Consider the following 115343-nt stretch of genomic DNA (forward strand, 5'->3'; position numbering starts at 1 on the left):
CGGCGATGGCGGCAACGCGCTTGGCGGCAGCGGGGGAGAGGCGGGGGAGGCTTTCCATGACCGCAATGTAAGGCCCCGGCGGCTGCGCTGCAACCGCTGCTGCGATCAACGGCCGTGGCGGGCTTTCCAGCTGCGGCCGCCGGCCATCACCATGTCGTCGCTGACCAGCGGAGCGAAGGGTTCGTCGCTGGCGATGTTGAGCGGGGCGATCACGGTCGGGCGGCTGCGCACCGGTGCATCGACGCCGAAGCTGGCGAGATCGAGGAAGGGCTGCGGATCAACAGCGCGGCCATCGAGGCGGATTTCGAAGTGCAGATGGGTGCCGGTGGAGCGGCCGGTCGAGCCCATGCCGCCGACGACCTGGCCCTGGCGGATCACATCGCCTTCCTTCACGTGGAAGCGGGTCATGTGGCCATAGCGGGTTTCGAGGCCATTGCCGTGATCGATCACGACCACCTTGCCATAGCCTGCCCACCAGCCGGCGCGGACGACAACGCCATCGGCTGCGGCGTGAATGGCATCGCCGGTCTTGCCGGTCATGTCGATGCCGGCGTGGAAGGCGCCGCCGCCGTGGAACGGATCGGAGCGATAGCCGAAATCGGAAGAGGGGGCCGGGCGGCTCACCGGCAGGAAGGCCGGGATGCGGGCAAAGGTGGCGGTGATGGCGGCGCGGCGGGCGGCATCGGCCTGCAGGTCGCGCACTTGCGGATCGGTGGCGGCGATGAACGGGCCGCCGACGCCGGTGCGGCCAGCCAGGAAGCGATCGGGGTTGAGGCCGAGGCGGCGCAGCACGGCTTCGGCGCGCGGCATGCCGGCGGGGGCGGCGCCGATCAGCGCGGCGACCGGCTGGCCGGCGCGCGGAAGCATGCGCGACAGGGTGGCGGCATCGGTGTGTTCGTTGGTGAGCGCGGCCAGAAATTCACGGCGGGCATCGGCCATGCTGCTGGCCTGGTTGGTGGCGCGGTCGTCCGGCATCATGGCAGACACGGCAAGATCGGCGGAGAAGGCAGCAAGGCTGTCATTGGCTGCGGCAGGAGCGGCGACAACCAGGGCGATCAGCCCCAGCGCTGCCATCTTCAACGTGCCGTTCAGAAAATGCATGACCCAGTGCGACCCTTCGTCAAGCAGGATCAGCGGGCAAACCGGAGCCGTTCACCAGGATCGCTTCCCAGTGCCAGAGCCGCTTGAAACCACTGTCCCCTCTGTCGCCGGTGAACCCGACTGACACGCGATAGAGAGCAGCCGGGGCCGACGCGAACAACCGGGCATTTGGCCCAGAGCGGCCAACCGTTCAGCGCAGGCGATGAATTGTGACCATTGCGTGCCAGAAGCGTGAAACTCTGGCGCTGCCCGGCCGTAGATGGGGTGTGGCAGCTGCTTGATCCGCCGAATGGGCCCGGTCGGAACGCTGTTGCGCGAGGGTGTCGGCGGCGAATCAGGATGAACGGGAATCCCCTTGCCCGATCTCATCCGGTCGCCGCCGGCTATTCACCCGAGTTTCGTTCAGGTGGCGCAGCGTTTCCCGATCAGGCCAGCGTGCGGGCGGCGTCCAGCACGGCGGCGGCGTGGCCGGGCACTTTCACCTTGCCCCACAGCTGCGCCACCGTGCCATCGCGGCCAATGAGGAAGGTGGCGCGTTCGATCCCCATGTATTTCTTGCCGTACATGGATTTTTCCACCCACGTGCCATAGGCCTCGGTCACGTCGCCGGGATCGCTGCCCAGCAATACGGTCAGGCCATATTTGGCGCGGAATTTCGCATGGCTGGCGACACTGTCACGCGAGACGCCGACCACCACCGTATCCGCCGCATCGAAATCGGCCTGCAGGGCGGAAAAATCCTTGCCCTCGTTGGTGCAGCCCGGCGTGTCGTCCTTGGGATAGAAATAGAGCACCAATTTCTTGCCGGCGAAATCGGCCAGGCTGATCGGGCCGGTATCGCCTGCCATGGTGAAGGGGGGGGCGGCGGTTCCGGGTTGGGGCATGCTCATGGGCGTTCTCCTGCACTGAAGATATCTGCCCATGCCACGCGCACGGCCTGTCTGGCGATGGCCAGTTGCTCGGTGAAGCCGGTGAAATTTGCCGCAGCCAGCGCGCGGGCCAGGATCGCCTGCACCGGTTCGGGCAGCGTATCGGGCACGCGGGCGCCGGCAAACAGCAGCCGCAGCCAGATCAGCGTCCGCGCCAGGAAATCATGCGCGGGCTTGAGATCGGCTGGCAACAGGCCGGCGGCGATCAGTTCGTCCAGCGCCACCGGCAGTTCCGGCGAAAGCCCCTTGCCACTGGCAAGCTGGCGGAAATGCACGATGAATTCCAGATCGACCATGCCGCCTGCGGCCAGCTTCACATCGAACCGGCCCTGCGGCGGCTTGGCGGCGGCCATGTCGGCCCGCATCGCCAGCACCGCCTTTCGCAGCGCGGGCACATCGCGCAGGCGCCCCAGCACGTCGGCAATCACCGCCTGCGTCGCCGCGGCCGGCCCGGCGACCACGCGGGCGCGGGTCAGCGCCATATGCTCCCAGCTTTCCGCCTCCTCGCGCTGATAGCGGGCGAAACTGTCGATGGAGAGCGCCAGATTGCCCTTCGCACCCCACGGCCGCAGCCGCGTATCCACCTCATAGAGCGCGCCAGCCGCCGTGGGCACCGAAAGCGCCGTCACCAGCCGCGCTGCCAGCCGGTTGAAATAGGTGGCGGCCGGCAACGGCCTGGCCCCGCCCGAAAGGGTTTCGTGGTGGCCGGTGAACAGGAACACCAGATCAAGATCGCTGGCATGGGTCATCGCCCGGCCGCCGTGCCGGCCCAGCGCCAGCACCAGCAATTCGCCGCCCGGCACCGTGCCATGGTTCACGGCGAATTCCGCTGCCACGGCCGGCAACAGGATGCGCACGGCCGCATCGGCAAGATCGGCCAGGCTGCGCCCCACCGCCAGCGCGCCGGCATGGCCTTCGATCAGCTGGGCACCCAGCTGGAAGCGCACTTCCGCCGTCCAGCGCCGCACCCGATCCAGCACATCTTCAAGGCCGTGGGCACCCTGGCACAGGCTGGCGAGCTGCCCGGTCAAGGCGTCCACATCCGGCAGCGGCGCAAAGGCATCGGGCGACAACATGACATCGAACAGCGCCGGATCACGGGCGAGGGCTTCGGCCAGCACCGGCGTGATGCCGACCAGATTGCCAAGCAGGCCGACCAGGCGCGGATTGGCGCGCAGCAGGGCGAGGAACTGCGCCCCGGCCGGCAGCGCGGCGAGCAGGCCATCAAGCCGATGCGCCGCCGTGGCGGGATCTGTCGCCGTGGCCAGCCGTTCGATCAGCAAGGGCAGCACCGCCTCGAAATCGGCGCGGGCCAATTCGCTGCGCAGGGCGCGATACTTGCCTTGCCGCCAATTGGCGATCAGCGGCGGCAGCAGTTTCACCAGGCCGGGATGATGTTGTTTCAGCCACGCCCTTGGATCGGCCGGCACCACATTTGCCTCTGGCGCGGCGGCCCGGATCAACCGGTCATAGGCGGATGCGACCGGATCAGTGATGGATTTCAACCGGGATTCAAGCGCCTTGGCATCCTTCAGCCCGCACAGCCTTGCCACGGCGTGGCGATCGGCGATCAGGCGCGGAATGGCGTGGGTCTGCTCGTCGCGGCGCATCTGCAGCCGGTGTTCAAGGGTGCGCAGGCTGCGGTAGCTGGCAGCAAGCTGCACGGCTTCGGCACTGTCCACATGGCCGGCAGCCGCCAGCGCGGCCAAGCCATCCAGCGTCGCCGGGCAGCGCAGTTCGGGATCGCGTCCGCCCCAGATCAGCTGGTTGATCTGGGCAAAGAACTCCACTTCGCGGATGCCGCCGCGCCCGCGTTTCAGATCAAAGCCCGGGCCAATCGCCTGGCCGCCTTCGAAATGATCGCGGATGCGCAACGAGACGGACTGGATGTCGCGCACCGCCGTGTAATCCAGGCTGCGCCGCCAAACGAACGGCCGGATGCGGGCGAGGAAATCGGCACCCATGGCCACGTCGCCGCCAACGGCGCGAACGCGGATGAAGGCGACGCGTTCCCAGGTCAGCGCTTCGGACTGGTAATAATGCTCCGCTGCCGCCAGGCTGATCGACATGGGCGTGATCTCGCTCGCCGGTCGCAGCCGTAAGTCGATGCGGGCGACATAGCCATCGGGCGTCAGGTCATTGAGGATCGCCACCGCCCGCCGCACGATCCGCACCGCCGCCTCGCCCGGATCCTCGCCACCCCGGCACGGCACCAGGTCGGGATCATGCAGGAAGATCAGATCGGCATCGCTGCTGTAGTTCAGCTCGCGGCTGCCGAGCTTGCCCAGCGCCAGCGCCACCACACCGCGATTGGGTGCGCCGCGTTCGGCCAGCGCGGCGGCAATCGCGGCATCGATGGCGGCATCGTTGAAGTCCGACAGCGCCGCCGTCACCTGCTCCAGCGGCCACAGGCCAGCCAGATCCGCCAGCGCCACCACCAGTGCCACATCGCGCCGCGCGGTGCGCAGGCGCGGCATGATCGGCTGCGCATCGTCTGCCGCCAGCGCCAGCGCGGCGGCGAGGGCCGCATCAGGCCCGGCGGCAGCAAGCGTTGCCAGCGTCGCCTGCCGGCCGCGGATCAACCCCTTCAGAAACGGTGCATCGGCCCAGGCGGCAACCGCTGCGTTGGTGAGCGCGGGCGACAGGCCAGCCGGCAGCAGCGGTGCCAGATCAGCCGCCAGCTCCTTTGGGGGCACAGTTGCGGGCAGGGCAAACTCCATGCCACCCTGATGCCAGCGCGTTCAGCCGCCAGCAAGCCGCGTCGCGGCATGAGGGGCCAACAGGAGAGACATGATGACCATGCGTTTGGCATTGCTGGCAGCCCTGGTGCTGCTCACCGCCTGCAACACCATCCAGGGCGCCGGCCGCGATATCAAGAGCGTCGGCCAGGCGATCGACAAGTCCGCCGGTGCCGCCAAGGACTGAACCTAGGTCCGCGTGACATTATCCTTCTGCAGATTTCGATTGGCATGGGTTGAAGACCCAGGAAAACTGGCCTCCGGCGGGCAAGCCTGAGGCCTGCACCCATTTGTTTATCTGGCGCTTTATGCCCAATTTTCGCCGCTGAGGGCGCACACCAACGAAAGTGGGTCCAGGGGCTCAGCCCCTGGCCGCCGGAGGCATCTTTGCCTGATCTTATGGCCGGTTCTGACTGAGACTGGCCATCAGGCGGCGGTTTCCTTCGCCTGCTCAGCAGCCGCCACCTTGGCGCGGCGTTTTTCCGTGAACCAGATGCCGATGATCGAGATTTCGTAGAGCAGCATCAGCGGGATGGCGAGCGCGACCTGGCTCCACAGATCAGGCGGGGTGAGCACGGCGGCGGCCACGAACGCCGCCACCACGGCATAGCGGCGGCCGGCGATCAGCTGGGTGCGCTTGATGATCCCGGCGCGTTCCAGCAGCATCAGCAGCACCGGCAGCAGGAAGGCGACGCCAAAGGCCAGGATCAGGCTCATCACCAGATCGAGATATTCGCCCATCGCCGGCAGGGCTTCGCGGTTGATGCCGCCCTCGCCTCCCATCTGCTGGAAGCTGAGGAAGAAGCGAAAGGCCGCCGGCATCACGCCATAATAGGCCAGCGCCGCGCCGCAGGTGAACAACACCGGGGTTGCCAGCAGGAAGGGCAGCAGCGCCTTTTGCTCGCGCTTGTAGAGGCCGGGCGCCACGAAGCGCCACAATTCGTTGGCGATCAGCGGAAAGGCGATGCAGATGCCGGCAAAGGCCGCCACGCGGATTTCGGTGAAAAAGGCTTCATACAGCTTGGTATAGATCAGCCGCGCGCCGTCGCCGGAGGCATCGACCAGCGGTTGCACCAGGAAATCGAAGATTTTGCCGGCCTGGCTGAACGACACCGCAAAGGCGACGACGAAATAGACGACACAGCGCAGCAGCCGGCCGCGCAGTTCGATGAGATGATCGAGCAGCGGCGCCTTGCTGGCGTCGATGTCGCTGCGGTCGATGTCCTCGCTCACGCCTGTTCGCCTTCAGGGGCGGTGGCGGCCTTTTTCGCACGCGGCTTGCGCGGCCTTTTTGGCGGCGCGGGCGGCGTTTCGGCGGCAACGGGCGGCGATTCCGGTTCAACCACGGGCTCAGCCGGAATCGGCCCGGAAAGATCGGGCAGCATGTTTTCCGGCAGCACCGTGGCCTTCATGATGGCTTCGTTCTGCTGCGCCCACAATTTCTGCATTTCTTCCAGTTCGGCTTCGCGCATCATCGAATCGAAACCGGTGCGCAGATGGCGGCTCATGGCGCGGGCCTTGCCCACCCACTGGCCCACCCAGCGCATCGCCTTGGGCAGGTCTTTCGGGCCGATGACCAGCAGGGCCACCAGCGCAATGAGCATCAGTTCAGACGAATCAATCCCGAACATGGCGTGACCCTGCGGGCCTCAGCCCCTTTTCTGGCAGGTCAGCCGCGCGCGTCTTCAACCGGGGATTTGGCCCCATTCTGCGATTGCGCCTGCGGATTCTGCGTCACCTGCGGCGGGACCGGAGGCGCGGCATCATCGTTCAGCCCCTTCTTGAAGCTGTTGATACCCTTGGCGAAATCACCCATCAGATCGGAAATGCGGCCACGGCCGAACAACAGCACGATGACCAGGATGACCACCAGCCAATGCGTGAGGCTGAACGAACCCATGATGTGAGACCCTTACCGTTGTGCGGGATGAACCCGAATCCTTTACGCCCAGGCGCACGGCTTTGCCAGTGTTTGCGCATAGTGCAGGGGGCCGCGCCTACACGCGGATCAGCCGCCGCCCGAAACTCTGGCCGGTGAACAGCCCGCTGAACGCCGCCGGCAGGCTGGCCAGCCCGTCGAAAATCTCCTCGCGATACTTCACCTGGCCGGCGCGGATCATCCCGGCCAGTTCGGCCTGCGCCGCGGGGAAGCCCGGCATGTCATCAAACACCACCATGCCTTCCATGCGCAGCCGCTTGCCAATGAATTCGCGCGTGTTGTGGATGCCGGGCGCTTCGGCGGGCGTGAGATTATAGTCCGCCACCTGCCCCGAAATCACGATCCGCCCCTTCATGCGCATCACCGGCAACGCACGGTCCACACTGGCGTTGCCCACATTGTCGAACAGCACGTCCCAGCCATCGGCACTGGCGGCGGCGAACTGCGCGTCGAAATCGGCCGCCTTGTAATCCAGCGCCGCATCGAACCCGCATTCCTCCACCAGCCAGCGGCACTTCTCCACGCCGCCCGCAATGCCGGTGACGTTGGACGCACCCCAGATCTTCGCCAACTGGCCAGCGGTGGCCCCCACCGGCCCGGCGGCGCTCGTCACCAGCACGCGCTCCCCCGCCTGCATCTGCGCGACCCGTTTCAGGCCAAACCACGCCGTCATCCCCGGCACACCCAAGATGCCGTTCCACAGGCTAAGCGGCACATCCAGATCAGGCACCTTGGCCAGGTAACCGCGCCCGTTCGACACCATGTGCGTCGCCCACCCCGTGCCCATCACCAGTTCACCGGGCGCGAACTTCGGATGGCGGCTCTCCACCACCTCCCCCACCGCAAAGCCATCCACAAGCTGCCCCGGCTGCAACGGCGGCGCATAAGACGCCCCCGGCGACAGCCGTGATCGGGTGCCCGGATCGCAGCTGATGAAACGGTTGGCGATCAACAGCTGGCCTTCCGCCAATTCCGGGATCGGCAGCACCTCCAGCCGGAAATCCTCCGGGCTGGGCGCGCCAACGATATGCCGCGCCAACACGATGCGTTCCATATTTCCAGCCGTCATGCCACTGTCGTCCCTTCAAAAGCGGAGCGCATCATGGACCAACGCATCAGCATCGTCACCCTCGGAACCGACGACATGGCGCGCGCCGTCGCCTTCTGGGAAGCCATGGGTTGGCCGCGCAAGGCCCGCAAATTCGACGCCATCGCCATGTTCCAGTGCGGCGGCCTGGCCTTCGCCCTCTACCCGTTCGACAAGCTGGCCGAAGATTGCGGAATGACAGATCGTGGAGCAGTTGAGGGTGGCGCCGTCCGGCGCCGGGGCTTCGGCGGCTTCACCCTCGCCCACAACGTGCGCAGCAAGGCCGAAGTGGACGCCCTCCTCGCCCGCGCCGTCGCCAACGGCGCCACCCTGCAAAAGCCCGCCCACGACGCCTTCTGGGGCGGCTACTCCGGCTATTTCTGCGATCCCGACGGCCACCCGTGGGAAGTGGTCTACAACCCGTTCATGCTGCCCGGGCCGGATGGTTCGGTGACGCTGGCGGATTGAGGCGGAGTAAAGAAGAGGAGCCTCCGGCGGGCAGGGTCGCAGACCCTGGCACCCGTTTGATTTCGGGCGGCGCTCAACGGCCGATTTGGGGTGGGGATCGGTCAGTCTGCTGGTTTGGCGTACTAACTCTGCTTCTCGGATAATTCGGCCATTCTTGGTGGAGACTCTGAGCGACCGCTTCTAGCGAAAGCCGACATCCGCGCGTCTGTTCATGCGAAGGCGCTTAGAGCACAGTTTGCAGAATGGCGGGCATTTGTTCAACAGGACTGCTGCGGCATTGGCCGCAATATTTGCCCCTCGCCTACATGATCTCATACGTTTTCGGTTCCCACACGTTATTATAGCAGAACTAATAGCTTTCATGCTCAAAGTTGCTGACCTGTCAGCGCATTTGCGTTGAATGCAGCTATGGCCTTTAATGGGTTGCAACAATCAAGTGTGGGGCGCGAGCATGAGAAACCGGTTTACGAGATCGCTTTTGGGCTTCTCCCTCGCGGCATCGTTGGACGCGACCTTGACCTTTGCTGCGCCTGCTCAGGACCAAGGACGCGAAATCAACGCAGTATTCGCTTCCTACCAACCTGGAGCGCCAGGGTGCGCTGTTGGCGTCCAGCAAGCCGGTAAAGTTCTTTTTGCAAAAGGGTATGGCTCCGCAGACATCAAGGCCGGCCTTGCCTTCACGCCGCAATCCAAGGTCTACATGGCTTCCGTGTCCAAGCAGGTTGCGGCTATGGCCATCCTGCTTCTCGTTGAGGACGGACGTGTCCGTCTCAACGACCCGGTTCGTAAGCTGATCCCGGAACTGCCTGCCTATGCCGAGGGAGTTACCTTGGCCCAAATGCTCAATCATACGAGTGGCATCCGGGATTATTTCACTCTCGGTGGGCTGAACGGCTTTGATAATGACCACGTATACACCGAAGCCGGCGTCCTCGACCTGCTTCGACAGCAGCAGGCGCTCAATTTCACCCCCGGCTCCGAGTTTCTTTACAGCAACAGCGGCTACGTTCTCGCTGCCATGATTGTGCAACGCGTCTCTGGTCAGAGGCTTGACGACTTTGCACGAGCGCGGATCTTTACGCCTCTTCAGATGGCGGGTTCCAAGTTCCAGCATGATCACAATGCGTTGATCCTGGACAAGGCCAATGGCTACGAGCGGCGAGATGGCGGATGGATCGCCAGCAACAGCAACCTTGATGTGACGGGTGACGGAGGCCTTTACTCGTCGGTTGACGACATGCTCCGGTGGCTGGCCAACCTCGATGCTCCGATCATCGGAACACAAGCACTCTCCACTATGCGAGCCTCCGCTCTGTTGAACGACGGGTCTCCAAGCGGCTATGGCATGGGGCTTGAAACCTCCAGGTTCCGCGGGCTGGAACTGGTCGACCATGGCGGTGCGCTGGCCGGCTATCGGACAGCCGATTGGTGGTTTCCCGAGAAGAAACTGGGGGTCGTCGTCTTGTGCAATCATGCTGACGCTAGGCCAAGCGAGCTCGCTGCACGCGTAGCGTCCGTTTTCGTTCCCATAATTACAAAAAGTTCGGATTGGCTGAATAGTTCAGCCACCTCAGGAGACTTGGATCGCTATGCCGGCGTCTATCGAGATGCAAAAGGAGGATACGCCGAGTTCGCCCGCCGAGGAAGTGAGTTGCTAGCGCTGCGGCCCGATCGGCCCTTGGCGGCAACGGCTGCGGGATCGTTTGTGGTAGCAACAGACGCAGATGGCCAACGGTTCGATTTTAGGCCTGACCGCGCTCTCGATGTGGTCCGCGCAGGCCGACCCACCCGTCACCTTGAACGTGTCGATCCTGTTTCTCTCAGCGCTGACGTCATGGCTGGCTACGTCGGCGATTATCTCAGCCCGGAGGTGGCGACGCCGGTTCACATCGAGCTGCGAGGTACAGGCCCATTCTATTCGTTCAAGGGCAGTCCTGCATCGCCGCTCGTTGCCACTGGCGCCGACCGTTTGTGGGACCCGGCGCGAGGTTTTGAGCTGGGCATCTTACGTGGCGCGGACGGTGGGGTGGTTGGCTTCACGCTGAACGCCGGTCGAGCCCGCGGGATCCGGTACATGCGGAGCGCATCCTAGAGCACCGTCCACACGGCGCACGTGTCGCAAAACTTCTGATCCTCGAGGCAAAGGTCCGACTCGATCCGCTGGCCCGCAATAAGCAAACGCGTGCGACCGATTCTAGCGGAAGCAGCCCTTCGCACGCTGTGTGCAAATGACTTGAATTGGGTCGCAAGCGAACTCCCCTCCAACCAGCGCACACGAAATCAAACGGGTGCAGGGTCTGCGACCCTGCCCGCCGGAGGCCCCTGTTTCTTGCCTTGTCTGACCGCCGACGACTGACGAAAGCGCAAATTGGCTTGCGCCACAGGGCGGCCGGTCGCAGCATCGCTTCGTCCTGACCGTCCCTCGCACCGGAGCCTGAAGCGCCATGAGCATTGACGAATATTCCCGCCTTGATGGCCTGGGCCTGGCCGAGCTGGTGGCGACGAAGCAGGTGCAGCCGATCGAGTTGGTTGATGCGGCCATTGCCCGGATCGAGCGGCACAATCCGAAGCTCAACGCCGTGGTGTGGACGATGTTCGATCGTGCGCGGGCCATGGCGAAGGGGCCGTTGCCGCAGGGTCGGTTTGCCGGGGTGCCGTTCCTGTTGAAGGATGCGCTGGGGGATATCGAGGGGGCGCCGACGCGGCATGGCTCGGCGTTTGTGCCGGCGACGCCTTATGAGCAGAACGCGTATCTCACCAACCGTTTCCTGGCGGCCGGGCTGGTGCCGCTGGGCAAGACCAATGTGCCGGAATTGACGCTGATGCCGGTGACCGAATCGCGGCTGTATGGCCCGGCGCGCAATCCGTGGGATGTGTCGCGCACGCCGGGTGGATCATCGGGCGGTTCGGCGGCGGCGGTGGCGGCGGGCATGGTGCCGGTGGCGCATGCCAATGATGGCGGCGGCTCGATCCGCGGGCCGGCGTCGTGCTGCGGGCTGGTTGGCCTGAAGCCCACCCGCGCCCGCACCTCGGTGGGGCCAACGCTGGGCGAAGGCTGGGGCAGCCTGGAGGTGGAGCATGTCGTCTCGCGCAGCGTGCGCGACAGTGCCGCCATGCTGGACGCGACCGCCGGCAGTGAGCCCGGCGACCCCTATTGCGCGCCGCCGCCAGCGGCCTCCTACCTCGCCGAGCTGGCCAACGCGCCGAAGGCCTTGCGCATCGCGCTGGTGCGGGCGCGCCCGGATGGATCGGCGCCGCACGCCGATTGCCTGGCCGCCGTCGATCACACCGCCGCGCTGTGCCGGTCATTGGGCCATCATGTTGATCTCATCGATCCGCCGGCCTGGTGGGCCGCTTCGTCGGAACCGTTCACCGTGCTTTATGCCACCAGCCAGGTGACCTTCATCGACAGTATCGCGGCCGCCACCGGCGCGGTGCCGTCGCCCAACCAGCTCGAAGGCTATACGCTGGCGGTGTATGAAATGGGCAAGAGCTTCAGCGCCGCCCAGTATCAGGCATCGCTGAACGCCATCCACCAGTTCGGCCGCGCCGCCGCCGCGCTGCACCGGCAATATGACGTGATGCTCACCCCCACCATCGGCGCGCCGCCGCTGCCGATCGGCACAGTGGACACCGAATCCGCGAATCTGGAGGTCACCATCGGCCAGCTGCTGGATTTCCTGCCCTTCACCACCATGGCCAACATGACCGGCCAGCCCGCCATCACGCTGCCGCTGTTCTGGAGTGCGGACAATCTGCCGATCGGCAGCCAGTTCATCGGCCGCTTCGGCGATGAATCGCTGCTGCTGCGGCTGGCGGCGCAACTGGAAGCCGCGCAACCGTGGGCGCATCGCCATCCGCCGGTGTGGAATTGATCGGTCAACCGGCAAGACGAGGTTATCAGAAGGACAAGAAGCCGAGCCTCCGGCGGGCAGGGTCGCAGACCCTGCACCCGTTCGTTTTCGGGCGGCGCTTTACGGCGACTTTGGGGTGGTTAGCGGGCACTCAACCCCGCCCGTGGACACGAAAACAGCCGGGTGCAGGGTCTGCGACCCTGCCCGCCGGAGGCCCCTATTTCTGTTCTTCTCTGTCCAACTGCTCCCCAAGCAATTCCAGCGCCGCCAGCGCAAACGCCAGCATGTTTGCCTGCCGGTCGCTTGATCCCATCGCGATGGTGCGGGCCAGTTGCACAGGGCCGCTCACCGCCACCACGTCGTGCCCGGCGGCGTGGCCATAGGGGTTCCCGTTCGGCCCGGCGGCGCCGGTTTCGCCGATGCCCCAGGTGACGCTGTGCTGTTTGCGGATGGTTTCGGCCATCAGCAGCGCGAAGGGCTCAGTGGCCGACATGAAGCCGCGCACGTCTTCGCGGCGCAGGCCGAGTAGCCGGTGGCGAGCGCGCGGCGTATAGACGACGGCACCGCCGAGATAGAAGGCAGACGCGCCCGGCACGGCCAGCAACGCCGCCGAGATCAGGCCCCCGGCAGCGGATTCGGCCACCGCGACCGTCTCGCGGCGGGCTTTCAGACGTTCGCCCACGCGGACGCCGGCGGCGAAAAGTTGTTCCATGCGCATGGCGCCAACTATGGGCGGGCCGCCGTGGGCTGGCAATGCCGGGCGCAATCGGCCAAGCTGGCGGGCGGGGGAAGGGCATGACGCAACAGACGACACCGGCCCGCAGCCGGTTTTTCCTGATCTCGGGCTGGGGGATGGTGGCGCTGGCGCTGGCCAGCTTCCCGTTCACCTATTTCGGGCCGATGGCGAGTGGATCGAAGCTTTTCTATGGCCTGCTGCACGTCCATGGCGCGCTCTGCTTTGCCTGGCTGCTGCTCTATGCGTGGCAGGTGCAGCTGGCAGCGCAGCGCAAGATCGCTCGTCACCGCGAATGGGGCCTGGCCGGAGCGTGGTTGAGCGGCGCGGTGCTGTTCACCGGCGTGCCGATGATCCCCGCCGCCGCCATGCGCCGCATCGCCGCCGGCGCGCCCGAACCCTTCCTGTTCTCCGGCTACAATATCGTCGATCTGGGCCTGTTCACTCTCTGGAGCAGCCTCGCGCTGTTCACCGCCAGCCGCCACCACGATTGGCACCGCCGCTTCATGCTGGGCGCCGCCGTGGCGCTGTTCGTGGCCGCCGCCAGCCGGCTGATGATGGTGTTCCCGCCTGCGCCGCCATGGACCGATGTGGGCAGCGCCTTCATCGGGGATGCGGTGCTGGTGGCGCTGGCCGTCCATGATCGACGCGCTGGCCGCGTGCATCCGGCGACCTGGCTGCTGCTGGCCGTGATGGTGCCAGCGCATCTGCTGTCGCCGCTGGTGGGCGGCACCGCGCTGGTGCGCGAGCAACTCGGCCCGGCGCTGGTGGATATGATGGCGATCGCACCGCCCGATCCGTCGCCTCAATGAAAATCCCGGCTTTTTGGGATGATCCGCACGTCGCGCGGGTGGCGGGCGCGCGCCGGCGGCGGCTTGCGCCCCGCTGGCCCGTGCACCAGATCCTCGCTCGCCCGGGCCAGCGGCGTGGTGGCGTCATGCGCGTCTGACAGGCGGTCCAACACCGCGCTCATGTCGGTGATGCGCGTCGCCATCAGGTGCATCACGCCTTCCGGGCTCCTCTGCACCTCGCCTTCCACCTGCATCAGCCGGCTGGCCATGATCGCCCGGCGATAGGTTTCGAACAGGCGCGCCCACACCACCACGTTCACCACGCCGCTTTCATCCTCCAGCGTGATGAAGATGGCGTTGCCATTGCCCGGCCGCTGCCGCACCAGCACGACGCCGGCCACGGTTGCGCGCCGGCCGTTCTTCGCCACAGCGAACTGCGCGGCGCTGAGCACGCCGGGAAAATAGCGCCGCAGCAGCGCCAGCGGGTGGGCGCGCAAGCTGAGCCGCAGCACCTGGTAATCGGCGGCGACCTCCTCGCCCGGTGCCATCAGCGGCAGATCATGGCCCTCCTCCTCGCCCAGATCACTGGCGGCAGCGGCGGCGAACAGGGGCAGGCTTTCGGAGGGGGTGCGCAGCGCCTGCCAGCCGGCATCGCGGCGACCCAGGTTGAGCGACGCGCAGGCATCGGCATCGGCGAGCAGCTTCAGCGCACGCGCCGGGAGCCCGGCACGGGCGAGATCCTCCAGGCTGCGGATCGGGCGGGCGGCGGCGATATGTTCGGCCCAGTCTTCGCGGAAACCGGTGATCTGGCGCAGGCCCAGCCGCAGGGCCAGCGCCGGTGCTGGCCCTTCCAACGTGCAATCCCACGCACTGTGGTTCACATCCACCGCCCGCACCGCCACCCCATGTTCGCGCGCATCGCGGACGATCTGGGCCGGCGCATAAAATCCCATCGGCTGCGCGTTCAGCAGCGCGGCGGCAAACACCGCCGGGTATCGGCATTTCAGGTACGCCGACACCCACACCAGCCGGGCAAAGGCAATCGCGTGGCTTTCCGGGAAGCCATAAGAGCCAAAGCCCTTGATCTGGTTGAAACAGCGGCGGGCGAACTCCGCCTCATAGCCCCGCGCCACCATGCCGTCGACCAGCTTGCTCTCGAAATATTCCATCCCGCCGTTGTGGCGGAAGGTGGCCATCGAACGGCGCAGCTTGTTGGCCTCGGCCGGCGTGAAATTGGCGGCGGTGATGGCCAGCTTCATCGCCTGTTCCTGGAACAGCGGCACCCCCAAGGTCTTGCCGAGCACATTTTTCAACTCGTCAGGATCATGCGGCGGCTGCGGACTGGGGAAACGCACCGCCTCGCGCCCCTGCCGGCGCCGCAGATAGGGGTGGACCATGTCGCCCTGGATCGGCCCCGGCCGCACGATGGCGACCTGGATGACAAGATCATAGAATTCGGCCGGCTTCAGCCGCGGCAGCATGTTCATCTGCGCCCGGCTTTCGACCTGGAAGACGCCGATGCTGTCGCCCCGTTGCAGCATCCGATACACGTCAGCCGCCTCGCCCGGCACATTGTCGAGCGTGTAGCCATGCCCCAGCTGCGTCTCGATGAATTCAAACGCCCGCCGGATGCAGCTGAGCATCCCCAGCGCCAGCACATCGACCTTCATCAGGCCCAGCGCGTCGATATCGTCCTTGTCCCACTCGATGAAGGTGCGATCGGCCATGGCGGCATTGTGGATCGGCACCAGCTCATCCAGCCGCGTCTGGGTGAGCACGAAACCGCCGACATGCTGCGACAGGTGGCGCGGCATCCCCATGATCTGGGTGACCAGATTGCCGAGCCGCGCAATCTCCGGACTGTCCGGATCAAGCCCGCTTTCGGCGAAGCGCTGCCGCTCCATGGTGCTGGCGTAACTGCCCCACACCGTGCTCGACAGCCGCGTGGTCAGATCCTCGCTCATCCCCAGCACCTTGCCCACTTCGCGCACGGCGCTGCGCGGGCGATAATGGATCACGGTGGCGGCGATGCCGGCGCGTTCGCGGCCATAGCGTTCGTAAATCCACTGCATCACCTCCTCGCGGCGCTCATGCTCGAAATCGACATCGATATCGGGCGGTTCCTTGCGCTCCTCGGAAATGAAGCGGGAAAACAGAAGGTTGTGTTTCGACGGATCGACCGCCGTGATGCCGAGCACGAAGCACACCGCGCTGTTGGCAGCGCTGCCGCGGCCCTGGCAGAGGATGCCGCGCGACTGCGCAAAGGCGACGATATCGTGGACGGTGAGGAAATAGGGCGCATAACCGGCCTTGGCGATGATGCGGAACTCCTCGGCCAGCAGCGCCATCAGCTTGGGCGGCACGCCATCCGGCCACTTTTCCCGCGCCTTTTGCATCGTCAGCGTTTCCAGCCAGCCTTGCGGGCTATAGCCGGGCGGCACCGGTTCGTCGGGATAGTCATAGCGCAGCTGATCGAGGTTGAAATCGACGCGGGCGAGCAGGCGGGCAGGCTCCTGCATGGCGGCGGGGAAATCACGGAACAGCCGCGCCATCTCGGCGGCGCTCTTCAGGTGGCGTTCGGCGTTGGCGGCCAGGCGCGTGCCGGCGCTCTCCAGCGTTTCGCCCAGGCCGATACAGCTTATGACATCGTGCAGCGGGCGCTGCGCCGGCGTCGCATAGAGCGGCGCGTTCAGCGCCAGCAGCGGCACCTGCGCCGCAGCGGCGACGGCTGCCAGCGCCGCCAGCCGCCGGCGATCGCTGCCGCCATGGTGCAGGGCCACGCCCTGCCACAGCCGGCCGGGGCAGGCGCGCGCCAGTTCGGGCAGGCGGCTGTGCTGGCTTTGAGACGGGGCAAGCGCAATCAGCAGCAAGCCATTTGAATGTTCGATCAAATCGGAGAGATGCAGGATGCAGTCGCCCTTCTCCGCCCGACGGTTGCCGATGGTGAGCAGCCGCGTCAGCCGGCCCCAGCCGGCGCGGTGCGCGGGATAGGCGATCACATCCGGCGTGCCATCGGCGAACACCAGCCGCGCGCCGACGGCGAGCTTGAACGGCGGCAGTTCGGTGCCGGCCTCCTTCGCGGCCTCGGCCAGGTCGCGCATCGCCACATGGGCGCGCACGACGCCGGCGACGGTGTTCCTGTCGGCAATGCCGATGCCGCAATGGCCAAGTGCAAGGGCGGTCTCCACCATCGCCGCCGGGCTCGACGCGCCTTCCAGGAAGGAAAAATGCGTCGCCGCCGCCAGTTCGGCAAAGCCAGATGGGGTCGCCATCATGCGAACAGGCCGTGCAGATACCAGCGCGGCGCACCGGTCTCGCGATCATAGAGGCCGTGACGGAACAGCCAGTAACGGCGGCCATCGGCGGCCTCGACGCGCCAGTAATCCCGCGTCAGCCCGGCGCCGTCCTTCCTTCGCCACCATTCGGCGGCGATGCGTTCGGGGCCTTCATGCGCGGTCACATCATGCACGCGGGCGCGCCAGCGGAACCGGCGCGGCGGGCCATCGGGCACTTCGGCCAGCACCTCGATCGGCTGCGGCGGGTCGAACAGGCGGATGGGCCGGTCGGGGGGTTCACCGGGGGCGGGGGTGGGCCAGGCCGAGGGCGCGCTGGCGGCAAAGGGCAGATCGAAACTCGCCTTTTCAGGGATATGCGTGTCGGCACGGGCCAGCCGGCGGATACGGCTGCGGCCTAATCGAGCGGCAAGGCGATCGACCAGTTCGGCCAGTTGGGTTTCGGCAAGCTGGCCGCCCTCCAGGCCGAGCTGGGTTTCATCCTGCGGTTGCGTCACCGGCACGGCGAGGCGGACGAGATCATAGCCGAAGCCGGGATCGAGCGGATCGTTCAAGGCGGCGATGCGTTCGTCGAACAGGCGCAGCAGCACGGCCGCATCGCGCTGCGGTTCCGCCGTTTCCACCCTGATCTGCGCGACATGGCCATCGGCGCGGTAGAGCGCCAGCGCGAACAGCCGCCCGCCCTGCCCGCGCGCGCCCAATTGCACGGCACAGCGCAGCAGCAGTTTTTCGAGGGCTACGCGCACCGCGTCGGTGGTGGCGATGGGCTGGGGAAAGCGTTGCTGTGCAACGATTTCGGCCACCGGCAGCCGCGGATCGAGCGGTTGCGGGGCGGATTCGGTGAGCGCATCGAGCGCAGCCAGCAGGGCTTCGCCAAAGCGCGCGGCCACGGCGGCGCGCGGCAGCGCGGCGACCTCGCCCACACGCTTCAGCCCGGCGCGGCGCAGCGCGATCTGCACGGGCTCCAGTTCCGACAGGGCGGCCAGTGGCAGATCGGCCACCCGTGTCGCCCCGAACCGCGCCAGCGCCATCGCGGCAGCGGGCGTGCTGGCGATGGCGTGACGGGCGCTGAAGCCGAGCCGTTCCAGACGGGTGATCACATCGGCGATCAGGCTGGCTTCGCCTCCGAACAGATGGGCGCAGCCGCTGATGTCGATCAACAGCCCGTGCGGCGGCGCCGCGGCGACCATGGGCGACCAGCGGGTGGCACCATCCGCCAGCCAGTCGAGACAGGCGGCATCACCGGCCGGATCGTGCGGCGCCACCCGCACGCCGGGCAGCACGGCGCGCGCATCGGCCAGCGCCAGGCCGGGGTGCAGCCCTTCCGCCGCGGCAGCGGCACAGGTGGCGCGGATCACCTGGCGGCCGCGCTCGTTGGCAACGAGGACGAGCGGTTCAGGCTGCGGCGCGTGCCGGGCGCGGCGTTCGGCGGGCAGCCACGGCAGGCAGAGCGCCAATATGCGCCGCACTTCGGCCAAAGGCCGCGCCGATGGGGATGGCACGCTCGGCAAACGCGGCGGCGGGGATGAAACGGCGGCGGTCACGATCCCACTCCAGTTCAAGGGTCAGGTCAGCCGGGCCGCCGCGCTGGCGCTCCAGCGTCAGGGCAAGGCGCGGCGGCCCGGGGGCATCTGCAGCAAGCCGGCGGGACGGCGCGGCGCGCGCCTGCCAGCGGGTGAGGGCGGCCGAGGGCCGGGACGGACCGGCGCGCAGCAGAAGGGTGAACAGGCCCGACGCAGCGGCAGCCAGTTGCAGCCGGCGCGTCACCGTCAGGTCGACCGCACTGGCTGCGCCCGCCTCAATCACCACGCAGGCCAGTGCCGCACAGCGCTGCGCCTCGGCGGCGGCACGCAGCATCGGCAGCGCACCCCCCGCCTGCACCAGCCACAGCCGCCCCGGATCGCCGCCCAGTTCGGCCAGGCCGGCACCATGGATGCGGCCATCATCCTGGCGGGCATCAGCCAGCCACAGGATCGGGCCGGCGCGCGGCGCGGCCAGGGCCAGCATCAGCGCCAGTGCGGTGCCGCCCGGCCCATAGATTTCGTGACAGCCGGCCAGCGCCAGCCCGCCGCCCAGCGCCGCATCCACGCGCCCGCCATCCAGCGTCACCCGCCCGACAGCGGCCGGAACAGGCGGAACGACAGGCGGCAACAGGCGGGCGACAGGCGGCAACAGAACGACTCACTTCGGCAACGTGTTCCACTTTTGTTCACGTTGCCGCCAGCCGTGCACACGAGTCAAGCAGGCGACATTCGCGCGCGCTCTTCTAACGCGCCCGTGCCGCTGCCTCGCGCACCAGCAGGATGCGATCCTGCCCGAAATACATGTCGTCGCCGCCAACATAATAGGTCGGGCTGCCGAAGCCGCCGCGGGCGATGAGTTCGTCGGTGTTGGCGCGCAGGCGGGCCTTCAGTTCGGGCGAATCGGCCTGGTCCAGCGCGTCGGCGCCCAGGCCGCCGGCGGCGGCCGCCTCGGCCAGCACGTCGGCCTGGCTGATGTCGCGATCCTCGCCCCAATAAAGCTGGAAGATGCGGCGGGCGACCGGTTCGCAGGCCGACGCATCGGACGCGACCAGGCACAGGCGCATCGCCCGCGCGCTGTTCACCGGGAAGATGCTGGGTGTCCACTTGATGGCCAGGCCCGACCGGCGGATCCAGTCGTGCAGATCCTTGGTGAAATAGCGCGCCTTGGGCACCACCGGTTTCGATCGCATCTCGTACACGCTGGGGTTCACCGTGTTGAACACGCCGCCCACCAGAAAGGGGCGGAAACGCACGCCAAAGCCATCCTCATTCGCCGCCTGCACCAGCGCCTCAAAGCCGAGATAGGTCCAGGGGCTCGAACAATCGAAGAAGAATTCCACCTGTGCCGTCATGCCCCTCTCCCCAAATGCCATATTGCCGTTACTGTGGGGCCATGATGCGTCGTTTCAAACCGGTCTTTTTGCTGGCACCGCTGGCCGCCCTGCTGATCGCGGCGGCGCCCAGTGCGATGACCGGCGCCACGCCCGGTGCGGCACCGCAGCGGGCCGAGCGTCTGGCGCAAGCCGCCGCGCTGGTGGATGCCGGCAAACCCGCCGAAGCGCTGACCATCCTGGACGAGCTGCTGGCGCAATCCGATCTGCCTGCCGAAAAGGGCCAGGTGGAAGGCCTGCGCAGTTTCGCGCTGGCCCGCACCGGCAAATTTGCCGAGGCCCGCGCCGCCATCGAACTGGCGGTGGACTCGACGCTGAACCCCACGCCGCTGCTGCTGCGCCAATTGTTCGTGCTGCGCGCCATTACCGGCGATGTGAACGGCGCGGCGCAAACGCTGCAGCTGGTGGCGGAATCCAATCCCAAGTGGCTGGCTGACCTGCCGAACGAGCTGATCAACGACGTGCAGCGCAGCGTGGCCAGCGACGATCAGCGCAGCTTTGACCTGGCCTATACGCTGGTCGCGGCCAACCATGCGCCGCCCGACGAGACGGTGAGCGACGGCGACGGGCTGCGGCTCAGGGTGATTGCCGGGCTGGCCAAGCGCGACCGGCTGGACGATGCGGCGCCGATCATCGCGGCGCTGATCAACACCGCCAATATCGCCCGCCTGGCCATCGATCGCCGCTATCAGTCGCTGTGGCCGGCGCTGGAAGCCCGGCTTGGCCCGGGTGCCGATATCGCCGATGCCGCCTTCATCGCCGCCGCGGAAAAGCAGCTGACCGCCAATCCGCAATCGATCGTCGCCCGGGCTGGCGTCGCCGAGGCGCTCAACATCGCCAGCAAGGAACCCGAGGCGCTGGAGCGCATCAAGGATATCGGCGCCACCCCCGAAGCACTGGCCAAGCTGAACAACCGCGAATTATGGACGCTGAATCTGAAGGCCGCGCTGCTGGCCGATGCCGGCCGCTTTGATGAAGCGCTAGCGGTGATCGACGCGGTGGCGGCCCTGCCCGCCGAAGGCCGGCCCAGCCAGCTGTCATTCCGCATCGTCGGTGCCGACATGGCCGAGGAAGCCGGTCGCCATGCCGATGCGCTGGCCCGCGTGGCCGCCGCGAGCAGCGCGGATCTGAATGATTATGGCCGCCATGCCCTGGCCGGCGTCAAGGTGTGCGCGCTGGCGCGTTCCGGCAAGATGGCCGACGCGCAGGCCGCCGCCGCCACCCTGCCGGCAGGCTGGAGCAAGGATGGCAACAATCGCGCCGTACAGGCGGCGCTGTCCTGCCTTGGCCGGCTGGATGCCGCTGCGGCCGTGCTGATCAAGCGGCTGGACGCCGAAGACACGAGAGACGACGCGCTGTTCGAACTGCAGCCCTTCCTGATCAACGACCGGCCGAACGCGCCGGACAAGCTGACCAAGGCCGCCATGCGCGCGCTGAAGGCACGGCCGGACGTGAAGGCGGCCTTCCTGAAATATGGCCGGGATCTGCCGGCCGCAGTGGCGCCCCCCCGCTGATCCCGTGGCGCGTTAGCGCCGGAACCGGCTGCGCAGTTCGAACTTCAGCACCTTGCCGGCCGGGTTGCGCGGCAGCACGTCGATGATCTCCAGCCGGGTTGGCAGCTTGTAGCGGGCCAGCCGCTCGTTCGCCCAGGCCCGCAGGGTTTCCAGATCAAGGCTGGTGCCCGGCTTCAGCACGGCGATGGCGGTAACGCTTTCGCCCCATTTCTCATTGGGTTCGCCGATGATGGCGACTTCGGCAACGGCGGGATGATCATAGATCACGGCTTCCACCTCGGCCGGGTAGATATTCTCGCCGCCGCTGATGATCATGTCTTTCAGCCGGTCGCAGATATACAGGAAGCCGTCCTCGTCCAGATAGCCGATGTCGCCGCTGTGGAACCAGCCTTCGGCATCGATGGCCGCAGCCGTGGCTTCGGGCTTGTTCCAGTATCCGCGCATGATGTTGGGCCCGCGCATGATCACTTCGCCGCGCTCGTTCGGACCCAGCGGGGTGCGGCCATCTTCGGCAACGATCTTCAGATCGACGAAGAACATCGGCTTGCCGGCCGAACCCAGCTTGGCCAACGCAAAATCCGGGCCGAGATAGGTGCCCGACGGCGCGGTTTCGGTGAGGCCATAGCCCTGGTTCATCGGAATGCCGCGGGCGTTGTAGAGCCGCAGCAACGGCTCTGGCACCGGCGCGCCACCGCACATGATGACGCGCAAGGACGACAGATCAGCCGCTTCGAAATCCGGCTGTTGCGCCACAAACAGCAGCATCGCCGGCACCGCGAACGTGGTGGTGATGCGATATTCGCGCACATCCGCAAGGAAACGCGCCGGATCGAAGGCGCGGTGCAGCACGACATGGCCGCCCTTCTGCCAGCAGCTCAAGGGCGTGACGTTCAGGCCACCGATGTGGAACAGCGGCGCCATCACCAGGCTCACGTCCTTCTCGGACACATCGGCCCCCAGCGCGCCGTTGATATTGGCCCACCAGAAATTGCCGTGGGTGAGCATGGCACCCTTGGGCCGGCCGGTGGTGCCCGATGTGTACATGATCACCGCGACATCATCCTCGGCGGTTTCCACGCGATCGGCCAGCGGCGCCGCATCGCCCACGAATTCCGTGATCGGCTGCCAACCATCAGCGGGGCCATCAGCGGACAGGAAGTGCCGGCAGCAGAGGCTGCTCCGCACGCTGTCGATCACCGGCCGGTGCGGGCCATCGACCACCAGCGTGTGCACGCCGGCATCGTTGATGATGTAATCGAGTTCCGGCCCCGTCAGGCGGAAATTCAGCGGCACGAAGATGGCGCCCAGGCGGGCGGTGGCAAACAGCAGATCGAAATAGAGCGGGTTGTTGAGCCCGAGATAGGCCACCCGATCGCCTCGGCAGACCCCGCCAGCCTTCAACGCGGTCGCCAGCCGGTTCACGGCATCGCCCATCTGCGCGTAGCTGCGGGTGGCGCCTTCGAAGGTAAGGGCCGGCCGGTGCGGCGTTTGCTGCACGCGCCGGCTGAACCAGCTGTTCAACCCGATATCGGCCTTGGTCATGATCACTCCCCGGAATTCTGCCTGTTGATGCTGGCTGCACCGCGTGCGGTCAATATGTGGCGGCAAAGCTGTCGATGGCGCCCAGATGGGCGGCCTGTTCGGCCAGCGGCAGGAAACTGCCGATGAAACTGTTGCGGGCGAGCATGATGATCTCGTCGCGCGTCAGGTCGAGCGCATCAGCCACCGCGACGAAATTGGCATTCACGTAACCACCAAAATACGCTGGATCGTCGCTGTTCACCGTCGCTTTCAACCCGGCCTGCAGCATGCGGCGCAGCGGGTGGCCGGCGAGATCGTTCACCACGCACAGCTTCAGGTTGGACAGCGGGCAAACGGTGAGGGTGAGCCCGTCGCTGACAATGCGTTGCACCAGCGCGTCATCTTCCAGCGCGCGATTGCCGTGATCGATGCGGTCCACCTGCAGCACGTCCAGCGCCTGCCACACATAATCGGGCGGGCCTTCCTCGCCGGCATGGGCGACGATTTTCAGGCCAAGGCTGCGAGCCCGGGCGAAGACGCGGGCAAACTTTGCCGGCGGGTGGCCGACTTCGCTCGAATCCAGCCCGACACCGTGGATCAGCGACAGGTAAGGCAAGGCTTCGTCAAGCGTCGTCTCCGCAGCCGCTTCGGACAAGTGGCGCAGGAAGCACATGATCAACCGCGACGTGATTCCGCGTTCCTGCGCCTCGGCCAACGCGCGGGCGATGCCGCCCACCACATTGGCCATCGGTACGCCGCGTGCGGTGTGGCCCTGCGGATCGAAGAAGATCTCGACATGGCGCACACCATCGGCGGCGGCGCGGTTCAGATAGGCGCTGGTGAGATCGAAGAAGTCCTGCTCGGTGAGCAGCACCGCCATGCCCTGGTAGTAGATGTCGAGAAAATCCTGCAGCTTGGCGAAATCATAGGCGGCACGGATGGCATCGACACTGTCGAAGGCGAGGCTGATGCCATTGCGCTTCGCCAGCGCGAACATCATCTCCGGTTCCAGGCTGCCTTCGATGTGCAGGTGCAGTTCGGCCTTGGGCAGGCCGGCGATGAAGGCGGCACGGGCCGCGCGCGACGCAAAGCCTGTCACTTGGTGAGGCCCTCGATCGGCGCCAGGATCACGTCTGCGGCCGGCTTGTGGGCGCGGATTTCGGCCGATGTCAGCCCGTCGATCTCGTGCGGGAAGACCAGCCACTCGTTGCTTTCGTGGATGAAATAATCGGGCTTCAGCGCCGTCTGGTTGCGCGCCGGCTTGTACCACACGGTGGCGATGCGGATATCGGCCGGCATGTTGGCGCGGCAGCGCGCCTTGAGTTCGGTCAGCACCGCCTCGATGCTGCGGCCGGAATCGAACACATCGTCGATCACCAGCAGGCGGTCATCGGCATTGAGCGTGTCGATGAGATAGCCCAGCGCATAGACTTTGACCGTCTTCGACTGCTGGTCGATACCGGTATAGCTCGCCGTGCGGATGGCGATGTGATCGCATTCCACGCCGTGCACATCGAAAAATTCCTGCACGGCGATGCCGATCGGCGCCCCGCCACGCCAGATGCCCACCAGGTGCGTGGGGCGGAAGCCGCTTTCCAGCACCTGCCGCGCCAGCCGGAAACTGTCGCCCAGCAGGTCGTCAGCCGTCAGCCAGATTTTCCTTTGGTCGGTCATGCCCGGCACGCTGCCATCAACTGGCCTTGCCGGGCAAGACGCGCCTCATTTGCCGCTGGCCAGATCGGCCGCAACCGCTTCCAGCATGGCGTCGGTGAGCTGGCCGCCGGCCATCGGCTGCAGCTGCTTCAGGCTCATCGCCTTGAACTGGTCCAGCATCGGATGGCTGGTCAGGCCCGGCACGCGGGCATCGAGAATGGCCTTGGTCTTTTCAGCCGCGATCAGCACTTCGATCGGCGTATCGAGGGTTGCCGCCGCCGCAGCGGGCGCGGCTGGCGTTTCCGCCGTCTGAGCCAGAGCGGCGGCAGGCAGGGCAGCAAGAATGGCGGCAAGAATCAGCTTCATCGGGCAGGCTCCAGAGCGAAAGGGGTTCAACCGAACACGCGCGCAAAGATCGTATCGACGTGCTTGAAGTGGTAGCCGAGGTCGAACAGCGATTCCAGTTCGGCGTGGCTGAGGCGAGCGGTCACATCGGCATCGGCCTTCAACAGATCGAGCAGGCTGAGGGCACCATCGGACTCCCATACCTTCATGGCGTTGCGCTGCACCAGCCGATAGCTGTCGTCGCGGGTCAGCCCGGCCTGGGTCAGCGCCAGCAGGATGCGCTGCGAATGGATGAGGCCGCCCATGCGGTTGAGATTCTTTTCCATCCGTTCGGGATAGACCAGCAACTTGTCCACCACACCGGTCAGCCGCGCCAGTGCGAAATCCAGCGTCACCGTCGCATCCGGGCCGATGTAGCGCTCCACGGAACTGTGGCTGATGTCGCGCTCGTGCCACAGCGCGACATTTTCCAGCGCCGGGGTGACGGCGGAGCGAACCATGCGGGCCAGGCCGGTGAGATTCTCGGTCAGCACCGGGTTGCGCTTGTGCGGCATGGCGCTGCTGCCCTTCTGCCCGGGGCTGAAATACTCCTCCGCCTCCAGCACTTCGGTGCGCTGCAGGTGGCGGATTTCGGTGGCCAGCCGCTCGATGCTGCTGGCGATCACGCCCAGTGTCGCAAAGAACATGGCATGGCGATCACGCGGGATGACCTGTGTGGAAACCGGCTCCACGACCAAGCCAAGCTGTTCGGCGACATATTCCTCCACCTGCGGATCAACGTTGGCGAAGGTGCCGACCGCGCCGGAAATCGCGCAGGTGGCGATATCGGCGCGCGCCGCCACCAGCCGGGCGCGGCAACGGTCGAACTCGGCATGGGCCTGCGCCAGCTTGACGCCAAAGGTGGTCGGCTCGGCATGGATGCCGTGGCTGCGGCCCATGGTGGGGGTGAATTTGTGCTCCAGCGCGCGGCGCTTGATGGCGGCGAGCAGGGCATCCATGTCGGCAAGCAGCAGGTCCGACGCGCGGGCGAGCTGCACGGCGAGGCATGTATCCAGCACGTCGCTGCTGGTCATGCCCTGGTGCATGAAGCGCGCTTCCGGGCCAACCTGCTGCGCCACCCAATCGAGGAAGGCGATCACGTCATGCTTGGTCACGGCTTCGATGGCGTCGATGGCGGCAACGTCGATGGCCGGCTTCGTCGCCCACCAATCCCAGAGCGCCTTGGCGGCGCTCTGCGGCACGACGCCGAGATCGGCAAGCTTCTGCGTCGCGTGCGCCTCGATCTCGAACCAGATGCGGAAACGGGCTTCCGGTTCCCAGATGCGGACCATGTCGGGGCGGGAATAGCGGGGGATCATGCGGGGCCTCTTTGCTGTGCGGCGCGCCTAGCATGTGGAGGCTGACTTGCCTATCTGTCGGATGGTGAACCTGTCCCTCACTCCAGCCACAAACACAAATCCGCTCATGCCGAGCTTGTCGAGGCACGCACCACAGCTGGCGCAGTGCCTCGACAAGCTCGGCATGAGCGGTGCTGGGCTGGTTGCACGGTTTCAAGATGGCGCAGCCCATGACTGACCGTGTCTGCGTCATCCCTTTCCAGCACGGGCTGGGGGCGCTGGATTATGCCGTGCCCGACGGCATGGCGCTGCAGCCGGGTGACGCGGTGGAAGTGCCGCTGGGCCCGCGCCGTATCATCGGCGTGGTGTGGGATGCCGACCGGCTGGCCGCGCCCGAGGTGCCGGCGAGCAAATTGCGCCCGGTGGTGGCCCGGCTCGACCTGCCGCCGCTGGCCGAACCGCTGCGCCGCCTGATCGAATGGACCGCCGATTATTATGTCGCGTCGCTGCAATCGGTGGTGCGCATGGCGTGGCCGTCGGTGGCGTTCCTGTCACCGCGAGAGTTCATCGAATATCGGCTGGGCGGCCCGGTGCCGAAACGGCTGACCCCGGAACGCACCAAGGCGCTGGAGCGGCTTGAAGGCCGCCAAGGAACCGCGCGTGATCTGGCCCGCATGGCCGGGGTTTCAGAGGCGGTGGTTCGCGGCCTCGTCACCGCCGGAACACTGATTGCCGAGCGTGTGGCGGGCGATGTCACCCCGCCGCAGCCCGATCCGGCGTTTGCACCGCCGGCGCTTTCGGCCGATCAGCAGGCGGTGGCTGACGAACTGATTGCCGCTGTGGATGCGGGCGAATTCGCGCCGATCCTGCTGGAAGGCGTCACCGGGTCCGGCAAGACCGAGGTCTATTTCGATGCCGTGGCGCAGGCGATCCGGCAGGGCGGCCAGGCGCTGGTGATGGTGCCGGAAATCGCGCTCACCGCACCGTGGCTGGCGCGGTTTGCCGCACGTTTTGGCTGCCAACCGCTGGCGTGGCACAGCGACCTCAAGACCAGCGAGCGCCGCGCCGCATGGGCCGCCATTGCCGATGGCCGGGCCAAGGTGGTGGTCGGCGCGCGCTCGGCGCTGTTCCTGCCTTATGCTAACCTGAAAACCATCATCGTCGATGAAGCCCACGAAGCCAGCTTCAAGCAGGAAGAGGGCGTGCATTATCACGCCCGCGACGTGGCGGTAATGCGCGGGCGCATGGAGGGCTTGCCTGTCGTGCTCGCCACCGCCACCCCGGCCATCGAAACCCAGGTTCTGGCCAGCCGCGGCACCTACCGTCAACTGGTGTTGCCCAGCCGGTTCGGCGGCGCGGAACTGCCGGAAGTGGCGCTGGTCGACATGACCCGGCATCCGCCGACGCGCGGCACCTGGCTCTCCCCCGTGCTGGTCGCCGCCATCACCGATACGCTGGCCAGGGGCGAACAGTCGCTGCTGTTCCTCAACCGGCGCGGCTATGCCCCGCTCACCCTGTGCCGGGCCTGCGGTAACCGCATCCAGTGCCCCAATTGCACCGCCTGGATGGTGGAGCATCGCCTGTCGCGCCGGCTGGCCTGCCACCATTGCGGCCACCAGATGCCAGTGCCCGAACAATGCCCGGAATGCGGCGAGGCCGATCACCTGGTGGCGTGTGGCCCGGGCGTCGAGCGCATTGCCGAGGAAGTGCGCCGCACCTGGCCGGCAGCGCGCACCGCCGTGGTCACCAGCGACACCATCACCTCGCCGGCCCGCGCCGCCGCACTGGTGGCAGCGGTGGAGGCGCGCGAGATTGACGTGATCATCGGCACCCAGATGGTGACCAAGGGCTATCATTTCCCCGATCTCACGCTGGTCGGCGTCGTCGATGCGGACCTGGGCCTGTCGGGCGGCGATCTGCGCGCTGGCGAGCGCACCTGGCAGCAGATCATGCAGGCCGCCGGCCGCGCCGGGCGCGGGGTGAAACCGGGCCGCGTGCTGATCCAGACCCACCAGCCGAAAGCGCCGATCATGCAGGCGCTGGGCAAGGGCGATGCCGCCGCCTTCTTCGCCGCCGAGATCGAAGCGCGGCGCGATCTGGGCCTGCCGCCGTTCGGGCGACTGGCGGCGCTGATCGTGTCTTCCGAAGACGCCGCCGCCGCCAAATCCGCTGCCGATGCGCTGGGCGCCGCCGCGCCGCAACGCGAGGGATTGATGGTGCTCGGCCCTGCCCCGGCGCCGCTGGCCATGCTGCGCGGAAGGCACCGTCACCGGCTGCTGGTGCAGGCAAGGCGGGACCTGCCGTTGCCAGCGATATTGCGAGAGTGGGTGGGCGGTGCCGCGCTGCCCTCCTCGGTGCGCGTGGTGGTGGATGTCGATCCCTACAGCTTTGTCTGAAGCCAGCCCGCCGCGCGCAGGGCTGGCAAGTGCGTTTCGCTGATCGCTTGGCTTGTGCCATCAGCCAGCACCAACAGCCAGCGCCGGCCGTCGCGCCGCGCGCCGGCAACGTGGCGGCGGGCGACCCATGCGCTGCGATGCACCTGCGCGCCGTTGCAAGCCGCCAGTTCCGGCAGCGCATCGCTCAGGCGGAACAGCACCAGCGGGCGCCGGTAATGGTTCGGGCCATCAGCAAGAACCAGCCGCAGGTAATGATCTTCGGCTGCCACCATCAACACGCCCGCCAGATCGGTCAACCCTGCGCGCTGGGCGAGCAGAGAAGGCGTGGCGACATCAACCGGCGGCGCATCGGGCAGCACCGCCCGCCCGCCCCGGATCACCGCAACCAGCGCCGAAATCGATCCCGCCACCAGCAGCGCGGACAGATACAGGCCCGCCCATGACAGCGCCTGCGGCTGCCCAATGGCGCGGAACATCAGATCAATCTCCAGCGGCAGCGTTGCGTTGAGCAGCACTGTGCCGGCCAGTGCAACCAGCACTGCCGCGCGCCGACTGGTGGTGCGCGGCCCTGCCCACGCATACCACAGCCACCATTTCACGCTGTTCCAGCCGATCAGCACCAGCCAGAACACCAGCCGGCTGGGCAGCGGCAGCCGCAAGGTATCGAACGGCCCGGTGAGCGCGCACGCGACCACGGCAAACAATGTGCCGGCGATCATCGGGCGCAGCGGCGGCGCGGTGGCGCGCGAAAGGCTGAGTGTCGATTCCACGAAGCGTGAATCCGGTCCTGCGCAGGATTGGCGAAGCGACTGGCATGATAGGCGAAAGCGGCGTTGCGGCAAGGGGCAGATGGCCGCCAGAGATGCGGCGTTCAACCCGCTCATGAAAGGTTTTCCCATGCTTGCCAACCTCTCGCCCCTGCTGCTGGCGCACCTTGTTGCGGCCTGCCTGGCCATGCCGCTGGGCCTGTATCAGATGGTTGCCCGCCAGGGCTCACCGGGCCACGCACTGGCCGGGCGGCTCTATGTGCCGGCGATGCTGGTGTGCAACATCGGCGCGCTGGCCAGTTACCGGCCGGATACCAAGTTCCTGCCGTTTCACATCCTTGCCTTTGTCAGCCTCTATTCGCTGGTCACCGGCATGTGGGCGCTGCGCAAATGGCTGCGCAATCACCAGCCGGCCGATCTGAAAACGCACAAGATCCAGATGGCCTACAGCTGGCTGGGCCTGATGATGGCCGGCTTCAGCCAGGTGTTCACCAACCCGCGCTTCGGCATCATGGAAGGTTTTGATCCGATGCAGTTCTGGACGATGGTGATCGGGCTGAACGTCATGCTCTATGCGATCGGCAGCTGGTGGCTGTTTGGCCGCCTGCTGAAACGCCAATTGGCCTAAAGCATCGATGCATCCACCGGCAGCCCCAACAACACACGTCCCGCCAGCTCCAGCGTTGGCGGGGCGACCATGACGTGCTGGGTCGCCACATGCGCATCGCGGAAACGGCGGTTCAGCGGATGACTGGCATAGACCGAGGTGCCGCCGGCCAGCTCGTGCATCTTGGCCGCTACCCGCGCCGAAACCTGGGTGAGCCGTGTCGCCGCCAGCCGCAGCCGGGCACGGGCAGGCAGATCGAGCGTGTCACCGGCCACCACCCGCTCCCATGCCGCGGCGATTTCGGCGTGGACGAGGGCGCGGGCGGCATCGAGATCGGCCTGCGCCACGGCGAAATCGGCCTGCACGACGCCGCGTTCGGCAAGGCTGCGGCTGCTGCCCTGCCCTTTCTTGGCGACAGCCAGCGCCTTCAGATCATCGAGTGCGCCGAGCGCATTGCCGCTGGCCACCGCCGCAATGCCCAGCGCCAGCAGGCCAAACGGGGCGAAACGATAGAGCGGGCCGGTTTCACGCGGCGTATCGGTTATGAAGGACACGCTGCGGCCCTGCGGCACGCGCACTTCCTTGGCCGCCAAGTCGCCCGATCCGGTGCCGCGCATGCCCAGCGCATCCCAGGTGTCGATCAGTTCGACCTCTTGGCGGCGCATCACCATCATGCGGTGATCGGGGGCGCCATTGGGCAGGCGGCGCATGTCGGCTCCCTCCATGATCACCGCGCCGCCGAGCAGCCAGCTGCAATTGGCGCTGCCCGACCCCCAGGCCCAGCGGCCGGAGACGACATACTCAGCGCCGTCCAGCTGCGCCCGGCCCATGGGCGCGAACACGCCGACGGTGATGACATTGGGATCGGCCCAGATCTCGCGCGCGTGGTCCTCTGGCAACCACGCCGAAATCAGCGCCGTGGTGCCGCCGATCATCACGCACCAGCCGGTGGCCGCATCGGCGCGGCCGAGCTGTTCGAGCGTGGTGAACAGGGTGGCGACATCCACCTCCGCGCCGCCCAGCGATGTGGGCACCAGCATCCGGAACAGCCCGGCCTGCGCCAGTTCCGCCGCCAGATCGGCGGGCAGGCGGCGCTGCTGTTCGGTATCGGCAGCGCGGGCGGCGACCGTCTGCAGCAGGGCTTCGGCGATCATCACAGCTTCCACAGGCTGGCGAGATTATTCTTCTGCATGTCGCTCGAACCGCCCACGATCGGCATGCCCAGCAGATCGCGCACGTGGCGTTCCATGTCGAATGCGTCCGACAGCGCATAGGAACCGATCACCTGCTGGCAGGCCAGCGCGATTTCCACGCCCACATCGGCCACGAACAATTTCGCCATGCTGGTTTCGGCACTGCACGGCCGGCCTTCATTGGCCAGCCACGCCGCGTGATAGAGCATGTGCCGCGCCGCCTGCAGTTTCGTGCGGGCCACCACCAATTTGTGGCGGATGGCCTGGTGCTGGCTGATGGCCTTGCCGAACTGCACACGTTGCTGGGCATAATCCCACGCTTCATCCAGCGCAGCGCGGGCGATGCCGAAGGCCACCGCGGTGATCTCCAGCTTCTCGACATCCAGCGCGCGGCCGGCCAGCAGCTTCCAGCCCTGGTTCCACATCGCCGGGCCGCCAACAATGTTGCCCGCCGGCACCCGCACGCTGTCGAAATACACGTCCTGGCTGGCCGTGTAGCGCAGGTTGGCGTGGTGGATATCCTGCATCCGCACGCCGGCGGCGTTCGTCGGGATCAGCACGAACGACAGGTTGCGATAGCGGTCTTCCGCGGGGCCGGAGCGTACCAGCGCGTAGATATAGTCGCTCCAGTCCGCCCCCGTGCACCAGCGCTTGGCACCGTCGATGATCACTTCGTCGCCTTCAAGGCGCGCGCGGGTGGTGACGCTGGCAAGATCGCCGCCGACATCGGGTTCGGACAGGCCATAGGCGAAGAACAATTCGCCCTTCGCCAGCCGGGGCAGGAACTGCGCCTTCTGCTCGGCGCTGCCGTTTTCAGACAGGTTCATGCCGCCATAGAAGGCGGTGTGGATATAGGGGCCGGCGAGGCATGGCCCGGCCTGCGCCAGTTCTTCGATCACCGCGATGGCGGCGACCAGATCCTGACCAGCCCCGCCATATTGCTCTGGAACGGTCAGCGCGGTCAGACCCAATTTGTTGAGTTCGGCATAAACATCGCGCGGCCAGCGATGATCGCGGTCCCACTGGATGCGGGCTTCGCGCGGGGCATGCTGCGCCACGAACCGCCGGATGGTGTCGCGCAGCTGGCCGACATGCTCGGGCTCATCGGTGAAGGTGACAGGCGGCAAGGGCGGTGCCATCATTCCCCCGTCAGCTTGGGCGGGCGGCGTTCGCGGAAGGCGCGCACGGCCTCGGCCCGGTCGGCGGCCAGATTGGACAGCGTCTCATAGGGAATGGAGGCATCCATCAACTGCTGCGCCAGCACCCTGAGCGGCTGGTTGGCCACCACCTTGGACCAGCGCACGGCATATTTGGGATTGTTCATCAGCTTGCTCACCAGCTCGCTCACCTTGGCGTCGAGCTGTTCGGTCGGCACGGCATAGTTGATCAGCCCCATCGCCTCGGCGCGCGGTGCCTTGATCAGGTCGCCGGTCATGAGGAATTCCTTGGCGCGGGCATAGCCGATCAGCTGCGGCCAGATCACCGCGCCGCCGTCACCCGCCACCAGCCCGACCTTCACGTGCGGATCGCCGATCACGGCGTTTTCATCCGCCACGATGATGTCGCACAACAGGGCGATGGTGGCGCCCAGGCCGGCGGCAGCGCCGTTCATGCGGCAGATCACCGGCTTTTCGATGTCGAGCAAGGACGTGACGATGCGTTTGGCGTCCCAGCCGATATCGCGGAACTGGTTGGGATGGGCGATCTGTTCCTCGAACCAGTCGAAATCACCGCCGGCGCAGAAGGCGCGGCCGGCGCCGGTCAGCACGATGATGTCGCTGCCCTTGTCCTGCTGCAGATCGGTGAACACGCGGGCGAGTTCCTCGTGCATCAGCTCGTCAACGCCGTTCACCGGATTATTGCCCGTGATGGTGGCGGTGATCACACGGTCGTGACCGAATGTCCCGCGCGTGAAGGTGAAGCGTTGATAGCCTTCCAGCAGCCGCATGTGCCTGCCTCCCCATGGATTTCGGGCAGCGTGGCGCAGCCGGGCCGAGTGGTCAATCTGATCAATCAGGGAAGCTGCAGCGCCGACTTCACCTTGCCCCAGTCGACCAGCTTGAAGTTCTGCGCCGGGCGGTTCTCGCCGTCCTGGGCCACCATCAGACCGTGCGGGAAGGCCGGGCCGAAATCGCCGGTCATCACCGCGATGCCATCGGTTTCCTGGGTGCTGCCCAGGCGACCTTCGGTGATCCGGAACCGCCTGGCAAAACGCTCGTCGGCGAGGCGATAGAGGGTGTAGGCATTGTCGCCCTGGCTGGAAGCCACCAGCCAGCCGCCATTGCCGGCGCCTTCGGCGGCGATCGCCAGTCCTTCGACATCGGCGACCAGCCGCTTGCCGTCCGCGGCGGCCAGCTTCACCGGCGTGGAGCTGCCACTGGCGCGCGCATCGAAGCGCCAGATGCCGACATCTTCCTCCGCCACATAAAGCCTGGCAGTGCGGGCATCGACAACGCAGCCTTCGCTCTGGGTGGCGAGCTTCATGGTGCGCACGATGCGGCCCGTTGCCTTGGCCGGATCGAGTTCGATCTGGCGGATGGCGCCATCCTTGAGGACGATGAACGCCGTCAATGCACCGGGCGTCGCCCACAGGCACAGGCCATAGGCTTCGCCTGCCCCCGCCGCCACCCGGCCGTTCGGCTCCAGCCGCGCGGTCTGGGTGTTGAGGCGAAACAGCGCGATATGGGCATTGGCTTCATTGTTGCGATCGCTGGCGGCCACGATCACGCCTGCCGGCGTTTCCACCAGATCGACATTGTTCACGCGGCCGGCATTGTTGAAATCGCGCACCTGGCCATCAAGGCCATAGACGTAAAGACCAGCTTGCTTGTCAGTCCCCACGATCAGGCTGGCGGCCGGGTTGGCAGCATTGCGCCAGATCGCCGGATCATCCGCAGCATCGTCGCCGCTTTTCACCGCCACCGTTTCGGCATCGGCGGCGACGTTGGCTGTCTGCACAACCGGCGCGACAGAAGGTGGCGCGCAGGCTGACAACAGCAGCAGCGGCAGAACAGCGCGCATCACCCTCACTTCACGGTGACGAAGATCGGGTTGGCATAGAACCACAGATCAGACCACGGGTCTTCGCCCTTGGGATCAGCCGCCGGCTCCAGCTCATCGCTGCTGGTGCCACGCACGCGCAGATAGAGTGGGCCGGTCACCGCCGGGAGTCGGTGGGTCATGGTCAGCACCTCGCCCTCCCGGCGCCAATCGGCGGCGGTAAAGCGGTGGGCGACAGTGGTGGCCGGCGCGCGTGCCGTGGTGCGATCCGCAACCGGCCCGGTAACGGGGCCAGTGATCAGATCAACCCGCGCCACCCCCGGCGTGCGACCGCCTGCATTGGCAGCCGCCGGATCGCGCAGGCGGATAGTAACGGTCAGCGGCTGGCCCTTGCGCGCCATCAGCGTGCCACCGATGCCGGCCTGCTTGCCGCCGCTGGCCACGATCACATCCACTTCCGACACGAGATCGCCGGTGGTGACGAAGATGCGGCCCGATCGCAGGCCATCGACGATATCGCCATGGTTGGGCTGCGCCTGCACATAGGTTTTCGAATATTCGCCCGGCCAGAAATCATTGCCGCCATCGCGCCAGTTGCTGTGGCTGTCCGACGTGGCGGTGATGAACCAACGCCGGCCTTCGGCGAGCATCGAATCCCAGAAACCGCCCAGGGTCGCCGTCATCTGATCGAACCCGCCCAGCGTGGGGGCACGGCCATAGCCACCGCGGTTGCCGGTGGGATCGGGGCTACCATCCGGTTTGATCGCGCCGGCCTGGTGGCCTGGTGCGCCTTCCATACCGATGGCAACGCGCGGTGCGGTATCGTTCCAGTTGCGGAATTCGGCCGGGGTATACAGTCCCCAGGCGAACGGCGCGGTGGCGGAGCGGCTGGGGTGATTGGCGATCAGCACCGGCGGCGCCTTCTGGTCGCGCATCAGCTTCAGCGCGTCGATCATGCGGCCTTCCGTATCCCACGCCTTGTCGGCCGGCCACGGTTCGCGCTTGGAAAAGCCGGATTCGATAGTGCGCAACTGGTCGCGTTCGTCGCCGGTGAAGGGGATGATCAGGCTGGAATGATCGCCGGCCGGCGTGTCGAATTCCATGCCGTAGAAAATCAGCATTTCCGGCACGGCGGCACGGGCCTTGCTCACTTCCGGCCAGGCTTGTGCATAATTCAGCTTGCTGTGGTTTGGCCCGCCATGATCGGTGCTGACCATCCAGCGCAGGCCGAACTGCCGCGCCATCTGGGCGTTCTTGGCGATCGAATAGCGGCCGTCCTTGCCGAGCAGCGGGATCGGCGCCGTCTGCGGGCTGGCCGGATCGGCCTGATAGTCGGCGCTGAACTCGGAGTGGATATGATGATCGCCGGCCAGCCACTGCCGCCCCTTGCCGGGCAGAGCGCCACTGGTCGGCTGATTGTGATAGCGCGCGGCCAGACCGCCGTGGCCATCATGGGCCAGCGCCGAGGTTGCCAGAAGAGCAGCTCCTGCTGCCAGACAGATCAAACGCATGCATCTTTCCCCTGCAAAAACCCCCAAAGGCTACCAACAGGCCAGGCTCCAGCATCAGGGCTGGGAAAAGGCTGGCGCGCGACACGTGTGCCGCGCTGTTCATGCTGGAAACCCCCATTGCAAGGGGCACTGCGGCCGACTCGCCCATCGGCGCTACTGCAAGGCCGTGACGGTGTCGTTTCATCTTCATGACCATCCGGCGACAACAGCCTGCCGGATTGTCGGCAACGCTCAGGGCAGTGGCAGGAACCGCCAGCCCCACACGGCCATGCCGCCGGCGATGCCCACGGCATAGGGCAGATCGGCCCCGACCTGCACCAGCCGCGGGGCATCGTCGCCTGTAACGCCGGCCAGCGCCAGGCCACGGCGCAGCAGCATCAACACCAATGCCAGCACGCCGCCGGCAATGGCGATCAGCACCACCTGCTGCAGCAGCGTCCCCAATGTGGCCCAGCAGGCGCAGCCGGTCATCACCTTCACATCGCCGCCGCCCAGCCAGCCGCGGGCAAAGGCCAGCAGGCCGAACGCGAAGAACACACCGCCGGCCGCGGCATGGCTGGCCCAGTTGAAACCGGGCGTCCCCAGGCCGAACAGCACGACGCCGATGATGATCAGCACGGTGATCGTATCGGGGATCTCGAAGGTGCGCAGATCGAAACCGGCGCTCGCCAGCACCGATAGCGCCATCAGCCAAAAGCCTGCATCTGCCAGGGTCATGATCGCGGCTGCGGTCCGGCGGTGGGCTCGCGCAGCTTCTGGGCCTTCAGGTCGGCCAGATATTGCAGATTGGCCCAGGCAGCACGATCGAACTGCGGGTTCAACGATAGGGCGCGATTGAAATAGGCTTCGGCCACGGTCAGATCGCCGCGCATCATCGCGGCATAGCCCACGGTGTTGAGATCGCTGGCCAGGCTGGCCTTGTCGCTGAGCAGGAAGGCTTCCTGGTAGCGGCCCTGCATGGCGCGGGCCAGCGCGAGATTGGTGCGCGCCGGCTTCAGCGCGGGCTGCAGCTTCAGCGCGGCCAGCAGGTCACGTTCGGCGGCTTCATGATGGCCGCGCAACAGCTGCGACCAGCCACGGTTGGCCAATATGCCGGCATCCTGCGGGGCTGCCGCCACGGCCTTGCCATAGGCGACATCCGCCGCTGGCCAATCGCGCGCCTTGTCGGCCAGCACGCCGAGCGCATTCCAGGCGCGGGCCAGACCAGGATCGGCGGCGACGGCCTGTTCCAGCAGCGGACGTGCTTCGGCTTCCTTGCCCTCGCGCAAGCGGATGATGCCCAGGCCCTGTCGCGCCACGGCTGCCAGCGGGCCATCCGTCAGGCGTGTGAAGGCTTCGGCGGCCTCGGGCAGGCTGCCACCGGCCAATGCCAGTTCGGCGGCACGCAGCAACACATCGGGCACACCGCTCGCCCACATCGGCGCCAGCAGCGCGCGGGCATTGTCCAGCCGGCCATCGGCGATGGCGGCATCCAGCATGGCCAGGGCCTCGCGCGTGGGCGGCGCCGTGGGCTGCATCGCAGCGGCAACCGCGGGCTCGGGCCTTGGCGGCTTCGGCAGCGCCATGGCGGGGGCCGCCACGGCCACCGCCAGCGCAACCAGCAGGATCAGAAACGCGACCCGGTGAAACAGTTCGAACAGCGGCGTCGGGCGCGCAGCCAATGGCTCGTCATGCTGGGTTGGTGGTGACGCAAGCGGCGGCGCTGCGGCTGGCAGCGGGCCGAACGGTTCGGCACCATCAGGCATTCAAGGCTCCGATGCGGGCCACCAGGGCTTCCAGCCGGGCAATCGCCAGCCGCACGGCGCCCTTGTCGTCGATGTCTGCCAGATCGGCCTGTGCCGACAGGGCGTTCACCAGGCGCCGATAGGTGCGGTCTTGGGTGGCGACAGCAAATCGCGAGGCGTCAAAGCCCGCCAGCCAGTCGATCGCGACAGCAGCCGGCACCAGGAAACGGGGCGGCGCCAACGGCGTGGCGGTGGCCAGTTCCGGCAAGGCGGCCAGATCGAGCAGGCGCAGCGGGGCCGGCTGGAATGACGGCAGCAGCACCGCCGCCATCGGCTCGGCAGCGGCCAGTAGCGGGCTGAAATCCGGGGGGACGTCGGTGACATTGATCACCTGCGGCAGCAGCACGGCAGCCGTGATTGCGGTCGGCGCGGCCGGGGTCGCTTCTGCCAGCGACAGGGCCGGCATCGGGATGGTGAGCGCGGCCAGTTCGTCGAGATTGGCCGCAATCAGGGCCGGCGCCTGCAGCGCGGCTTCATCATCCTGTGGCAGCGTGATCGGGGCAGCCAGTTGCGGCAATTCACCGGCCCGGGCCGGCGCCAGGCTGGCGTTGATCCGGGCAACCGGCACGCCACCGGCGCGCTGTGCGACCGCCAGCTGCGGTGCATTCAGCGAATGGCTGGCGGCGCCAGGCAGCACCAGCACGGCTTCACCGCTGCTCGCCATGTCGATGCGGGCGCTGGCTTGTGCCGCTTCGATGCGGGCACTGGCGACGCGCACCGGCGCTTCGGCAGCAATGACAGGTGCCAGGGCGGCGTTTTCCAGCGCGGCGGCGACCAGCAGCAAGGCGCGGCGGGCGGCGGCGGCGGCACGGCCATCGTCGCTGCTGCTGGCCCGTTGCAACCAGGCGATGGCGTCGCGATGCAGGCCGGCGCGGTGCAAGGTCCAGCCCAGATTATAGGCGATGTCGCCCGCGTCCGGCTCCAGCGCCAGCGCCATTTCGAAATGCTGACGGGCCAGATCGATGCGGCCCAGCCGGTCGTAGGCGATGGCGATGCCGTTCAGCGCGGCCACCGATCCGGCGTTCTGGCCCAGCGCCACGCGGAACGCCGAAATCGCCTGGGCGGCATTGCCGGCCCCCAGCAGGCTGCGACCTTCGGCCAGGGCCGCTGTTTCATCCTGCTGGTTGGTCTGGACATTGATGGGCAGCCCCTGACTGCTCAACTTGATGTCCTTGGCGTCAAAACCGTCCGCCAGCGCCGGTGATGCACCGGCGAGCGCGAGGACAAGACCGGTTGCCTGCTTCATCGTGCCCTCGCCGCCTGGCTTGACTGCTTCTGCTTTTCAACCTGCGCCATCTGGTTCTTCATGCCGATCGCGGCCGGCAGCATCAGCACTGCCACCATGGTTGGCAGCATGAAGCAGACCAGCGGGATCGACAGCAGCACCGGAATCTTGTGGGCCTTTTCCTCCGCGCGCAGCCGGCGGGCTTCACGCATTTCGGCGGCATAAACCCGCAGCGCCGATGCCACCGATGCGCCCAGCTTGTCGGACTGGATGATCAGCGTGGTGAACGCGGTGATTTCCGGCACGCCGCTCTTCTTGGCCAGCATGCGCAGCGCCACTTCACGGCTGCGACCGGCACGCAGTTCCAGGCTGACCTGGCCGAACAACTTGGCGAGCAGCGGGTGCGAGCCGGTGATTTCCGAACCGACGCGGCTGAAAGTGGCATCGATGCCAAGCCCGGCTTCGAGGCAGACCAGCATGAGATCGAGCGTATCGGGGAAGCCGTTGAGCACTTCCTGCGCCCGGTTTTCGGCGCGCGAACCAACGATGATGCCGGGCAGATACAGGCCGGCAACGGCTGCGCCCATCATCATCATGTAAAGCTTGGCCGGCTCTGGCCAGTTGCCGCCAACGGCCAGCACGATCACGACCAGAGTGGGCAGCGTCAGCGTGCCGATGGCACGGGCCAGTGTATAGGCGCGGGGCGCCCAGGGCTGATCAAAGCCGGCGCGCTGAAGTTTCTCGGTGATCTTGCCCGAGGCATCGTCGGTGAGGGTGAGACCGCGTGCCTCGATCTCCTGCAGCAGCTGCGCCCAGCGCGAGGTGACCAGATCGTTGCGGATGCTGCCCGGGCTGCTGTCGACCGCTGCGCCGCCGCCCTGGCTGGCCAGGCGCGCCTTGATATCGGACCGGCCCAGCACCATGGGGGCCAGTGCCAGCACGACCAGCATCACGGCCGCAAACACCAGCCCGAGCACGATCCAGTTTGCCATGTTTGCGCTGGCCATCGCGGTTACACCTTGATCGCAATCAGGCGGCGCATGATCACGACACCCAGAACATAAAGGAACAGCACGCCCAGCGCGCCGGGCATGAACCAGGGATCATCGACGACATCCAGGTAGAAACTGGGCTGGCTGGTGAACACGCCAACAAAGGTGATGATCGGCATGGCGGTGAGCAGCGTACCGGTCATCTTGCCTTCCGACGCCAGGGCGCGGACCTTGAGCACCATTGCCGCCCGGTCGCGGATCACCCTGGTCAGGCTGTCGAGGATTTCCGCCAGGCTGCCGCCGGTTTCGGTCTGAATGGCCACCGAAACCACGAACATGTTGATATCCGGTGTCTGCACCCGGTTGGCAAAGCCTTCCAGCGCGTCACGCAGGGGCGAGCCATAGTTCATTTCGGCAAGCACCAGCCCCAGTTCCGAAGCCAGCGGATCGGGCATTTCGTTGACGACCAGTTCCAGCGCGCCCGAAACCGGATAGCCGGCGCGCAGGCCGCGCACCAGCACGTCGAGCGCGATCGGGAACTGCGCTTCGATCTTCTTGAGCCGCTTGGCCGCAACATAGTTGAGGAAAAGGATGGGCAGCGCGATGCCGATGCCGCCGGCAAACAGCACGATCAGCAGAACGGCGCCGGCGGAGGTGATCTGGCCGCTGATGCCGCCGATCAGGGGGAACAGGAAGCCGATCAGCAGCGTGACCGAGCCCATCCAGCTGAGCATGCGCTGGGCACTCATGCGGACACCGGCCTGATTCATGCGGACGTCGAGATAACGCAGCAGCGACGGCAGCATGGACTTCGACATGTCGGTCGTCTGCCGGCGCAACGCCGTGATGATTTCCTCCGATGTCGCCCCGGCTTCGATCAGCGCCATGCGCTTCGAAACGCGCTTCTTGGTGCCATAATTGTCGCGATACCAGATGAAGCCGCCTTCCAGCAGCAGCACCACAGCCAGGAACACGATCCCGTAGAAAACGAATTCAGGGTTGATGAACGATGGCAGCTCCACCTCAACCCTCCTTGCGCTTGAAGGGATCGAACATGGCGGTGGGCAGATCGTACCCGCGCGACTTCAGGATTTCCATGAACTTGGGCCGCACGCCCATCGGACGCATCTCGCCGATCACCTTGCCCATTTCATCGACGCCTTCGCGCACGAACTTGAAGATCTCCTGCATCAGGATGATCTCGCCTTCCATGCCGGTGATTTCGGCCACCGAGGTGACGCGGCGGCTGCCGTCCTGCAGACGTTCGAGCTGGCACACGACATTGATGGCCGATGCGATCTGGGCGCGGGCGGATTTCGGGCTGATATCGATGCCCGACATGCCGATCATCTGTTCCAGGCGCGACAGCGCATCGCGCGGCGTGTTGGCGTGCAGCGTCGTCATCGAGCCATCGTGGCCGGTGTTCATCGCCTGCAGCATGTCGAACGCTTCGCCGGAACGGATTTCGCCCAGGATCACGCGATCGGGCCGCATGCGCAGCGCGTTCTTCACCAGGTCGCGCTGGTTGACTTCGCCGCGGCCCTCGATGTTGGCCGGACGAGTTTCGAGGCGAACGACATGGCTCTGCTGCAACTGCAGTTCCGCCGAATCCTCGATGGTGACAACACGTTCGTGGCTGCCGATCGACGCCGACAGGGCGTTGAGCATGGTGGTCTTGCCCGAACCGGTGCCGCCCGAAACGATCACATTGCGGCGGCTGGCCACCACCGCCTTCAGCATGGTGGCGCAATCTTCGGTCATCGAGCCATATTCGACCAGCTTGTCGAGGCTGGTGCGGCTGGGCGGAAACTTGCGGATGGAAAGGCAGGGCCCATCGATGGCCAACGGCGGAATGATGGCGTTGATGCGGCTGCCGTCAGGCAGGCGCGCGTCGACCATGGGCGAGCTTTCATCGACGCGGCGGCCGACGTTGGAAACGATCTTGCCGATGATGCGCAGCAGATGCTGATCGCTGGCGAAACGGGTGCCGACTTCCTCGATGCGGCCGCGGCGTTCCACGAACACCTTGGTGGCGCTGTTGACCATGATGTCGGAGATGGTCGGATCCTTCAGCAACGGCTCCAACGGGCCGAGGCCGAGCAGTTCGTCGAGAATATCCTCCACCAGCTGACGCCGTTCGGCGGCGTTCAGGGCCTGGTTATTCTCCTTCAGCATTTCCTGGACGATGTCGCCGATGTCGCGCTGCATCTGCTCGCGCGTCATGGTTTCCAGGGCGGCCAGGTTGATGCGGTCGATCAGTTGCTGGTGCAGCGTCACCTTCAATTCGGTGTAATCGTCGCGGCGGCGATCCTTGATGCTCACCACCGGGGCTGGCGCTGCTGCCTGCGGCGCGGTCGACACGCTGGTCGCCGCATCGGCAGCAGCTTCTGCCGGCACACCGGTCTTGCGGCGGGTCGGGAAGATCATGCCGTCGCCCCCATGGAGACCAGTTCATCACCAATCTGCGCGGCCATGATGCGCAGATCCTTCTCGATGCGCGATTTCATCTTGATCTGGCCCAGGCTGCGGCCTTCGTCCTGCGCCGCAGAGACGGTGGGGAAATCATTGGCCAGAGCAAAATGCACCCGGCTGCGCAGGGCCGATTCCGCTTCGCTCAGATCATATTTGCCGAACATGCCGGGGATCAGCCGGTTCATCACCACGCGCACCCGGTCGCCCAGGCCATTGGCTTCCGCGACATCGAGCTGGCGGCGGCCCTGCTGCACGCCTGACACGGTCATGTGGGTGACCAGCAGCAACAGATCGGCCTTCTGGATGGCCATGGCGGTCCAGTCCATCCAGATGCCCGGCAGATCCAGCAGCACCAGATCGAAATTCTGAGTGGCGACATCGAGCAGGCGATCAATGAACTCCGGGGTCACCACGTCCATCGCGGTCATGTCGTTCGGCGAGGAAATCACCGAGGCCCCCGATTGGTGGCGTTCCAGCACCATCTTGAGGAATTCGGCGTCCAGCCGGTCATCGGCCTCGATCAGATCGGCGATCGACAGGCGCGGCTTGAGGTTCATGTACAGCGCCGCATTGCCGCGCTGCAGATCAAGATCGATCAGCAGCACCTTCTTGTCGGCGGCCCAGATCTGCGCCAGCTGGGTGGCGATCATGGTGGTGCCGATACCGCCCAGCACACCCTGGAAGGCAATCACGTTGCCGCTGCGGGCCGGGCCACCGCCGGTGCGGAGCTGGCCTAGCCGGTCACGACCGGTTTCCAGCGCCTGCGCCAGTTCCTCGCGGCTGAACGGGATCGGAAGCACATCGGCCACGCTGGACCGCATCAGGCGGCGCGTGGCGGTAATGGTCAGATCATGGGCGGCCGCTACCACCGGGATGCGAGCCCCGACGCTGAGGGCAAATTCTTCCAGCGCTGCCAGTTGGTTGGCGCTGCCCGGATCAATTTCCAGCACGACAAGATCGGTCCGGCGCAACAGGGGCCCGTTTACCGAAAATTTCTCGAGACCACCGTCGAACACGCGAATATCGGCGCCCAGGCCAGCAAGATGCGACGGATCGATCGTGGCCGCAGTCGCCGGCGTCACCACCAGGGTAACGCGCAGATCACCAGCCTCACCCGACGGCGACGCCTCGGCCTTGTCGCGGCCAGCCAATGCCGTAAGGCGCGCCAGCAGGGCCATCAGCGCGGACCAGTCTGTTGCTGGTTGCCGGTGGAAGCCGCGGCCGAAGGCCCGGTATTCCCCAGTTCCGACTTGCCGGAAAGCGGCAGCAGCGGCTTCACGCGGCCGGTGCGGTAACGGGTGATCGCCGCATCAGCCAGCATGCCGCTGCTGCCTTCGATCTGCACGTTGGCATAGCTGGGGTTGAGATCAACCACCATCGCCGCAACGTTGTTCTGCGTTACCAGGCCAAGCCCCTTGTCTTCGGCGGCGGCGGGGGTGGCAAGGCTGACCATCAGGGCAACCAGCAGCAGGGATGTTGCAAGCTTGAACATCACTTACCTCACAATATGGCCATGATCGGCCGCAACGCCGCCGGGCTTGTTGATGGCGCTGGCCGGTCCGGGCAGCGGCAGCATCGTGCCCGGCTGGGCGCGACGCTCGGATTTGCCGAGCAGGAAGATATCGGTATCCGTCGGTTGCAGAATCCGATCCGTCGGCAGTTGCAGGGCAGTGCCGGCGGTGACCGGGCGCACGATGCGCGGGGTCACCAGGATCACCAGTTCGGTTTCCTGCCGGTCGAAGTTGCTGGACCGGAACAACGCACCCAGTATCGGGATCTGACCCAACAGCGGAATCTTGTTCACGGTGTCGCGGAAGTCGCTCTGGATCAGGCCGGCCAGGGCAAAGGTCTGGCCGTCACGCAGCTCCAGCGTGGTCTTGGCGCGCCGCACCTTCAGGCCGGGAATGCGCAGGCTGCCGATATCGATACCGGCCGCCGGATCAAGGCTCGACACTTCCGGCGCGACCAGAAGGTTGATCAGGCCATCTTCCAGCAAGGTCGGCGTGAACGCCAGGCCAACCCCGAACTGTTTGAATTCGATGGCAATCTGACCGTTGATGGCCACGCCCACCGGCACCGGGAACTCGCCGCCGGCCAGGAAGTTGGCGGTCTCGCCGGACAGCGCGATGATATTCGGCTGGGCCAGCGTGCGGATCAGGCCCTGCCGCTCCAGCGCCTGCATGCGGAAGCTGAAGCCGGGGGTGTTGAACGTGCCGGAAAACGTGCCGGTAACGCCAGCGCCCGGGTAGGATGCCGTACCGGTGGTGCGCGCCAGCGAGCCATCGCCCTGCACGCCAAAGACCAGGCTGTCGATGCCGAGCGCCTTGACCGTACCGCGCTGCATTTCGGCAAAGCGCACTTCCAGCAGGATCTGCTGGGCGGTGCCGACGCCGGTCATGTTGATCACCTTGTCCGGCGCATAGGCCAGCGCAATGGTCATGGCGCGCTGGGCGGCCGCGGCGCTGGTGGCGGTGCCCGACAGGATCAGCCGGTCGTTGGCCACCTGCACGCCCAGATTTTCGGTGGGCATCACTTCGGCCAGCTTCTGCTTCAGGCCCATGGCGTCGGGCGTCACCGTCACGTCGACCACGGCGATCACGCCGCCCGCCTTGTCATACATCGTCAGGTTGGTGGTGCCGATTTCCTTGCCCAGCAGATAGGCCACCGTGCTGGTAACCGGGCTGACATCGGCGATCTTGGGATTGCCGATGGCGATGCGCGCGAACGCCCGCGGCACGCGCAAAGTCTGCGACTTGTTGATCGGCAGCGTCAGGGTCAGGCCCGTGCGCGCCTCCATGCTGCTGCTGCCGGCAGCCTGCGCCAGAACCGGGCTGGAAACCGTGGCCAGCATCAGGCCGGCAGCGAGAAGTGAGCGAGCCATCATTTGCCAATCACCGATTCAAACGAGCTTTCGGTTCCACGCATCACAACCACACCAGGGCCAACCGGCGCCTGCTTTCCGCCCGTCCCACCACTTTGCGGCGCCGGGCCCGGATTGGCGCCGGCATTGGCATTCGGCTTGCGCACCAGGCGGGTGATGGTGCCATCGTTCAGGTCCATCACCTGCGCCGTCTGCAGGCGGGTGCGGCTTTCGTCACTGAAGTGGCGCAGCGCCAGGTTGAGCTGGCCCACCGTGATCGCCAACGCGATCTTCTGGGCCTGCAGCGGCGTCACTTCGAGCGTGGCGGTCTTGACCACTTCCGGTTTGTCCTTGCCCACATTCATGTCCGAACCGACGGCCAGAACGCGCGCGCCCTGGGCCAGCAGTTCCGAATAGGGCATGGCTTCTTCGGGCTGGCGGGTCACGAACACGTCCACCCGGTCACCGGGGAACACCAGACCGCCAACACCGGAAACCTCGTTCACCGGCACCGAAACGGCGCGCATCTGCGGACCCAGCAACTGGGCGGTGGACAAGCGGTTGGCGCCAGTGGCCAGCGAGCTTTCGGTGAGGATTTCGTTGGCGACGATCGGGCGCATGGCGGTGCGGCCGGCGCCCATGGTCAATTCGTCCAGGCGCTGGAAGCTGCCCTGCGGCAGGGTATTGGCCGGCCAGTCGACGACCTTGACCATTTCCGGTTTGATCTTTTCGCCAAATTTGATGTCGGCTGCGGCGACAACCGTTGGCACGGTGCGCACGGCGGCGGTTGGCGAGCCCGCATCGCCGGAATTGCCGAGGAAGGTGCGGGCGAACAGCACCGCAATCAATCCCAACGCCACGGCGGCGATCAGCATGATGATGGAGGAGCGGCGCATCAGATCACCACCCGTTCGGCACGGTCAAGCGTGATGGCGCGATTGGCACCCATCAGCGACCATGGCTTGTGCTGCGTCTGCATGTACAAAGCTCGCCCCTCTTGCAACTGTCTCCACCCCGGTCAGATCGACCGGCTGGATACCCCTGTTACGGCCAGACTCCGGTCCAGCTTGACAGTTACGCCCGAACGCCACTTTTACACGTGCGGGCAGCCCATCATCGGGAACGCGCCCTGGCAGCAGCGACAGCCGCCACCTGAATTCTGCCGTTGTTCGGCGGGAACGGGACTGGAGCAGGAAAGCGCTGCATTCACCGTTGCCAAACTGCTTCAGGCCCGAACAACAGGAACCACCTGAAGCCCTGCCACCTTCACGCCGGCAGCAGGAGAACTGGCCGGGGCGCGAACGCCCCGGCCAGAACCATCTTAGTTGGCAGCGCCAGCGGTGGCCTGCGCTTCGAGTTCGCCACCCGAGGTGGTCAGCGCGCCCTGCAGCGAACCGCCGAAAGCGGTGGCGCCGAGAACCACGAAACCGCCGAGCACGGCGACGATCAGAGCATATTCAGCAGCCGAGGCGCCGGACTTGTTGCCCTTCAGAGCGTTCAGGATCTTCATCATCGTTTTTCTTCCCACTGTTGTTGGATCAGATTTTTCTGATCCGGTTCTTGCAAGGTCCCGCTCGTTTTGGACGAGCGAACGGGAGGGATGACCGTTGACGCCGATCGGATGAAAACCACTGCTTCCTCCGGCCGATATCCCGCAACCTAAATAAACCGCCGTAACGATTTGAACAATATCGAATTTGGTTTATAAAATTTGTCTATATTACGGTGAATTTCATGATGGTTTACGATTTTTAGTAATTATTTACGTATTGTTATCTCTTGTTAAACCCGATCCTGGCCGTGAACACTTGCGCACCAAAATAGGCTTGTCGAAACAATGGCTTAGGAATCGAGGAGAATCGTAAATTTTTATGATTTTCAAGGGCTTACGGATGGCTGTTAACAGCAGTAAAAAGCCCCAAATTGGCCGTTTCAGCGCCGGTTTTGGCGGAAATCAGGCGCCAAATCGGGTGTTGCCGAAATGACACGCGCCACACGGGCTGTTTGAAAGACGGACCAGTAAACCACCAAAATGGCCCAGAAAACGAATCGCCAAAGCGCCGATTCGAATCAGGCCAGAGCCGATTCAGGCCGATTCGGGACAGGAAGGCGGCCATGCCGATCCGGCAACATCCGGCAACAGCCCCTCCTCGGGGCGGCTGTTCACCCGTCAGCGATCAGCCAGCGCCCAGCGCACCGCGCCATCATATTCCCAGACCATCGGGCTGCCATCGATATTGCGGGCCGGCACGAAGCGGGCGCGACGGCTGAGCAGAGCGCAGGTGTCGCGATCCAGCCCGGCATGACCGCTTGATCCGGTGATGGCGCAGCGTTCGACGCGGCCGCCGGTATCGACGAACAGGCGATAGCGCACCAGGCCGGATTCGCCGCGCTGCAAGGGGCCTTGCGGATAGGAACCGTCGGCAATCCAGTCATCAGCCATGCAAGGTTCGGCCACCATCGGGCCGGTGCTGGTGGCCGGCGGCGCACAGACGATGGCGGGAGCGGGGGCGGGCAGAGGCGGCGGCGCCAGCGGCACCACCCGGCCCGGCACCGGTTTGACCGTCCATTCCAGCCCATAGAATTCCACCGCTGCGACCGGCTGGCCCTTGATGTCCCGGGCCGGGGTATAGCGACCACGGGCCATCAGCTGGAAACAGGCCGTCAGATCGACCGGCTTGACGCCGGAGGGTTTTTCCAGCCGGCAGCCCGCCACCCGGCCATCCGGCCCCACCTGCAGCCGCGCTTCCAGCTTGTAGCGGCCAGGGGCCGTATCGTCTGCCGGCGGCAGCTGCACCCAGGTCGCCCGGTCGCCAGTCGGTTTGGGCGGGCCATGGCGTGTTTCCTCGGTTGGCGGCTTCGCGGTCGCGGTTGGCGCCGGCTGTCCATCCACCAATGGCCGCAGGATCAGGAACAGGCAGGCGACAATGATAAGGAACCGCTGCGGCCACGGGGACCCGCCGGACTTGCGGTCCTGCCAGATGGCAACGGCGGCAATCAGAACCGCGGTGATGACCGGCGCGCGCGGCAGGCCAGTTGTGGGATCGAACAGCAGATCGGCGTCGACCAACCGCGACAATGCCTCGCCGGCGCCGGGCGTGGTGGCATCAACCCGGCTCAGCAGTTCGAGCAGCAACAGGGCAAGGCCGGCAAGGCCCGCGGCAGGCAGCGCCTGCCACCAGCCGCGCGCCGCGCGCAAGGCGATCAGCAGGCCGAGCAGCGCCAGTGGCGTGAGCGCGAGGCCGCGTTCGGGCCAGCCCGACGCCGCCAGCCCCAGCGCCAGCACAGCATCCCCCAATGCTGCCAGCGCCGGCAGCCACGCCGCCCGCGCGCCGAGCCGGCGTTCCGCCAGCCAGGTGAGCGCGTCTCCCCCCTGCCACCAGGCCAGGGCCAGCGCCGCGCAGGCTAGCACACGAACCGGCATGCCAAGGTCAGCCTGCGGCCCGCCGCCGATCAGCAGCAGCAGGAACAGCCAGGCCGGCTGGCTGCGCACCAGGCCGGGAAACAATTCGCGCAGGGCCGGCGGCTCAAGCCGGTCGACCGCCAGCAGCAGCCAGGTGACGGCCGCCAGCACCGGCAGCAGAAACAAGGGCGTGAGCGCCGGTACAGCCGGCCACAGCGCCGCCAGCAGCGGCAGTGCGGCCAACGCCAGCGGCCAATGGGTGAAATGCCATTCCGGCCGGTCCCATTTGTCCGGCCAGCGCTGCCGCCAGCGCAAAACGGCGAGCAGGCCGAATGGCGCGCCCCACGCCAGCAGGCCAACGCCCTGCTGCACCGGCTCCGGCCAGCCCGACGCTTCCAGCAAGCCGACCAGCACCACCGCGGCCAGCGGGAACATGGTGAGGATCATCCATAGCCGCAGCCGCTGCACGCTGTGCCAATCGCGCCAGGCCGCAACGGCATCGGCGTCGAGCCAATCGAGAATGCCGGGCATCGGCCCATCGGCAAGGCCCAATATGGTGCGCGTCTGCGTCGGGGCGGCAGAGAATAACGCGCCGAGGTGCCGGAGCCAGCGCGGCCCTGGCGGCTTGCTCAGCGCCATGTAGCCAACATGCAGATCGGTGTGCGGCCGGGCGATGCCGGCGACGAATTCGCCTTCCTCGCGGCGCTGCAGCAGGCGGGCGATGCCGTGCGGGGTGGAGCCGCGCGGCAGATCATCCCAGCCGAACCGATCGATCGCCGGCACCACCAGCGGGTCGCTGGCCGGCAGGCTGGCCGCTATCAGGCCGGCCACCCAGTTTTCAACGCCGGCGCGCGCCACAACATTGTCCAACGCCGGCGCCGCCAGCAGTGCATCGAAGGCAGCGCGCTGGCCTTCCGGGCCGGCCTGAATGGCCATGACCAGCACTTCCTGGCGGGCGAGGAGATCATCCTGCTCGCCGGCGAACTGGGGATCTTCGGCCGGTTCGGGCGCGGCTGCGGCTGCAGCTGCGGGTTCAGGCGGTGCGGAAGATTCAAGCGCGGCCGGCGCTGGCTGCGCTTCCTCTTCCTCCGTCCACTGCTGGCGCCACTGCAGCTGCGCCAGCGCCGCATCATGGGCCTGGCGCAGTCGCATGAAGCCTTCCGGATCATCTTCCGGATTGGTGGACTTCAGCAATTTCGCATAGGCGCGGCGGATGGCGTCGCGGTCAGCCCCCGGTTTCAGCCCCAGAACCGTCCACGGATTCACAACCAGCTCGGACCTTCAAGCTGATCGAGCGCGGCGGTCAGTTGTTCGCGGGCAGAATCGGCGGTGCGCACATCCTGGGTGGCGAGCGCGGCCTGAAAACCATGGATCAGGTGGCCGATCTCATCGCGCTCAAAGCCCAGCGCATTTTCCCACATCCGCTCGGCGCGGGCCAGCGCGGCGCGGTTGGCCTCGGCATCGCGCGGGTGTTGTTTCAGAGCGGCCAGGGCGGCGCGGCGGCGTTCCAGCTCCTTGGGGCTGACCTGGTCTTCCGGATCGGCGATCACCAGATTGTGCGCGTCGCCGGTGCCCAGCACCTTCACATCGACTTCCAGCAGGCCATTGATGTCGTAGGAGAAGCGCACTTCGATCGGTTGGCCGGCCGGCCCGCGCGGCATCGGCACCTTCAATTCGCCGATGCGGACATTTTCCGCCACCCGCCGCGCTTCGCCCTGATAGATGCCCAGCACGATCTCGCGCTGGTTGGCCTGCATCGTCTCGTAGATATTGACCCGGCTGACCGGCACCGTGGTGTTGCGTTCGATGATCGGCGAGAAGATGCCACTCTCGATGGCGCCGCCGGGCAGCCGCTCGGCGATATCGACCCCCAGCGAATAGGGGCAGACATCGGTGAGCACGACCTCCTTCAACGCCGCATCACGCGCCTTCAGCCCGGCCTGCACGGCGGCGCCCAGCGCCACGGCTTCATCGGGGTTGATGGTGCTGTTGGGGAAGCGCGCAAACATGCGCGCCACGGTGCGGCGCACCAGCGGCATGCGGGTCGATCCGCCGATCAGGATGATTTCAGCCAGGCTTTCAGGCGCGATATCGGCATCGCGCAGTGCGCGCAGCACCGGCGTCTTCAGCCGGTCGAGCAGCGGCTGGGCCGCGGCCTCGAACTGTTCAGCGGTAACATCGTGCTGCCACAGCTTACCCTGCCATTGCACTTCCATCACCGCTTCGCTGCCACTGGTCAGCGCGCGGCGGGCGCGCTCGGCGGCTTCGTTGAGCTTGGCCGCCAGTTGCCGGTCGCTGCGGGCGGCGGTGTCCAGCGACTTGTCTGCCGCCGCCATCATCCCGGACAGCACGCCATTGAAATCCTCACCGCCCAGCCGGTTGTCCCCGGTCGACGCGCGCACTTCGATGACGCCTTCGAAGATTTCCAGCACCGACACGTCGAACGTGCCGCCGCCCAGATCGAACACCAGGAAGCGGGTTTCGCCTTCGAGCTGGTGGATGCCATAGGCCAGTGCGGCCGCCGTCGGCTCGTTGATCAGCCGCTCCACCTTGAAGCCAGCCAGTTCGCCGGCGCGGCGCGTGGCCTTGCGCTGCTTGTCATTGAAATAGGCCGGCACGGTGATCACGGCTTCCGTCACCGGCTCGCCCAGATGCGCCTCGGCATCCTCCTTCAGGCTGCGCAGCACCATGGCCGAAAGTTCCTCGGCGCCATAGTCGGTCTTGCCCAGCGCGATGCGGTGCTGGGTGCCCATGTAACGTTTGAACGACGTGGCAGTGAGGCCGGCATGGCTGGCCATGCGTTCGCGCGCCGGCCGGCCAACCAGCAGGCGTCCATCATCATCCAGGCCCACGGCGGACGGGGTGAGCGTTTCGCCCAGCCGGTTGGGAATCAGCCTTGCTTCCCCATCAGCCCAGTAAGCCGCGGCGCTGTTGGTGGTGCCAAGATCGATGCCAATGATCATGGGACAGGCATAGCGGGCCGCATCGCCGCTGCCAAATGCCTCTTATTGCGCCAGTGTCTTCACGGCCGCCGCTGCGGCCGACGCGCGGTTCTCGATCCCCATCTTTTCGAAAATCTGTTCGAGATGCTTGTTCACGGTGCGCGGGGAGATGCCGAGGATCTCCGAAATCTCGCGGTTGGCCTTGCCGCGGCTGATCCACAACAGCACTTCGGCTTCGCGCTCGGTCAGGCCGTGGCGCTGGGCCAGCAGCTTCTCATCCGCGCCTTCCAGCGTTTCGGTCAGGCGGAAGTGCCGTTCCTCGCCCTTGCTGGCGACGGCGGCGAATTCGACCCGAACGCCGGGGAAATCCTGGCGAACCCGCGCTTCGCCCTGGGCCAGCCGCTGCAACTGCCCGGCCAGGGCCGGCGGCAATTGTTCGCCCACGCCCACGCCGAACCGTGCGGCGAGGATGGCGGCGCTGCGTGGCGTTGTCCACAGGATGCGGCCGTCGCCGTCCAGCGCCAGCAGCGGCCGGTTGCTGGCATCGAGTGCCCCCTGGGCGCCGGCGGCGATGCGGGCATTGCCCAGATGCACCTTCAGCCGCGCCAGCAGTTCGGCCAGCACGATCGGTTTCTTCACATAATCGACGCCGCCCGCCGCCAGCCCATCCAGCACATTTTCGGTTTCGGTGAGACCGGTCATGAAAATCACCGGCACGCCGGCCAGCGCCGGATCGGCCTTGATGCGGCGCGTGGTTTCAAAGCCGTCGATGCCGGGCATCACCGCATCCATCAACACCAGATCGGGCAGTTCGGCGGCCAGGCTGGCCAGCGCGGTTTCGCCATCACGCGCGATGCGCACGCCATAGCCTTCGCCTTCCAGCGTGTCGGTGAGAAAGCGCAGCGAATCCGGCGCGTCATCCACCACCAGGATGGTCGTGTGCGGGGTTTCGGTCATGGTTTCGGTTCCCCAACTCCAGCATCTATCGGCTGTTGTTCCGCCAACAGTTTCTGAAAGGCGGCAAGATCAAATTCGTCAAGGGCCATGGTCAACCTGGTCACCAGCGGCAGTGCGTCGGGCACGGCTTGCGCAAGCGCCGCCAGCGCGTTGGTCAGGCCCCGCACATGGCCGCTGCGGGCCAGCCGCGCCAGCTCGGCAAGATGGCTGCGGGCCGCTTCGGGCAGCGTGGTCACCGCTGTGCGCGGCACCACAGTGCCCTCATAAGTCCAGATCAGGCCCAGCGTACTGCCGATCATGGCAAACAGGGCCTGCTGGTCGACGGGTTTCAGCACAAAGCCATCATGATCGCCGGTGCTGGCCACGCCCACCAGTTCGCTGGTGTTGCCTGAAACCATCAGGATGAGGATGTCCCGGCCAAAACGTTCCCGCAGGCGGCGCGCCACTTCCCAGCCGTTCAGGCCCGGCATCGACACATCCAGCAGCACCAGATCGGGCCGGCCCAGTTCGGCCAGCGACAGCCCGGCGCCACCCGAACCGGCAACGAACAGGTTGAAGCCCACCGGGCGCAGCAATTCCTGCCACAAGGTCAATTGGCCGGGATCATCGTCGATGGCCAATATGGTGCGGCGGCGGCCTTCATAGCCGATGGGCAGCCCGTGCGGCTGGCCTTCGGGTGGGGCGCTGTTGGGCTGCGGCAGCAACAGGCGCAGCAGGAAGCGGCTGCCGGCGCCAGGCTCGCTTTTCACCGTGATTTCGCCGCCCATGATCTGGCCCAGCATGCGCGACAGCGCGAGGCCGAGGCCGATACCCGGCGCCACGCCCGAAGCCCGGCCGCCGCCCCGATCAAAGGGCTGGAAAATGCGCTCCGCATCTTCGGGCGCGATGCCGATGCCGGTATCGGCCACTTCGAATTCCGCCACCATCGAACGATAGCGCACCGAAAGGGTGACACGACCGGTTTCGGTATATTTGATGGCGTTGGAAAGCAGGTTGATCAGCACCTGGCGCAGCCGGCGTTCATCGGCCAGCACCCAGGTCGGCAGGTTGGGGGCCACGCTGAAGACGAATTCCAGCCCCTTGTTCTGCGCCTCGATGCGGAACATGGCGGCCACCTGCTCCACCAGCGCCCGCAGTGCCACGGTTTCGCGGTTCAGCTTCATCACGCCGGATTCGATGCGGCTGATGTCGAGCAGGCCTTCGACGAGATCGGCAAGATGTTCGGAGGAACGGCGGATGATGCGCCCGGCTTCGCTGGGTGTGATGGCGGCGCCGCGTTCCAGCAGCTGGGCATAGCCGTGGATGGCATTCAACGGCGTGCGGATTTCGTGGGACAGGCCCATCAGGAACTGTGTCTTGGCCTGGTTGGCGGCTTCGGCCACGGCGCGCGCCTGTTCCAGCGCCGCGATGCGGGCGCCGGGATCGGAATCAGCCGGATGTGGGCCGGGCGTGTTCACCGCCGGCCTTGTCCCTGCTTGTGCGCCTCACCTGCCTGCAACCGCCGCGTCCCCGTTCTTCGCATGTGCAGCATTGTTAGACCGATGTGCCGCAGTTGCAAATCATGCCACGGCGCGCAAAGTCTGCGCGTTACACATTTGCAACAGGGGGCCGATATGCGGATGCGGGCAATCATGATGGTGGCGGGCGGGTTGATGGTGCAGGCCATGCCGGCGAGCGCCCAACCAGTCGGCGTGGCGGAAGCCAACACTGCCGCGGCGATCACCCGCATCAAGGCGCTGAATCCAAGGCTGAACGCGGTGATCGCCGTTGATCCCACCGCGCTCGATCAGGCGCGTGCGCTTGATCGCCAGCGCAAGGCGCGCGGGCTCCTGCATGGCATGCCGATCCTGGTGAAGGACAATGTGGACATGGCCGGGCCCTTGCCCACCACCGCCGGCAGCCTGGCCCTGAAGGACAATGTGACCGGCCGCGATGCGCCGTTCGTGGCGCGCCTGCGTGCGGCGGGTGCCGTTATGGTGGGCAAGACCAATCTTTCCGAATGGGCGAATATCCGCGCCGATGCCTCGATCTCGGGCTGGAGCGCGGTGGGCGGGCAGACGCGCAACCCGCACGCGCTGTCGCGCAACACCTGCGGATCCTCCTCCGGCAGCGGCGCGGCAGTGGCGGCGCAGATGGTGGATGCCGCGATCGGTACGGAAACCGATGGCAGCGTCACCTGCCCGGCGGCGATGAACGGCATCGTGGGGCTGAAGCCCACAGTGGGCCTTGTCAGCCGCACCCACGTGGTGCCGATCAGCCACAGCCAGGATACCGCCGGGCCGATGACCCGCGACGTGACGCTGGCGGCGCGCTTGCTCACCGTGATGGCCGGCAGCGACCCGGCTGATCCGGCCACCAAGGAGGCCGACGCCCGCAAACAGGATTATGTCACTGCGCTGAAGCCCGACGCGCTGCAGGGCGCCCGCATTGGCGTGCTGCGCTGGGCCACCGGCTGGCATACGGGTGTCGATGCCCGCTTCGAAGCGGCGCTGGCCGTGCTGAAGGCACAGGGCGCGGAACTGGTGGACATCACCACCAGCCCCAATCGTCGCGAGATTGGCGCCAATGAATTCCTGGTGCTGCTGACCGAGCTGAAGGCCGACATGGCGGCCTATCTCGCCACCGCGCCAGCCAATGTGAAAACGCGCACGCTGGCCGACCTCATCGCCTTCAACAAGGCCAATGCCGCCGCCGAAATGGGCCTGTTCGGGCAGGACACGTTCGAGAAGGCCGAAGCCACCAAGGGCCTCGCCGATCCGGGTTACATCAAGGCGCGCGAAACCTCGCTGCGGCTGGCCGGCAAGGAAGGCATCGACAAGATGCTGGCCGATGCCAAGGTGGAGGTGCTCGTGGCCCCCACCACCGCGCCGGCCTGGTTCATCGATCCGGTGAACGCCGATCAGTCTCCGGGCGGCGGCGCCGGTGGACTGGCGGCGGTCGCCGGCTATCCGCACCTCACCGTGCCGATGGGCGGCGTGCGCGGACTGCCGGTTGGCCTCAGCTTCATCGGCCCGGCGTGGAGTGAGGCACGGCTGCTGGCCCTGGGCTTTGCCTTTGAACAGGCGGCGCCGACGATGAAATTGATCCCGACGTTTGTGCAAACGGTCGAGGAATCGACGGAGGTCCAGAAGCTGTTCTCAGCGGCGAAACGTTGACCAGCCAGGAAATCCGGTGACCACTGGCTTGACCGATAATTTGCCGCACCCCCACTGGCGCGTGGCACTCGTGCTGTTTATGCGCAGGTCAGTTGCAAGGGGGTCACCATCATGGCGAACGCGTTTCTCACTACCCACGTTGGCAGCCTGCCGCGGGCTGCCGATCTGCTGGAACAGATCATCGCTCGCGAGGAAGGCCAGGCCGTGGATGAAAGCGCCCTGGCCGCGCGCATCGAACAGGCCGTCGCCTACGTGGTGGGCAAGCAGGCCGCCGCCGGCATCGACATCATCAACGATGGCGAACAGTCCAAGCCCAGCTATGCCACCTACATCAAGGATCGCCTGACCGGCTTCGGCGGCAGCGGCACGTCCTACGTGTTCCAGGACATCGAGGATTTCCCCGGCGTCAAGCAACGCATCTTCGGCGACGAAGGCCGCAAGCACCGCAAGACCCCGGCCTGCAACGCCCCCATCACCGTGAAGGACATGGAAGCGGTGAAGCTGGATGCCGCCAACCTCAACAGTGCGCTGAAGGCACACCCGGGCCGGCAGGCCTTCATGTCCGCCGCCTCGCCCGGCGTCACCGCGCTCTTCTTCCGCAACGATTATTACGCCAGCGATGAAGACTATGTGATGGCGCTCGCCGAAGGGCTGCGCCACGAATATGAAGCCATCGTTGATGCCGGCATCATGCTGCAGGTCGATTGCCCCGATCTCGCCATGGGCCGCCACACCCAGTTCCGCGATCGTGATCTGAACGGCTTCCGCGACGCGATGGAACTCAACATCGCCGCCCTCAATCACGCCACGCGCAACATCGCGCCGGAACAGATGCGCATGCACCTGTGCTGGGGCAACTACCCCGGCCCGCACCATTGCGACGTGCCGCTACAGGACATCGTCGACGTCGTCTGGAAGGCCCGCCCGCACGCCATCCAGTTCGAAGCCGCCAACCCCCGCCACGCCCACGAATTCGCCGTGTTCGAAAACGTGAAGCTGCCCGAAGGCAAGAAGCTCATCCCCGGCGTCGTCGAATGCCAAAGCCCCTATATCGAACACCCCGAACTCATCGCCCAGCGCATCGCCCGCTACGCCCACCTCGTCGGCCGCGACAATGTCCAGGCTGGCATCGATTGCGGCTTCTCCATCCACGCCGGCTCCGGCGGGGTAGACCCGGACGTGGTTTGGGCCAAGATGGCGGCGATGGCCGAAGGCGCCCGCATCGCCACGAAGATGTTCTGGAAGTAGGAAGAAGGGCCTCCGGCGGGCAGGGACTCAGTCCCTGCACCCGTTTGTTGTCGGACGGCCCTTCGGAACAGGAACGAGCTGTCATGCTGGCGAAGGCCAGCATCCACTTCAGATCAGGCACAAGTTCAGCGGCATTGGCTCAGGCTGTTCGATGGATGCTGGCCTTCGCCAGCATGACAGGCCCTTGATGGCTCAGCCGCCCATTTCCGACCGCACGATCGCCGCGCCGGCGACCATCGCCTGCATCTTTCCGAAGGCGGTTTCCCGCGGCAGATATTTCATGCCGCAATCGGGCGCGATGATCACCTTGGCAGGGTCCACATGTGGCAGCGCCCGGCGGATGCGCGCCGCCACCATCTCGGCCGTCTCCACATTGGGATCGGAAAGATCGATCACGCCCAGGATGATGGTCTTGCCGGCCAGGCTCGTGAGGATGCTGGTGTCGAGATTGGACTGCGCCGTCTCGATGCTCACGCTGCCCACCGTCGATCCGGCCAGTTCGGGCAGGAAATTATAGCCCGCCGGCCGTTCGTGGATGATCGCGGCATAGCCGAAGCAGATGTGCAGCGCCGTGTCGCCGGTGATGCCGTCGAGCGCGGCGTTCACCGCCTCCAGCCCATATTCGCGCGCCTTCTCGGGCCGCGCCTGCATGTAGGGCTCGTCGATCTGCACCACGTCGGCCCCGGCCGCAAAAAGATCGCGGATCTCGGCATTCACTGCGGCCGCATAATCCAGCGCCATCTCCCGCTCACTGGCGTAAAAATCATTCTGCGCCTGGCAGCTCATGGTGAACGGGCCCGGCACGGTGATCTTGATGCGCCTGGTCGTGTTGGCGCGCAGGAACTGCACATCGCGCACCTCCACGGCATGGCGGCGGCGGATCCTGCCCGTCACCCGCGGCACCGGGTTGGGATGGCCCGACCGATCGAGCGCCGTGCCCGGATTGTCGAGATCGACGCCATCGAGCGCAGTTGCAAAGCGGTTGGAATAACTCTCCCGCCGCATCTCGCCATCGGTGATGATGTCCAGCCCGGCGCGTTCCTGGTCGCGGATGGCGATGATCGTCGCGTCATCCTGCGCCTGGTCCAGATACGCCGGCGCCACCCGCCACAATTCCAGCGCCCGCACCCGCGGCGGAAACCGCCCGGCCAGCTTCGCGCGGTCGATCAGCCAGTCCGGCTGCGGATAGCTGCCGACGAGCGAGGTTGGAAACAACATGGACTGATCTCCCCAGATATGCGCGGCCCTGTCTGGCGCAGCGCAGGCGAATGTCAACCGGCGCGGCGCGCCTGGAAATCCGGTGTCACCCCGGCCCTTGCCCAATAATCTGTCATGCCAACCCGTTCCAGCAAGGGCAGGAAACCGGCGTGGGCCCGCAGGGAGGCCGTGGCGGGTATGAACAGCACCAGCGTCTTGCGCCGGTGCTGATCGTTCAGGTTGGCAGCGAAACGGCGATCGTTGCGCAGCCGCCCGGCATGGCGCCCTTCCCCCAGCAGCATGCCGCGTGCCACGTCCATGGCGGCATCGGGCGCACCCAGAACAGCAAGGTGCTGGATGGCCGCCACTGCCGGGCCGATCCCATTGGGAGACAGGGCACGGTTCAGATCGATGGCATTGGCCGCATCGGCCGGGCGCCGGCTGGCCAGTGCCGTGAAGGTGGCTTCAAAACAGCGTCGCATGGGCGGCGGCATCAGTGCGCTGTGGCTGGGTTCTTCCAGCATGCGCAAGGCGGCTTCGGCGCGGCCGGTATAGGCATAGGTCCACATCCGGGCCATCCAGATCGCGCCGTGCATCGGCCACAGGGTAACGGCCCGATCGGCGGTGCGATCCATGTCGCGGATCAGGCCATTGGCCCACTGCCGATAGATCAGCTTGTACTGGAAAAGTGCCGCCATCGGATCGGCCGAGGCCTGCTGCAGGCTGATGTCGAGGGCCTTTGCCATCTGCCCTGTCGAGCCATGCAGCACGCCCAGCGCATCGAGCGCGGCCGCCTGGCCCGGCACTGTCTGCAGCACCGTTTCCAGCCCACGCCGCACGTTCTGCCAATCGCCAAACAGGGGTGGAATCATGGCGCGGGCCGCGAGGGCCTCTCCCTGCTGCGGATCAAGGGCAAACGCCCGGCTGACGGCCTGCTCGCAGCGCTCCAGTGCGGCTTGTGCAAGCTCCGGGCCGCCATTTTCCGACAAGTCGCGCTGGACAAGAGCCAGCATGCCCCAAGCAGGCGCATGATCGGGGGCCAGTGCCACCGCCTGCTCGGCGGCCTGCACGCCATCCCTGCTGTTTCCGCCCAGACCAAGGCGCCAGTGATCGCGGGCGCGGGCAATCAGGATTTCGGCCTGCTCGCGCTCTGGATCGGGTCTGGCCAGCCAGCCCGTCACGCCGACCAGTCCGGCCGCGACGCCAGCAGAAATGGCCGTGCGGCGAGTCAGCAGCGGGCGCAGGCCGGGCGCCAACGGCGCCGTCGCTGCTCCTTCATCGCCCGCCGGCAGAACGAGGCGATAGCCGGTCTTGCTCAGCGTTTCGACCTGAACCCCTGTGATGCCCGCGCCCCGCAGGGCACGCCTGATGGCGGCGATGGCGCGATTCAGACTGTCTTCGCCCACCACCACCCCGTCCCAGCAATCCTCCAGCAGCTGCTCGCGCGCCTGTACAATCCCGGGCGTCGTGGCCAGGGCCAGCAGCACGCGCATCACTTGCGGTTCAAGGGTCTGAGTGCCAGCTGGCCCCTCGATGCGGCGTTCGCTGGCCAGGATGCGGGCATCCGCCAGCGCCAGCGGGATCGAGCCCAGGCTGATCCGGTGCGATGTTGGACGGTCCAACTGCGTGCCCCCCCATGCCGCTGCCAAAACATCAGGAAATGATCAGGTCTTCATCATCGCCTCTTGGCCGAACTTGCGCAAGCTTCAGGGAGGTGCGGCCCAGGTGGCGCACGTCATGTTCGGGGGTTGATGATGATGAAACTGCGCTCTCTGCTGGTTGCAGTGGCCATGCTGGCTACTGCTCTGCCCGTTCAGGCGACCATTGCCGATCCTGCCGGCGATTTCCTGCCCAGCTTCACCGGCACGCCGCTTGGCGAGGTGGATATCGCCGGAGCCGCGGTGGCGCGCCGGGCCACCGGCTGGGATTTCTCGGTCACGGCCAATGGCCCGGTCGGGGTGACACCGGGCGTGCTCTATGTGTGGGGCATCAACCGCGGCGCCGGCACGCCGCGGCTCAGCTTCGGCACGCCCAGCATCGGCGCCGGGGTGAATTTCGATGCGGTGTTCGTGATGTTCGGCAATGGCGATGCCCGCATCGCCGCCTTCCCGGCTGCGGGGCCGCCGGCCATCACCAATCTGCCCGGTGCGCTCAGCCTTTCGGGCAACAACATCAGCGGCTTTGCGCCGTTGTCGCTCCTGCCCTCGCGCGGCTTTGCGCCTGAGGATTACACATTCTCGCTCTGGTCTCGGCTGCGGGCCAATCCGCTGCTCGATGGCACCAATGTCGAGATTGCCGATTTCCTGGGTGCAGGCGGGTTTGCCGCCAGCGTGCCGGAACCGCAGAGCTGGGCCCTGCTGCTGGCCGGTTTTGCCGGGGTGGGAATGATGGCACGCCGCCAGCGCCAGCGCGTGGCCTGATGGCGATCAGGCGCCGTCGTAACTGATTGCAGCGGCGGCGGCGCCTGACATGATGAAGCCGATCGGGCGTTCGGTTTCTTCCTGCAGGTGGGCGATCAGGCTGGCGGTGCGCGCCAGCAGCGAGATGCCCTTCAGCGCCGCCAGCGGGAAGCCGACATCGAGCATGACGGCCGGGATGGCGCCGTTGACGTTGATCGGCAGGCTGCGGCCGATGGCTGCGGGCAAGGCGGCCTGGATGGCGTAAAGCGCCGCGATATGCGCGCCTTCGATGCCGTGCTCTGCGGCCAGCTTCAGCAGCAGGTTGGCGCGCGGGTCGCCGTCGCTGTGCTGCGGGTGGCCAAAGCCGGGGATGGCCTTCTTATCGGCGCGAAGGGCTTTCACCTCGCCGGCGGGGTCATTGGATTCCACCACTTGTGCCAGGAAGCGGCCGGCGACTTCAGCCGAACCCAGTACCACGCTGCCGCAGCCGAGCAGGCCGGCGGCGACAGCGCCATGGAAGGCTTCCGGCGCGGCGGCATAGGTCATGCGGGTGGCGACGACGGAAGGCACAAGGCCGTGCTCGGCAATGGCGCACAGCACGGCATTGGCAAAGAATTTCTGTTTGTCTGTCGGCAGTTGGCCCGTGACCAACAGCCAGAAATAGCTGGTGAAATCGATGTTTCCGATAATCTCGCCCACAAGGTCGTGGCCGCGCACGGTGATGCTGTGGGCATCCGATGTGCAGATGGCGGTGAAAGGGGCGTCCTGCTTGCCGATGCGCATGATGGGTCCTAATCTTCGAAATACGAACTTGCCTTCGATATGCGAAAAGATTAGAGACGGCAAGCGTGGTTGACTGTTGGAGACATCCTGCAGCGATCCGAAATTCATGCTTTTGGTGCAGGAACTCTGCGATGCAAACGGACGCGAACGCACAATCCGCTGGTCTGCCGCTGGCCGGCGTGACGGTGCTGGAAATGGGCACCTTCATCACCGGGCCGTGCGCCGGCATGTTGCTGGCCGATCTGGGCGCCCGCGTCATCAAGATCGAGCAGCCGGGAAGTGGGGATCCGTTCCGGGCGTTCAAGGGCACGCTCTACTCACCCCATTTCCAGACCTGGAATCGCAACAAGCAATCGGTCACGCTCGATACGCGTGGGCCCGACGATCTGGCGGCGTTCGATGCGCTGGTGGCAGGGGCCGACGTGTTCATCCAGAATTTCCGCCCCGGCGTCGCGAAAAGGCTGGGCGTCGATTGGGAACGGCTGCACGCCATCAATCCGCGCCTGGTCTATGCCAGCATCTCCGGCTTTGGCGCCACCGGCCCGGATGCCGATCGCCCGGCGTTCGACACCGTGGCCCAGGCTGCCAGCGGCTTCCTGCGCCTGCTGGTCAACCCGGTGCACCCGCGTGTGGTTGGCCCGGCCATTGGCGACATGATGACCGGCTTCTACACCGCGCAGGGCGTGCTCGCCGCACTGTTCCAGCGCCAGGCCACCGGGCTGGGACGTCTCGTCGAAACCTCGATGTTCGAAGCCATGGCGCACTTCAACCTTGATGATTTCACCCATCTTTTCGCCGCCGATCAGGTGATGGACGCCTATTCGCGCCCGCATGTTTCGCAATCCTATGTGTTCCAGTGTTCGGATGGCCTGTGGCTGGCGCTGCACATGTCGAGCCCGCCGAAATTCTGGGAAAATCTCGCCGAAGCGGTGGGCCAGCCCGACATGCTGCAACTGCCGGCCTTTGCCGATCGCAACGCCCGCATCGCCCATTATGAGGACGTGGTGGCCCATCTGGCACCGGTGTTTGCCTGCCGCCCGCGCGCCGAATGGCTGGCCACGCTGCGCCGCCTCGAAGTACCGTCGGCACCGGTCGCCACCAGCGTGGAAGTGCTGCAGGACGAGCAGGCCAAACATCTGCAGCTCGAAATCGCCGCGCCCGGCCCGATGGGCGCATTCCGCACCATCCGCTCGCCGCTCAGCTTTGATGGCCAGCGCAGCCTGACGGTCACGGCGCCGCCGGTGCTGGGGCAGGACAATGACGCCATCCTCGGTCCCATTCGGACTGTGGGCGCTGAAGCGGCCGAGTTAATGCCATCTGCCGGTTGATTAACGGCAAAAACCCGCCCATGCCGAGCTTGTCGAGGCACCTACCGACTGTGGTGCATGCCTCGACAAGCTCGGCATGAGCGGATTGGGTTTGCGGCAAGGGAATCGCGATGGCCGGCTCCGAGAAGGATCCCGAATATCTCTCCACGCTGGAGCGCGGCCTTTCGGTGCTGCGCGCCTTTGATGCGACGCGGCCGGAAATGGCCTTGTCGGAGGTGGCCGTAGCGACCGGGCTTTCCCCGGCCGTGGCGAGGCGTTGCCTCAACACGCTGGTGGCATTGGGTTATATCCGCCAGGACGGCCGCCGTTTCCTGCTGACGCCGGAAGTGCTCGCCTTTGGTTCGGCCTATCTGTCGTCGATGAACATCGAGACCATCGCGGTGCCGCCCCTGCAGGCGCTGGGCCAGGCCACCGGCGATTCGGTCAGCCTTGCCGTGCGGTCGGGCCGCGAGATCCTTTATGTCTGCCACATCCCGTCCAACCGGCGCATCCGCCTGGGCGCCGGGGTGGGCACGCGCTTTCCGCTCAATGCCACCTCGATGGGCAAGGTCATCATTGCCTTTCAAGGCGATGCCGCGATCGATGCCTATCTGGCCGGCGGCCCGCTGCCGCGCCTGACCGAGCGGACGATCACCGATCCTGACAGTTTCCGTGCCCGGCTGCAGACCATCCGGGAGCGCCGCTACGACAGCGCGCTCGATGAACTGGATTATGGCATCGTTTCGGTGGCGGTGCCGCTGTTCGATGTGGCCGGCCACGTGGTGGGTGCCATCAATTGCTCCACCTCCACCACCCGCATCAGCCAGGACGAGCTGGTGCGCACCCGGCTGCCGCTGCTCGCCGAGGCGGCGGGCACGATCGCCAGTGAACTGCGGCGTTTTCCGCAATTGGCTCGCTCGCTCTCCGGCAGTTGAGGCATGTGCTGCCGGCCGTGTCGGGATTGTGCCGGCCGGCTGCCCTCCTGTGCCGGACCGTTGCCGCCGCGCCACAGCGGCCGACTGCCGCACTGAATTTCGCATATCGAACTTGACTTCGTATGGCGAAGGCTTAAGCGCCGCAGAAGTCATCAATGTGTCCTTGGCCGTTCGGGCCAGCACGCAGGGCGTCAGCGGCGGAAAACAGCCGGGGTCGCCCATCATGGGGAGGCAGTTTTCATGCAGATCAAGTTCGCCCGTCACGCCCTGCGCCTGGCCAGTGTTTCCGCGCTCGCTCTTGCCGCGATGCCCGCCTTCGCCCAAACTGCTGCTGCCGAAGATGCCGGCGAGATCATCGTCACCGCCACCCGCCGTGCCGATACGGTGCAGAACACGCCCGCCGCCATCACCGCCTTCAATAGCGTCGCCATCCAGGCCGCCGGCATCGAGCGTCCGGGTGATTTCATCGGGCTGACCAGCAACGTCAACCTGGTCGAGACCCAGAACGCCGGCAACGCCTTCGTCATCATCCGCGGCATCACCCAGGCCCGCAACAGCGAGCCGTCGGTCGCCGTGATCGTCGATGGCATCCAGCAGGTGAACCCGGCCCAGTTCAACCAGGAACTGTTCGACATCGAGCAGATCGAAGTGCTGAAGGGCCCGCAGGGCGGTCTCTATGGTCGCAACGCCATCGGCGGCGCCATCATCATCAAGTCCAAGGCCCCCACCGATGAACTGTCGGGCAAGATCACCGCCGGCCTGGACAATGGCTTTGGCTATTATGTGCGCGGCAACGTTTCGGGGCCGATCGCCGAGAACCTGAAGTTCCGCCTCTCGGGCAGCTGGTATGATACCGATGGTTTCATCCAGAACACGTTCCTGAACGAGAAGGCCGATCCGATCAAGGATCTGAACCTGCGCGGCAATCTGCTGTGGACGCCGGCGGAAGGCCTCGATGTCGATCTGCGCGTCGCCTATTCGAACCTGCAGACGCAGGCGCTCTATTTCAACATCGTCAACGACGTGAACGACACCAGCCTGCCGGTGCGCGTCAACAACCGTGGCCAGAACGACCGCGAGATGTGGAACGCGGCGCTGAAGGTGCGTTACAGCGGCGATTGGGGCACCGTGCAGAACGTGTTCAGCTATGACCGGCTGACCGAAGTGCTGACCGGCGATGCCTTCAACTTCCTGCCGATCCGGGAATCGCTGTTCTTCCAGTTCTTCGGCTTCGATTTGAACCAGAGCCAGTTCCTGGAAGTCGATGCCTGGTCGAACGAGCTGCGCTATGAATCGCCGGCCGACAAGCCGGTGCAGTTCACCGTGGGCAGCTACATGGTCGGCACCAAGCGCTTCATTTCCACCGGCAACATGATCGACACCGGTGCCGGTGTGTTCCCGGTGTTCCGCACGCCGAGCACCAATCCGCTGAACCCGCAGTTCAGCTTCCTGTCGGACAGCCAGGACAATTTCGCCTGGGCCGTGTTTGCCAACACCAGCTGGAAGGTGAACGAGCAGCTGCGCATCGATGCCTCGCTGCGCTATGACCGCGACAATCGCGAGAATACCACGCTGACCCCCACCGCCTTCCTGCCCAACGTGCCCGGCTTCCCGCAGGGCCGCACCGGCGAAGTGCGTGAGCGCAGCTTCCAGTCGTGGCAGCCGAAGATCACCGTCACCTACAAACCGGTCGACAATGTCACCGTCTATGGTGGCTGGAGCCGCGGCTTCCGTTCGGGTGGCTTCAACCAGACCGGCGTGGGCGGCGTCGCCGCCAGCAACGGCATCGTGGGTGTGAACGACATCTTCAACGCCGAAGTGGCCGAAACCTTCGAAATCGGCCTGAAGACGCAGACCGATGACCGGCTGCTGACCTTCAACACCGCCGCCTTCACCACCCGCACGGAAAACAGCTATTTCTTCGTGTTCCTGGCAGCGAACTCGACGCAGAACCTCGGCAACGTGCCGCTGGCGCAGATCAAGGGCTTTGAAGCCGAACTGAATCTGCGGCCGGTGAAGGGCCTCGATATCAATTTCGGCCTGGGTTACACCGACAGCAATATCAAGCAGTTCGGCAACCCGGCGGCGATCGGCAACGAACTGCCGCTGATCAGCCGCTACACGCTGAATGCCGGCATCAACTATGTGACGCCGATCAGCGATGATCTCGATCTGAATGCCCGCGTGGATTATCGCCGCATCGGCCGCACCTGGTGGGATGTCGAGAACAGCACCAGCCGCAACCCGGTGAACATCGTCGATGCCCGCCTGGGTGTGTCGAACAAGCGCTGGAGCGTCACGGCGTTTTCGCAAAACCTGTTCAATGAAATCTACAACGCCGAATTCTCGCCGGGTGGTTTCGTGTTCAAGGCCCGCCCGCGCCGTTACGGCATCGAAGCCAGCTTCAACTTCTGATCGGAAAGGCACGAAAAATGGCCCGCGTTCTCGTTCTTTACTACTCCTCGTGGGGGCATGTGGAGACCATGGCCAAGGCCGTGGCCGAGGGCGCGGCCAGCGTTGACGGCGTGGAAGCCGTGGTGAAGCGGGTGCCCGAACTGGTGCCCGCCGACACCGCCGCCGCCTTCCATTACAAGACGGCGCAGGACGCCGACATCGCCGATCCGAACGAACTGGCCGATTATGACGCCATCATCATCGGCACGCCCACCCGCTTCGGCAACATGGCGGCGCAGATGCGCAACTTCCTCGATCAGACCGGCGGCCTGTGGGCCAAGGGCGCGCTGATCGGCAAGCTGGGCGGCGCGTTCGTTTCGACCGCGAGCCAGCACGGCGGCCAGGAAACCACGCTGACCAGCATCCACACCACGCTGCTGCATCACGGCATGATCATCGTCGGCCTGCCCTACAGTTTCCCGGGCAATACCATCATGACGGAAGTGAGCGGCGGCACGCCCTATGGCGCCTCCACGCTGGCCGCCGGTGATGGCAGCCGCCAGCCTTCGGCCAACGAGCTGGACGGCGCGCGTTTCCAGGGCAAGCACACCGCCGAGATTGCGAAGAAGCTGTTTGGCTGATTATCCTTTCGGGGAGAAGGAGAGCATCATGACCATCACACGTCGCCCGAACCGCCTGCATCACACCGCCTATGTGACCAAGGATCTGGAAGCCACGCGCGCTTTCTATGAGGACGTGATCGGCCTGCCGCTGATCGCCACCTGGACCGAGGCCGACGAACTGTTCGGCAAGATGCGCACCTATTGCCACGTGTTCTTCGAACTGGCGGATGGTTCGGCGCTGGCCTTCTTCCAGTTTGCCGATGCCGATGATCAGGCTGAATTCGGCCCGGAAATTCCGTCCAGCCCGTTCATCCACATCGCCCTGCATGTGGACAAGGCCACGCAGGACGAGATCGCCGCGCGCATTGCGGCGGCCGGCATTGTTGAACCACAGACCTATGTGCTGGAACATGGCTATTGCCGTTCGCTCTATGTGACCGATCCCAACGGCATGATCGTGGAATTCACCCATGATCTGGCCGAAGCGCTGGACCCGGCACTGGATGCAGAGCGTCGCGCCAACGCCCATGCCGAACTGAAGCGCTGGCTGGCCGGCGATCACACCAACAACAACAATTTCCGTCGCGAAGCGGCGTGACCGGCTTGGCGCCGTCCGCTCGGGTGGATGGCGCCTTCGCCGCCGGGAGGGTCCATCGCGTTGCGGTGCCCGGCGGCGATCTGGTGGCAGAGGTGGCCGGAACAGGGCCGGCCATCATCCTGCTGCATGGCTGGACGCTCGATCGGCGACAGTGGCGCGGGCAGGCGCCGCTGGCCGACCGGTTCACGCTGGTGGCGGTGGATCGACGCGGGTTCGGCGAATCCACCGCGCCGGCCGATCTGGCGGATGAACCGGCCGATGTGGCGCGTGTGGCGGCGGCGTTGGGGCTGGCCCGCTATCATCTCGTCGGCCTGAGCCAGGGCGGCAAGGTGGCGCTGGCGCATGCGGCGACGCGGCCGGCGGGGCTGGCGCGGATGGTGGTGATCGGCGCGCCCATTGATGCCGAAATACCGGTGCCGCCCGAAACCGTGCCCGCCGCCGCGATGGCCGCTCTGGCCCGCGCCGGCAAGCTGGCCGAGATGCGGCAGCTCTGGCTGGCGCACCCGCTCACCGCGGGCCGCCCCGAAGTGCGCGCGGCGATGGCGGCGATGCTGGTGCGCTATGACGGCCGCGATCTGGTGACGCCGGGTCGGCCACTGACGGTGACGCTGGACGACGTGCGGCGCATCACCGTGAAGGCCACCGCGCTGGCCGGCGCAGATGACACGCCTTGGCGGCGCGCCGTGGTGGATGCACTGGGCGAGGCCGGGTTGGCGACGGGCCTGATCCGCGGCGGCGGCCATCTGGCACCACTGGATGCCCCGGCCGCGACCAACGCCGCCATCATGGCCGCGCTTGCCTGAGGCGCAGGGCCGGACAGGCCGTGCCCGGTCGGGCGGAACGGGAAATCGCAATGATGCTGGCGCACCCGACAGGATTCGAACCTGTGACCTCTGCCTTCGGAGGGCCGGGAAAACGGACTTTTGTGGACTGTTACACATTGATTTTATTGATGTTGGGTCCGTGACCGTTTAGGGATGGCTACCCAAGTTTTAGGGATGGATTAGGGATGGAAAATCCCGCCATTCGACGGGTGGAGCGGAGCGGAAACAATGGCGCTGGATTTGTCCAAGGTTGGCGAACGGGAAAAGCTGAAGGCGCGCAAAGCGACTTATTGGCAACGCCTGCGGGCCGGTTGCTTTATCGGCTATCGGCCGGTGAAGGCTGGCGGCAAGGGCTTTTGGGCGGCGCGCGTTTATGATGCCGACACCCGGCGATATATCGAAAAGGCCCTTGGCGACTTCGGAACCCTGCCCGGCAGAGAACAATTCGCGGCCGCCAAGAAAGCGGCGGAAGCGGCGGCCGAACTGGTGGAGGCTGGCGGGGAATTGCGGCCTAAGGTGGCGACGGTTGCCGAGGCTTGCCAGGCCTATGCCGAAACGCGGCCGGAAGCAGAGGCGCGGTTTACCCGATTTGTTTACAGTGACCCGGTGGCCAAGGTGGAACTGGCCAAACTTCGCAAGCGACACCTTGCCGATTGGCGCAAGCGGCTGGAGGCAACGCCAGCTAAAGTTAGCCGATCAAAAAGCGGGGAGGCCAAAACACGTAAGCGGGCCGCCAGCACGGTGAACCGCGAACTGGTGGCGCTTAGGGCGGCGCTGCGGGCCGTTCTAACGCCGGGCCAGCCGGGAACCGAAGGCGCATGGCAAGAGGCCCTAAAGCCAACCGCCCACGCCGATGGCCAGCGGACGCTAGCCCTAAGCCGCGATGAACGCCGCAAGCTGCTAGATCATATCGACGCCGAGGCCCTGCCCTTTGTGAAGGCCCTATGCCTCTTGCCGCTTCGCCCCGGCGCCATGGCGTCCCTTACGGCTGGCGACTTCGACAAGCGCACGGCCGAATTGACGATTGCGAAGGATAAGGACGGCCGCCCTAGGCGCATTGTTGTGCCAGCCGGCGCCGCCGAACTGTTGACCCAGCAAGCCAAGGGCAAGTTGCCTGGCGCCCCCATGTTCATGCGGGCCAATGGCAAGGCATGGGATAAGGATAGCTGGAAACACCCGATCACTAGCGCGGTGAAGGCGGCTGGCCTGCCTGATGCCGTAACGGCCTACACGCTGCGGCATAGCACCATAACCGATTTGGTGCGGCTGGGCCTGCCCTTACTCACTATCGCCCAGATCAGTGGCACATCGGCCGAGATGATCGAAAGGCACTATGGCCACTTGGCGAAGGACGCCGCCGTGAAGGCGCTAGCCGAATTGACACTTTGACCGGAAATACTGATTCCGGGGAACGCATTGGCAACTTATCCACAGATTTTGTAAGAGATCACACTATAGCCGAGGAATAAAAATAGCAGCACGCAGGAGAAAAAATTGCTGCTTCAACCCATTTTTATCGCTGTGATCGATGTAATAAAATCTATCAAACCCAATTCTCGGTTTATCGCCACTACCGCGCGCGCGTCCACTACAGTAAAACACTTGCATGGCTCTTGCCGGATTTGTTCCCCAACTGGACAACCGGAGGGCCGTAGGGAGCCTGCCCTATAAACAGGCGCGGCCGGCAATCGGGGTAGGAGCCGACGCCAGCCGCTTGATGAACCAACCGGGGCAAGCCCCAGCGCGAAAGGTCACACCATGCAAGTTGTTACCCATGAATCCGGCGAAAAGGCAACACAGCCTGAATTGCTGGCCTATTCAATTAAAGGCGCCAGAGCCGCCACGGGCCTTAGCCGTTCCATGATTTTTGAACTGATGGCGGCGGGCAAGCTGGAACGGGTCAAGATTGGCAAGCGGACCCTGATTCCAGCCAATAGCCTGCGGGCGCTTGTTAGCGGCGCCGCCGCCTGAAGCCGCGCCATGATAAACGAAAAGGGCGCCAACCCTAAAGCTGGCGCCCCTTGCGATTGCTTGCCCGGCGAACGCAAGGGATTCGATACCCGCTTCACCCGCGACGCGCAACGGCAGGCCAGCCGCTATCCCGGAACGCCGGGCGCAAAAGGCCAGGACGGCACAAGCCAAGACGCGGCCGCCGCCATGGCAACGCGGGCGCCATGCCTTCGATTGCTTGCTATGCGAACGCTAGCGCGGCTGGGAGAGGCAACAACGCTGGAGGCTGTGACGGCCGCCAAGGTGCCGCGCGAGGCCCTACAGCCCCGCCTAAGCGAATTGCGGGCCATGGGGCTGGTGGAGGCTACCGGCGCGCGCCGACAGAACCCATCGGGCAAGTGGGCGGCTGTGCTGCGGCTATCGGCCGAGGGCCGCGATATGCTGGGCCAAGGGGTCGCGCCATGACAAGCGCGGCGCCCTTCGGGCCGGTGCGAAAGATCCGATGGCTCACCGGCGCGGCTGGGCGCGGCGAATTAAGCCGAGCCGAACTGGCAACGCTGATAGTGCTAGCCGATCACGTGAACAGCGACACCGGCAAGGCATGGCCAGCCTATCCCCGAATCGCTGCGACGGCTGGCGTAACGGTGCGAACCGCCAAGCGGGCGATTGCCCGGCTAACCGCCCTTAAGCTGGTGACGATTGCCGAGCATGGAGGGCCGGGCCGATCAAACCGATACGGGCTAAACTGGCCACTTTTTGAGGCAACCGGGGATGGTGACACATGTGACACCATGCAACCCGCCATGGTGACACCTATGACCACCGATGGTGACACGGGTGGCACTGACATGGTGCCAAGGCTGACACCCAATCCTATCAATCCATCCGAGCAACAAGCGAAGGATGAGATTGATAGATCGCAAGCGGACGGCGCCAGCGCCGCTGCGCCCTTGGGGGCTTGCGGCTTGTCGCCGGCTGGGAAGGGCTATGCGGCTTTCTGGGCGGCTTGGGGGCGCCGCGTGACGGTTGCTGACACCGAACGGCTTATCGACGCTGCAATCGACGCTGGCGCCAATCTGGCGGACATTGTGGCGGGTGCCGAGCGTTTCCAGCGATATTGCACTGACACCGGCAAGCCTGCCCGCATGACGCCAGCCGCCTTTGTGAAGGGCCAAAAGTGGCGGGATGATTGGCAGCTAGTCCGCAACCCCAAAGCCGAGCCGGAAAAGCCGAAGGCCAAGGCGGGGAAGGGCGGCAAGTCAAAAGCCGTCCAGCCGGAAAAGAGGAAGCGAGCGGGCAAGCCAGTTTGGGAGTGGAACCCGGCAGAATCGGCGTGGAGCGAGCGTTATCGGGCCGAGGTCGTAAAGATAATGAAGCTGCACAACTGGGAGCGAATTGCCAACGGCCCAGAACTAGAAATTGCTAAAAAGGCTTTGGAGCCGTGGCTCAAGGCTAATCCTAGGCCGCCAGAATGGCGTAACCGATTAACTGGTGAATGTTGGGGCAAGTGCGGCGACAGTCGCCCCGCCGATGATTGGCGGCCGCCAGCAAGCGAAAGGCAAAGCTAATGGCAACCCGAAACAACGGCCCAGAAACGGGCAGGACGCCGGCTGGGCGCTTTGCGGCGGGCAATCCCGGCAGGCCGAAGGGCGCGCGCCATAAGGCCACTGTGGCGGCGCTGGCGCTATTGGACGGGCAGGCCCAGGCTTTGACACAACGGGCGGTGGAACTGGCCCTTGCTGGCGACACAACCGCATTGCGGCTTTGCTTGGAACGGCTGGTGCCGCCCCGGAAGGATGCGCCGATCACCTTCACCATGCCCGCCATGCAATGCGCGGCCGATACGGCAAAGGCGGCTGGCGCGGTTGTGGACGCGGTGGCGGCTGGTGAACTCACCCCAGCCGAAGGGGCGGCGGTTATGGGGCTGGTGGATGCCTTCCGGAAGGCGCTGGAAACAAGCGATTTGGAAAGCCGCCTAGCGGCACTGGAAGCGCGGCAATGACGCTTCGAACCCGGCTAAGGCGGTTGGAGGCCAAAGCCCCGGACGGCGCTGCGGATAGCCCTACCGTCATTTTCATATGTGACGGCGAAACCGGCGAACCGCGCGGCGCAATCTGGGCTGGCGGCGGTTGCGCGCGCGAAGATCACGAAACGGCCGATAGCTTCGAAGCGCGGGCCGATGCCATGGCTACCCAGCCGCTATCGCGCGCCTAATCCGGGGCGATTCCCAACCCATGTTTTAGGGATGGATTAGGGACGGGCCATTTTCGAAGCCGCTAAGCCATTGATTTTATGGCGCACCCGACAGGATTCGAACCTGTGACCTCTGCCTTCGGAGGGCAGCGCTCTATCCAGCTGAGCTACGGGTGCGGACGCTGCGCTGTTAGCAGCGGTTGCCGGTGCGCGCCAGCCTGATTCAGTTCGATGTCTTGGCCTTGGTCTTGCGCGGCTTTGGCGGCAACCGTTCGAATTTGCCGAGGCCGCAGGACGCACCCATGATGCCGGGATTGCCCTGCACGATCACCCGGATGATATCGACATTGCACAATTGCGGGATGGTGGTGCTGTAGGTGAAGGCGCGATTGAAATTGAGCCCCGGGCACGAACGCGCCAGCCGGCTGCGCCACACGCTGCCATCGCGCAGCTCGAAATCGATGGTTTGATCGTCCACAACCGTATTGCTGCGCACCTGCGTCAGCTGCAGGCAGTTGCGGGTTTCCGGCGGGGTGGCCGGCGCTGTGCTTTGCGCCAGGGCGGGGGCTGCGACCAGCAGCAGCGAAAGGGACAGGGGCAGGATGAGTGCGCGCATCGTTCGTCCTCCAACAGGGCAAGGCTGCAGCCCGGGCGCTGAACCGGCGCTGAACTTCACTGCACCAGCAACTGCTTTGCCTTGAACTGGCACAGATGTGCCACCGGGCAATCCAGGCATTTGGGGCTGCGCGCCGTGCAGACATAACGGCCGTGCAGGATCAGCCAATGATGGGCATGGCGCCGCCACGGCGCCTTCACCCGCTTCAGGATGCCGTTTTCCACCGCCAGCACTGTCTTGCCCGGGGCAAGGCCGGTGCGGTTGGCAAGGCGGAACACGTGGGTATCCACGGCGCAGGTCTCTTCGCCGAACAGCACGTTCACCACCACGTTCGCTGTCTTGCGGCCAACGCCGGGCAGGGTTTCCAGCACGTCGCGGCTGTGCGGCACCTCGCCGCCAAATTCCGCCACCAGCCGCCGCGACAGGGCGATGACGTTCTTTGCCTTGGCATTGAACAGGCCAATGGTGCGGATATGCTGCTTCAAGCCCTCCTCGCCCAGATCGAGCATCTGCTGCGGCGTGTGCACGGCTTCAAACAGGCGGCGCGTCGCCTTGTTCACCCCCACATCGGTGGCCTGGGCCGACAGCACGACCGCCACCAGCAGCTGATAGCCATTGCCATAGGCCAGTTCCGTTTCCGGTTCCGGGCGGGCGGCGGCCAGGATGCGGAAATATTCGTCGATTTCGGTCGCCGTCATCAGGCGTTGATAGGCTTTGGTCATGATGTCGCCCTTCTGCCAAACCGGCTGGCAGGGCAAGCCTTGAGCGAATAGGAAGTCCGGGTGCTGCTTGATCTCACCCTCACGCCGAATCGCTCGCTGCCGCGTGATCATGCGCGGCTGCTGATCCTTGCGATCGCCGGCCTGTTCCTGATCGGCTCCATCCGCTTCCTCATCCTCGGGCTGTGGCCGGTGATTCCGTTCATGATCGCCGATGTCGCCCTGCTGGCCTGGGCGTTCCGCAGCAATTACCGATCAGGCGGCGCGCGCGAACGGCTGGTACTGGTCGATGATGCGCTCACCCTCACCCGCATCGATCCGTGGGGCAAGGCGGTGGACGAGGTGCTGGAACCCTATTTCACCCGCGTCGACATCGAGGAAACGCCGCTGGGCGATGCGCTCTTGTTCCTTTCCGCGCGGGGGCGCCGGCTGCGGGTCGGGCATTTCCTGTCTGCGCCGGAGCGCCGCGAGGTGGGCGCCGTCATTCGCGAGGCGCTGGCCCGCTATCGCAATCAGAGGCCCAGCACATCGGCCATGGCGTAGCGGCCGGGCTTGCGGCCTGCCAGCCACTGCGCCGCCTTCAGCGCACCGCGGGCGAAGATGCTGCGGTTTTCGGCGCGGTGCCACAATTCGATGCGCTCGCCCTCGCTGGCCAGAAGCACCATGTGATCGCCGGCCGCACTGCCACCGCGCAAGCTGGCAAAGCCGATCTGGCCTTCCACGCGCGCGCCGGTGATGCCATCGCGGCCCCGATCGCTGTGCGTGGCCAGATCAACGCCACGGCCTTTTGCCGCCGCTTCGCCCAGCGCCAGCGCCGTGCCCGATGGCGCGTCCACCTTCAGCCGGTGGTGCAGTTCGGCAATCTCGATATCCCAATCCGGCCCCAGCGCGTGCGCGGCCTGTTCGACCAGCCGCGCCAGCAGGGTGACGCCCAGGCTGGTGTTGGCGGCCTGCAGCACGGCGATATCGCGGGCCGCGGTATCGATCAGGGCGTGATGCTCGGCCTCCAGCCCGGTGGTGCCCACCACCAGCGCGCAGCGGCCTTCCTGCGCCGCCTCGATACTCACCGGCAGCGCCGCGGGTGCCGAAAAATCGATCAGCACGTCGCACTTGTGGGCAATGGCGCCGATATTGGAACAGACGGTGAGCGTTTCGGGATGCCCCGGCCCGGCCGGGCGGCCACAACTGGCATGGCCGGCCCGCTCGACGGCACCAGCCAGCACCAGGCCGGGCCAATCCGACAAGGCCCCGATGATGGCCTGGCCCATGCGGCCCCCGGCGCCCAGCACGCCCACGCGGATCAACTTCCTGCTCATGCCGCCACCTTGGGCGATGCCGCGCCGGGGCGCAACTGCTCAGGCCTTCGCCGGCAGCCGCCGGCCCAGCCAGCCTGCCGCCGCCAGCGAGACGATCAGGCCGACCGGCAAGATCTCCGTCGCCGTCACCCCCATGCGCCACAGCGGCCGGGCATAATCACGGGCGAACTGCGCCGCTTCGGCCCTGGCCCTGGCGATGGTAGCGGCATCGCCGGTCTTCTCGGCTTCGGCCACCATGAAGCCGGCATATTCGGCGCCGAAATCCATGCCCGTAACGGCCAGCGCCGCCTCCCACGCCAGTACATAGAAGAGCGTGGCGATGAGCGTGATGCCCAGCCCCAGCGCCAGCGCCGGCCAAAAGCCGATCACCCCACCCAGCACGGTGTCGCGGTGGCGGCGGATGGCGATGACGATCATGGTGAAGGCCAGCAGCATCCCGGCATAGCCAATCGCCATGCCAACGGCGGGATCGGGAATATGCTCATTCAGGCCAACCGTTGTGCCAAACAACAGGCTGCCGACAATCAGGCCGGCGGCGAGGCCATAGCGGGTGATGGTGGTGATCATGCGCGTTCCCTTGTGCAGTGATGGTTGCGCCATCACTCACACACGGCAAGGGGGTGCCTGTCAGTCACCCAGATGGGTGATTTTCCGCACATCACCCGATAATCCCGAGGCTGCGCGCCCGTGCGATGGCCGCCGTGCGGCTGGTCGCGCCCAGTTTTTCATACAGCCGCGCCAGGTGCGTCTTCACCGTGTTGGGCGACACCTCCAGCGCCCGGGCGATCTCCTTGTTGGCCTGGCCAGCCGCCAGCAACCGCAGCACCTCCACCTCGCGCGGCGTCAGGCCCAGGCTGGCGATGGCGGCGGGATTGCCCGGTGGCGGTGCCGGCTTGTTCCACACCGCAAAGCCCAGCCACAGGCCCAGCCCAAGGAACAGGCCGGCCACCAGCAGCAACGCAACATCGCCAGTGTTGGTGCGGGCCATCCGCTGATAATCCGTCCACGCCAGCAGCAGCGCGCCCGCCGCCAGTGCCAGCCCCCACGCCAGCATCTGCCAGCCAAACCGCCACTGAATTCGTCGCCCCTTCATCACCCCCATTCAGCCACAGCTTGCAGCACTTCGCCAGCCGCTCCTATGGTGGCGGCGATGACTTTTCGTCCCGCCACCGCTGCCGATGCCGCCGCCATCGCCGCCCTGCACACGGCAAGCTGGCAGACGGCCTATGCCCATATCCTGGCGGCGAACTGGCTGGCCAACGACCTTGCCGCCGACCGCCAGCGCGTGTGGAGCGACCGCTTTACCGCGCCCGATCCCGCCATGCGGGTGTTGCTGGCAGAGGATCACGATGGCTTGGCCGGCTTTGTCTGCATCTTCCTTGCCGCTGATCCGCAGTGGGGCAGCCATGTCGACAATCTGCACGTCCGCCCCGGTCTGAAAGGCCAGGGCCTCGGCCGCCGCCTGCTCGCCGCCGCCGCGCGGATCGCGCTCAGCGAAACGCCGGGGCTGGGCCTCGATCTCCACGTCTATGCCGCCAACACCGCAGCACGCGGCTTCTATCGCCGCCTCGGCGGGCTCGAATCACTGGCCGAAAAGGAAGCCGCGCCCGACGGCAGCACCCAGGCCTATCAGCGCATCTGGTGGCCCGACCCGAAAGCGCTCACGGCATGAACATCGTCATCCTCACCGGCGCCGGCATTTCGGCCGAATCCGGCGTGCCCACTTTCCGCGCCGCCGATGGCCTGTGGGAAGGCCACCGCGTGGAAGATGTCGCCACCCCGCAGGCCTTCCGCCGCAACCCCACATTGGTGCAGCAATTCTACGACCAACGCCGCGCCTTCCTCGGCCAGGTGGTGCCCAATGCCGCCCACATGGCGCTGGCGCGGCTGGAGGCGGAGTGGAGCGGGGACTTCCTCCTCGTCACCCAGAATGTCGATGATCTGCACGATCGCGCCGGCCACAATCGCCTGCTACACATGCACGGCGAACTCAATTCCGCCCTCTGCACCCGCTGCGGCGCGGCGCGGCCCTGGCGCGGGCCGCTGCTCGGCGATCCCAAGTGCCCGGCCTGCGCTCAGGTGGGGTCCTTACGCCCCGATATCGTCTGGTTCGGCGAAATGCCCTACCACATGGACGAGATCAGCGCCGCCCTCAGCGCTTGCGACCTGTTCGTCTCCATCGGCACCTCCGGCGCGGTCTATCCGGCCGCCGGCTTCGTGCAATGGGCGCGCGAAGCCGGCGCGCGCACGCTGGAACTCAACCTGGAACAGTCGGCCGGCACGCCCCTATTCGACGAAGCCCGCCACGGCCCGGCCAGCGTGCTGGTGCCAGCGTGGGTGGAGGAGTTGCTGGGAGGGTAAAGTGAAGAGGGCCTCCGGCGGGCAGGGCCTGAGGCCCCGCACCCACTTTCGTTTTTGGTCCGCTCACATGTTTCATGAGCCCGTCATGCTGGCGGAGGCCAGCATCCATCTTGAACGCAAGCGCGATGGCCGGAGCCCCGATGCAACTATGGATGCTGGCCTTCGCCAGCATGACGGACGATTGGTGTTCGGCCACATCAAGTCAAACGGGTGCAGGGACTGCGTCCCTGCCCGCCGGTGGCATCCCTTTCTGTCACTCATCCAGCGCGCGGATATCCGGCTGCATCAGCTGGATGAACAGCAGCGCCGTCAGATACGCGCCGGCCGCGATGGCGAACATCGGCCAGTAGCCGACGCCGTTGGTGAGGCACCAGCCGGTCAGTTCGATGATGCCGGTGCCGGTGAGGTTGCCGGCCACCCCGCCCAGCGCCATCACCCCGGCGACGCGCGAAGTTGGCACGGTATCGGCGGCGAGGCCGAAGATGTTGGTGGAGAAGCCCTGATGGGCGAAGAGTGCCAGGCCGATGATGAGGGCGGCCGCGATTGGGCCGGGCGCATAAAGGGCGAGCGGGATGGGCAGGATCAGGATGGCGTAGAGGAACATGCTGGTCTTGCGCGCCTTGTTCACGCTCATGCCGCGTTTGAGCAGGGCCGGGAACAGGAAGCCGCAGCTGAAGGCGCCGAGGGCCGCCATGGTGAAGATGATGGCGTTGGGCTCGCCGACCTCGCCTTGCGAAAGCCCGAAGGTTTTCACCAGGAAGTCGGTGCTCCAGAACAGCACGAACCACCAGACGCAATCGGTGAGGGCCTTGGCGCCGACGACCGTCCAGGTGCGGTGATCTTTCAGCAGCGCGCCCCAGTTGCCGTCGAGCGCGGCTTTCTTGGCGACGTTGACGGGGGTGAGCGTGCGCGTGCTCAGCACCCAGAAGGCCAGCCAGACAAAGCCGAGTGCGCCGGTGACGATGAACGCCGATTGCCAGCCGAAGGCCAGCGCCAGCGGCGGGATCAGCAGCGGGGTGAGGATGGCGCCGATGTTGGGCGCGGTGTTGACGAGGCCGAGGCCCAGGCTGCGCTGGGTGAGCGGCAGATAGGTGGCGGCGGCTTTCACGGCGGCGGGTGTGTTGACGCTTTCGGCCACCGCCAGCACGGAGCGGGCGACGACGAACTGGCTCACGGTGGCGGCGGCGGCGTGGGCCATGCCGGCGGCGCTCCAGATCGCGACGGCGACGCCGTAGGCCCAGCGCACGCCGAACTTGTCGACAAACCAGCCCACGGCCAGCAGTGCGAAGGCGGCGGAGAGCTGGAACACGCTGCCCAAGTGGGCGAATTCCTGATCGGTCCAGCCGAATTCGGCTTCCAGCGTGGGTTTGAGCAGCGCCAGCACCTGGCGATCGACATAGTTCAGCGCCGTGCCGGCAAAGAGCAATGTGATCAGCAGCCAGCGCGCGCGGGCTTCAGCCTCTTCCCTCGTTGCCATCGCGCTCCCCCCAAGGCCGCCGGATCAGAAGTCCAGCTTGTCATAATGCTGTGGCGGCGGCAGGCCTTCCAGCCGTTCGGCCAGCAAGGGCCGGAACGTCGGGCGCGACTTGATCGCCGAATACCAGGTCTTGGCCGGTTCATGGCCATCCCATTCCAGACCGGCCAGATAATCCGCCACCGAAAGATGCGCCGCCGCCGCGATATCGGCCAGGCCGAACTGGCCGCCGCCCAGCCAGGCGCGGCGTTCGAGCAGGAAATCGATGTAGTCCAGGTGCATGTCTGCCATGCGGCTGGCGGCGCGGATGATGCCGCCATCGGGCGTGCCGCGCACCACGGCGCGCTTGTACATGCGCTCCCCCAACAGCGGCGCATTCACTTCGGCATAGAATTTCTGATCGAACCAGGCGCTGAGCCGCCGGGTTTCGGCACGATCTTCCGCCGTGCTGCCGATCAGCGGCGTGCGTTCCAGCGTTTCCTCGATATGTTCAAGGATGGCGGTCGAATCAGACAGCACCAGCGCATCGCGCTGCAGCACCGGCGTCTGCCCGGCCGGGTTGAGCGCGGTGAAGGCGGGGCGCTTTTCCCACGGCCGTTCCTGCACCAGTTCGTGCGTCACACCCTTCACCGCCAGCGCGAAACGCACCTTGCGGCTGAACGGGCACAGCGTGAAATGATAGAGACGCCACATTGCAAGCCTTGTCATAATCATCTTTGCCGTCTTGGGAAGGCCGCAGCCGCCCAACTGGCTTGTTGCAAATCATTCGCAACAACGCTAGCACGGCAAACATGAACCGGCGTTTCGCCCTATTGGCCCTGTGGGCGGTGTTGATGGCGCCGCTGGCCATGCTGTGGTGGCAGGCAGCCAGCCCGGATGCCGATCTGGATGCATTGGTGGCCGATACCGGCAATTGGGCGATGGCGTGGCTGGCAATTGCCGTGGTGATGACGCCGCTGGCCAAGCTGGGGCGGCCGCTGGCGCGCCTGTTGTGGCTGCGCCGCGCGGTGGGGCTGGCGGCCTTTGCGGCCAGCGTGGTGCATCTGTGGCTCTATGTGCTCGCCATGCGCGGTTTTGCCGAACCGGGCGGTGAATGGGCACTGATGGCGGATGAGGCGATGACGCCCGGCATCCTCACCGGCTGGATCGCGCTCGCCCTGATGCTGCCGCCGGCGCTGGCCAGCAATGATGCCGCGATGCGCCTGCTGCGCCGCGCTTGGAAGCCGGTGCAGCGCTTGGCCTGGCCAGCGGCAGCAGTGGCGCTGGCCCACATGGCCGTGGTGCATGATGCGGGTCGCCTGGCGATGGCAATCACTGGCCTCGTCGCCGGCCTGCAACTGGTTCGATTTTTCCCTGCAACCCGAAAGGTATGAAGATGCGCGTGATGATGATGGCGGCTCTGGCTGCAACGATGATGGCCGGCCCGGCGCTGGCTACCGGCAAGATCAAGTGCAATGTCGCCAAGACCGACATGAAGCCGATCGAGACGCTGAAGGCCGAACTGACCAGGCAGGGCTGGACCGTGGCCAAGGCGAAGGTCGATGGCGGCTGCTATGAAGTCTATGGCGTCCTGCCGGAAACCGGCCGTGTGGAGGCCTATTTCGATCCGGCGACGTTCGAGAAGCTGTACGTCGAACAGCGCGGCAAGGTGCTGTTCAAGAAGGGCTAAGCCTTGGCGGGCCGGGGCTTTGCCTTGCTTTGGGGCTTCGCCTTGGCCGGCTTGGCCGCCTTTGCCTTCAGCGCAGCCACTTCGGCTTCCAGCTCGTTGATGCGCAGCGCCTGGCGGACGACGATATCCTGCAGGGCGCTGGTATCCGGGCTCACCGGTGGCGGCTCCGCAGCCTTGGGCGGTTCCGGCGGGGTCGGCGGCTTGGCCGGTTCCGGCGTCACGATCTCGGCATCCACCACCGTATCGCGGTCGCGGAAAATGCCGGACTCGCGCGCCTTGCGGATCAGCGGCGCAGCCGCCACCGCCATCTGCATCAGGCTGTCGATCAGCGGATCATTGTTCTTGGCCATCATCGGGTCCTTCGACTGTCTTACAAGAATATAGCAGCGAAGGACCCGGTTTCAAGAGTTGGCCTATTCCGCCGCGATGCTGGCCGGGCTGTCGTTCAGCGGATGCGGCAGCCGGCTGACCATTTCCTTCGGGCACACCTGCCAGATCGCCGCGCGCGTGCGGTCCCATTCGGCGAGCAGGCCGGCGGCCCATTTGGACCCCGTCTCGGCGGCATGCTCCTCGATCAGCGCGTGAACATGCGCTTCCCAATGCGCCGACTCCAGCCGCTGCACGATCACGCTTTCGCGGTTCACCCGCCGCTCGAACTGGCCATCGCGATCCAGCACGAAGGCCATCCCGCCCGACATGCCGGCGCCAAAATTGTCGCCCGTCGGCCCCAGGATCACCGCGGTGCCGCCGGTCATGTACTCGCAGCCATTGGCGCCGCAGCCTTCCACCACCACGGTGGCGCCGCTGTTGCGCACGGCAAAACGCTCGCCCGCACGGCCGGCGGCAAAGAGTTTGCCGGCGGTGGCGCCATACAGCACGGTGTTGCCGATGATGGCATTGTCCTGGCTGGCCAGCGGGCTGGACGGGAAGGGTCGCACCACGATGGTGGCACCGGAAAGCCCCTTGCCGACATAGTCATTGGCCTCGCCGAACACTTCCAGCTTCACGCCCTGCACGGCAAAGGCGCCCAGCGACTGGCCGGCGGAACCGCGCAGCCGGATATGGACATGGCCGGGGCTGAGCGCCGTCATGCCGAACCGCCGCGTGATCTCGCCCGAAAGCCGCGTGCCCACCGCGCGGTGCGTGTTCCTGACCGTATAGGCCAGCTGCATCTTCTCACCGCCTTCGAACAGATGGCCGGCGTCGCGGATCATTTCCGCATCCAGGCTGTCCGGCACCGGGTTGCGGCCGGTGCCCAGGCCCCAGCGGCGCATGGCATCGGGCGCATCGACCTTGGCCAGCACCGGGTTCAAGTCGAGATCGTCCAGATGCTCCGCCCCGCGGCTGACCTGGCGCAGCAGTTCGGTGCGGCCGATCACGTCATCAAGGCTGCGGCAGCCAAGGCGCGCGAGGATTTCGCGCACTTCCTCGGCGATGAAGCTCATCAGGTTGATGACCTTTTCCGGGCTGCCGTCGAACTTGCCGCGCAGCGCTTCGTCCTGCGTGCAGACGCCCACCGGGCAGGTGTTCGAATGGCACTGGCGCACCATGATGCAGCCCATGGCGACCAGGCTCATCGTGCCGATGCCATACTCCTCCGCACCCAGAATTGCAGCGATCACCACGTCGCGGCCGGTCTTCAGGCCGCCATCGGCGCGCAGCTTCACCCGGTGGCGCAGGCCATTGAGGGTGAGCACCTGATTGACTTCGGACAGGCCCATTTCCCACGGCGTGCCGGCATATTTGATGCTGGTCTGCGGGGACGCGCCGGTGCCGCCAACATTGCCGGAAATCAGGATGGCATCGGCGTGCGCCTTGGCGACGCCAGCCGCCACCGTGCCGATGCCGGCGCTGCTCACCAGCTTCACGCAGACGCGGGCACGGGTGTTGATCTGCTTCAGATCGTAGATCAGCTGGGCCAGATCCTCGATCGAATAGATGTCGTGGTGCGGCGGCGGGCTGATCAGCGTCACGCCCGGCGTCGAGTGACGCAGCTTGGCGATCAGCTCGGTCACCTTGAAGCCGGGCAGCTGCCCGCCCTCGCCGGGCTTGGCGCCCTGGGAGACCTTGATCTCGATTTCCTCGCAGGCGTTGAGATACTCCGCCGTCACGCCAAAGCGGCCGCTGGCGATCTGCTTGATCACGCTGTTGGCGTTGTCGCCATTGGCATAAGGCTTGAAGCGGATCGGGTCCTCGCCGCCTTCACCCGAAACCGCCTTGGCGCCGATGCGGTTCATGGCGATCGCCAGCGTTTCGTGCGCTTCCGGTGACAATGCGCCCAGGCTCATGCCCGGCGTCACGAAGCGCTTGCGGATTTCGGTGACGGATTCGACCGATTCGATCGGCACGGCCTTGGTGCCGGGCACGAAATCCAGGAGGTCACGCAGCGAAATCGGCGGCAGCGCCTGCACGCCGCGGCTGAACTTCTGATAGTCGGAATAGCTGTCGCGGCTCACCGCCGTCTGCAGCAGGTGGATCAGCTGGGCATTCCAGGCATGCGCCTCGCCATTGGCGCGCCAGCGATAAAGGCCGCCCACCGGCAGGGCGATCACATCCTCATCCCACGCCTTTTCGTGGCGCATCTGGGCGTTGACGAACAGCGATTCAAAGCCCTCGCCGGAAATCTTGGCCGGCATGCCGGGGAAGAAATCATTGACCAGCGCCCGGCTCAGCCCAACCGCTTCGAAATTATAGCCGCCACGATAGGAGGAGATCACCGCGATCCCCATCTTGGCCATGATCTTCAACAGGCCGTCGTCCACCGCCTTCTTGTAGCGGGCGATGCATTCATCCAGCGTCAGGCTGCCGAACAGGCCGCGCGCGTGGCGATCGGTAATGGCTTCCTGCGCCAGATAGGCGTTCACCGTGGTGGCGCCCACACCGACCAGCACCGCGAAATAATGCGTGTCGAGCGCTTCGGCGGCGCGCACGTTGATGCTGGCGTAGGTTCTGAGGCCCTTCCTCACGAGGTGCGTATGCACGCCCGCCGTGGCGAGGATCATGGCGATGCCGGCTTGGCGAGCAGACTGATGCTCATCCGTGAGGAACAATTGCGTCTTGCCCTGCCGCACGGCGGTTTCCGCCTCGGCGCGCACGCGCGCGATGGCAGCGCGCAAGGCTCCGGGGCCGCCAGTGATATCGAACGTGCAGTCGATCTCGGCGACCTGACGGCCAAAATGGCCCTTCAGCAGATGCCAGTCGCGGTTGGACAGCACGGGGCTGTCCATCACCATCACGCCGGCCTGGGTGGCTTCGTCGTCCAAAATGTTGGTCAGGTTCGAAAAGCGCGTCTTCAGGCTCATCACGCCGGTTTCGCGCAGGCTGTCGATCGGCGGGTTGGTGACCTGGCTGAAATTCTGCCGGAAGAAGTGCGACAGGTTGCGGGCGTTTTCGGAAATCACCGCCAGCGGCGCGTCATCGCCCATGGAGCCAACGGCTTCCTTGGCATCCTCCACCATGGGGGCGAGGATCAGCTCCATGTCTTCCAGCGTCTGGCCGGCGGCGACCTGGCGGCGGCGCAGCATGTCGCGATCGAAGGCCGCGGCCGGCTCCGGCTTGGCGCGGCCCGGCAGATCCTCGAAATTGGTGAAGCCGGCCACCAGCGACGCATAATCCTGCGCGCCGGCCACCTTGGCCTTGATCTCGGCATCCGCGTAGAACTTCGACGGCGCCGCATCCAGGTCCACCGCGATCATCTCACCGGGGCCAAGCGCGCCCTTCTTCACGACATCGCCTTCCGGCACCACCACCATGCCGGCTTCGGAACCGGTGATCAGGAGGCCATCGCGGGTGAGGCAATAGCGCATCGGCCGCAGCGCGTTGCGATCGAGGCCGGCCACCACCCAGCGGCCATCCGTCATCGCCAGCGCCGCCGGTCCGTCCCACGGCTCCATCAGCGACGCGAAGAAGGCATACATGGCGCGCGTGGCGGGATCGAGGCTGGCATCACGCTGCCAGGCCTGCGGGATCAGCATCAGCTTGGCGGTCGGCGCATCGCGGCCGGAGCGCACAAAGGCTTCGAACACCGCATCCAGCGCCGCCGTGTCCGACGCGCCGGCGGGGATCAGCGGCTTGATGTCTTCCGAATGTTCGCCGAACGCGGCGGCGGCCATCTTGATCTCGTGGCTCTTCATCCAGTTCGAATTGCCGCGGATCGTGTTGATCTCGCCATTGTGCGCGAGGCAGCGGAACGGCTGCGCCAGCCACCATTGCGGGAAGGTGTTGGTGGAATAACGCTGGTGATAGATGGCAAAGCGCGAAACGAAACGTTCGTCGTTGAGATCGGGATAGAAGACGCTCAGCGATTCAGCGAGAAACAGGCCCTTGTAGATCAGGGTCCGGCACGACAGCGAGCAGAAATAGAAACCCTGGATCTGGGCCTCGATCACCTTCTTCTCGATGCGGCGACGGATGAGATAGAGATCCTTCTCGAACCGGTCCTTGGCATCCTCGCCATCTGGCTTCGGGCCGGCGATCATGATCTGCTCGATCTCGGGCCGGCTCTGCATCGCCTTGTCGCCGATGCAGCTGATATCTACCGGCACCTGGCGCCAGCCATAGACCTTGTAGCCAAAGCCGATGATTTCGGATTCGACGATGGTGCGGCAGGCTTCCTGCGCGGCCAGATCGGTGCGCGGCAGGAAGACCTGACCCACGGCCAGCAGGCCGGCGACCGGCTTCTGGCCGTGGCGTTCGACATGTTCGTGGAAGAAATCCACCGGGATTTCGACCAATATGCCCGCACCATCGCCGGTCTTGCCATCGGCATCGACGGCGCCGCGGTGCCACACCGCCTTCAGCGCATCGATGGCGGCGGTGACGACCCGGCGCTGCGGCCGGCCATCGGTGGCCGCCACCAGGCCCACGCCGCAGGCATCGCCTTCCAGTTCGGGGCGATACATGCCGACATCGGCAATCCGGGCGCGTTCCTCGGCCGAAGCGGTGAAGGGCACAGGGCTGTGGGTCATGGCTTGCCTGCCGGTTGCGGGTTGCTGTTGAGCGGGGCGAGGGCAGCCCCGATGCGCTTGGCATTGGCCTGCATGGCGGCATCGATCTTGGCGCCGATCAATTGGCCATTGGCATTGGCGATGGCGGCGGCAACGGCCGGCTCCTTGCGCAGCAAGGCCTGGCCGAGCGCGCTGCGATAGAAGACCAGCATCGCATCCAGCTCGGCCTTGGTGAACTGGCGGGCATAGGCCTGGGTGGCGGCATTGATGACACCGTTCAGGTTCTGGTTGACGACGCCCTGGGCTACCTCGGCCTGGATGGCGCCGGCCTTGGCCAGTACCGGATCAAATTTCGCCTTGTTGGCCTGATAGGCCGGGACGAAACCCGGCTGCTGGGCCAGCATGGCGCGCATCACGGCGCCAGTCTTCATCTGGGCGATGCTCTGCGCCATCTGCTGCTGCAGTTTCGCCTTCAGACCCAGTTGCGCCACCACCGCGGCGGCGGCTTGCAGCGTCGCCGGATCGGCGGGACGCGCCGGGGCCTTGGCTTGGGCAAGGGCCGTGCCGGAAAGCCCAAGGGCAGCGATCGTGGCGATCAGGGTCTTCATCTTTGGAAATCCTTTGGAAAGCGCGGGCATGATCAGGCGGCCTGCGCCGCTGCACCGGCCAAGGCACCAGCCTTGGCGCGCAGATACTGGTGCATCGCGGCGGCCACGTCACGCCCGTCGCGCACGGCCCACACCACCAGCGACGCGCCGCGCACGATATCTCCGGCAGCAAACACGCCGTCCATCCCGGTCATCATCGTCTTGTGATCGATGCGCACCGTGCCCCAGCGCGTTACCGGCAGTTCGGGCGCGCCAAACAGGCCGGGCAGATCCTCGGCATCGAAGCCCAGCGCCTTGATCACCAGATCGGCCGTGCTGGTGAAGTGATTGTCGGCATCCGGCTCGGGCGCACGGCGGCCATCCGGGCCGGGCTGGCCCAGGCGCATGGCCTGCGCCACCACGCCGGTGGGCGTGATCTGGGCGGGTGCTGCAAGCCAGACGAATTCCACGCCCTCTTCCTCGGCATTGGCCACTTCGCGGGCCGAACCCGGCATGTTGGCACGGTCGCGGCGATAAAGACATTTCACGCTGGCAGCGCCCTGGCGGATGGCGGTGCGCACGCAATCCATGGCAGTGTCGCCACCGCCGATCACCACGACATGCTTGCCCGCGGCATCGAAACCGCCCGGCAATTCGTCGCCAAAGCCGGCCTTGTTGGCAGCGATCAGATAATCCAGCGCTTCCATCGTCGTCGGCCCATCGGCGCCCGGCACCGCGACCTGGCGGGCCTTGTAGACCCCCGTCGCAATCAGCACCGCATCATGGCGCTCGCGCAGATCGGCCAGGCTGGCATCACGGCCCACGGCGAAATCCTGGTGGAACTGCACGCCGCCTTCGCGCAACCGCTCGACGCGACGCATCACCACCGGCTTTTCCAGCTTGAAGCCCGGGATGCCATAGGTGAGCAGCCCACCGGCGCGATCGTGCCGATCATAGACATGCACCTGGTAGCCCTTCACCCGCAGTGCCTCGGCGGCGGTGAGGCCGGCCGGGCCGGCGCCGATGATGGCGACGCTCTGGCCCGAACGGTCGGCGACAGGCGCCAGCGGCTTCACCCAGCCCTGTTCCCAGGCGTTATCGGTCAGGAACTTCTCCACCGAACCGATGGTAACGCTGCCGAACCCGGGTTCGATCACGCAATTGCCTTCGCACAGCCGGTCCTGCGGGCAGATGCGGCCGCAGATTTCCGGCATGGCGTTGGTGGCGGCCGACACTTCATAGGCTTCCTGCAAACGGCCTTCCGCTGTCAGCTTCAGCCAGTCGGGGATGTTGTTCTGCAACGGGCAATGCACCTGGCAGAAGGGCACGCCGCACTGGCTGCAGCGCCCGGCCTGCTCTTCGGCCTTGGCGAGGATATAGGGGCGGCTGATCTCCAGGAAATCATGGGCGCGTTCATCGGCCGACCGCTTGGCCGGATAGGCCTGGTCGCGCTCGACGAACTTCAGCAATTTTGTTGCGGCCATGGTCGCGTATCCTTTCGTTCGGATGCGCGAAACCACAAGCACCGGCGCTTGTCACGTGAAAAGCGGCAAATAGGGCAGTATTTCTTCCCTAAATCCGGCTAATCCGTGCGATTCCGGCGGTGTAGCTGCCGTTTTATGGCCGTTTCGGCCCTATCTCATCGTCAGCCACACCAGGGCGGCGCTGCCGGCGATGATTCGATACCAGGCAAAAGGCGCGAAGCCAAAGCGGCTGACCAGCGCGACAAAGCCCTTCACCACCGCCAGCGCCACCACGAAGCTGACGGCAAAGCCGATGCCGATGGCCGACAGGTTGGAGGCATCGAGCGTGTCACGGTTCTTCCACAACATCAGCACCGTGGCACCCGAAATGGTCGGCACGGCGAGGAAGAAACTGAACTCCGCCGCCGTCTTGCGGTCCACCCCCAGCAACAGCGCTGCCATGATGGTTGCGCCCGAACGCGACACGCCGGGAATCATGGCGACGCATTGGCCCAGCCCGATGAGCAGCGAATTGCGCGTCGTCAGCGCCTCGACGCCGAACAGCTTGGGCACGGTCATGCGCCGCTCGATCCACAGGATCGCAAAGCCGCCCACGATCAGCGACACGGCGACGGTCGTGGGGCTTTCCAGCAGCGCCTCCACCGCCTTGATGAACAGCACGCCCATGATCGCCGCCGGCAGAAAGCCCAGGAAGACGTTGCGGATGAAGGCAAAGGCCGTGGGCTCCCGCACCAGCAGGCCCTTGGCCACCCCCATGAACCGCCCCCAATAGGCCACCAGCACTGCCAGGATCGCGCCCGATTGGATGGCGATATCGAAGGTCGCCCCGGCTTCGCCCGAAAAGCCGAGCAGCTCGCCGGCCAGGATCAGGTGGCCGGTGGAGGACACCGGGAGATATTCCGTCAGCCCCTCGACAATGCCGAGCAGGATGATGGTGAGCAGATCAGGCTGGTTCACGCCGCCGCCGGCTTGGCAAAGCGGCCACCGCGGCGGAAGCGCAGCATCATTTCGGGCAGATAGGCGGCCAGCGGGGTGGGCGTGATGCCCAGATCCCTGAGGCCCGGCATGCCGGCTGCGCAGATATTGCCCTGCTTCAGCATCGCCAGCTGATCGCTGTTCATCGGCATCATCGGCAACAGGTCGCCCAGCTTGGCCAGCAGGCCCGAGGTGAAATCAGAGAAAGGCACCACCGGGCGATCAAGGCCGGACAGGTCGGAAATCAGCTGCAATATGGCGGTGAAGCTCAGCACGTCCGGCCCGCCCAGTTCATAGGTGCGGCCGCGCGCAGCCACGCCTTGCAGCGCCGCCAGCACGGCTTCGGCCACATCGCGCACATAGACCGGCTGGAACAGGCTGTTGCCGCAGATGGCCGGCAGGAACGGCGAAACGCGCGCCATGCCGGCAAAGCGATTGAAGAAATCATCTTCCGGTCCGCCCACCAGGCTGGGGCGCAGGATGGTCGCAAACGGCAGCGCGCCGAGCACCTGCTGCTCACCTTCGCCCTTGGACCGGGCATAAGGGATCGGGCTGGCGGCATCGGCGCCAATGGCGGAAACCTGCACATAGGCCTGCACACCGGCAGCGGCGGCGGCGCGCGCAGCCCGGCCGGCGCCTTCGGCCTGCAACGCCGCAAAGCGCTGATTGCCGCTTTCGGCGAGGATACCGACCAGGTTGACGCCGGCCACCGCGCCGGCAAAGGCCGCGGCCATATCGGCGTCGGATCGGATATTGCCGGTCACCACCTGGATCTGGCCGAGATCGCCGAGCGGCTTCAGCAGCAGCGCGCTATCGGCATGGCGCGAAACGGCGCGCACGCGAAAGCCGGCCTTGGCCAGTTCCTCCACCACATAGCGGCCGATGAAGCCGGCACCGCCGACGACGGTAACCAGGCCGCCGCGCGGGAGCGGCGAAAACATGTGTGCGCTGTCTTGCTCGGTCATGCCGGCGATTTAGCCGCTGGCGACGGGCTTGTCTTGGCCCTTCTTGCCCCACGGCGCTGCAGGGACGGAAAAAATGCACCCAACCTGCCGCAGCGATTGACAAGCCCCGATTCCACCCATATCAGCCGCCGCCTACCCCGTGCCCAGATGGCGGAATTGGTAGACGCACCAGCTTCAGGTGCTGGCGCTCGCAAGGGCGTGGAGGTTCGAGTCCTCTTCTGGGCACCATCACCCCGGCCGCCAGCGGCCGCCGGGGATTGAAAAAACCCTGAAAATCAGTTAGGTTAGCCCTCGCAGTGACCGCCTGTGTTCGCCGACATCCGTCGGCAGGCGCAGTTTTCTGGGGGCCTTTCTGGGGGCCTTTTTCCCGGCGGTCTTGCAGCCAGGCTGCGAGGGTGAACCGATGGCGCTGACAGATACCACGATCAAGTTGGCCAAGGCCGGCGTGGCCGATCGGAAGCTGGCTGATGAAAAGGGGCTCTATTTGCTGATAACGACCAGCGGTTCAAAGCTGTGGCGACTAAAGTATCGGATCGCCGGCAAGGAAAAGAAGCTAGCACTCGGCAGCTATCCTGACGTTGGCTTGAAAGAGGCCCGCGCCCGTCGCGACGCTGCCCGCACGGCGGCAGAAGCCGGGAATGATCCGGCTGCGGCCAAGCGCGAGGCGCGCATCGCCCGAAAATTTGCTTCGGCCAATACCTTTGGCGCAATCGCCGAAGAGTTCATCGCGAAGCTGGAGGCGGAGAACAAGGCTGACATTACCATCGCCAAAACCCGTTGGCTGCTGTCGAAGCTTTCGCCGTCGCTGGGTAAACGGCCAATCGCCGAAATCTCACCGCATGAATTGCTCGCTGTGCTGAAAGCCGCCGAAGGCAAAGGCCAGCGCGAAACAGCTCGGCGACTAAGGTCGTTTTCCAGCCGGGTATTCCGATATGCCGTTGTGACGGCACGGGCCACCATCGATCCAGCGCAACCGCTGCAGGGCGCACTGATTGCACCAACGGTAACGCACCGCGCTGCGATCATTGAGCCTGTGGCCTTTGGCGCGCTCTTGCGGGCGATCGATGCATATGCCGGTCAGCCGGTAACACAACTGGCGCTGCGCTTTACGGCTCATGTGTTTCAGCGGCCCGGCGAAATCCGCAAAGCAGAATGGGCAGAGATCGATTTTGACAAGGCGGTCTGGACAATCCCGGCGGCGCGCATGAAACAGCGCCAGGCGCACCGGGTGCCGCTGTCAAAGCAGGCTATCGCCATCCTGAACGAAGCCAAAGCTTTGACCGGCGATGGCCGTTTCATTTTTCCGAAGCTTGGGTCGCCGTTGAAGCCAATGTGCGAGAACGCAATCAATCAGGCGCTGCGCCGCATGGGCTTTGGCAAGACTGAAATGACCGCCCACGGCTTTCGATCGACAGCATCGTCTTTGCTGAATGAAAGTGGCAAGTGGAACCCGGACGCGATCGAACGAGCCTTGTCTCACGCCGACAGCGACCAGGTGCGATCTGCATATCATCGCGGCGCGCATTGGGCGGAGCGGGTCGAGATGGCGCAATGGTGGAGCGACCATCTGGACACATTACGGAAAGGTGCTGAAATCGTTCCCATTACTGTGGCGCGGGCCAGCTGAGCCATTGGCAGGAGCGAATGGACATCGCGCAATGGCGGACGGACCATCTCGATGTCCTCCGCAATAGGGCGGAGGTGATGCCAATTAGGGCGCTCAGTTAGCAACGGGTGACATCGTACCCCCTGCTGATACTTCCGCATTGCGCCCCAAAAGCAGACCTGCTGCGCAAATCGAAATTGCCCAATAGCTGCCTTACAGGAGTTATCTGATAGCCAGATCTGAGTTAGAGCGAGAGCCGTTCGGGCGTGAAGGCGACCGGCATGCGAATGATCGCGTTGAACCAGATGGAGCGCAGCCATTCGGGTTCGCCAACCGAGTGAATGTCGGGAATGCGGGTGACGATCTGCTTCAGAAGCGCGCGCAGTTGCATCTTCGCGAGGCGCGCTCCCACGCAGATGTGCGGCCCGGCGCCAAAGGCGAGGTGGCGCTTGGCATTGCTGCGGGTGATGTCGAAGCTGTGGGGATCGGTGAACACTGCCGGATCGCGGTTCGCGGCGGCGTACGACAGGTAGATCTTGTCACCCTTGCGCACAGGTTGCCCGCCGATTTCGGTATCGGCAACGGCATGGCGGATGAAGTTGGTGGTGGTCGAGGTGTAGCGCAGCACCTCGTCGATGGCGTTATCGATATAGGCGTCGAAATCGCTGCGCAGCAGGGCATATTGATCGGGATGCTGGTTCATCAGGTGGATGAAGTGCGCCGCCGTTGAGCGCGTAGTTTCATGCCCGGCCATGGCAAACACCAGCACGAACTGGTTGATCATCATCGGATCGAGACCCAGCGTGGTGTCGTTGACCATCACGCTCAAGAGCCGGCCATCGGGGTTGCGGCGCTTTTCGTCGGCCATCTGCTGGGCAAGGCCGAACAGGCCGATCATTGGGTCCATCGAGACGCTGGTGCGGCTTTCGACATCGGCCATCTCGTTGCCATAGGCCGCCACCTGCTCGCGATATTGGGCCGGGATGCCCATCAGTTCGCAGAAGGTGTGGACCGGCAGCACAGACGCGACGTCGAACACGAATTCGCAATTGCCCCGCGCGGCCACCCGATCGACAATCTCGGCGGCCAACTTGTCCACCTCCGGTCCCAGTTCTGCGAGCGCGCGCGGCATGAATGGCGGCATGATCACCTTTTTCACCGCGCTGTGCTGTTCCGGCTTCATCACCATGAAATTGGCACGCTGGCGTTCCAGTTCTGCCCCCGAAACGTCCCAAAGCACGATGCCGTCGTGGGAGGTAAAACGGGCCTGGTCCATCGAGACGTCAAGCACATCCTGATAGCGGGTGAGCACCCAGAAGCCCTTGACGCCCGTCGAGCCGGGCATGCCGCCAGCATAGGCCGGGTTGGCGGGGTTCCAGTGCACGGGATCAGCCGTGCGCCAGGCATCGAACAGCCGATGCGGCGGGCCCTGATCGGCGGGAAACAGATCGGGGTTGATGAGATTGTCTGCCAGTGCCGCCACGGTCATGACTTGCTCTCCTGTCAGGCCGAAGCCTGGCCCTGCTGTGCCCACCAGTCGCCGCCCAAGGCAACGCGCCGCACGGTGTCAGTATCGGTCGGGTCATGGCCAACGTCGTGCGCCGGCGCCGGGATTTCCTGGACCGTGTTGGTCAGCCGGCCTACGCCGGTCACCTCCACCTCCACCACGTCGCCGATGGCCATGGGCCGGCTATTGGCGGGCGTGCCCGACAGGATCAGGTCGCCGGGCAGCAGGGTGATGTGGCGGCACAGATCGGCCAGGATATAGGGGATGTCGAAGGTCATCTCGGCCAGCGCGCCTTCCTGGACAACCTTGCCGTTGATGTACGTGCGCACCGCCTGTTCGCGGATATCGATGCCGCGCACGATGCCAGGGCCGATCGGGCAGAAGCCGTCCATGCCCTTCACGCGCAGCATCGAGCCGGCATCGGTGTCGCGGAAATCCTGCGCGCCGACATCGTTCACCGGGGCAAAGCCGGCAATATGGTCCCACACCGCGTCGCGGCCGATGTTGCGCATCGGCTTGCCGACGATCACGCCCACTTCACCCTCATAGTTGAGGAATTGGCAGTCGGCCGGGCGCGAGAGCTTGCCGCGGTGCGCATTCAGGGCGGTCAGCGGTTTCTGGAAATAGGTGGGGGTTGTCAGTTCCGGGGCGCGGAACTCGACCCGGCGCGACTCATAATTGAGGTGGATGCAGATGATCTTGGTGGGATCGCACGGGGGCAGATAGACGGCGTCCGCCTCGGCCACGAAGCGGCCATCACCAAGCCGCAACCGATCGCCTTCGGGCCGCACCCATTGCGGCGTGCCTTCCAGCAGGATGCGCCGCCATTCCTCGCGCGGGCCAACAAGTACGGACATGGTCATTCTCCCCGATTGGTGGCGCGGTTCAGGCCGGAACCATGAAGCCCTTCATGTTGGGCATCACCGGCGCATGGCCGAAGCTGTCGCGCTGGAAATACTCGCTCTGCCCGGTGGGTGAGCGGCCGCCCCAGCCAATCTCGTTCATGAAGCCCGACGGATTCTTGAAGTAGAAACTGAACATCTGGTCGTTGGCGTGGCTGCCCGGCTCTATGATGACCGGGATGCCGGACCGCGCGACGATGTCATAGGCGAGGCCGACATCCTCCATGCGCTCCATCTCGGTCATCACATGGTTGATGCGCTTTTCGCCAGGCGGGCCAAAGGCCAGAGTGTGCTGACGGCCATTGCAGTGCAGGAACATCAGTTCCACCGGCGCCGGCAGGTGCGGCAGCGGCATCTTGTATTCGATGCCGCCGCGCAGGCCTAGCAGGGTGTAGAAGGTGTGGATTGCCTCGAAATCAGCCTTGCGGTTGAGCATGATATGGCCAAAGCCGCCCAGCGCCGTCTTGAAGCCGCCGTGCATGCGGCGACCGGGGTGAAACGGCAGATCATATTGCACCAGTGGCCCGTGGAAGAGCTCGACGGGATAGCCGTTAGGGTCGGAGACGAACATCACCTCCAGCACCTGACGGGCCTCGGCTTCGGCTGGGGTGCCGACGCGCACCGGCACGCCAGCGGCCTCCAGCACCTTGGCCATGGCGCGGAATTCCAGCACGCCGGCCAGCCGCAGGCTCAGGGCGACCAGATCGTCCGAGCCGTCGGCCAGCAGCTTGATCCGGTGGTGCCAGTAATCCATGCGCAGATAGGCAATATCGTCGCTCTCGCCGGGCACGACCTCCATGCCGAGCACGGTGCTGGCAAATTGCACCCAGGTGGAAAGATCGCTGACGCCCAGCGTGATGGTGCCCAGTTCGGTGACGCCGGAAAATCCAGTGCTCATGTCAAACTCCCTTGGCCGCGAACGACCCTTTGCGCACGGCGATATTCTTGATGTTGCAGTAGAAATCGAAACTGTGCGTGCCGCCCTCGCGGCCGATGCCGGACATGCGGCTGCCGCCGAAGGGCGCAGCCAAGTCGCGCACGAAGAAGCAGTTGACCCACAGGGTGCCGGCCACCACCTGCTCGGCGATCCGCATCGCGCGGCCCTCGTCGCCGCAGAACAGGGTGCCGGCGAGGCCATATTCGGTGCCGTTGGCGATGGCGATGGCTTCGGCGTCGTCCACGAACGTTTGCCAGGTGAGCACCGGGCCAAAGACTTCCTTCTGGTTGATCTCGTCGTCGCGGTCGGCGCCGGCAAACATCGTGGGCTGGAAATAGAGCGCGCCCGCAACTGCCCGTTCACCGCCCCACAGCAGCTGCGCACCGCCTGCCTTGGCGCGTTCGACGAAGCCCGCAACACGGGCGAAATGGTCGGGGTGGATCAAGGGGCCGACGCGGGTGGCGGGATCGCGCGGATCGCCCACGGTCATCTGGTCCACGGCGTCGCGGACCTTTTCCAGGAATGCCGCTTCGATCGAGGCTTCGACCATGATGCGCGTGCCGGCAAGGCAGACCTGGCCGGCGTTGATATATTGCCCGGCAACCGTCTGCGCCGCGGCATCGAGATCGGCGTCGGCGCAGACGATGAACGGCGATTTTCCGCCCAGCTCGGCGCTCATCGGCGTGATCGAGCGCGCGGCGGCCTGGCCGATGATCTTCGCGGTATCGGTCGATCCAGTGAAGCTGATACGGGCCAGATCGGGATGGTTGACCAGCGCATCGCCGGCCTCTTCGCCAATGCCCTGCACGACATTGAGCACGCCTGGCGGCAGGCCGGCGGCATGGGCGATATCGGCCAGCAGCGAGCAACTGAGCGGTGCCCATTCCGGCGGCTTGATCACCACAGTGTTGCCGGCCGCCAGCGCCGGGCCAACCTTCCAGGTGGTCAGCATGAAGGGCGCGTTCCACGGCGTGATCAGCACGGCCACACCCGACGGATCATAGCGGACGTTGTTGACCACCTCGGGATGATCGATGGCGTGATCGTTGAGGCCCAGCGCCCATTCGGCGAAGAAACTGATGTTCTGCGCGGCGCGCGGCACCATGCGATGCAGGTTGCCGGCGAGCAGCGAACCATTGTCGGCGGTTTCCACTGCGGCAATCTCTGCGGCACGGGTCATGATACCGCTGGCAAAACGGCGCAGGATCGGCAGGCGTCCAGCCGCCCCCAGTGCGGCCCAGGCGGGGAAGGCGGCCCTGGCGGCGGCCACCGCCATATCGGCTTCGGCCTGCCCGCCTGCTGCCACCGCGCCGAGGTCGCTGCCATCGATGGGTGAGGCGTTGGCAAAGCGGTTGACCGAGGCCACCCGACGACCACCGATCCAGTGATCGAGCGAGACCTCCACCCCGGCGACCATGACCCTGTTGTTGGCCATCGCGTCTCTCCCCAATTGCGCCCGCCGTGTCGCGAGTCGATAGAAAATGAGTAGACTCACTTTTGACTGTGGTCAATAACATCGCTATGCCGATACGGCAGACAGGGGAGTCGGACCATGGTTCAGAGGCGGCGATGACACCCGGCAAAACGGAAGAGAAGGCCGCGACGCCGGGGCGCCGGGAGCGCAACAAGCTGGAAAAGCGGGCGCGGATCGTGGCCGCGGCACGCGACCTGTTCCAGCGCCAGGGCTTTGCCGACACCACCACCCAGCAGATTGCCGAAGCCGCCGATATCGGCACCGGCACGCTGTTCCTCTATGCCCACACCAAGGAAGACCTGTTGGTCATGGTGTTCCGGGACGAGATGCTGGAAACGGTGCGCCGTATCTTTGCCGAGCCGCCGGTCACTGCCGGCATCGATGGCCGGCTGATGGCGGCCTTCACTCGTATGGCAGATTATCACGCCGATGATGCCGATCTGGCGCGATTGTTGCTGAAAGAGCTTGTGGTGCCGCATTCCGACGCCCGGCGCAGCGATATCGATGAACTGATGGATGCGATCTACGACGGCTTGACCGGGATGATCGCTGCCGATGGCCGGGTGCGCAGTCCGCCGCTCGTCGCCCGTTCGGCCTTTGCACTGTATTATTTCGCGCTGATCAGCTGGCTGGGCGGCGGCCAGGATCGCGGCTGGTGCATGCGGCTGCTGCGCGAACAACTCACCAACCTCATCGATGGGAACAGACAAGATGCCTGAACCGCTGAAGCAGCGCTGGCAGCGCGACGAGCTTACCCTGGGTGCCTGGTGCATGCTGCCCAGCAGCCTGACCGCCGAAATATTGGCCAGGGGCGGCTTTGATTGGGCGCTGGTCGACATGCAGCACGGCTGTATGGGTTATGAGACGGCGGTGGAGATGATCCGCGCCATCGATCTGGCCGGAATTACCCCCATCGTGCGGGTGCCGTGGAACGAGCCGGGCATTGTCGGCCGCATGCTCGATGCCGGCGCGATGGGCATCGTGGCTCCGATGGTGAACAGCGTTGATGAAGCGCGGCGGCTGGTCGAATCCTGCCTCTATCCGCCAGCGGGCCGTCGCAGCCTCGGGCCGGTGCGCGTCAGCGCGCGCGATGGCATGGGGTATGTACCGGGTGCCAACGCCCGCATCGCCGTCATCCCGATGATCGAAACGGTTGAGGCGCTGGCCGTGGTCGAGGAGATTGCTGCCGTGCCGGGAGTGGACGCCCTGTTTGTCGGCCCGTTCGATCTCTCCTTCTCCCTGGGCCTGCCGCCCGGTGACAATGACGGCAAGCCGGCCTTTGACGCCGCCATCGCCCGCATCAATGCCGCCGCCAGGGCACGCGGAATTGCCACGGCCGTGCTGTCCAATCCGACGGTGGCGCCGTTGCGGGCGGCACAGGGCTTCCGGATGATTTCCGTGATCACCGACAATGCCGCGCTGGCCGCCGCCGCACAGACCAGCCTTGCGACCACCCGTGCCGCCATCGCGGAAGGAAATGCCCATGCTTGATGCTCCCACCCGCGACCGAATCCTTGCCGACATCATCGGCACCTACAGCACAAGGCAGTCCTTGCCGCTGTTGACCAAGAGCCATCCCGGCATCGAGATGGATGATGCCTATGCCATCCAGAAGGCCTTCACCGAACGCCGCGTGGCGCAAGGGCGGCAGGTACGCGGCTTCAAGGTGGGGCTCACATCGAAGGTGATGCAGGAATCGATGGGCTCCACCGAGCCGGATTTCAGCGCGATGACCGACGATCTGTTCCTGCCCGAAGACACGCCGATCGATTGCGGCCGCTTCTTTTATCCGTTGATCGAGATCGAGATCGCCTTCGTGATGAAGAGCGCGCTGAAAGGCCCCGGCATCCTTCCGGTTGATGTGCTGCGCGCCACCGATTTCGTGCTGCCGGCCATCGAGATCGTCGATTTCCGCGTTGGCCCGGGGCCGGGCATGACGGTGGTGGACACGGTCGCCGATCTTGCCGCCTGCGGCGCCGCCGTGCTGGGTGCCAATCCAGTCCGGCTGGAGGATATCGATATCCGCAAGGTCACCGGCCAGATGATCATCAACGGCAAGATGGAGCATGAAGGCATGTCGTCGGCGGTGCTGGGCAATCCGGTCACGGCGGTGGCCTGGCTGGCCAACAAGCTGGGCGAGTTCGGTATCACATTCGAGCCTGGCCAGACCATCCTTACGGGCTCTTTCGTGCGGGCCATGCCCGTGAAGGCCGGTGACGAGGTGATCGCGCGCTTCGATTCCGGCCTGGGCGACGTGCTCACCCGGTTTGTTTGAGGGACGGCGATGGCAGGCATCTGGCAGCGGGCAACGCTTGACCCAGCGGCTTTGACGCATGGCGAAGCCAATTCGCTGGCGGCGCACCTGGGCATCGTCATCACCGCGATCGGTGATGATTCCATCACGGCCACCATGCCGGTCGATGCGCGCACCGTACAGCCGCACGGCCGCCTGCACGGAGGCGCGTCGGTGGCGCTGGCCGAAACCGTGGGCTCGCTCGCCGCCAATCTCACGCTCGACCCGGTGCAGCAGATTGCTGTTGGGCTCGACATAAACGCCAACCACATCCGCCCGGTCAAACAGGGCCTGGTGATCGCCACCGCCCGCCCGGAAGCGCTGGGCCGCACCACGCAGGTGTGGAGCATCCGCATCGTCGATGAGCAGGATCGGCTGGTCTGCATTTCGCGACTGACCATGGCGGTCATCCCGGTGGAGCGCACATGAGCACGCCGTTGATGGAGATTGATCTGGCGGTCGGCCCGCCCGTCGAGATCGGCGTGGTCGCCGGCCAGAGTCGGCGCTGCATCCCGATCTTGGGCGGCACGGTCAGCGGCAGCCTGAGCGGCGAGGTGCTGGCCGGCGGCGCCGACTGGCAGCAGATCGGTCCAGACGGCACGATCGAGATCGACGCCCATTATGTGCTGAAGCTGGCGCAGGGATTGGTCGAGGTGGAATCGCGCGGGCTTCGGTCCGGGCCGCCCGACGTGCTGGCCCGGCTGGCAAAGGGTGAAGCGGTTGATCCCGCGCTCTATTATTTCCGCACCGCGATGCGCTTTCGCTGCGCCGCCCCTGAACTCGCGTGGCTGGGCCGCATCCTCGCTGTGGCGACAGGCGAGCGGCTGGCGGGCGCGGTACGGCTGACGGTTCACGAGGTGGCCTGAGATGGATCGCGATCTGGACATCATCATCGTCGGCGGCGGCATTGCCGGCCTCACTGCAGCGCTGAGCCTGCAGGCCGCCGGCTTTCGGCCCACCGTGTACGAGGCGGTGAGCAAGCCGGCGCCGCTGGGTGTGGGTATAAATCTGCTGCCCCACGCCGTGCGCGAACTCACGGAATTGGGCCTGCTCGATAAATTGCTGGGCCTAGGCGTTGCCATCACCGATCTCAACTATCTCACGACGTCTGGCGAGATCGTCTGGCACGAACCACGCGGGCTGGCAGCCGGCTACAAATGGCCGCAGATCGCCATCCATCGCGGTCAGTTGCAGATGTTCCTGCTGGCCAAGGTGCACGAACGGCTCGGCCCACAGGCGGTGCGCATGGGGCAGGAGCTAGTCGGCGTGGAAACGCAGGGCACCCGCGTCAGCGCCCGTTTTGCCGACCGCGCCTCGGGCCTGGAAACCGCCGTGGAGGCCGATCTGCTGATTGGGGCCGATGGCATCCATTCCGCGGTACGGCGCCAGTTCTACCCCGATGAGGGTTCACCGCGCTGGAACGGCATCAGCCTGTGGCGTTCCACCTCGCCGGTGGCTGCCCCCATGGGCGGCAAGGCGATGATCTGGGCTGGCTGGTCGGGCCAGAAGTTCGTCGCATATCCGATCGGCAAGGACCCTGAGACTGGCCTCGACCGCTTGAACTGGATCTGTGACCTGAAGGTGAGTGATGCCGGCAGCCCGCCGCCGCGCGACTGGAACCGGCAGGGCAATCGCGCCGATTTCCTGCCGCCGTTTGCCGATTGGCGCTGGGCCGGCGTTGATATCCCGGCCATTGTCGCCGCATCAGGGCCGATCTATGAATTCCCCATGGTCGATCGCGATCCGCTGCCACAATGGACGTTCGGCCGTGTCACGCTGATGGGCGATGCCGCGCACCCGATGTACCCGATCGGTTCCAACGGCGCGACCCAGAGCATCATCGATGCCCGTGTGTGCGCCTGGCATCTGGCCAAGGCGGGAACGGTTGAGGCGGCGCTGTCCGGTTATGAAAGCGACCGTCGTGAAGCCACCGCCCGCATCGTGTTGATGAACCGCCAGCAGGGCCCGGACCGGGTGCTGGACCTGGCGCGGGAACGGCTGGCAGCCGGCGGGGCGTTGGCCGATGTACTGCCGATGGACGAGCGCCGTGCCGTCGCCCAGGGGTATAAGCAGACCGCCGGCTTTGATCCGGCCGTGCTGAACGAGCGGGTCAGCTTTTCGCCCGCCGGCTGATATGGGCTGATGATGCTGCACGTTTACCAAGATCGAGCCTGGATGGGCTTACAGCAACTCAGTTAGCCAAAGTCACTCTTGGGACATCGGTAGCGTTGCTGGCGGCCGCGGCCGATATGAATTCTTCGGAGCGGCAATAAAATCTCTCGCGGTCATCACGGCCATAGGAGATCCGCCATGGGACATTCTATCCTTGAACCAAGGGCACGGCAGAATCCGTCTTGGAATGCTGGTCGCGTTGTCGGCGCCAAACGCCCCCTGAAGCCTCGCGACGTCTGGGCAATCCGCTTCTATCTCGATGAGCATCACCGCCTGCGAGACCGGGCTCTCTTCGATTTGGCGCTCGACAGCAAATTGCGCGGTTGCGACGTGGTCAAGCTGAAGATTGGCGACCTTGTTTCAGGCGGCAGCATCCGCAACCGGGCCACTGTCATCCAGCAGAAGACAGGCAAGCCCGTTCAATTCGAGTTGGGGAAGGATGTCCGGGAAAGCCTCTTGGCCTGGTTAAGCTGCCGAGGGGGTTGCATAAGCGATTATGTGTTCCCGAGCCGCGTCGATTACAACGGCCATATGAGCACGCGCCAATACTCCCGCCTGGTCGATGAGTGGGTTGGCGCCATCGGTCTCGATGTGCACGACTACGGCACCCGTTCCTTGAGGCGTACAAAAGCCGCGCTGATTTACAAGGCGACCGGCAACCTGAGGGCCGTACAAATTCTGCTTGGTCACACGAAGATGGAGACGACTGTGCGCTATCTGGGCGTCGACATCGACGATGCCCTCACATTGTCAGAACGAACCGAAATCTAAAGAGGGCGGCTCTCCGCCCTCGCAGCGGTGAGCCGCCATCCTTCATGATCTTGTGGCTCTTGGCAGCTTTGTTGCCAACGAATGCCAAAACCAGACAGTCCGCCAACGGCCCAATTGCCGCCGGGCGGCAAAGCGCCCTCATCTCGGTCGTTCCGGCACTCCCGTACCTTTCCCAGAAGCCGCCGTTCGGGGGCAACGGAGGGAACGACTGGGTCAGGGTCCGAAGCGGCCGCGGTTGAGATCACAGTGCGGGCGGGCCCAAATACAGGTGAAGTGCGCGAGAATTGTCTTGGCCGATCAGGGCCAAGGAGATGGAACATGGGACATTCACACTTCGACCCCGCCATGCAGAACCGGCCTGCATGGAACGCTGGCAAGATGGTTGGCACCAAACGACCACTTACGCAGAAGCAGATATGGGCGGTCCGGTTTTTCCTGGACCGCGAAGGACGGCTTCGTGATCGGGCGCTTTTCGACCTCGCGCTCGACAGCAAGCTTCGCGGCTGCGACCTGGTCAAGATCAAGATTGGAGATGTGGTTTCCGGTGCCCAGATCAGGACCAGATCGACTGTCATTCAGCAGAAGACCGGCAGGCCCGTGCAGTTCGAGTTGACGGCGGATGTTCGCGCGAGCTTGCTTGCATGGCTGGAACGCCGCGGCGGCACGGTTGGCGATTATGCTTTTCCCAGCCGCGTCGATCACATTGGGCATTTGAGCACTCGGCAATATGCTCGCCTCGTCGACGAGTGGGTTACCGCCATCGGCCTTCGACGCGCGGAATACGGGACACACTCGCTTCGGCGCACGAAGGCGGCGATGATCTACAGGGCCACGGGGAACCTGAGAGCAATCCAGATTCTGCTCGGACACACGAAGATCGAGAACACCGTCAGGTATCTCGGCGTGGACATCGAGGACGCGCTCTTGATTGCTGAGCGGACGGAAATCTGATCGCGGCGGCCCATCGGCAATGCTGATGGGCCGCTACGCAGTCAGCCAACCGTGCGCTTCAGTCCCGGTCGTTCCAGTGGCCGCGAGACCGTCCTGAAACCTGTCGTTCCCGGCGTGCCGGCACCTGCCGGCCTGAAGGACCCGGCCTGGGACAATGCGGCCATGCGTGGCAGGGTCGCTAAAAGTCTGTTTCTGCCGGAAGCCGACACTCGCGCGCATTGTCGACCGTCATCGTTCTGCGTGCCCAGTTCCGAGGGCGAGAAATCCTCCGGGGTGGACATGCGCCGATCAGGATTCCTGTAGGGAACAGTTTTCTTGAACGAATCCATATGGTTGCTCCTATTATGAGCGGGGTTCTGCTTCGATGCCGGTTCAGAACCGCGGTTTCACGATGCGTTGCTTTCAGATCGGCGCCGACATCCTGCCGGCGGATGTCGCCAAGCCTTAAACGGGATGAAAGCGCGATCGACGATTCACGTCTATATTTTGAAATTTTGTGATACGTTAGTGAAATGATCGGCTTTAACTGGGGGCGCGCTGGATGAGCACGGAGGCAAAAAAGAAAATCTCCTCCAAGAAATTACGTCGCTCGGTTTCGATGATAAAGACTGCTACGGCGCTTTTTTTCCCTAGTATTTCTTTGGCGCAAACAATATCGGTTACCGATATTGTTTCGACGCCCGAAATAAGATCGGATGAATTGATTATCGTCACCGGATCTAGAATTGCGCGCCCAAATCTGAAGTCTGCGGTACCGATCACTTCGGTCAACGGCCCCGATATCGTCCGATCCGGCAATATCAGCATCGGCGATTATCTGAATGACCTGCCGTCACTGCGAAGTTCGTTATCCCAATCCAATACGAGCCAAGCGATCGGCGCCGCCGGGTTGAATCTGCTGGATCTGCGTGGCCTTGGATTTCAACGCACGCTGGTCCTGATTAACGGGCGCCGCCACGTGCCTTCGGATATTTCACTGGTCGGCGTGTCGGTCGACATCAATTCGATACCGGTTGATCTGATTGACCGGGTCGACATCGTTACTGGCGGAAGTTCGGCGGTGTATGGGTCGGATGCTATCGCCGGTGTCGTGAATTTCGTGCTCAAGAGCAATTTCGAGGGCGTGCAACTGCGGGCCCAAAGCGGCATCAGCAGTTATGGCGATGCAGGATCCTACGCGATCAGCGGGCTGGCCGGGCGGAACTTCCTCGAAGGCCGAGGCAATATCGCCGTCAACGTTGAATATGCGCGGCAGGACCCCTTGTTTGCATCGCAACGGCCCAATCTCGCCACCAATTCGGGCTTTGTCGTCGTCGATACTGACCCATCGGGCAGCGACGGCGTGGCTGATCGCCGGTTCGTGAAGGACATCCGATCGACCGACATTTCATCGGGTGGCCTGGTGCAATTCCCGTCCATCGGTGGTCTATCGCCCTGCGGACGCGATTCAACCGGCGCAGCCTTTGGATGCACCTACCTGTTTCAGCCTGACGGGTCATTCGTGGCGCAGACCGGAATCAGAATTGGGTTGGCACCGCTGGGCAGTTTTGATGGCGGCAACGGTGAAAATGGGCGCGAAGGCCAGTCATTCCCCGTGTTCCCGGCGCTCGATCGTTATAGCATCAACCTGATTGGTCATGTTTCGATTTCAGAGGCATTTGCGCCTTTTGTTGAAGCCAAATACAACCGCATCGATACGGTGTCGGTCAACTCGCCGTCGTTTTTTCAGGGTAGCACGATCGGTTTTGGCGTTGACCTCCGTGAGCGGCCAAGGTTTGACAACCCGTTTCTGACCGATAGCGCCCGCACCGCGATTGTCGCGGCTCGGGCTGCGGGCGGACTGGCACCCTTCTCGCCGGCGTCGCGATTGATCTTGCGGAAGTCGCTGCTCGACCTCGGGCCAATTGGCGAAGAGTCGCGCCGTGAGACCTACCGCATCGTTGGTGGCGTGAAGGGGTCGTTAGGCGATGGCTGGGCCTATGAAGTTTCGCTGAATTACGGAAAATCTACGCAAAACACCAAAGTCATCAACAACCTTGATACGCAGCGATTCTTGTTGGCCATGGACGCAACCGTTAATCCGGCGAACGGCCAGATCGTCTGTCGTTCCCGCATAGACCCCACAGCAGCCGTCATCAATCAGGCGGTAAACCCGGCGGATCCGCTACTGGCTGGCTTTATCGCATTGTCCAGCCAACGCCTGCCGTCCGATGTTGCGGCGTGCGTGCCGCTCAATCCATTTGGTTCCGGAAACATCTCGGCGGCCGCAAGAAACTATCTTATTCCAGAAACCGGTTCATTCGGCCGTATTGACCAATTCGTCGCCAACGGCGTCGTCACTGGCGACAGCCGACAGTGGTTCGAATTGCCCGGTGGGCCCGTCAGTTTCGCAATCGGCGGCGAGTATCGGCGTGAAACAAATTTTTATGAAAGTGACGCACTTTTATTGAGTCGGATCACATTTTATCAAGCTTTGCCATTCTATAATCCTCCAGCTTTTGACGTGACAGAGGCTTTTGCCGAAGTCCGCTTACCTGTCCTGATTGACGTCCCTTTCGCACAACAACTTACATTTATCGGTGCTGGGCGAATCTCCGATTATCGTGCCAGTACGGGAAAAGTATTTACCTATAATCTTGGGGTGGATTATTTTCCCATCGAAGATGTTCACTTTCGTGCCGGACTGGCCCGGGCTGTGCGAGCACCGGCGCTATCCGGGCGTTTTGCTCCGCAAAGGAGAGTTTTTGACGTTGTCGTCGACCCCTGCGCGGCGCGCAACATCGGCTCAGGGAGTGCAACCCGCGCTGCAAACTGCGCGACTGCCGGCATCCCGACCAGTTTTGATTTTGTCTACTCGGGATTTATACGGCTCGTTACTGGTGGGAACCCCGACCTGCAGCAGGAATCGTCGGATTCGCTTACCGTTGGCGTTGTCATACAGCCGCGCGCGGTTCCCGGTCTTTCGCTATCGGTCGATTATTATGACATCGCCATTTCGGATATCATTGCCGGGCCAACATCGCAACAAAGTCTGAATGCCTGTTATGATGGCACCACCCTGAATGCCAAGTTCTGCGATCGCTTCCAGCGGGCAGGCGCTGGTGGTGCCGTGACTGGCGAAGTCGCCTTTCAGATTCTGGAGGGCAGCCTTCAGACAACGCTGGTCAACAATGCAAGGCGCACTGCCAGGGGTGTTGACATCAACTTTGCCTTCAGGCGCGAAATTAATGGTGTCGGCTTTTTCAGCACGAACCTCGTTTACAACCATGTATTTGAGAAGAATGATTATTTTGATCCCTCAAAGCCGGATCGCGCAAACCAGTTATTGCTAGAATTAGGTGATCCCCAGGACGCCGCAAACTGGACCCTGAAACTAAACACAGGCCCGGCCAGCTTTAACCTGTTGTTCCGCTATATCGGCAAGCAAGTGTTGAACACCTCCGAAGATTATTTTTCCGTGCAGAATCGGCCGGCGGAGAATGCTGACTATGCCGATGAGATCTTCTATCCATCTCTCATCTACATCGATGCCGGTATCGGATTCGATGTAGGCAAGGCTTTCAACCTTAACTTCGGGGTTAACAATTTGACCGACAAGAAGCCGCCGTTCGGGCTGACCGGCACCTCGGGTGCCAGCGCCATATACGACGTTCGAGGTCGATTTTTTCACGTTGGCGCGAGGGCCAAATTCTAATTGTCGGCACCAGACTGTGGGTGCATGAATTCAGTCGACACAAAGCTGCATTATCGAAACCGCCGCCGCTTTCTCGACCTCATTGCCGGCAAATCGGCGCCGCATTCGCAGTGCCCATAAAGCGGGGCCGACATCTGGTTCGAGCTGGCGAGCGCGGTCGAAAACCGTTCTGGCCTGCGCAGAACGGCCGTTGTGAAGGCAAAGCAGCGCCTTGATTGCGATACCAATGCTGTAGTCCGGGTTGAGATCGAGAGATTCATCCACCGCAGCTTCAGAGGCTGCCAAGCGGCCAGCTCTAAAATGGGCGTTGGCAAGCCAAGTGAAAGACAGATAGTGCGTATGAGCCCCGGGCGACGCCCGCATCTCTGCCTCGAAATATGCGGCCGCCTCGTTGGATTTGTCGAGCAACACGCATGACGTTCCGCAGGCATGATGGGCAAAGGCCATGTTGGGGCTTAACGCCACAGCCTTCCGCGCGCGCCGCAACCCCTCGTCTGGAGCACCGATCAAATTCAGCGCTTGTGCTGCATGCGAAAGGACAAAAGCGCTTTCGCGATCGATCGAAATAGCCTGATCGGCATGGTTGCGTATCCTGGCAATCTCGGTGTCATCATCAGCCGAAAAATTCGTGTATCGAATGCCAAGCGACTGCGCCAGCATCGCGTGTGCAGGGCCATAATCCGGCGCGATTGCGATGGCACGTTCGGCCTCCTGGATTTGCAACAGCGTGCTGTGTGCAGAGGCATGATGCAGGTTCGCGAAGGCGCGCGTGACAGCCTCCCACGCTGTAAGGTTGCCGGGCTTTTTCAGCGCACGCGCCATCTCGATGCGGTAGACTTGGGTGTCCAGATGCGCCGCGATCTCGACGACCAGATCTTCCTGCAATTCGGCCAGCTCGGACAATGGTCGACCAAATTTCCGGGTCCACAAGACTTCAGCGCTGGCGGCCTCAATCACCTGGGCAGTCACGCGTAGTTCTGAACCGACCCGGCGGACATTGCCCTCAAGCAGATATCGAACACCCAATAGCTGCCCGAGCGCCTTCACTTCCGGCAACGCGGAATCAGTGTACCGCGCTGTGGCAGAGCTTGCGACGACGCGTACATGTGCGCCCTGCGACAGGGCTTCGATGATGTCTTCCACCATGCCCACCGAAAACACATCATCTTCGGCAACGCCGGATCGGTTCCTGAACGGCAAAACGGCCAGTGAAGGGGCCGAACCCGCGTCGCCGCGCTCAGGAACCAAAACGGATGCCGATGTGATCGGCGGGGTCAGGGTCGACGCATCTTTGCCTTTTTGGACGAAGCGCTGAACATCACTGACAAACGCAATCCATGCCTTGTCATGGACATCGCCATCCCAGTGAGACAGGTCTGCAGTCTGAATCAGTTCGAACATGATCGGCCGCTCGCAGACCTCGATCATTGCCGGAACGAGCGTTTGCTTCCTGTCAGCGAGGGTGGCTTCGGCGCGGACCCAGCGCGATTCAACCGAGCGTTTTGACCAAAGCACGATCACCGCTTTGGCGTTGCGCAACGCGGCCTCGGTCACTTCATCATACGCTGCCCCCGAAACCAGCGCAGCATCCCACCAGACGGTGAACCCGAGCGTGGTCAGCTTCTCGAGAAAGCGCCGCGCAACAACCTGATCGCCGCGATTGTAGGAAAGGAAGATTTCGCAAACAGCGGACATTTCAGTTTACGGCCCTCCTTCCTGACCAATAGCGCTTCCGACAATCGATGGCAGCACTGTTTCAACTTTACGTTATCGAAGCCTCGGACGACCGCTCCGGTGTGCGGCTCATCGCGGTTTGAGCAGGAAGCGCTTGATCACTTCTGCAAGCTGCGCGGGGTCATAGACCATCGCCAAGTGCTCTTGGCCCTCAAGTAACGCCACATCGCGATGCGGCAACGTATCGGCAAGTGTCTTCATTGAGGCTAGATTTTCGGTATTTGTGGTGCGGCTTCCTGACAGCAGCAGGGTTGGTGTGCGCATCTGCTTCGCAAGCGTCTCATTCCAGCGGTAAGAATTCAGTGCCCGCATCTGGCGCACGGAAAGGTCCAGGCCGGCAACGAGGTTTGGCCACGACGGCTGTGCCTGCATGCTATCAAGCTCGGTATTCGACAGGCCGTTGAATCCTGCCAAGAAGGAACGGCCCGCGCCATCACGGTCTCCTGCAGCCAACAATGCTTCGACTTTGTCGAGAACAACGCCATGGTCACCATACGCGATCGGCGCCTCGTAAAGGATCAATTGGCTTATCGCTGGTGTGCGCCGGGCCGCTTCATAGGCTATCAGGCCTCCGAAGCTGTGCCCCAGAACGGCCACCGGACGCCCCCGCGACTGAACCACTGCGCTGACATCCCTAGCTTCCTTCTCGAGGCTGTAGGGCATGGCATCGGTGCTTCCACCATACCCTCTGCGGTCCATTGCGCAGACGGTAAAGTCCTTGGTCAAATAAGAAAACATAGGCAGCCAGCGCGTCCGGACACCGGAGCCGCCAGGAACGATGAGCAGTTCGGGTCCTGATCCGGCGCACTCGAACCCAATCAGGGTTCCGTCTTCGCTGCGAACCTTTTGCTCCCCTTCACCTGCCACCGCCGCGGAGCTACTTAGGAGGACGAGCGCCATCCCGATTAGGATCGTCGAATTCCGACTACAAGAAATGCGGCCCACGAGCCTCTCCCGTTGCTGCGCTTCCGCTTGGCCGGCTGGCGCTCCATCGAGCGATACCAGAAATTCGAGGCGTTAGCGGGCGTATTCTGCGTCGGAAATGTACCGCAATAAAGCAAAAGGTCTGTCGTCAACTCGTGCCGGAGCTAGTGCGGCTGTGGAATATGACGCCTCAACAAACTCAAGGCAATGAAAACGCTAGCCATTGCTGACGCGACAAGCGCAAAAAATGCCGGTCCACCACCGAAGCCCAAGGCTGCAGCACCCGCAAACGCGCTCAAGACGGCGCCGATCCGGCCGATGCCAACGGCTGCGCCAACGCCGGCCGCGCGGATGTGATCGGGATAAACGTGTGCAGCAACCGCAAACAGCGTTGTCTGTGTGCCGTGAACAGCAAATCCCAGAATTGCGAACGCTGCCACTACCAATGTCACATTTAGCTGGTCGATGACCCACAGGCCGGAAGCAAGCGCGATGCAGCCAGCAGCCGCGCTGGAGACCATCAGCGACCGCCTTGATCCGTATCGAACAATAAACCATGCGGTGACAACACCCCCGACGATGCCGCCAAGGTTGAACGCGCTCAACCCATCCGTCGCAGTGGTTGCGGAAAAACCCGCCTCGCCCAGCGTTGTCGGCGCCCATGAGTTAACGGCGTAGACGGCCATCAAGCATGCAAACATCGCGACCCACAAGACGCAGGTATCGCGGGCGAAATCGGGGGCAAGCAGGGCACGAACCGCTTTGTTCCCGGCCGTGCGCTCGGCCGTCATCGATTCCGGCAAGGCTCGCACCAGGAAAACAGCGGCGACCAGCGAAAGGCTGCCCGCGAAGACAAACAGCACGCGCCAACCAAGTCCCGGCAGAATGAAACGCGCCAGCAGTCCGGCGATCAGGCCGCCGATCGGAATGCAGACGATCGTCAACGTTATCGCCCAGGGTCGGTAGCGCAACGGCGTAGCGTCGGAAGCAAAGGCAGTCGCATTTGGAAGCGCGCCGCCAAGCCCTAACCCGGTTACAAAGCGAGCAACGCCAAGCCAGCCCAGCCCATCGGCAAAGCCCGCCAAAACAGTCGTACCGCCAAACAGAAGCATCGAAGCGATCAGCATGGCGCGACGCCCGTATTGGTCGCCCAGGGCGCCACCAATGATGGCGCCGATGACCATGCCGACTAGCCCGACGGCGGACACCGGTGCCATGTCAGCCTTGGTAACATTCCATTCCGCCATCAGCGAAGGGGTGGCAAAGCCCAGCAACTGATTGTCGATACCATCGAAAATGATTGCGATCGCCGCAAGAGCAACCTGCGATTTCTGGGCAAGCGTCCAGGGTTCGTTGCCGGTTGTTATTCTCATGAAGCCGGCATCCCCAAAGCCAGTGCAAACGGATCAGTATGATGCACACCACAAAAACGCGGTGGTGGCTACATTGACCAGCCACATGACGAACGGTTCGGTTTGGGGGAACCAAACAACCTACCGACATCAAAGATAAGAGCGCGTATCTGTCAGGCCGCTCAACCATGCGCGAATAGCCGTTTCGGCGGAATGACGCTGTTTAGGCACCGATTGAGAAAAGCCGGATATTGGGTCGACAGCCGACAACGCCATGCGGCAGTCGGGAATGGCAGCTATCCACGAGCGATTGAACGAAACCTGCCTGTCGGGACACGGCACAAGCAGACGTTCGCCGTGCCGATGACGAACAGCTTGAATTGGGTCGGGAGCCGCCTTTGCCGCCATGGGTAGCAACCGTCAGAATTTGACCACTAGCTGAGGCCCTCAGGCAACAAACCCAGAGTTCCGGCAACGCCCAGACGCTGCCGGTCTTGCGCGGCTAAGGCTGCTTCACCACCACCGGCCCGCCATTCACTGCCGGCGCACCCTTCAGATAATGCGCCAACCAGGCATCGACCTCGCGATAGAATTGCCGGCTGTCCTCGGGCTTGGTGATCCAGTGCCACGCATCGGGGAAGATCAACAGACGGCTTGGCACCTGCTGGCGTTGCAAGGTCGCCCAGGTTTCCAGCGTATTTGCCATCGGCACGCGGAAATCGCGCTCGCCGGCGGTCAGCAGCATGGGGGTTTTCCAGTCATTGCCGTAGGTGATCGGGCTCTGGTCACGCCACACCTTACTGTCGCCCCAAGGCGGCCCTCCGGAGGCAACTTCGCGGCCATAGCTGAAATCGCTGGTGCCCCATTGGGTGAGCAGATCGACTTCGCCGGCATGGCTGACGAGGCATTTGTAGCGCGTGGTCGATGCCTCCATCCAGTTGGCGAGGTGCCCGCCATAGCTCGCGCCGGCGGCACAGGCATTGGCCTTGTCGATGAACGGAAACAGTCGAGCGGCCTCATCAGCGGCTTCGTTGATCTCGTTGGCTGGCCCGCGCAAAGGATCAAGCTTGATTTTGCGCGCAAATTCTTCGCCATAGCCCGTGGAACCGGTGTAGTCGGTCATCAGAACGACATAGCCGGCGCTGGCCAGCAGATGCGGGTTCCAGCGCAGCCCGATGGCATCGGCGTGCATGGCAGCCGGGCCGCCGTGCATCAGCACCAGCAACGGATATTTGCGGCTGGCATCGAATGCCGGTGGCTTGACGATCATGCTGTGGATGCGCCGGCCATTCTTCGCCGTGAACCAGAAATGTTCGGGGCTGGCCCAATCGATGCTGGCGGCTTGAGCGACATTGACCTGGGTCAGGTTGCGATGCGCCCGGGCGCTGGGGTCAATACGGACGATTTCGGCCGGGTGGATGGCGCTGCCATAGCTGGCGACGAGCACCGGGGTGGCAGCATTCTCGGCGATGCTGATGCCGGCATAGCCACCCACCTTGGGCGCGATAACCAGTTCGGGTTTGCCGCCCGCAACAGGCACACGATAGAAATTTGTCATCCCGGCTTCGGGGACGGTGAGATAAAGGCTGCGACTGTCGGCGCTGACCGCGAAACTTTCAGCATCACGATCGAAACCCGGGGCTACCGGCGTCGCCGCGCCGCCCGCCGGCCAGGCGACCCGGTTGAGGCGTGCCAGATCGTAGACCGCCTCGCCTTGTGTGTTGAACTTGAAAACCAGCGTCTTGCCATCGGGGCTAAAGGTGGCATCGCCATATTCGCCCGGCTGTGGTGTGACGAGGCGCGGTTCGCCGCCCGCCACCGGCATGCGGTACAGGCCGAAATTGACCCGCGCATAGGCAGCGTTCCAGCGTTCAGTGGTGGCTGTCAACAGCACCTCCTTGCCGTCCGGACTCCACAGCGGTGACAGGCTGACCCCGCCATCACCTTGTGCGCTGCCACCAAAGCCGTCGACGCGCGCGAGCGTGGTCGGCGACAGGATATCGCGAGCGACCGACCCTTCGGTCAGTTCCTGCACGAACAGCGCCGGGCGCCGGTCATCGAGCCATTCGTTCCAATATCTGATCGGGAAATGCTCATAGACGCGCATATTGAACTTGCGCGCCTTGCGTTCGGCGGCAGCCTGCTTGTTGGCGGCGGCATCCAGAGCGCCGGGATAGACACTGCTTTCGAACAGGATCGCGCCGCCATCAGGGCGCCATTGCGGGTTGCCGGCGCCAGTGGGGACGCTGGTTATCCGCCGCGCTTCGCCGCCAGCGAGATCAATGACATAGATCTGCGCTTCGTCATCGCCCTCACGTTTGGCAGCAAAAGCGATGCGGCGGCTGTCGGGCGCCCAGCGCGGGCTCGATTCGCCGGCTTTGCTGCTGGTCAACCGACGCGGCACCGCCGAGCCATCGGTGGGAACGAGCCAAAGGTCGCTGACCGTGCCGTCCTTTTCATAGGAGGGTTCGACCAGCGCATAGACGACCCATTTGCCATCAGGGCTGACCTGCGGCGCCCCCACGCGCTTCATCATCCACAGCTTTTCATGGCTGATGACCTGGCGCGGTTCGGCAGCGGCAATCGGCGCCAGCGCCCCCAGAGAAAGTCCGGCCGACACCAGCAGAAACGCAAACTTTTTCATGGCCATCCCCTAATGTCCCTCTTCCCTAGCGGCTCGGGATGGTGACGTGCATCCCTGATTGGTACTGATCAGAAAAAAGTCTTTTGCTTTGTTGGCTGACGGTTGCTGCGATTGTTCACCTTGCCATCAGCATCCCAGCAGCACCAACCATCTGCCCTTGGGCCTTAAGAGCCCCTTGGCGCAGGCGATCAAGGACGGCGGGTCGGCTTCAGACCATCGTCCTGTTCCGGAATTGCTTCCGGCCTCACGTCTGGTTCGGGACGGCGCTGCGATTCACCGGTGGTACCGCCAAGCGCCTTCCAGTTGAGCATGGCATTGAAGATCATCCGATATTCGCCAAGCGTCTGCCAGCGCCAGATCGGCGCCGTGGCAAACATCAGCACCCGGCCCTGGCCGCGCGTCACGTTGATGATCGCTGGCCGGTTGCGCACCTCGTCGGCCCCCTTCATGAAGCCGCTGATGACCGAAGTCTGCCCGCCGGGGAATTCCATCAGCACCTGCTGGCGATCGACAGGGCGCACCTGGAACAACAGACTGCTTGCCCAGCGCACCGGCATGGTTTCATCGGTATAGCCATAGAAGATCGGGCTGGCGGGCTGCAGTAGCTTGGCCTTCACGATCGGTCCGGGTGCATAAAAGCCGCCGCCCGGGCTGCTGACACCGATGTTGTCGACCAGACCGAACGAAGCCGGCACGGCGCTGGCATTGCCGGTGGTGATGAGCGTGCCGCCTTCCTCCACAAACTTGCGCAGTTCGGCGAGCCCCTCCAGGCCCATGCCGCCGCGGATGTCGTCGGACCGGCCATAGGCCCCAAGCGTCGTGAACCGCGCATCCGGCCGGTACGGCAACGGCTTGCCCTTCACCGGGATGTCGAAGACGATGTCGTTGGGCGACCGGCCCTGGTGCGGCAGCACGATGACATCGTATCTGGCGCGCAGACCACCCTTCCGAACTTGCTCCTTGTAGATGAGCTCATAAGGCGTCTCGAACTGGTCGAAGGCATAGCGCACCCAGCCGACCTTCTCCGTGGCACCCCAGGTGCTGTAGACCGCCGTGCGCGGGATGGGGATTGCATGGGTGGCAACATCCATACGCGCCGGCGCGGCGATCGCCGTCAGCCCAAGCTGCTGCACCGCGGCACGCAACGCATCCCCGGCATTCGCAGGCACGACATAGGACCCGGCAGGCACGTTGATATCGCCGATCTTGAAGGCTTTCTCCACGACCTGGATGCTTATGTTCTTCAGGCGATAGCGCAGCACCGCCAGATTGACCGAACCGTTGTCGAGTACGACATGGCCACCGGGACCGGCCGGACCGATGCTGCCCGTCAGCTCCATCCTGTCCACCCGCGTCGTCGGTACGCCGAGCACTGCCTTGTCAGCTATCTCGACCACCTTGGTGCCGGTCATCAACCCCATCGTCCATGCCGCATCGTCATAGGTGGTCAGGTTTTCGTTGGGAAAGTTATCCTGCACCTTCAGCAGCGTCTTCGCGAGCCGGCCATAGGGCTGGTCGAGCTTTACCACGAGCGAACCGGCAGGGTATTCGCCTTCCTTGACCTTTACGGCGCCGCTGGCGCGACCAATCTCGATCCCCTGCATTAGTAACTGGTCGACAACGAACTTGACCCGGTTCTGGTCGGCCTGCCCACCAGGAATGACATAGGCAAAGGGAGCACGCGTCGCGCCCGCCTTCACGCCATTGGCATTCTTCTGATAGTAATTTTCCAGAATGATGGCTGGGAAATTGGAAGCCAGCTGCAGCGCGGTGAGCACGCCGGTCTGCATATAATTGGTGTTGTTGCGCATCGACCACATGACGTTGCGATAGGCCGGGTTGGGCCGGAACCAGTCGCGCTGCAACTGATTGCCACCGCGGGCGCTGCCCTGATCGACACCGTTGTCGACATGGCGAAGCATCGTGGTGGCGCCGCCGTTGCCGAACGTCTCGTACATTCGCAGCATGCCGTTGTGGTTCGACGCCATGAAGCCGACATAGCCCGGCGACCAGGCATCGACGAAGCCATGCGTCCAGACGCCGGGCATGCCATATTTGGTCAGCTGCGACATCTCAAAATTCGAATAGAAGGGCAATTCGCCGTACAGGATCGGATCGAGATCGGGATTTTGCGGGGCCTGCCCCGAATAGGTGTAGAGGAACGGCACCGATTCATGCAGTTCGTGCATCACGGGCGGGTGCCATTCCAGGTAATATTTCAGCAGCTGGCGGGCGCTAGGGTCCGAGAAATTGATATCACGATTATTATCGTGATAGATATACTTGCCCCAGTAGGGCGGCCCAGCCGGCCTGTCGAGGTCGTTGGTTTCATCGACCAGGCTCTGGTGATACCAGTCGACATAGCGATCACGGCCGTCGGCCTCCAAAACCGGGCTGATCGCGACGATCAGATTGTCGCGGATTTTCTGGATCAGCGGCGAATCCTCGGTCAGCAGCCGATACGCAAGCTCCATGATCATCTCGGGCGGCCCGGTTTCGGCGCTGTGAAGGCCGGCGGTCAGATGATAGATTGGCTTTGTGTCTGCGATGATCCGCCTGGCCGCCTCGGCATCGGTACGGCGCGGGTCCGACAGCAGGGCAAGATTGGCCTTGTAGGTTTCAAGCCTGGCCATGTTGGCGACGCTCGACATCATCACCACGATGTTCGGCCGGCCCTCGTTCGACGTGCCGAGATCAAGGATGCGCACCCGATCCGGTGCAGCGGCGGCCAACTTGCGGAAATAATCGACAATCTGCCCATGGTTGTGCAGCTTGTTCGGCACGCCGATATGGTCGCCGAGCACCTGCTTGGGCGAAGGTATGTTTGGCGAGGTCGGCAGATGGTCGACAAGCGGGCTGGAGAACTCCGGCCGGGTCGTCCATTCCTTCACCGCCTTCGCAAAGTCTGGATCCATGGTCTGAGCGCCGGCCGGCGCAACAAGTGCGAGCCCGCTGACCGCGGCGAGCATCAGTGAGCGTGCTGGCATTGTGTGGCTCCGGATTGCTGTGCGGAAATTCACCTGAGCACCGGTTTGTCGAGCATGTCCCAGCCATAGGCTGCCGCGACCCGTTCGACGATTTCAATTGCGACGGCACTGCCTTGGTCACCATTGGTCATGATAACGACACCATAGCCTTTCGCGACATGGGCAATCGCCTGACTTCTGAAGCCCCAGGTGGCACCATTGTGGCCAAAATACCAACCTTGGCCCTTCTGGCTTATGCTAAAGCCGACAGCATAAGGGCCAACTCCGACCGGCGTGACCATGTTCTGCATCGTGGCGCGGTCGAGAACTGCAGTTGAACGGCCTGCCAGCGTCTTCTGAACTTCGATCATG

102 protein-coding genes and 2 tRNA genes (2 of these 104 only partly in view) are annotated in these 115343 nt (G+C 64.9%); 38 read left to right on the forward strand and 66 right to left on the reverse strand.

All coding sequences use genetic code 11. The features are described from left to right. The 4 genes from D619_RS0108100 to D619_RS0108115 form a co-directional block, all read right to left on the reverse strand. Positions 1-58, reverse strand: partial view of an iron-sulfur cluster assembly accessory protein gene (locus tag D619_RS0108100; protein ID WP_017668080.1) — the beginning only. Its footprint begins 275 nt before the window's first position; the window shows 58 of its 333 coding nt (coding positions 1-58); it begins with the start codon at positions 56-58; its stop codon lies beyond the left edge, outside the window. A 47-nt stretch (positions 59-105) separates the two neighbouring features. Next, positions 106-1101, reverse strand: a complete 996-nt coding sequence (locus D619_RS17250; RefSeq protein ID WP_017668081.1) for a M23 family metallopeptidase — start codon at positions 1099-1101, stop codon at positions 106-108. 425 nt (positions 1102-1526) lie between these two features. Further along, positions 1527-1985 carry a peroxiredoxin gene (locus tag D619_RS0108110; protein ID WP_033373247.1) on the reverse strand — a complete coding sequence of 153 codons (459 nt, stop codon included), beginning with the start codon at positions 1983-1985 and terminating at the stop codon, positions 1527-1529. Positions 1986-1987: 2 nt separating this feature from the next. Further along, positions 1988-4750 carry a bifunctional [glutamine synthetase] adenylyltransferase/[glutamine synthetase]-adenylyl-L-tyrosine phosphorylase gene (locus D619_RS0108115; protein WP_017668083.1) on the reverse strand — a complete coding sequence of 921 codons (2763 nt, stop codon included), beginning with the start codon at positions 4748-4750 and terminating at the stop codon, positions 1988-1990. 73 nt (positions 4751-4823) lie between these two features. Here D619_RS0108115 and D619_RS0108120 point away from each other — a divergent pair, with 73 nt between their 5' ends. Further along, the gene (locus D619_RS0108120; protein ID WP_243442620.1) at positions 4824-4955 is read left to right on the forward strand and encodes an entericidin A/B family lipoprotein; all 132 of its coding nucleotides are present in this window, start codon (positions 4824-4826) and stop codon (positions 4953-4955) included. 239 nt (positions 4956-5194) lie between these two features. Here D619_RS0108120 and tatC read toward each other — a convergent pair whose 3' ends face one another. From tatC to D619_RS0108140, 4 genes are all read right to left on the reverse strand, one after another. Further along, entirely contained in the window at positions 5195-6001 is an 807-nt protein-coding gene (gene tatC, locus D619_RS0108125) for a twin-arginine translocase subunit TatC (RefSeq protein ID WP_017668085.1), read from the reverse strand. Further along, a complete protein-coding gene (gene tatB / locus D619_RS17620; RefSeq protein WP_017668086.1) occupies positions 5998-6399 on the reverse strand; it encodes a Sec-independent protein translocase protein TatB in 402 nt (133 codons plus the stop codon). The genes tatC and tatB overlap by 4 nt, the downstream gene beginning before the upstream one ends. A 38-nt stretch (positions 6400-6437) precedes the next feature. Next, the gene (locus D619_RS0108135) at positions 6438-6668 is read right to left on the reverse strand and encodes a twin-arginine translocase TatA/TatE family subunit (RefSeq protein WP_017668087.1); all 231 of its coding nucleotides are present in this window, start codon (positions 6666-6668) and stop codon (positions 6438-6440) included. Positions 6669-6765: 97 nt separating this feature from the next. Next, on the reverse strand, positions 6766-7776 hold the full coding sequence (locus tag D619_RS0108140) for an NADP-dependent oxidoreductase (protein WP_033373142.1): 1011 nt from the start codon (positions 7774-7776) through the stop codon (positions 6766-6768). A 33-nt stretch (positions 7777-7809) separates the two neighbouring features. On the opposite strand from D619_RS0108140, the gene D619_RS0108145 reads away from it, so the two are divergent. From D619_RS0108145 to D619_RS0108155, 3 genes are all read left to right on the forward strand, one after another. Beyond that, entirely contained in the window at positions 7810-8262 is a 453-nt protein-coding gene (locus tag D619_RS0108145; protein ID WP_017668089.1) for a VOC family protein, read from the forward strand. A 514-nt stretch (positions 8263-8776) separates the two neighbouring features. Continuing rightward, positions 8777-10354: a serine hydrolase domain-containing protein gene (locus tag D619_RS0108150; RefSeq protein ID WP_193743274.1), complete on the forward strand. Its 1578-nt coding sequence runs from the start codon at positions 8777-8779 to the stop codon at positions 10352-10354. Positions 10355-10706: 352 nt separating this feature from the next. After that, positions 10707-12137 carry an amidase family protein gene (locus D619_RS0108155; RefSeq protein WP_017668092.1) on the forward strand — a complete coding sequence of 477 codons (1431 nt, stop codon included), beginning with the start codon at positions 10707-10709 and terminating at the stop codon, positions 12135-12137. 196 nt (positions 12138-12333) lie between these two features. Here D619_RS0108155 and D619_RS0108160 read toward each other — a convergent pair whose 3' ends face one another. After that, the gene (locus D619_RS0108160; protein ID WP_017668093.1) at positions 12334-12834 is read right to left on the reverse strand and encodes a CinA family protein; all 501 of its coding nucleotides are present in this window, start codon (positions 12832-12834) and stop codon (positions 12334-12336) included. Positions 12835-12911: 77 nt separating this feature from the next. On the opposite strand from D619_RS0108160, the gene D619_RS0108165 reads away from it, so the two are divergent. Then, positions 12912-13661, forward strand: coding sequence for a hypothetical protein (locus D619_RS0108165; RefSeq protein WP_152417368.1), 750 nt, complete (start codon positions 12912-12914; stop codon positions 13659-13661). Here D619_RS0108165 and D619_RS0108170 read toward each other — a convergent pair. From D619_RS0108170 to D619_RS0108185, 4 genes are all read right to left on the reverse strand, one after another. Then, on the reverse strand, positions 13655-16912 hold the full coding sequence (locus D619_RS0108170) for an error-prone DNA polymerase (RefSeq protein ID WP_026090853.1): 3258 nt from the start codon (positions 16910-16912) through the stop codon (positions 13655-13657). The genes D619_RS0108165 and D619_RS0108170 overlap by 7 nt on opposite strands. After that, complete coding sequence (locus D619_RS0108175) at positions 16912-18402, reverse strand: DUF6504 family protein (RefSeq protein WP_033373253.1); 1491 nt, start codon at positions 18400-18402, stop codon at positions 16912-16914. Before D619_RS0108175 ends, D619_RS0108170 begins: the two co-directional genes overlap by 1 nt. Further along, a complete protein-coding gene (locus tag D619_RS16090) occupies positions 18329-19105 on the reverse strand; it encodes a hypothetical protein (protein ID WP_152417369.1) in 777 nt (258 codons plus the stop codon). The genes D619_RS0108175 and D619_RS16090 overlap by 74 nt, the downstream gene beginning before the upstream one ends. 94 nt (positions 19106-19199) lie before the next feature. After that, complete coding sequence (locus D619_RS0108185) at positions 19200-19808, reverse strand: 2-hydroxychromene-2-carboxylate isomerase (RefSeq protein ID WP_017668098.1); 609 nt, start codon at positions 19806-19808, stop codon at positions 19200-19202. Positions 19809-19849: 41 nt separating this feature from the next. Here D619_RS0108185 and D619_RS0108190 point away from each other — a divergent pair, with 41 nt between their 5' ends. Then, entirely contained in the window at positions 19850-21361 is a 1512-nt protein-coding gene (locus tag D619_RS0108190) for a hypothetical protein (protein ID WP_017668099.1), read from the forward strand. A 12-nt stretch (positions 21362-21373) separates the two neighbouring features. On the opposite strand, the gene D619_RS0108195 is transcribed toward D619_RS0108190, so the two are convergent. Genes D619_RS0108195 through purB form a run of 5 tightly spaced genes read right to left on the reverse strand, consistent with a single transcriptional unit; the run spans position 21374 to position 26238 of the window. Further along, a complete protein-coding gene (locus D619_RS0108195) occupies positions 21374-22903 on the reverse strand; it encodes a long-chain fatty acid--CoA ligase (protein WP_017668100.1) in 1530 nt (509 codons plus the stop codon). A 49-nt stretch (positions 22904-22952) separates the two neighbouring features. Further along, on the reverse strand, positions 22953-23981 hold the full coding sequence (locus D619_RS0108200) for an adenosine deaminase (protein WP_017668101.1): 1029 nt from the start codon (positions 23979-23981) through the stop codon (positions 22953-22955). Beyond that, entirely contained in the window at positions 23978-24556 is a 579-nt protein-coding gene (locus tag D619_RS0108205; protein WP_017668102.1) for a phosphoribosyltransferase family protein, read from the reverse strand. The genes D619_RS0108200 and D619_RS0108205 overlap by 4 nt, the downstream gene beginning before the upstream one ends. A gap of 45 nt (positions 24557-24601) precedes the next feature. After that, positions 24602-24901 carry a hypothetical protein gene (locus tag D619_RS0108210; protein ID WP_017668103.1) on the reverse strand — a complete coding sequence of 100 codons (300 nt, stop codon included), beginning with the start codon at positions 24899-24901 and terminating at the stop codon, positions 24602-24604. A gap of 26 nt (positions 24902-24927) precedes the next feature. Beyond that, complete coding sequence (gene purB, locus D619_RS0108215; RefSeq protein WP_017668104.1) at positions 24928-26238, reverse strand: adenylosuccinate lyase; 1311 nt, start codon at positions 26236-26238, stop codon at positions 24928-24930. A 209-nt stretch (positions 26239-26447) separates the two neighbouring features. Between purB and D619_RS0108220 the strand changes: the two genes are divergently transcribed. Beyond that, complete coding sequence (locus D619_RS0108220; RefSeq protein ID WP_033373257.1) at positions 26448-28613, forward strand: primosomal protein N'; 2166 nt, start codon at positions 26448-26450, stop codon at positions 28611-28613. Here the strand turns inward: D619_RS0108220 and D619_RS0108225 are convergent. After that, positions 28598-29383 carry a LytTR family transcriptional regulator DNA-binding domain-containing protein gene (locus D619_RS0108225; RefSeq protein WP_017668106.1) on the reverse strand — a complete coding sequence of 262 codons (786 nt, stop codon included), beginning with the start codon at positions 29381-29383 and terminating at the stop codon, positions 28598-28600. The two genes, D619_RS0108220 and D619_RS0108225, sit on opposite strands and share 16 nt — an antisense overlap. Positions 29384-29510: 127 nt before the next feature. Here D619_RS0108225 and D619_RS18060 point away from each other — a divergent pair, with 127 nt between their 5' ends. Continuing rightward, a complete protein-coding gene (locus tag D619_RS18060; protein WP_193743275.1) occupies positions 29511-30008 on the forward strand; it encodes a DUF2306 domain-containing protein in 498 nt (165 codons plus the stop codon). On the opposite strand, the gene D619_RS0108235 is transcribed toward D619_RS18060, so the two are convergent. The 20 genes from D619_RS0108235 to D619_RS0108335 all read right to left on the reverse strand — a co-directional run bounded on the left by D619_RS0108235 (position 30005) and on the right by D619_RS0108335 (position 53783). After that, on the reverse strand, positions 30005-31141 hold the full coding sequence (locus D619_RS0108235; RefSeq protein WP_017668108.1) for an acyl-CoA dehydrogenase family protein: 1137 nt from the start codon (positions 31139-31141) through the stop codon (positions 30005-30007). The two genes, D619_RS18060 and D619_RS0108235, sit on opposite strands and share 4 nt — an antisense overlap. Further along, positions 31141-32322, reverse strand: coding sequence for an acyl-CoA dehydrogenase family protein (locus D619_RS0108240; RefSeq protein ID WP_017668109.1), 1182 nt, complete (start codon positions 32320-32322; stop codon positions 31141-31143). Before D619_RS0108240 ends, D619_RS0108235 begins: the two co-directional genes overlap by 1 nt. Then, a complete protein-coding gene (locus D619_RS0108245) occupies positions 32319-33128 on the reverse strand; it encodes an enoyl-CoA hydratase-related protein (RefSeq protein WP_017668110.1) in 810 nt (269 codons plus the stop codon). Before D619_RS0108245 ends, D619_RS0108240 begins: the two co-directional genes overlap by 4 nt. Positions 33129-33193: 65 nt before the next feature. Beyond that, positions 33194-34201: a phytase gene (locus D619_RS0108250; RefSeq protein ID WP_017668111.1), complete on the reverse strand. Its 1008-nt coding sequence runs from the start codon at positions 34199-34201 to the stop codon at positions 33194-33196. A gap of 5 nt (positions 34202-34206) precedes the next feature. After that, the gene (locus D619_RS0108255; RefSeq protein WP_017668112.1) at positions 34207-35691 is read right to left on the reverse strand and encodes a hypothetical protein; all 1485 of its coding nucleotides are present in this window, start codon (positions 35689-35691) and stop codon (positions 34207-34209) included. A 231-nt stretch (positions 35692-35922) separates the two neighbouring features. Beyond that, positions 35923-36408: a prepilin peptidase gene (locus D619_RS17260; protein ID WP_017668113.1), complete on the reverse strand. Its 486-nt coding sequence runs from the start codon at positions 36406-36408 to the stop codon at positions 35923-35925. Next, entirely contained in the window at positions 36405-37436 is a 1032-nt protein-coding gene (locus D619_RS0108265; protein ID WP_017668114.1) for a tetratricopeptide repeat protein, read from the reverse strand. Before D619_RS0108265 ends, D619_RS17260 begins: the two co-directional genes overlap by 4 nt. After that, positions 37429-38721 carry a tetratricopeptide repeat protein gene (locus D619_RS17265; RefSeq protein ID WP_017668115.1) on the reverse strand — a complete coding sequence of 431 codons (1293 nt, stop codon included), beginning with the start codon at positions 38719-38721 and terminating at the stop codon, positions 37429-37431. Before D619_RS17265 ends, D619_RS0108265 begins: the two co-directional genes overlap by 8 nt. Beyond that, positions 38718-39707, reverse strand: a complete 990-nt coding sequence (locus D619_RS16105; protein WP_017668116.1) for a type II secretion system F family protein — start codon at positions 39705-39707, stop codon at positions 38718-38720. Before D619_RS16105 ends, D619_RS17265 begins: the two co-directional genes overlap by 4 nt. A gap of 5 nt (positions 39708-39712) precedes the next feature. Next, positions 39713-40714: a type II secretion system F family protein gene (locus D619_RS0108280; RefSeq protein ID WP_017668117.1), complete on the reverse strand. Its 1002-nt coding sequence runs from the start codon at positions 40712-40714 to the stop codon at positions 39713-39715. A 1-nt stretch (position 40715) separates the two neighbouring features. Next, complete coding sequence (locus D619_RS0108285; RefSeq protein WP_017668118.1) at positions 40716-42119, reverse strand: CpaF family protein; 1404 nt, start codon at positions 42117-42119, stop codon at positions 40716-40718. Next, the gene (locus tag D619_RS0108290; RefSeq protein ID WP_017668119.1) at positions 42116-43342 is read right to left on the reverse strand and encodes an AAA family ATPase; all 1227 of its coding nucleotides are present in this window, start codon (positions 43340-43342) and stop codon (positions 42116-42118) included. Before D619_RS0108290 ends, D619_RS0108285 begins: the two co-directional genes overlap by 4 nt. Continuing rightward, positions 43342-43656, reverse strand: coding sequence for a hypothetical protein (locus tag D619_RS0108295; protein ID WP_017668120.1), 315 nt, complete (start codon positions 43654-43656; stop codon positions 43342-43344). The genes D619_RS0108290 and D619_RS0108295 overlap by 1 nt, the downstream gene beginning before the upstream one ends. Positions 43657-43659: 3 nt before the next feature. Then, the gene (locus tag D619_RS16110) at positions 43660-45045 is read right to left on the reverse strand and encodes a type II and III secretion system protein family protein (protein WP_193743276.1); all 1386 of its coding nucleotides are present in this window, start codon (positions 45043-45045) and stop codon (positions 43660-43662) included. Continuing rightward, on the reverse strand, positions 45045-45920 hold the full coding sequence (gene cpaB, locus D619_RS16115; protein ID WP_017668122.1) for a Flp pilus assembly protein CpaB: 876 nt from the start codon (positions 45918-45920) through the stop codon (positions 45045-45047). The genes D619_RS16110 and cpaB overlap by 1 nt, the downstream gene beginning before the upstream one ends. 425 nt (positions 45921-46345) lie before the next feature. Beyond that, positions 46346-46537 (reverse strand): hypothetical protein, encoded by a 192-nt coding sequence (locus tag D619_RS0108315; protein ID WP_017668123.1) that lies wholly within the window; start codon positions 46535-46537, stop codon positions 46346-46348. A gap of 657 nt (positions 46538-47194) precedes the next feature. Next, on the reverse strand, positions 47195-49693 hold the full coding sequence (locus D619_RS17270) for a TonB family protein (protein ID WP_017668124.1): 2499 nt from the start codon (positions 49691-49693) through the stop codon (positions 47195-47197). Beyond that, positions 49690-51390 carry a molecular chaperone HscC gene (locus D619_RS0108325; RefSeq protein WP_017668125.1) on the reverse strand — a complete coding sequence of 567 codons (1701 nt, stop codon included), beginning with the start codon at positions 51388-51390 and terminating at the stop codon, positions 49690-49692. The genes D619_RS17270 and D619_RS0108325 overlap by 4 nt, the downstream gene beginning before the upstream one ends. Positions 51391-51432: 42 nt before the next feature. After that, a complete protein-coding gene (locus D619_RS0108330) occupies positions 51433-52326 on the reverse strand; it encodes a response regulator (RefSeq protein ID WP_017668126.1) in 894 nt (297 codons plus the stop codon). Continuing rightward, complete coding sequence (locus tag D619_RS0108335) at positions 52323-53783, reverse strand: ATP-binding protein (RefSeq protein WP_017668127.1); 1461 nt, start codon at positions 53781-53783, stop codon at positions 52323-52325. Before D619_RS0108335 ends, D619_RS0108330 begins: the two co-directional genes overlap by 4 nt. Before the next feature lie 174 nt (positions 53784-53957). Between D619_RS0108335 and D619_RS16125 the strand changes: the two genes are divergently transcribed. Next, positions 53958-55481 carry an amidase gene (locus D619_RS16125; protein WP_243442621.1) on the forward strand — a complete coding sequence of 508 codons (1524 nt, stop codon included), beginning with the start codon at positions 53958-53960 and terminating at the stop codon, positions 55479-55481. A 111-nt stretch (positions 55482-55592) separates the two neighbouring features. Further along, positions 55593-56729, forward strand: a complete 1137-nt coding sequence (locus D619_RS0108345) for a cobalamin-independent methionine synthase II family protein (protein WP_017668129.1) — start codon at positions 55593-55595, stop codon at positions 56727-56729. 192 nt (positions 56730-56921) lie between these two features. Here D619_RS0108345 and D619_RS0108350 read toward each other — a convergent pair whose 3' ends face one another. Then, a complete protein-coding gene (locus D619_RS0108350) occupies positions 56922-57947 on the reverse strand; it encodes a 5-methyltetrahydropteroyltriglutamate--homocysteine methyltransferase (RefSeq protein ID WP_017668130.1) in 1026 nt (341 codons plus the stop codon). Positions 57948-58000: 53 nt separating this feature from the next. Beyond that, positions 58001-59548 (reverse strand): winged helix-turn-helix domain-containing protein, encoded by a 1548-nt coding sequence (locus tag D619_RS0108355; protein ID WP_026090858.1) that lies wholly within the window; start codon positions 59546-59548, stop codon positions 58001-58003. A 168-nt stretch (positions 59549-59716) separates the two neighbouring features. Here D619_RS0108355 and D619_RS18215 point away from each other — a divergent pair, with 168 nt between their 5' ends. Continuing rightward, on the forward strand, positions 59717-60346 hold the full coding sequence (locus D619_RS18215) for a PEPxxWA-CTERM sorting domain-containing protein (protein ID WP_243442622.1): 630 nt from the start codon (positions 59717-59719) through the stop codon (positions 60344-60346). 6 nt (positions 60347-60352) lie between these two features. Here D619_RS18215 and D619_RS0108365 read toward each other — a convergent pair whose 3' ends face one another. Next, the gene (locus D619_RS0108365; protein ID WP_017668132.1) at positions 60353-61108 is read right to left on the reverse strand and encodes a citryl-CoA lyase; all 756 of its coding nucleotides are present in this window, start codon (positions 61106-61108) and stop codon (positions 60353-60355) included. 131 nt (positions 61109-61239) lie between these two features. Between D619_RS0108365 and D619_RS0108370 the strand changes: the two genes are divergently transcribed. From D619_RS0108370 to D619_RS0108420, 11 genes are all read left to right on the forward strand, one after another. After that, positions 61240-62436: a CaiB/BaiF CoA-transferase family protein gene (locus D619_RS0108370; RefSeq protein ID WP_017668133.1), complete on the forward strand. Its 1197-nt coding sequence runs from the start codon at positions 61240-61242 to the stop codon at positions 62434-62436. 110 nt (positions 62437-62546) lie between these two features. After that, positions 62547-63350 (forward strand): IclR family transcriptional regulator C-terminal domain-containing protein, encoded by an 804-nt coding sequence (locus D619_RS0108375; protein ID WP_017668134.1) that lies wholly within the window; start codon positions 62547-62549, stop codon positions 63348-63350. Positions 63351-63590: 240 nt separating this feature from the next. Then, positions 63591-65765: a TonB-dependent receptor gene (locus D619_RS0108380; RefSeq protein WP_017668135.1), complete on the forward strand. Its 2175-nt coding sequence runs from the start codon at positions 63591-63593 to the stop codon at positions 65763-65765. A gap of 17 nt (positions 65766-65782) precedes the next feature. Further along, positions 65783-66385 (forward strand): NAD(P)H:quinone oxidoreductase, encoded by a 603-nt coding sequence (wrbA, locus tag D619_RS0108385; RefSeq protein ID WP_026090860.1) that lies wholly within the window; start codon positions 65783-65785, stop codon positions 66383-66385. 28 nt (positions 66386-66413) lie between these two features. Continuing rightward, a complete protein-coding gene (locus D619_RS0108390; RefSeq protein WP_020480431.1) occupies positions 66414-66965 on the forward strand; it encodes a VOC family protein in 552 nt (183 codons plus the stop codon). Between the two features lie 5 nt (positions 66966-66970). Then, complete coding sequence (locus D619_RS17275) at positions 66971-67768, forward strand: alpha/beta hydrolase (RefSeq protein WP_193743277.1); 798 nt, start codon at positions 66971-66973, stop codon at positions 67766-67768. A gap of 249 nt (positions 67769-68017) precedes the next feature. Then, positions 68018-69178, forward strand: a complete 1161-nt coding sequence (locus D619_RS0108400) for a tyrosine-type recombinase/integrase (protein ID WP_017668139.1) — start codon at positions 68018-68020, stop codon at positions 69176-69178. Positions 69179-69547: 369 nt separating this feature from the next. Next, a complete protein-coding gene (locus tag D619_RS17870) occupies positions 69548-69760 on the forward strand; it encodes a DNA-binding protein (protein WP_152417370.1) in 213 nt (70 codons plus the stop codon). A gap of 60 nt (positions 69761-69820) precedes the next feature. Then, positions 69821-70204 carry a hypothetical protein gene (locus tag D619_RS16135; protein ID WP_193743278.1) on the forward strand — a complete coding sequence of 128 codons (384 nt, stop codon included), beginning with the start codon at positions 69821-69823 and terminating at the stop codon, positions 70202-70204. Further along, positions 70201-71307, forward strand: coding sequence for a helix-turn-helix domain-containing protein (locus D619_RS0108415; RefSeq protein WP_081587102.1), 1107 nt, complete (start codon positions 70201-70203; stop codon positions 71305-71307). Before D619_RS16135 ends, D619_RS0108415 begins: the two co-directional genes overlap by 4 nt. Continuing rightward, on the forward strand, positions 71307-71741 hold the full coding sequence (locus D619_RS0108420; protein ID WP_017668143.1) for a hypothetical protein: 435 nt from the start codon (positions 71307-71309) through the stop codon (positions 71739-71741). Before D619_RS0108415 ends, D619_RS0108420 begins: the two co-directional genes overlap by 1 nt. Positions 71742-72032: 291 nt before the next feature. Here D619_RS0108420 and D619_RS0108430 read toward each other — a convergent pair. The 3 genes from D619_RS0108430 to nth all read right to left on the reverse strand — a co-directional run bounded on the left by D619_RS0108430 (position 72033) and on the right by nth (position 73246). Then, a tRNA-Arg gene (locus D619_RS0108430) sits at positions 72033-72109 on the reverse strand. Positions 72110-72155: 46 nt separating this feature from the next. After that, positions 72156-72548 (reverse strand): hypothetical protein, encoded by a 393-nt coding sequence (locus tag D619_RS0108435; protein ID WP_017668145.1) that lies wholly within the window; start codon positions 72546-72548, stop codon positions 72156-72158. Positions 72549-72604: 56 nt separating this feature from the next. Then, positions 72605-73246, reverse strand: coding sequence for an endonuclease III (gene nth, locus D619_RS0108440; protein WP_026090862.1), 642 nt, complete (start codon positions 73244-73246; stop codon positions 72605-72607). A gap of 84 nt (positions 73247-73330) precedes the next feature. Between nth and D619_RS16140 the strand changes: the two genes are divergently transcribed. After that, positions 73331-73810 carry a DUF2244 domain-containing protein gene (locus D619_RS16140; RefSeq protein ID WP_017668147.1) on the forward strand — a complete coding sequence of 160 codons (480 nt, stop codon included), beginning with the start codon at positions 73331-73333 and terminating at the stop codon, positions 73808-73810. Here the strand turns inward: D619_RS16140 and dapB are convergent. The 3 genes from dapB to D619_RS0108460 all read right to left on the reverse strand — a co-directional run bounded on the left by dapB (position 73780) and on the right by D619_RS0108460 (position 75676). After that, positions 73780-74571 carry a 4-hydroxy-tetrahydrodipicolinate reductase gene (dapB, locus tag D619_RS0108450; protein WP_026090863.1) on the reverse strand — a complete coding sequence of 264 codons (792 nt, stop codon included), beginning with the start codon at positions 74569-74571 and terminating at the stop codon, positions 73780-73782. The two genes, D619_RS16140 and dapB, sit on opposite strands and share 31 nt — an antisense overlap. 51 nt (positions 74572-74622) lie before the next feature. Beyond that, positions 74623-75150, reverse strand: coding sequence for a DUF4199 domain-containing protein (locus tag D619_RS0108455; RefSeq protein ID WP_026090864.1), 528 nt, complete (start codon positions 75148-75150; stop codon positions 74623-74625). Positions 75151-75241: 91 nt separating this feature from the next. Continuing rightward, positions 75242-75676, reverse strand: coding sequence for a response regulator transcription factor (locus D619_RS0108460; protein WP_033373281.1), 435 nt, complete (start codon positions 75674-75676; stop codon positions 75242-75244). A 57-nt stretch (positions 75677-75733) separates the two neighbouring features. On the opposite strand from D619_RS0108460, the gene D619_RS0108465 reads away from it, so the two are divergent. Continuing rightward, the gene (locus D619_RS0108465; protein ID WP_033373283.1) at positions 75734-76255 is read left to right on the forward strand and encodes a GNAT family N-acetyltransferase; all 522 of its coding nucleotides are present in this window, start codon (positions 75734-75736) and stop codon (positions 76253-76255) included. After that, complete coding sequence (locus D619_RS0108470; RefSeq protein ID WP_017668152.1) at positions 76252-76944, forward strand: NAD-dependent deacylase; 693 nt, start codon at positions 76252-76254, stop codon at positions 76942-76944. The genes D619_RS0108465 and D619_RS0108470 overlap by 4 nt, the downstream gene beginning before the upstream one ends. Positions 76945-77197: 253 nt before the next feature. Here the strand turns inward: D619_RS0108470 and D619_RS0108475 are convergent, their stop codons facing one another. Continuing rightward, the gene (locus D619_RS0108475; RefSeq protein WP_017668153.1) at positions 77198-78421 is read right to left on the reverse strand and encodes an MFS transporter; all 1224 of its coding nucleotides are present in this window, start codon (positions 78419-78421) and stop codon (positions 77198-77200) included. A gap of 24 nt (positions 78422-78445) precedes the next feature. Then, complete coding sequence (locus D619_RS0108480) at positions 78446-79111, reverse strand: glutathione S-transferase family protein (RefSeq protein ID WP_017668154.1); 666 nt, start codon at positions 79109-79111, stop codon at positions 78446-78448. Positions 79112-79209: 98 nt separating this feature from the next. Between D619_RS0108480 and D619_RS16145 the strand changes: the two genes are divergently transcribed. Beyond that, entirely contained in the window at positions 79210-79791 is a 582-nt protein-coding gene (locus tag D619_RS16145; protein WP_017668155.1) for a ferric reductase-like transmembrane domain-containing protein, read from the forward strand. An 11-nt stretch (positions 79792-79802) separates the two neighbouring features. Beyond that, positions 79803-80087 (forward strand): PepSY domain-containing protein, encoded by a 285-nt coding sequence (locus tag D619_RS0108490; RefSeq protein ID WP_243442624.1) that lies wholly within the window; start codon positions 79803-79805, stop codon positions 80085-80087. On the opposite strand, the gene D619_RS16150 is transcribed toward D619_RS0108490, so the two are convergent. The 6 genes from D619_RS16150 to D619_RS0108520 all read right to left on the reverse strand — a co-directional run bounded on the left by D619_RS16150 (position 80084) and on the right by D619_RS0108520 (position 89020). After that, positions 80084-80437: a hypothetical protein gene (locus D619_RS16150; RefSeq protein WP_193743279.1), complete on the reverse strand. Its 354-nt coding sequence runs from the start codon at positions 80435-80437 to the stop codon at positions 80084-80086. The genes D619_RS0108490 and D619_RS16150 overlap by 4 nt on opposite strands. Positions 80438-80500: 63 nt before the next feature. Then, entirely contained in the window at positions 80501-85054 is a 4554-nt protein-coding gene (gltB, locus tag D619_RS0108500) for a glutamate synthase large subunit (RefSeq protein WP_017668158.1), read from the reverse strand. Further along, the gene (locus D619_RS0108505; protein WP_017668159.1) at positions 85051-85641 is read right to left on the reverse strand and encodes a DUF2059 domain-containing protein; all 591 of its coding nucleotides are present in this window, start codon (positions 85639-85641) and stop codon (positions 85051-85053) included. The genes gltB and D619_RS0108505 overlap by 4 nt, the downstream gene beginning before the upstream one ends. Before the next feature lie 32 nt (positions 85642-85673). Beyond that, the gene (locus tag D619_RS0108510; protein WP_017668160.1) at positions 85674-87104 is read right to left on the reverse strand and encodes an NAD(P)-dependent oxidoreductase; all 1431 of its coding nucleotides are present in this window, start codon (positions 87102-87104) and stop codon (positions 85674-85676) included. Between the two features lie 150 nt (positions 87105-87254). Beyond that, positions 87255-88061 (reverse strand): undecaprenyl-diphosphate phosphatase, encoded by an 807-nt coding sequence (locus D619_RS0108515; protein WP_017668161.1) that lies wholly within the window; start codon positions 88059-88061, stop codon positions 87255-87257. Next, positions 88058-89020 carry a complex I NDUFA9 subunit family protein gene (locus D619_RS0108520; protein WP_017668162.1) on the reverse strand — a complete coding sequence of 321 codons (963 nt, stop codon included), beginning with the start codon at positions 89018-89020 and terminating at the stop codon, positions 88058-88060. The genes D619_RS0108515 and D619_RS0108520 overlap by 4 nt, the downstream gene beginning before the upstream one ends. 165 nt (positions 89021-89185) lie before the next feature. On the opposite strand from D619_RS0108520, the gene D619_RS0108525 reads away from it, so the two are divergent. Together D619_RS0108525 and D619_RS0108530 are read left to right on the forward strand one after the other, a co-directional pair. Further along, positions 89186-89272, forward strand: a tRNA-Leu gene (locus D619_RS0108525). A gap of 175 nt (positions 89273-89447) precedes the next feature. Then, the gene (locus tag D619_RS0108530; protein ID WP_017668163.1) at positions 89448-90671 is read left to right on the forward strand and encodes an integrase arm-type DNA-binding domain-containing protein; all 1224 of its coding nucleotides are present in this window, start codon (positions 89448-89450) and stop codon (positions 90669-90671) included. 223 nt (positions 90672-90894) lie between these two features. On the opposite strand, the gene D619_RS0108540 is transcribed toward D619_RS0108530, so the two are convergent. The 4 genes from D619_RS0108540 to D619_RS0108555 are packed head-to-tail and all read right to left on the reverse strand — an operon-like array spanning position 90895 to position 95431. Then, positions 90895-92139 (reverse strand): cytochrome P450, encoded by a 1245-nt coding sequence (locus tag D619_RS0108540; RefSeq protein WP_017668164.1) that lies wholly within the window; start codon positions 92137-92139, stop codon positions 90895-90897. A 14-nt stretch (positions 92140-92153) separates the two neighbouring features. Next, positions 92154-93014 (reverse strand): fumarylacetoacetate hydrolase family protein, encoded by an 861-nt coding sequence (locus D619_RS0108545; protein WP_033373287.1) that lies wholly within the window; start codon positions 93012-93014, stop codon positions 92154-92156. Between the two features lie 28 nt (positions 93015-93042). Then, positions 93043-93957 (reverse strand): VOC family protein, encoded by a 915-nt coding sequence (locus D619_RS0108550; protein ID WP_017668166.1) that lies wholly within the window; start codon positions 93955-93957, stop codon positions 93043-93045. Position 93958: 1 nt separating this feature from the next. Further along, positions 93959-95431 carry an aldehyde dehydrogenase family protein gene (locus D619_RS0108555; protein ID WP_017668167.1) on the reverse strand — a complete coding sequence of 491 codons (1473 nt, stop codon included), beginning with the start codon at positions 95429-95431 and terminating at the stop codon, positions 93959-93961. A gap of 134 nt (positions 95432-95565) precedes the next feature. Between D619_RS0108555 and D619_RS17280 the strand changes: the two genes are divergently transcribed. From D619_RS17280 to D619_RS0108605, 9 genes are all read left to right on the forward strand, one after another. Further along, positions 95566-96189 carry a TetR/AcrR family transcriptional regulator gene (locus tag D619_RS17280; protein ID WP_017668168.1) on the forward strand — a complete coding sequence of 208 codons (624 nt, stop codon included), beginning with the start codon at positions 95566-95568 and terminating at the stop codon, positions 96187-96189. Continuing rightward, positions 96182-96961 carry an aldolase/citrate lyase family protein gene (locus tag D619_RS0108565; RefSeq protein ID WP_017668169.1) on the forward strand — a complete coding sequence of 260 codons (780 nt, stop codon included), beginning with the start codon at positions 96182-96184 and terminating at the stop codon, positions 96959-96961. The genes D619_RS17280 and D619_RS0108565 overlap by 8 nt, the downstream gene beginning before the upstream one ends. Beyond that, on the forward strand, positions 96954-97745 hold the full coding sequence (locus tag D619_RS0108570; RefSeq protein ID WP_026090865.1) for a fumarylacetoacetate hydrolase family protein: 792 nt from the start codon (positions 96954-96956) through the stop codon (positions 97743-97745). Before D619_RS0108565 ends, D619_RS0108570 begins: the two co-directional genes overlap by 8 nt. A 51-nt stretch (positions 97746-97796) precedes the next feature. After that, entirely contained in the window at positions 97797-98192 is a 396-nt protein-coding gene (locus D619_RS0108575) for a hotdog fold thioesterase (protein WP_243442625.1), read from the forward strand. Further along, on the forward strand, positions 98189-98629 hold the full coding sequence (locus tag D619_RS0108580; protein WP_017668172.1) for a DUF3237 domain-containing protein: 441 nt from the start codon (positions 98189-98191) through the stop codon (positions 98627-98629). The genes D619_RS0108575 and D619_RS0108580 overlap by 4 nt, the downstream gene beginning before the upstream one ends. A 1-nt stretch (position 98630) precedes the next feature. Further along, positions 98631-99896: a flavin-dependent oxidoreductase gene (locus tag D619_RS0108585; protein ID WP_017668173.1), complete on the forward strand. Its 1266-nt coding sequence runs from the start codon at positions 98631-98633 to the stop codon at positions 99894-99896. Between the two features lie 177 nt (positions 99897-100073). Beyond that, positions 100074-100706: a tyrosine-type recombinase/integrase gene (locus D619_RS0108590; RefSeq protein ID WP_017668174.1), complete on the forward strand. Its 633-nt coding sequence runs from the start codon at positions 100074-100076 to the stop codon at positions 100704-100706. A 318-nt stretch (positions 100707-101024) separates the two neighbouring features. Beyond that, the gene (locus D619_RS0108595; RefSeq protein ID WP_017668175.1) at positions 101025-101657 is read left to right on the forward strand and encodes a tyrosine-type recombinase/integrase; all 633 of its coding nucleotides are present in this window, start codon (positions 101025-101027) and stop codon (positions 101655-101657) included. Between the two features lie 541 nt (positions 101658-102198). Beyond that, positions 102199-105351 (forward strand): TonB-dependent receptor, encoded by a 3153-nt coding sequence (locus tag D619_RS0108605; RefSeq protein WP_081587103.1) that lies wholly within the window; start codon positions 102199-102201, stop codon positions 105349-105351. 30 nt (positions 105352-105381) lie between these two features. Here the strand turns inward: D619_RS0108605 and D619_RS0108610 are convergent, their stop codons facing one another. The 6 genes from D619_RS0108610 to D619_RS0108635 form a co-directional block, all read right to left on the reverse strand. Next, entirely contained in the window at positions 105382-107046 is a 1665-nt protein-coding gene (locus tag D619_RS0108610) for a TIR domain-containing protein (protein ID WP_017668178.1), read from the reverse strand. A 108-nt stretch (positions 107047-107154) separates the two neighbouring features. After that, positions 107155-107985 carry an alpha/beta hydrolase gene (locus D619_RS17290; RefSeq protein ID WP_017668179.1) on the reverse strand — a complete coding sequence of 277 codons (831 nt, stop codon included), beginning with the start codon at positions 107983-107985 and terminating at the stop codon, positions 107155-107157. 188 nt (positions 107986-108173) lie between these two features. After that, on the reverse strand, positions 108174-109382 hold the full coding sequence (locus D619_RS16165) for an MFS transporter (RefSeq protein WP_017668180.1): 1209 nt from the start codon (positions 109380-109382) through the stop codon (positions 108174-108176). Between the two features lie 481 nt (positions 109383-109863). Then, on the reverse strand, positions 109864-112005 hold the full coding sequence (locus D619_RS0108625) for a S9 family peptidase (RefSeq protein ID WP_026090868.1): 2142 nt from the start codon (positions 112003-112005) through the stop codon (positions 109864-109866). A 188-nt stretch (positions 112006-112193) separates the two neighbouring features. Then, complete coding sequence (locus tag D619_RS0108630; protein ID WP_243442626.1) at positions 112194-114920, reverse strand: M14 family zinc carboxypeptidase; 2727 nt, start codon at positions 114918-114920, stop codon at positions 112194-112196. Positions 114921-115021: 101 nt separating this feature from the next. After that, positions 115022-115343, reverse strand: partial view of a serine hydrolase domain-containing protein gene (locus D619_RS0108635; protein WP_020480434.1) — the final stretch only. The gene runs 857 nt beyond the window's last position; the window shows 322 of its 1179 coding nt (coding positions 858-1179); the start codon falls outside the window, past its right edge — the gene reads right to left on this strand; the stop codon is at positions 115022-115024.

Source organism: Sandarakinorhabdus sp. AAP62, assembly GCF_000331225.1.
GTDB lineage: Bacteria > Pseudomonadota > Alphaproteobacteria > Sphingomonadales > Sphingomonadaceae > Sandarakinorhabdus.

Excerpts from the sequence above, each read along its gene's own strand:
- D619_RS0108420 (WP_017668143.1), top strand. The coding sequence starts at position 71,307 with ATGGCAACCCGAAACAACGGCCCAGAAACGGGCAGGACGCCGGCTGGG.
- D619_RS17250 (WP_017668081.1), bottom strand. The coding sequence starts at position 1,101 with ATGCATTTTCTGAACGGCACGTTGAAGATGGCAGCGCTGGGGCTGATC.
- D619_RS0108520 (WP_017668162.1), bottom strand. The coding sequence starts at position 89,020 with ATGTTTTCGCCGCTCCCGCGCGGCGGCCTGGTTACCGTCGTCGGCGGT.
- D619_RS16125 (WP_243442621.1), top strand. The coding sequence starts at position 53,958 with ATGATGGTGGCGGGCGGGTTGATGGTGCAGGCCATGCCGGCGAGCGCC.
- cpaB (WP_017668122.1), bottom strand. The coding sequence starts at position 45,920 with ATGCGCCGCTCCTCCATCATCATGCTGATCGCCGCCGTGGCGTTGGGA.
- D619_RS16105 (WP_017668116.1), bottom strand. The coding sequence starts at position 39,707 with ATGGCCAGCGCAAACATGGCAAACTGGATCGTGCTCGGGCTGGTGTTT.
- D619_RS0108630 (WP_243442626.1), bottom strand. The coding sequence starts at position 114,920 with ATGGATCCAGACTTTGCGAAGGCGGTGAAGGAATGGACGACCCGGCCG.
- D619_RS0108510 (WP_017668160.1), bottom strand. The coding sequence starts at position 87,104 with ATGGCCGCAACAAAATTGCTGAAGTTCGTCGAGCGCGACCAGGCCTAT.
- D619_RS17260 (WP_017668113.1), bottom strand. The coding sequence starts at position 36,408 with ATGACCCTGGCAGATGCAGGCTTTTGGCTGATGGCGCTATCGGTGCTG.
- D619_RS0108540 (WP_017668164.1), bottom strand. The coding sequence starts at position 92,139 with ATGACCGTGGCGGCACTGGCAGACAATCTCATCAACCCCGATCTGTTT.
- D619_RS16165 (WP_017668180.1), bottom strand. The coding sequence starts at position 109,382 with ATGAGAATAACAACCGGCAACGAACCCTGGACGCTTGCCCAGAAATCG.
- D619_RS0108190 (WP_017668099.1), top strand. The coding sequence starts at position 19,850 with ATGATGCGTCGTTTCAAACCGGTCTTTTTGCTGGCACCGCTGGCCGCC.
- D619_RS0108555 (WP_017668167.1), bottom strand. The coding sequence starts at position 95,431 with ATGGCCAACAACAGGGTCATGGTCGCCGGGGTGGAGGTCTCGCTCGAT.
- D619_RS0108605 (WP_081587103.1), top strand. The coding sequence starts at position 102,199 with ATGAGCACGGAGGCAAAAAAGAAAATCTCCTCCAAGAAATTACGTCGC.
- D619_RS0108165 (WP_152417368.1), top strand. The coding sequence starts at position 12,912 with ATGACGCAACAGACGACACCGGCCCGCAGCCGGTTTTTCCTGATCTCG.
- D619_RS18060 (WP_193743275.1), top strand. The coding sequence starts at position 29,511 with ATGCTTGCCAACCTCTCGCCCCTGCTGCTGGCGCACCTTGTTGCGGCC.
- D619_RS0108110 (WP_033373247.1), bottom strand. The coding sequence starts at position 1,985 with ATGCCCCAACCCGGAACCGCCGCCCCCCCCTTCACCATGGCAGGCGAT.
- D619_RS0108205 (WP_017668102.1), bottom strand. The coding sequence starts at position 24,556 with ATGACCGACCAAAGGAAAATCTGGCTGACGGCTGACGACCTGCTGGGC.
- D619_RS0108550 (WP_017668166.1), bottom strand. The coding sequence starts at position 93,957 with ATGAGCACTGGATTTTCCGGCGTCACCGAACTGGGCACCATCACGCTG.
- D619_RS0108350 (WP_017668130.1), bottom strand. The coding sequence starts at position 57,947 with ATGTTGTTTCCAACCTCGCTCGTCGGCAGCTATCCGCAGCCGGACTGG.
- D619_RS0108250 (WP_017668111.1), bottom strand. The coding sequence starts at position 34,201 with ATGCGCGCTGTTCTGCCGCTGCTGCTGTTGTCAGCCTGCGCGCCACCT.
- D619_RS0108195 (WP_017668100.1), bottom strand. The coding sequence starts at position 22,903 with ATGACCAAGGCCGATATCGGGTTGAACAGCTGGTTCAGCCGGCGCGTG.
- D619_RS0108415 (WP_081587102.1), top strand. The coding sequence starts at position 70,201 with ATGACAAGCGCGGCGCCCTTCGGGCCGGTGCGAAAGATCCGATGGCTC.
- D619_RS0108245 (WP_017668110.1), bottom strand. The coding sequence starts at position 33,128 with ATGCGGCTGCTGGAAGGCTATCAACGCTTCACCTTCACGCGCGGGACA.
- D619_RS0108435 (WP_017668145.1), bottom strand. The coding sequence starts at position 72,548 with ATGCGCGCACTCATCCTGCCCCTGTCCCTTTCGCTGCTGCTGGTCGCA.
- D619_RS0108380 (WP_017668135.1), top strand. The coding sequence starts at position 63,591 with ATGCAGATCAAGTTCGCCCGTCACGCCCTGCGCCTGGCCAGTGTTTCC.
- D619_RS0108505 (WP_017668159.1), bottom strand. The coding sequence starts at position 85,641 with ATGAAGACCCTGATCGCCACGATCGCTGCCCTTGGGCTTTCCGGCACG.
- D619_RS0108570 (WP_026090865.1), top strand. The coding sequence starts at position 96,954 with ATGCTTGATGCTCCCACCCGCGACCGAATCCTTGCCGACATCATCGGC.
- D619_RS0108585 (WP_017668173.1), top strand. The coding sequence starts at position 98,631 with ATGGATCGCGATCTGGACATCATCATCGTCGGCGGCGGCATTGCCGGC.
- D619_RS17290 (WP_017668179.1), bottom strand. The coding sequence starts at position 107,985 with ATGGCGCTCGTCCTCCTAAGTAGCTCCGCGGCGGTGGCAGGTGAAGGG.
- D619_RS0108375 (WP_017668134.1), top strand. The coding sequence starts at position 62,547 with ATGGCCGGCTCCGAGAAGGATCCCGAATATCTCTCCACGCTGGAGCGC.
- D619_RS0108295 (WP_017668120.1), bottom strand. The coding sequence starts at position 43,656 with ATGTTCAAGCTTGCAACATCCCTGCTGCTGGTTGCCCTGATGGTCAGC.
- D619_RS0108120 (WP_243442620.1), top strand. The coding sequence starts at position 4,824 with ATGACCATGCGTTTGGCATTGCTGGCAGCCCTGGTGCTGCTCACCGCC.
- D619_RS0108365 (WP_017668132.1), bottom strand. The coding sequence starts at position 61,108 with ATGCGCATCGGCAAGCAGGACGCCCCTTTCACCGCCATCTGCACATCG.
- D619_RS0108235 (WP_017668108.1), bottom strand. The coding sequence starts at position 31,141 with ATGATCGCCGAAGCCCTGCTGCAGACGGTCGCCGCCCGCGCTGCCGAT.
- D619_RS16110 (WP_193743276.1), bottom strand. The coding sequence starts at position 45,045 with ATGGCTCGCTCACTTCTCGCTGCCGGCCTGATGCTGGCCACGGTTTCC.
- D619_RS16145 (WP_017668155.1), top strand. The coding sequence starts at position 79,210 with ATGAACCGGCGTTTCGCCCTATTGGCCCTGTGGGCGGTGTTGATGGCG.
- D619_RS18215 (WP_243442622.1), top strand. The coding sequence starts at position 59,717 with ATGCTGGCTACTGCTCTGCCCGTTCAGGCGACCATTGCCGATCCTGCC.
- D619_RS0108155 (WP_017668092.1), top strand. The coding sequence starts at position 10,707 with ATGAGCATTGACGAATATTCCCGCCTTGATGGCCTGGGCCTGGCCGAG.
- D619_RS0108475 (WP_017668153.1), bottom strand. The coding sequence starts at position 78,421 with ATGGCAACGAGGGAAGAGGCTGAAGCCCGCGCGCGCTGGCTGCTGATC.
- D619_RS0108325 (WP_017668125.1), bottom strand. The coding sequence starts at position 51,390 with ATGATCATTGGCATCGATCTTGGCACCACCAACAGCGCCGCGGCTTAC.
- D619_RS0108315 (WP_017668123.1), bottom strand. The coding sequence starts at position 46,537 with ATGATGAAGATCCTGAACGCTCTGAAGGGCAACAAGTCCGGCGCCTCG.
- D619_RS0108465 (WP_033373283.1), top strand. The coding sequence starts at position 75,734 with ATGACTTTTCGTCCCGCCACCGCTGCCGATGCCGCCGCCATCGCCGCC.
- D619_RS0108285 (WP_017668118.1), bottom strand. The coding sequence starts at position 42,119 with ATGATCTTCCCGACCCGCCGCAAGACCGGTGTGCCGGCAGAAGCTGCT.
- D619_RS0108160 (WP_017668093.1), bottom strand. The coding sequence starts at position 12,834 with ATGCGCATGGAACAACTTTTCGCCGCCGGCGTCCGCGTGGGCGAACGT.
- D619_RS0108185 (WP_017668098.1), bottom strand. The coding sequence starts at position 19,808 with ATGACGGCACAGGTGGAATTCTTCTTCGATTGTTCGAGCCCCTGGACC.
- D619_RS0108240 (WP_017668109.1), bottom strand. The coding sequence starts at position 32,322 with ATGATGGCACCGCCCTTGCCGCCTGTCACCTTCACCGATGAGCCCGAG.
- D619_RS0108625 (WP_026090868.1), bottom strand. The coding sequence starts at position 112,005 with ATGAAAAAGTTTGCGTTTCTGCTGGTGTCGGCCGGACTTTCTCTGGGG.
- D619_RS0108265 (WP_017668114.1), bottom strand. The coding sequence starts at position 37,436 with ATGCCTGATGGTGCCGAACCGTTCGGCCCGCTGCCAGCCGCAGCGCCG.
- D619_RS0108470 (WP_017668152.1), top strand. The coding sequence starts at position 76,252 with ATGAACATCGTCATCCTCACCGGCGCCGGCATTTCGGCCGAATCCGGC.
- wrbA (WP_026090860.1), top strand. The coding sequence starts at position 65,783 with ATGGCCCGCGTTCTCGTTCTTTACTACTCCTCGTGGGGGCATGTGGAG.
- purB (WP_017668104.1), bottom strand. The coding sequence starts at position 26,238 with ATGATCCCCCGCTATTCCCGCCCCGACATGGTCCGCATCTGGGAACCG.
- D619_RS17280 (WP_017668168.1), top strand. The coding sequence starts at position 95,566 with ATGACACCCGGCAAAACGGAAGAGAAGGCCGCGACGCCGGGGCGCCGG.
- D619_RS17265 (WP_017668115.1), bottom strand. The coding sequence starts at position 38,721 with ATGAAGCAGGCAACCGGTCTTGTCCTCGCGCTCGCCGGTGCATCACCG.
- D619_RS0108610 (WP_017668178.1), bottom strand. The coding sequence starts at position 107,046 with ATGTCCGCTGTTTGCGAAATCTTCCTTTCCTACAATCGCGGCGATCAG.
- D619_RS0108135 (WP_017668087.1), bottom strand. The coding sequence starts at position 6,668 with ATGGGTTCGTTCAGCCTCACGCATTGGCTGGTGGTCATCCTGGTCATC.
- tatB (WP_017668086.1), bottom strand. The coding sequence starts at position 6,399 with ATGTTCGGGATTGATTCGTCTGAACTGATGCTCATTGCGCTGGTGGCC.
- D619_RS0108115 (WP_017668083.1), bottom strand. The coding sequence starts at position 4,750 with ATGGAGTTTGCCCTGCCCGCAACTGTGCCCCCAAAGGAGCTGGCGGCT.
- D619_RS0108390 (WP_020480431.1), top strand. The coding sequence starts at position 66,414 with ATGACCATCACACGTCGCCCGAACCGCCTGCATCACACCGCCTATGTG.
- D619_RS0108580 (WP_017668172.1), top strand. The coding sequence starts at position 98,189 with ATGAGCACGCCGTTGATGGAGATTGATCTGGCGGTCGGCCCGCCCGTC.
- D619_RS0108460 (WP_033373281.1), bottom strand. The coding sequence starts at position 75,676 with ATGAAGGGGCGACGAATTCAGTGGCGGTTTGGCTGGCAGATGCTGGCG.
- D619_RS0108220 (WP_033373257.1), top strand. The coding sequence starts at position 26,448 with ATGACTGACCGTGTCTGCGTCATCCCTTTCCAGCACGGGCTGGGGGCG.
- D619_RS0108490 (WP_243442624.1), top strand. The coding sequence starts at position 79,803 with ATGATGATGGCGGCTCTGGCTGCAACGATGATGGCCGGCCCGGCGCTG.
- D619_RS0108565 (WP_017668169.1), top strand. The coding sequence starts at position 96,182 with ATGCCTGAACCGCTGAAGCAGCGCTGGCAGCGCGACGAGCTTACCCTG.
- D619_RS0108545 (WP_033373287.1), bottom strand. The coding sequence starts at position 93,014 with ATGTCCGTACTTGTTGGCCCGCGCGAGGAATGGCGGCGCATCCTGCTG.
- D619_RS0108140 (WP_033373142.1), bottom strand. The coding sequence starts at position 7,776 with ATGACGGCTGGAAATATGGAACGCATCGTGTTGGCGCGGCATATCGTT.
- D619_RS0108595 (WP_017668175.1), top strand. The coding sequence starts at position 101,025 with ATGGGACATTCACACTTCGACCCCGCCATGCAGAACCGGCCTGCATGG.
- D619_RS0108330 (WP_017668126.1), bottom strand. The coding sequence starts at position 52,326 with ATGACCGAAACCCCGCACACGACCATCCTGGTGGTGGATGACGCGCCG.
- D619_RS0108345 (WP_017668129.1), top strand. The coding sequence starts at position 55,593 with ATGGCGAACGCGTTTCTCACTACCCACGTTGGCAGCCTGCCGCGGGCT.
- D619_RS0108255 (WP_017668112.1), bottom strand. The coding sequence starts at position 35,691 with ATGCGTTTGATCTGTCTGGCAGCAGGAGCTGCTCTTCTGGCAACCTCG.
- D619_RS0108145 (WP_017668089.1), top strand. The coding sequence starts at position 7,810 with ATGGACCAACGCATCAGCATCGTCACCCTCGGAACCGACGACATGGCG.
- D619_RS0108480 (WP_017668154.1), bottom strand. The coding sequence starts at position 79,111 with ATGTGGCGTCTCTATCATTTCACGCTGTGCCCGTTCAGCCGCAAGGTG.
- D619_RS17870 (WP_152417370.1), top strand. The coding sequence starts at position 69,548 with ATGCAAGTTGTTACCCATGAATCCGGCGAAAAGGCAACACAGCCTGAA.
- D619_RS0108210 (WP_017668103.1), bottom strand. The coding sequence starts at position 24,901 with ATGAAGCTGATTCTTGCCGCCATTCTTGCTGCCCTGCCTGCCGCCGCT.
- D619_RS0108530 (WP_017668163.1), top strand. The coding sequence starts at position 89,448 with ATGGCGCTGACAGATACCACGATCAAGTTGGCCAAGGCCGGCGTGGCC.
- D619_RS16150 (WP_193743279.1), bottom strand. The coding sequence starts at position 80,437 with ATGGCCAAGAACAATGATCCGCTGATCGACAGCCTGATGCAGATGGCG.
- gltB (WP_017668158.1), bottom strand. The coding sequence starts at position 85,054 with ATGACCCACAGCCCTGTGCCCTTCACCGCTTCGGCCGAGGAACGCGCC.
- D619_RS0108370 (WP_017668133.1), top strand. The coding sequence starts at position 61,240 with ATGCAAACGGACGCGAACGCACAATCCGCTGGTCTGCCGCTGGCCGGC.
- D619_RS0108455 (WP_026090864.1), bottom strand. The coding sequence starts at position 75,150 with ATGATCACCACCATCACCCGCTATGGCCTCGCCGCCGGCCTGATTGTC.
- nth (WP_026090862.1), bottom strand. The coding sequence starts at position 73,246 with ATGACGGCGACCGAAATCGACGAATATTTCCGCATCCTGGCCGCCGCC.
- D619_RS0108170 (WP_026090853.1), bottom strand. The coding sequence starts at position 16,912 with ATGGCGACCCCATCTGGCTTTGCCGAACTGGCGGCGGCGACGCATTTT.
- D619_RS0108590 (WP_017668174.1), top strand. The coding sequence starts at position 100,074 with ATGGGACATTCTATCCTTGAACCAAGGGCACGGCAGAATCCGTCTTGG.
- D619_RS0108290 (WP_017668119.1), bottom strand. The coding sequence starts at position 43,342 with ATGGCCCTGCTGGCGCGCCTTACGGCATTGGCTGGCCGCGACAAGGCC.
- D619_RS0108400 (WP_017668139.1), top strand. The coding sequence starts at position 68,018 with ATGGCGCTGGATTTGTCCAAGGTTGGCGAACGGGAAAAGCTGAAGGCG.